This is a genomic window from Pseudoalteromonas sp. AWH4_217, from assembly GCF_056161105.1.
The window spans coordinates 1-115343 of the sequence record NZ_JBSWYM010000017.1; the positions used below are offsets into that span (position 1 = coordinate 1).

General features: G+C 48.4%; 108 protein-coding genes, 6 tRNA genes and 1 riboswitch (1 of these 115 running past the window's edge). Of the genes, 37 read left to right on the top strand and 77 right to left on the bottom strand.

Annotated features, from left to right (window positions below; all coding sequences use genetic code 11):
- The 15 genes from ACXAH1_RS18895 to deoC all read right to left on the bottom strand — a co-directional run.
- Positions 1–307 (bottom strand): GTP-binding protein (locus ACXAH1_RS18895; RefSeq protein ID WP_475198770.1); only part of this gene is annotated, 307 nt, incomplete at its 3' end.
- 57 nt (positions 308–364) lie between these two features.
- A complete protein-coding gene (fusA, locus tag ACXAH1_RS18900; protein WP_054016908.1) occupies positions 365–2479 on the bottom strand; it encodes an elongation factor G in 2115 nt (704 codons plus the stop codon).
- Between the two features lie 27 nt (positions 2480–2506).
- Complete coding sequence (gene rpsG, locus ACXAH1_RS18905) at positions 2507–2977, bottom strand: 30S ribosomal protein S7 (RefSeq protein ID WP_046003850.1); 471 nt, start codon at positions 2975–2977, stop codon at positions 2507–2509.
- 102 nt (positions 2978–3079) lie between these two features.
- Entirely contained in the window at positions 3080–3454 is a 375-nt protein-coding gene (gene rpsL / locus ACXAH1_RS18910; protein ID WP_010387308.1) for a 30S ribosomal protein S12, read from the bottom strand.
- A gap of 191 nt (positions 3455–3645) precedes the next feature.
- A complete protein-coding gene (gene rpoC, locus ACXAH1_RS18915) occupies positions 3646–7827 on the bottom strand; it encodes a DNA-directed RNA polymerase subunit beta' (RefSeq protein ID WP_138542970.1) in 4182 nt (1393 codons plus the stop codon).
- Positions 7828–7922: 95 nt separating this feature from the next.
- The gene (gene rpoB, locus ACXAH1_RS18920) at positions 7923–11948 is read right to left on the bottom strand and encodes a DNA-directed RNA polymerase subunit beta (protein WP_253048641.1); all 4026 of its coding nucleotides are present in this window, start codon (positions 11946–11948) and stop codon (positions 7923–7925) included.
- 265 nt (positions 11949–12213) lie between these two features.
- The gene (rplL, locus tag ACXAH1_RS18925) at positions 12214–12576 is read right to left on the bottom strand and encodes a 50S ribosomal protein L7/L12 (RefSeq protein WP_023400585.1); all 363 of its coding nucleotides are present in this window, start codon (positions 12574–12576) and stop codon (positions 12214–12216) included.
- A 71-nt stretch (positions 12577–12647) separates the two neighbouring features.
- Positions 12648–13142 (bottom strand): 50S ribosomal protein L10, encoded by a 495-nt coding sequence (gene rplJ / locus ACXAH1_RS18930; RefSeq protein ID WP_010387318.1) that lies wholly within the window; start codon positions 13140–13142, stop codon positions 12648–12650.
- Positions 13143–13474: 332 nt separating this feature from the next.
- Positions 13475–14179, bottom strand: a complete 705-nt coding sequence (rplA, locus tag ACXAH1_RS18935; RefSeq protein ID WP_010387319.1) for a 50S ribosomal protein L1 — start codon at positions 14177–14179, stop codon at positions 13475–13477.
- Between the two features lie 6 nt (positions 14180–14185).
- A complete protein-coding gene (gene rplK, locus ACXAH1_RS18940) occupies positions 14186–14614 on the bottom strand; it encodes a 50S ribosomal protein L11 (protein ID WP_010387320.1) in 429 nt (142 codons plus the stop codon).
- A gap of 177 nt (positions 14615–14791) precedes the next feature.
- Entirely contained in the window at positions 14792–15349 is a 558-nt protein-coding gene (gene nusG, locus ACXAH1_RS18945; RefSeq protein ID WP_010387321.1) for a transcription termination/antitermination protein NusG, read from the bottom strand.
- A gap of 37 nt (positions 15350–15386) precedes the next feature.
- Positions 15387–15764, bottom strand: coding sequence for a preprotein translocase subunit SecE (gene secE / locus ACXAH1_RS18950; protein ID WP_475198777.1), 378 nt, complete (start codon positions 15762–15764; stop codon positions 15387–15389).
- Between the two features lie 131 nt (positions 15765–15895).
- Positions 15896–15972, bottom strand: a tRNA-Trp gene (locus ACXAH1_RS18955).
- Positions 15973–16100: 128 nt separating this feature from the next.
- Positions 16101–16601, bottom strand: coding sequence for a hypothetical protein (locus tag ACXAH1_RS18960; RefSeq protein WP_475198887.1), 501 nt, complete (start codon positions 16599–16601; stop codon positions 16101–16103).
- A gap of 29 nt (positions 16602–16630) precedes the next feature.
- Positions 16631–17377, bottom strand: coding sequence for a deoxyribose-phosphate aldolase (deoC, locus tag ACXAH1_RS18965; RefSeq protein ID WP_475198779.1), 747 nt, complete (start codon positions 17375–17377; stop codon positions 16631–16633).
- Positions 17378–17823: 446 nt separating this feature from the next.
- Here deoC and cysG point away from each other — a divergent pair, with 446 nt between their 5' ends.
- The 13 genes from cysG to ACXAH1_RS19030 all read left to right on the top strand — a co-directional run bounded on the left by cysG (position 17824) and on the right by ACXAH1_RS19030 (position 32688).
- Positions 17824–19245, top strand: coding sequence for a siroheme synthase CysG (gene cysG / locus ACXAH1_RS18970; protein WP_475198781.1), 1422 nt, complete (start codon positions 17824–17826; stop codon positions 19243–19245).
- Positions 19246–19289: 44 nt separating this feature from the next.
- Complete coding sequence (cysD, locus tag ACXAH1_RS18975) at positions 19290–20189, top strand: sulfate adenylyltransferase subunit CysD (protein WP_046003841.1); 900 nt, start codon at positions 19290–19292, stop codon at positions 20187–20189.
- A complete protein-coding gene (gene cysN / locus ACXAH1_RS18980; RefSeq protein ID WP_046003840.1) occupies positions 20189–21604 on the top strand; it encodes a sulfate adenylyltransferase subunit CysN in 1416 nt (471 codons plus the stop codon). The genes cysD and cysN overlap by 1 nt, the downstream gene beginning before the upstream one ends.
- A 33-nt stretch (positions 21605–21637) precedes the next feature.
- Entirely contained in the window at positions 21638–23362 is a 1725-nt protein-coding gene (locus ACXAH1_RS18985) for an SLC13 family permease (RefSeq protein WP_475198888.1), read from the top strand.
- 12 nt (positions 23363–23374) lie between these two features.
- The gene (gene cysC / locus ACXAH1_RS18990) at positions 23375–23974 is read left to right on the top strand and encodes an adenylyl-sulfate kinase (RefSeq protein WP_475198784.1); all 600 of its coding nucleotides are present in this window, start codon (positions 23375–23377) and stop codon (positions 23972–23974) included.
- Between the two features lie 15 nt (positions 23975–23989).
- Entirely contained in the window at positions 23990–24757 is a 768-nt protein-coding gene (gene cysQ / locus ACXAH1_RS18995) for a 3'(2'),5'-bisphosphate nucleotidase CysQ (RefSeq protein ID WP_475198786.1), read from the top strand.
- Positions 24758–24820: 63 nt separating this feature from the next.
- A complete protein-coding gene (locus tag ACXAH1_RS19000; RefSeq protein WP_475198788.1) occupies positions 24821–25186 on the top strand; it encodes a cupin domain-containing protein in 366 nt (121 codons plus the stop codon).
- Between the two features lie 329 nt (positions 25187–25515).
- A tRNA-Ile gene (locus ACXAH1_RS19005) sits at positions 25516–25592 on the top strand.
- 110 nt (positions 25593–25702) lie between these two features.
- Complete coding sequence (gapS6a, locus tag ACXAH1_RS19010; RefSeq protein WP_475198790.1) at positions 25703–26050, top strand: GapS6a family protein; 348 nt, start codon at positions 25703–25705, stop codon at positions 26048–26050.
- Between the two features lie 12 nt (positions 26051–26062).
- The gene (locus ACXAH1_RS19015) at positions 26063–29380 is read left to right on the top strand and encodes a hypothetical protein (RefSeq protein WP_475198792.1); all 3318 of its coding nucleotides are present in this window, start codon (positions 26063–26065) and stop codon (positions 29378–29380) included.
- Positions 29381–29679: 299 nt separating this feature from the next.
- Positions 29680–29847, top strand: a complete 168-nt coding sequence (locus tag ACXAH1_RS19020; protein ID WP_475198793.1) for a hypothetical protein — start codon at positions 29680–29682, stop codon at positions 29845–29847.
- A 55-nt stretch (positions 29848–29902) separates the two neighbouring features.
- The gene (locus tag ACXAH1_RS19025) at positions 29903–31939 is read left to right on the top strand and encodes a hypothetical protein (protein WP_475198796.1); all 2037 of its coding nucleotides are present in this window, start codon (positions 29903–29905) and stop codon (positions 31937–31939) included.
- 173 nt (positions 31940–32112) lie between these two features.
- Positions 32113–32688, top strand: a complete 576-nt coding sequence (locus ACXAH1_RS19030; RefSeq protein WP_253048647.1) for a hypothetical protein — start codon at positions 32113–32115, stop codon at positions 32686–32688.
- 8 nt (positions 32689–32696) lie between these two features.
- On the opposite strand, the gene ACXAH1_RS19035 is transcribed toward ACXAH1_RS19030, so the two are convergent.
- The gene (locus tag ACXAH1_RS19035; RefSeq protein ID WP_475198798.1) at positions 32697–33191 is read right to left on the bottom strand and encodes a YbaK/EbsC family protein; all 495 of its coding nucleotides are present in this window, start codon (positions 33189–33191) and stop codon (positions 32697–32699) included.
- A 278-nt stretch (positions 33192–33469) separates the two neighbouring features.
- Between ACXAH1_RS19035 and ACXAH1_RS19040 the strand changes: the two genes are divergently transcribed.
- From ACXAH1_RS19040 to ACXAH1_RS19055, 4 genes are all read left to right on the top strand, one after another.
- Positions 33470–35968, top strand: coding sequence for an EAL domain-containing protein (locus ACXAH1_RS19040; RefSeq protein WP_475198801.1), 2499 nt, complete (start codon positions 33470–33472; stop codon positions 35966–35968).
- Between the two features lie 43 nt (positions 35969–36011).
- Positions 36012–36446 carry a transcriptional repressor gene (locus ACXAH1_RS19045; protein WP_058796952.1) on the top strand — a complete coding sequence of 145 codons (435 nt, stop codon included), beginning with the start codon at positions 36012–36014 and terminating at the stop codon, positions 36444–36446.
- A gap of 72 nt (positions 36447–36518) precedes the next feature.
- Positions 36519–36986, top strand: coding sequence for a chemotaxis protein CheX (locus ACXAH1_RS19050; protein ID WP_138553092.1), 468 nt, complete (start codon positions 36519–36521; stop codon positions 36984–36986).
- The gene (locus tag ACXAH1_RS19055) at positions 36983–37414 is read left to right on the top strand and encodes a secondary thiamine-phosphate synthase enzyme YjbQ (RefSeq protein WP_475198803.1); all 432 of its coding nucleotides are present in this window, start codon (positions 36983–36985) and stop codon (positions 37412–37414) included. The genes ACXAH1_RS19050 and ACXAH1_RS19055 overlap by 4 nt, the downstream gene beginning before the upstream one ends.
- On the opposite strand, the gene alr is transcribed toward ACXAH1_RS19055, so the two are convergent.
- The 19 genes from alr to orn form a co-directional block, all read right to left on the bottom strand.
- The gene (gene alr, locus ACXAH1_RS19060) at positions 37415–38512 is read right to left on the bottom strand and encodes an alanine racemase (RefSeq protein WP_475198805.1); all 1098 of its coding nucleotides are present in this window, start codon (positions 38510–38512) and stop codon (positions 37415–37417) included. It lies immediately after the preceding gene.
- Between the two features lie 49 nt (positions 38513–38561).
- Positions 38562–39941: a replicative DNA helicase gene (dnaB, locus tag ACXAH1_RS19065; RefSeq protein ID WP_138542983.1), complete on the bottom strand. Its 1380-nt coding sequence runs from the start codon at positions 39939–39941 to the stop codon at positions 38562–38564.
- Between the two features lie 120 nt (positions 39942–40061).
- Complete coding sequence (locus ACXAH1_RS19070) at positions 40062–41003, bottom strand: DUF4097 family beta strand repeat-containing protein (RefSeq protein WP_475198807.1); 942 nt, start codon at positions 41001–41003, stop codon at positions 40062–40064.
- Positions 41004–41012: 9 nt separating this feature from the next.
- The gene (locus ACXAH1_RS19075; protein WP_475198809.1) at positions 41013–41498 is read right to left on the bottom strand and encodes a hypothetical protein; all 486 of its coding nucleotides are present in this window, start codon (positions 41496–41498) and stop codon (positions 41013–41015) included.
- Complete coding sequence (locus tag ACXAH1_RS19080; RefSeq protein WP_475198811.1) at positions 41491–42042, bottom strand: RNA polymerase sigma factor; 552 nt, start codon at positions 42040–42042, stop codon at positions 41491–41493. Before ACXAH1_RS19080 ends, ACXAH1_RS19075 begins: the two co-directional genes overlap by 8 nt.
- A 164-nt stretch (positions 42043–42206) precedes the next feature.
- Positions 42207–43949 carry a DUF7305 domain-containing protein gene (locus ACXAH1_RS19085; protein WP_475198814.1) on the bottom strand — a complete coding sequence of 581 codons (1743 nt, stop codon included), beginning with the start codon at positions 43947–43949 and terminating at the stop codon, positions 42207–42209.
- Between the two features lie 5 nt (positions 43950–43954).
- Positions 43955–44479: a prepilin-type N-terminal cleavage/methylation domain-containing protein gene (locus ACXAH1_RS19090; protein WP_253048655.1), complete on the bottom strand. Its 525-nt coding sequence runs from the start codon at positions 44477–44479 to the stop codon at positions 43955–43957.
- A complete protein-coding gene (locus ACXAH1_RS19095) occupies positions 44476–44871 on the bottom strand; it encodes a type IV pilus modification PilV family protein (RefSeq protein WP_138553084.1) in 396 nt (131 codons plus the stop codon). Before ACXAH1_RS19095 ends, ACXAH1_RS19090 begins: the two co-directional genes overlap by 4 nt.
- A complete protein-coding gene (locus ACXAH1_RS19100; RefSeq protein ID WP_475198816.1) occupies positions 44862–45323 on the bottom strand; it encodes a pilus assembly FimT family protein in 462 nt (153 codons plus the stop codon). Before ACXAH1_RS19100 ends, ACXAH1_RS19095 begins: the two co-directional genes overlap by 10 nt.
- Positions 45310–45729, bottom strand: a complete 420-nt coding sequence (locus ACXAH1_RS19105) for a type IV pilin protein (RefSeq protein ID WP_054016931.1) — start codon at positions 45727–45729, stop codon at positions 45310–45312. Before ACXAH1_RS19105 ends, ACXAH1_RS19100 begins: the two co-directional genes overlap by 14 nt.
- A gap of 411 nt (positions 45730–46140) precedes the next feature.
- On the bottom strand, positions 46141–46593 hold the full coding sequence (rplI, locus tag ACXAH1_RS19110; RefSeq protein ID WP_054016932.1) for a 50S ribosomal protein L9: 453 nt from the start codon (positions 46591–46593) through the stop codon (positions 46141–46143).
- Between the two features lie 35 nt (positions 46594–46628).
- The gene (gene rpsR / locus ACXAH1_RS19115; RefSeq protein WP_010386263.1) at positions 46629–46856 is read right to left on the bottom strand and encodes a 30S ribosomal protein S18; all 228 of its coding nucleotides are present in this window, start codon (positions 46854–46856) and stop codon (positions 46629–46631) included.
- Positions 46857–46868: 12 nt separating this feature from the next.
- Positions 46869–47198, bottom strand: coding sequence for a primosomal replication protein N (priB, locus tag ACXAH1_RS19120; protein ID WP_125563136.1), 330 nt, complete (start codon positions 47196–47198; stop codon positions 46869–46871).
- Between the two features lie 30 nt (positions 47199–47228).
- On the bottom strand, positions 47229–47570 hold the full coding sequence (rpsF, locus tag ACXAH1_RS19125) for a 30S ribosomal protein S6 (RefSeq protein WP_010386261.1): 342 nt from the start codon (positions 47568–47570) through the stop codon (positions 47229–47231).
- 211 nt (positions 47571–47781) lie between these two features.
- Positions 47782–47857: transfer RNA gene (locus tag ACXAH1_RS19130), tRNA-Gly, on the bottom strand.
- Between the two features lie 149 nt (positions 47858–48006).
- Positions 48007–48082 (bottom strand) — tRNA-Gly (locus tag ACXAH1_RS19135).
- Between the two features lie 193 nt (positions 48083–48275).
- Positions 48276–48351: transfer RNA gene (locus tag ACXAH1_RS19140), tRNA-Gly, on the bottom strand.
- A gap of 70 nt (positions 48352–48421) precedes the next feature.
- Positions 48422–48497, bottom strand: a tRNA-Gly gene (locus tag ACXAH1_RS19145).
- Between the two features lie 177 nt (positions 48498–48674).
- The gene (gene orn / locus ACXAH1_RS19150; protein WP_046004965.1) at positions 48675–49220 is read right to left on the bottom strand and encodes an oligoribonuclease; all 546 of its coding nucleotides are present in this window, start codon (positions 49218–49220) and stop codon (positions 48675–48677) included.
- Between the two features lie 173 nt (positions 49221–49393).
- On the opposite strand from orn, the gene rsgA reads away from it, so the two are divergent.
- Entirely contained in the window at positions 49394–50446 is a 1053-nt protein-coding gene (gene rsgA, locus ACXAH1_RS19155) for a small ribosomal subunit biogenesis GTPase RsgA (RefSeq protein ID WP_475198819.1), read from the top strand.
- Between the two features lie 34 nt (positions 50447–50480).
- Positions 50481–51347 carry an archaetidylserine decarboxylase gene (asd, locus tag ACXAH1_RS19160; protein ID WP_125720180.1) on the top strand — a complete coding sequence of 289 codons (867 nt, stop codon included), beginning with the start codon at positions 50481–50483 and terminating at the stop codon, positions 51345–51347.
- A 58-nt stretch (positions 51348–51405) separates the two neighbouring features.
- Here asd and ACXAH1_RS19165 read toward each other — a convergent pair whose 3' ends face one another.
- The 8 genes from ACXAH1_RS19165 to ACXAH1_RS19200 all read right to left on the bottom strand — a co-directional run bounded on the left by ACXAH1_RS19165 (position 51406) and on the right by ACXAH1_RS19200 (position 58961).
- A complete protein-coding gene (locus ACXAH1_RS19165) occupies positions 51406–52158 on the bottom strand; it encodes a HesA/MoeB/ThiF family protein (RefSeq protein WP_475198821.1) in 753 nt (250 codons plus the stop codon).
- Entirely contained in the window at positions 52155–53675 is a 1521-nt protein-coding gene (gene thiE, locus ACXAH1_RS19170; protein WP_475198823.1) for a thiamine phosphate synthase, read from the bottom strand. Before thiE ends, ACXAH1_RS19165 begins: the two co-directional genes overlap by 4 nt.
- 84 nt (positions 53676–53759) lie before the next feature.
- Entirely contained in the window at positions 53760–54551 is a 792-nt protein-coding gene (locus ACXAH1_RS19175; RefSeq protein ID WP_475198890.1) for a thiazole synthase, read from the bottom strand.
- Between the two features lie 2 nt (positions 54552–54553).
- On the bottom strand, positions 54554–54751 hold the full coding sequence (gene thiS, locus ACXAH1_RS19180) for a sulfur carrier protein ThiS (RefSeq protein ID WP_475198825.1): 198 nt from the start codon (positions 54749–54751) through the stop codon (positions 54554–54556).
- Positions 54748–55767, bottom strand: coding sequence for an FAD-dependent oxidoreductase (locus tag ACXAH1_RS19185; RefSeq protein WP_475198827.1), 1020 nt, complete (start codon positions 55765–55767; stop codon positions 54748–54750). Before ACXAH1_RS19185 ends, thiS begins: the two co-directional genes overlap by 4 nt.
- A 39-nt stretch (positions 55768–55806) precedes the next feature.
- Entirely contained in the window at positions 55807–57759 is a 1953-nt protein-coding gene (gene thiC, locus ACXAH1_RS19190) for a phosphomethylpyrimidine synthase ThiC (protein ID WP_475198830.1), read from the bottom strand.
- Positions 57760–57923: 164 nt separating this feature from the next.
- A riboswitch (TPP riboswitch) is annotated at positions 57924–58025 on the bottom strand.
- A gap of 28 nt (positions 58026–58053) precedes the next feature.
- Positions 58054–58473: an META domain-containing protein gene (locus ACXAH1_RS19195; RefSeq protein WP_475198831.1), complete on the bottom strand. Its 420-nt coding sequence runs from the start codon at positions 58471–58473 to the stop codon at positions 58054–58056.
- A gap of 98 nt (positions 58474–58571) precedes the next feature.
- A complete protein-coding gene (locus ACXAH1_RS19200) occupies positions 58572–58961 on the bottom strand; it encodes an acyl-CoA thioesterase (protein WP_138551755.1) in 390 nt (129 codons plus the stop codon).
- A 105-nt stretch (positions 58962–59066) separates the two neighbouring features.
- On the opposite strand from ACXAH1_RS19200, the gene ACXAH1_RS19205 reads away from it, so the two are divergent.
- Positions 59067–61148, top strand: a complete 2082-nt coding sequence (locus ACXAH1_RS19205) for a TonB-dependent receptor (RefSeq protein WP_475198833.1) — start codon at positions 59067–59069, stop codon at positions 61146–61148.
- 76 nt (positions 61149–61224) lie between these two features.
- Here ACXAH1_RS19205 and speD read toward each other — a convergent pair whose 3' ends face one another.
- From speD to fabR, 9 genes are all read right to left on the bottom strand, one after another.
- Positions 61225–62028, bottom strand: coding sequence for an adenosylmethionine decarboxylase (gene speD / locus ACXAH1_RS19210; protein ID WP_054016943.1), 804 nt, complete (start codon positions 62026–62028; stop codon positions 61225–61227).
- An 86-nt stretch (positions 62029–62114) separates the two neighbouring features.
- A complete protein-coding gene (locus ACXAH1_RS19215; RefSeq protein WP_239399759.1) occupies positions 62115–62528 on the bottom strand; it encodes an OsmC family protein in 414 nt (137 codons plus the stop codon).
- An 82-nt stretch (positions 62529–62610) separates the two neighbouring features.
- A complete protein-coding gene (locus tag ACXAH1_RS19220; protein WP_046004953.1) occupies positions 62611–62949 on the bottom strand; it encodes a DUF3802 family protein in 339 nt (112 codons plus the stop codon).
- Positions 62950–63124: 175 nt separating this feature from the next.
- Positions 63125–64597 (bottom strand): succinylglutamate-semialdehyde dehydrogenase, encoded by a 1473-nt coding sequence (astD, locus tag ACXAH1_RS19225; RefSeq protein ID WP_475198834.1) that lies wholly within the window; start codon positions 64595–64597, stop codon positions 63125–63127.
- A 13-nt stretch (positions 64598–64610) separates the two neighbouring features.
- Entirely contained in the window at positions 64611–65639 is a 1029-nt protein-coding gene (astA, locus tag ACXAH1_RS19230) for an arginine N-succinyltransferase (RefSeq protein ID WP_475198836.1), read from the bottom strand.
- Positions 65640–65713: 74 nt separating this feature from the next.
- Positions 65714–66925: an aspartate aminotransferase family protein gene (locus ACXAH1_RS19235; protein WP_054016947.1), complete on the bottom strand. Its 1212-nt coding sequence runs from the start codon at positions 66923–66925 to the stop codon at positions 65714–65716.
- A 322-nt stretch (positions 66926–67247) separates the two neighbouring features.
- The gene (locus tag ACXAH1_RS19240) at positions 67248–68423 is read right to left on the bottom strand and encodes an HDOD domain-containing protein (RefSeq protein WP_475198837.1); all 1176 of its coding nucleotides are present in this window, start codon (positions 68421–68423) and stop codon (positions 67248–67250) included.
- A 44-nt stretch (positions 68424–68467) separates the two neighbouring features.
- The gene (locus tag ACXAH1_RS19245) at positions 68468–69049 is read right to left on the bottom strand and encodes an anthranilate synthase component II (RefSeq protein ID WP_475198839.1); all 582 of its coding nucleotides are present in this window, start codon (positions 69047–69049) and stop codon (positions 68468–68470) included.
- A 77-nt stretch (positions 69050–69126) separates the two neighbouring features.
- On the bottom strand, positions 69127–69768 hold the full coding sequence (gene fabR, locus ACXAH1_RS19250; protein ID WP_138551762.1) for an HTH-type transcriptional repressor FabR: 642 nt from the start codon (positions 69766–69768) through the stop codon (positions 69127–69129).
- 115 nt (positions 69769–69883) lie between these two features.
- On the opposite strand from fabR, the gene ACXAH1_RS19255 reads away from it, so the two are divergent.
- Together ACXAH1_RS19255 and sthA are read left to right on the top strand one after the other, a co-directional pair.
- Positions 69884–71017, top strand: a complete 1134-nt coding sequence (locus ACXAH1_RS19255; protein WP_475198840.1) for an acyl-CoA desaturase — start codon at positions 69884–69886, stop codon at positions 71015–71017.
- A 40-nt stretch (positions 71018–71057) separates the two neighbouring features.
- A complete protein-coding gene (sthA, locus tag ACXAH1_RS19260; RefSeq protein WP_349288014.1) occupies positions 71058–72494 on the top strand; it encodes a Si-specific NAD(P)(+) transhydrogenase in 1437 nt (478 codons plus the stop codon).
- Positions 72495–72520: 26 nt separating this feature from the next.
- On the opposite strand, the gene ACXAH1_RS19265 is transcribed toward sthA, so the two are convergent.
- Positions 72521–73771 carry a hypothetical protein gene (locus ACXAH1_RS19265; RefSeq protein ID WP_475198841.1) on the bottom strand — a complete coding sequence of 417 codons (1251 nt, stop codon included), beginning with the start codon at positions 73769–73771 and terminating at the stop codon, positions 72521–72523.
- Positions 73764–74432: a methylamine utilization protein gene (locus ACXAH1_RS19270; protein ID WP_475198842.1), complete on the bottom strand. Its 669-nt coding sequence runs from the start codon at positions 74430–74432 to the stop codon at positions 73764–73766. Before ACXAH1_RS19270 ends, ACXAH1_RS19265 begins: the two co-directional genes overlap by 8 nt.
- 172 nt (positions 74433–74604) lie before the next feature.
- Here ACXAH1_RS19270 and ACXAH1_RS19275 point away from each other — a divergent pair, with 172 nt between their 5' ends.
- A complete protein-coding gene (locus ACXAH1_RS19275; protein ID WP_475198843.1) occupies positions 74605–76662 on the top strand; it encodes a glycoside hydrolase family 97 protein in 2058 nt (685 codons plus the stop codon).
- Positions 76663–76708: 46 nt separating this feature from the next.
- On the opposite strand, the gene ACXAH1_RS19280 is transcribed toward ACXAH1_RS19275, so the two are convergent.
- Positions 76709–77872, bottom strand: coding sequence for an MFS transporter (locus ACXAH1_RS19280; RefSeq protein WP_475198844.1), 1164 nt, complete (start codon positions 77870–77872; stop codon positions 76709–76711).
- A gap of 80 nt (positions 77873–77952) precedes the next feature.
- On the opposite strand from ACXAH1_RS19280, the gene ACXAH1_RS19285 reads away from it, so the two are divergent.
- Positions 77953–78759, top strand: a complete 807-nt coding sequence (locus ACXAH1_RS19285; protein WP_475198846.1) for an AraC family transcriptional regulator — start codon at positions 77953–77955, stop codon at positions 78757–78759.
- Positions 78760–78902: 143 nt separating this feature from the next.
- Here ACXAH1_RS19285 and ACXAH1_RS19290 read toward each other — a convergent pair whose 3' ends face one another.
- A complete protein-coding gene (locus ACXAH1_RS19290) occupies positions 78903–79754 on the bottom strand; it encodes a hypothetical protein (RefSeq protein ID WP_475198847.1) in 852 nt (283 codons plus the stop codon).
- A gap of 220 nt (positions 79755–79974) precedes the next feature.
- On the opposite strand from ACXAH1_RS19290, the gene ACXAH1_RS19295 reads away from it, so the two are divergent.
- Entirely contained in the window at positions 79975–80628 is a 654-nt protein-coding gene (locus ACXAH1_RS19295; protein WP_475198849.1) for an XRE family transcriptional regulator, read from the top strand.
- Positions 80629–80684: 56 nt separating this feature from the next.
- Here ACXAH1_RS19295 and trpS read toward each other — a convergent pair whose 3' ends face one another.
- The 3 genes from trpS to rpe are packed head-to-tail and all read right to left on the bottom strand — an operon-like array spanning position 80685 to position 83069.
- The gene (gene trpS / locus ACXAH1_RS19300) at positions 80685–81689 is read right to left on the bottom strand and encodes a tryptophan--tRNA ligase (protein WP_475198850.1); all 1005 of its coding nucleotides are present in this window, start codon (positions 81687–81689) and stop codon (positions 80685–80687) included.
- Between the two features lie 25 nt (positions 81690–81714).
- Entirely contained in the window at positions 81715–82380 is a 666-nt protein-coding gene (locus ACXAH1_RS19305) for an HAD-IA family hydrolase (protein ID WP_475198852.1), read from the bottom strand.
- A complete protein-coding gene (gene rpe, locus ACXAH1_RS19310; protein WP_138551774.1) occupies positions 82380–83069 on the bottom strand; it encodes a ribulose-phosphate 3-epimerase in 690 nt (229 codons plus the stop codon). Before rpe ends, ACXAH1_RS19305 begins: the two co-directional genes overlap by 1 nt.
- Positions 83070–83253: 184 nt before the next feature.
- Between rpe and ACXAH1_RS19315 the strand changes: the two genes are divergently transcribed.
- Positions 83254–83553 (top strand): hypothetical protein, encoded by a 300-nt coding sequence (locus ACXAH1_RS19315; protein ID WP_475198854.1) that lies wholly within the window; start codon positions 83254–83256, stop codon positions 83551–83553.
- Positions 83554–83640: 87 nt separating this feature from the next.
- Positions 83641–83835 (top strand): DUF2970 domain-containing protein, encoded by a 195-nt coding sequence (locus tag ACXAH1_RS19320; protein ID WP_253048686.1) that lies wholly within the window; start codon positions 83641–83643, stop codon positions 83833–83835.
- Positions 83836–84065: 230 nt separating this feature from the next.
- On the opposite strand, the gene ACXAH1_RS19325 is transcribed toward ACXAH1_RS19320, so the two are convergent.
- The 9 genes from ACXAH1_RS19325 to ACXAH1_RS19365 all read right to left on the bottom strand — a co-directional run bounded on the left by ACXAH1_RS19325 (position 84066) and on the right by ACXAH1_RS19365 (position 93028).
- Positions 84066–84896 (bottom strand): Dam family site-specific DNA-(adenine-N6)-methyltransferase, encoded by an 831-nt coding sequence (locus ACXAH1_RS19325; protein ID WP_054016962.1) that lies wholly within the window; start codon positions 84894–84896, stop codon positions 84066–84068.
- Between the two features lie 37 nt (positions 84897–84933).
- On the bottom strand, positions 84934–86391 hold the full coding sequence (locus ACXAH1_RS19330) for an AAA family ATPase (RefSeq protein ID WP_475198856.1): 1458 nt from the start codon (positions 86389–86391) through the stop codon (positions 84934–84936).
- Positions 86391–87461: a 3-dehydroquinate synthase gene (aroB, locus tag ACXAH1_RS19335; protein ID WP_475198857.1), complete on the bottom strand. Its 1071-nt coding sequence runs from the start codon at positions 87459–87461 to the stop codon at positions 86391–86393. The genes ACXAH1_RS19330 and aroB overlap by 1 nt, the downstream gene beginning before the upstream one ends.
- Positions 87462–87491: 30 nt before the next feature.
- The gene (gene aroK, locus ACXAH1_RS19340; protein ID WP_046004932.1) at positions 87492–88010 is read right to left on the bottom strand and encodes a shikimate kinase AroK; all 519 of its coding nucleotides are present in this window, start codon (positions 88008–88010) and stop codon (positions 87492–87494) included.
- Positions 88011–88161: 151 nt separating this feature from the next.
- Positions 88162–90165, bottom strand: coding sequence for a type IV pilus secretin PilQ (locus ACXAH1_RS19345; protein ID WP_475198891.1), 2004 nt, complete (start codon positions 90163–90165; stop codon positions 88162–88164).
- A gap of 57 nt (positions 90166–90222) precedes the next feature.
- A complete protein-coding gene (locus tag ACXAH1_RS19350) occupies positions 90223–90759 on the bottom strand; it encodes a pilus assembly protein PilP (RefSeq protein ID WP_253048692.1) in 537 nt (178 codons plus the stop codon).
- Entirely contained in the window at positions 90759–91361 is a 603-nt protein-coding gene (locus ACXAH1_RS19355) for a type IV pilus inner membrane component PilO (protein WP_253048694.1), read from the bottom strand. Before ACXAH1_RS19355 ends, ACXAH1_RS19350 begins: the two co-directional genes overlap by 1 nt.
- Before the next feature lie 3 nt (positions 91362–91364).
- The gene (locus ACXAH1_RS19360; RefSeq protein ID WP_253048696.1) at positions 91365–91961 is read right to left on the bottom strand and encodes a PilN domain-containing protein; all 597 of its coding nucleotides are present in this window, start codon (positions 91959–91961) and stop codon (positions 91365–91367) included.
- A complete protein-coding gene (locus ACXAH1_RS19365) occupies positions 91949–93028 on the bottom strand; it encodes a pilus assembly protein PilM (protein WP_138545873.1) in 1080 nt (359 codons plus the stop codon). The genes ACXAH1_RS19360 and ACXAH1_RS19365 overlap by 13 nt, the downstream gene beginning before the upstream one ends.
- A 224-nt stretch (positions 93029–93252) precedes the next feature.
- On the opposite strand from ACXAH1_RS19365, the gene ACXAH1_RS19370 reads away from it, so the two are divergent.
- Entirely contained in the window at positions 93253–95700 is a 2448-nt protein-coding gene (locus ACXAH1_RS19370; protein ID WP_475198859.1) for a penicillin-binding protein 1A, read from the top strand.
- A gap of 61 nt (positions 95701–95761) precedes the next feature.
- On the opposite strand, the gene metL is transcribed toward ACXAH1_RS19370, so the two are convergent.
- Both metL and metB read right to left on the bottom strand, forming a co-directional pair.
- Complete coding sequence (gene metL / locus ACXAH1_RS19375; protein WP_475198860.1) at positions 95762–98110, bottom strand: bifunctional aspartate kinase/homoserine dehydrogenase II; 2349 nt, start codon at positions 98108–98110, stop codon at positions 95762–95764.
- Positions 98111–98115: 5 nt separating this feature from the next.
- Positions 98116–99339: a cystathionine gamma-synthase gene (metB, locus tag ACXAH1_RS19380; RefSeq protein ID WP_475198861.1), complete on the bottom strand. Its 1224-nt coding sequence runs from the start codon at positions 99337–99339 to the stop codon at positions 98116–98118.
- Between the two features lie 299 nt (positions 99340–99638).
- On the opposite strand from metB, the gene metJ reads away from it, so the two are divergent.
- Positions 99639–99959 carry a met regulon transcriptional regulator MetJ gene (gene metJ, locus ACXAH1_RS19385; RefSeq protein ID WP_010386199.1) on the top strand — a complete coding sequence of 107 codons (321 nt, stop codon included), beginning with the start codon at positions 99639–99641 and terminating at the stop codon, positions 99957–99959.
- A 70-nt stretch (positions 99960–100029) separates the two neighbouring features.
- Here metJ and ACXAH1_RS19390 read toward each other — a convergent pair whose 3' ends face one another.
- Complete coding sequence (locus ACXAH1_RS19390) at positions 100030–101271, bottom strand: malic enzyme-like NAD(P)-binding protein (RefSeq protein WP_010386198.1); 1242 nt, start codon at positions 101269–101271, stop codon at positions 100030–100032.
- 371 nt (positions 101272–101642) lie between these two features.
- On the opposite strand from ACXAH1_RS19390, the gene ACXAH1_RS19395 reads away from it, so the two are divergent.
- Complete coding sequence (locus tag ACXAH1_RS19395) at positions 101643–101795, top strand: hypothetical protein (RefSeq protein WP_475198863.1); 153 nt, start codon at positions 101643–101645, stop codon at positions 101793–101795.
- Between the two features lie 108 nt (positions 101796–101903).
- Here ACXAH1_RS19395 and rpmE read toward each other — a convergent pair whose 3' ends face one another.
- A complete protein-coding gene (gene rpmE / locus ACXAH1_RS19400) occupies positions 101904–102119 on the bottom strand; it encodes a 50S ribosomal protein L31 (RefSeq protein ID WP_082078901.1) in 216 nt (71 codons plus the stop codon).
- A 309-nt stretch (positions 102120–102428) separates the two neighbouring features.
- Here rpmE and priA point away from each other — a divergent pair, with 309 nt between their 5' ends.
- The 5 genes from priA (at position 102429) to ACXAH1_RS19425 (ending at position 107481) form a co-directional block, all read left to right on the top strand.
- Positions 102429–104600 carry a primosomal protein N' gene (priA, locus tag ACXAH1_RS19405; protein WP_475198864.1) on the top strand — a complete coding sequence of 724 codons (2172 nt, stop codon included), beginning with the start codon at positions 102429–102431 and terminating at the stop codon, positions 104598–104600.
- A 9-nt stretch (positions 104601–104609) separates the two neighbouring features.
- Entirely contained in the window at positions 104610–105143 is a 534-nt protein-coding gene (locus ACXAH1_RS19410; RefSeq protein WP_475198866.1) for an SPOR domain-containing protein, read from the top strand.
- Between the two features lie 76 nt (positions 105144–105219).
- A complete protein-coding gene (hslV, locus tag ACXAH1_RS19415; protein ID WP_010386191.1) occupies positions 105220–105738 on the top strand; it encodes an ATP-dependent protease subunit HslV in 519 nt (172 codons plus the stop codon).
- Positions 105739–105749: 11 nt separating this feature from the next.
- Entirely contained in the window at positions 105750–107078 is a 1329-nt protein-coding gene (hslU, locus tag ACXAH1_RS19420; protein ID WP_138545866.1) for an HslU--HslV peptidase ATPase subunit, read from the top strand.
- A gap of 40 nt (positions 107079–107118) precedes the next feature.
- Positions 107119–107481: a gamma-butyrobetaine hydroxylase family protein gene (locus ACXAH1_RS19425; RefSeq protein ID WP_475198892.1), complete on the top strand. Its 363-nt coding sequence runs from the start codon at positions 107119–107121 to the stop codon at positions 107479–107481.
- 61 nt (positions 107482–107542) lie between these two features.
- On the opposite strand, the gene ACXAH1_RS19430 is transcribed toward ACXAH1_RS19425, so the two are convergent.
- From ACXAH1_RS19430 to ACXAH1_RS19440, 3 genes are all read right to left on the bottom strand, one after another.
- On the bottom strand, positions 107543–109423 hold the full coding sequence (locus tag ACXAH1_RS19430) for a methyl-accepting chemotaxis protein (RefSeq protein WP_475198868.1): 1881 nt from the start codon (positions 109421–109423) through the stop codon (positions 107543–107545).
- Positions 109424–109531: 108 nt separating this feature from the next.
- Complete coding sequence (locus ACXAH1_RS19435) at positions 109532–110584, bottom strand: MJ1255/VC2487 family glycosyltransferase (protein ID WP_475198869.1); 1053 nt, start codon at positions 110582–110584, stop codon at positions 109532–109534.
- On the bottom strand, positions 110581–111102 hold the full coding sequence (locus ACXAH1_RS19440) for a phosphatase PAP2 family protein (protein ID WP_138545863.1): 522 nt from the start codon (positions 111100–111102) through the stop codon (positions 110581–110583). Before ACXAH1_RS19440 ends, ACXAH1_RS19435 begins: the two co-directional genes overlap by 4 nt.
- A gap of 161 nt (positions 111103–111263) precedes the next feature.
- Between ACXAH1_RS19440 and rraA the strand changes: the two genes are divergently transcribed.
- Together rraA and ACXAH1_RS19450 are read left to right on the top strand one after the other, a co-directional pair.
- Positions 111264–111770, top strand: coding sequence for a ribonuclease E activity regulator RraA (rraA, locus tag ACXAH1_RS19445; protein WP_253048714.1), 507 nt, complete (start codon positions 111264–111266; stop codon positions 111768–111770).
- A 72-nt stretch (positions 111771–111842) separates the two neighbouring features.
- Positions 111843–112901 carry a formimidoylglutamase gene (locus ACXAH1_RS19450; RefSeq protein WP_475198873.1) on the top strand — a complete coding sequence of 353 codons (1059 nt, stop codon included), beginning with the start codon at positions 111843–111845 and terminating at the stop codon, positions 112899–112901.
- On the opposite strand, the gene ACXAH1_RS19455 is transcribed toward ACXAH1_RS19450, so the two are convergent.
- Positions 112898–114742, bottom strand: coding sequence for an EAL domain-containing protein (locus tag ACXAH1_RS19455; protein WP_475198874.1), 1845 nt, complete (start codon positions 114740–114742; stop codon positions 112898–112900). The genes ACXAH1_RS19450 and ACXAH1_RS19455 overlap by 4 nt on opposite strands.
- Before the next feature lie 24 nt (positions 114743–114766).
- Positions 114767–115343, bottom strand: the 3' end of a protein-coding gene (gene hutI, locus ACXAH1_RS19460) for an imidazolonepropionase (RefSeq protein ID WP_475198875.1). Its footprint extends 644 nt past the window's final position; only the last 577 of its 1221 coding nucleotides appear in the window; the start codon falls outside the window, past its right edge; its stop codon occupies positions 114767–114769.

Sequence of the window (115343 nt, forward strand, 5' to 3'; positions counted from 1 at the left end):
TCGCGCCGTCCATCTGAGCAGCACCAGTGATCATGTTTTTAACGTAGTCAGCGTGTCCAGGACAGTCAACGTGCGCGTAGTGGCGAGTTGGAGTGTCATACTCAACGTGTGAAGTTGAGATTGTGATACCACGCTCACGCTCTTCTGGAGCGTTATCGATTGATGCGAAGTCTTTCGCTTCACCACCGTATACTTTTGCAAGTACGTTAGTGATTGCTGCAGTTAGGGTAGTTTTACCGTGGTCAACGTGGCCGATAGTACCAACGTTAACGTGCGGTTTCGAACGTTCAAACTTTTCTTTTGCCATTTTCAAAATTCCTATAAAGAAATTAAAGTCCAGCCCTAAGACCGGACCGAACTAAAATTACTTAACAGCGCGAGCTGCAATAATTGCGTCAGCAACGTTTTTCGCCGCTTCTGCGTACTTGGAAAATTCCATTGAGTACGAAGCTCGACCTTGTGTTGCAGAACGAAGATCGGTTGCATAACCAAACATTTCAGACAGCGGCACCTGAGCATTAACTTGCTTCAGACCACCAAATGAGTCTTCCATACCTTCGATTATGCCTCGACGACGGTTGAGGTCGCCAACGACATCACCCATGTTTGCTTCAGGGGTGGTGACTTCTACCTTCATAACAGGCTCAAGAATCACAGGCTGCGCATCAAGCGCGCCTTTCTTGAAGCCCATTGCGCCGGCAATCTTAAACGCCATCTCATTTGAGTCGACATCGTGGAACGAGCCGTCAAACAAGGTAGCTTTCACACCCAGCATAGGATAGCCCGCAAGAACACCTTGCTTCATCTGCTCCTGGATGCCTTTGTCAACCGCAGGAATGTATTCCTTAGGAACCGTACCACCTACGATTTCATTTACGAATTCGTAAATTGGCGCGTCTTCATCAGCAACATCCATAGGCTCGAGCTTCAACCAAACGTGACCATACTGGCCGCGTCCGCCTGACTGACGTACGAATTTACCTTCGGCTTCAACCGAACCGCGGATCGTTTCACGATAAGCAACTTGTGGCTTACCTACGTTACATTCAACACTGAATTCACGTTTCATACGATCTACGATGATATCCAGGTGGAGTTCACCCATACCTGAAATAATGGTTTGGCCTGATTCTTCGTCGGTTTCAACTCTGAAAGACGGGTCTTCCGCCGCCAGTTTACCCAGCGCGATACCCATTTTTTCTTGGTCAGCAACGGTCTTAGGCTCTACTGCCACTGAAATCACAGGCTCTGGGAATTCCATACGCTCTAACGTGATAACAGCATCATGGGCACAAAGCGTGTCACCTGTGGTAACGTCTTTGAGACCAATTGCAGCAGCAATGTCCCCGGCGCGAACTTCTTTGATCTCTTCACGCGAGTTAGAGTGCATCTGAACGATACGTCCAAAGCGCTCTTTTTTGCCTTTAACTGGGTTATAAACCGAGTCACCCTGACCTACTGTGCCGGAATAAACTCGGAAGAAGGTAAGCGTACCAACAAATGGGTCGGTGGCGATCTTAAACGCCAGAGCAGAAAACGGTGCGCTGTCGTCCGCAGGACGCGTTGCTTCGCTTTCATCTTCCAGGATACCCTGGATCTCTTTAACCTCAGTTGGAGATGGCATGTATTCAACAACGGCATCAAGCACTGCCTGAACACCTTTGTTTTTGAACGCACTACCACAGGTCATTGGTACAATTTCATTGTTCAATGTACGCTGACGGATCGCGGCCTTAATTTCGGCCTCGTTCAGTTCACCTTCTTCAAGATATTTGTCCATTAGTTCTTCAGAAGCTTCTGCGGCAGATTCGAGTAGCTCTGCGCGCCACTCCTCTGCCAGCTCCTGAAGTTCTGCCGGGATCTCTTCGTAGTTGAAAGTCATCCCCTGGTCTTCAGCATTCCAGTTGATGGCTTTCATCTTGATGAGATCAATAACACCTTTAAATTCATCTTCAGCACCAATTGGTAGCTGAATTGGCACAGGCGTAGCGCCAAGACGCTTTTTCACCTGATCCACAACGGCGAGGAAATCTGCGCCGGTACGGTCCATTTTATTGACGAAAATCATGCGAGGTACTTCGTACTTGTTCGCCTGACGCCAAACGGTTTCCGTTTGTGGTTGTACACCTGATGAAGCACATAATACGACTACAGCGCCATCTAGTACACGTAATGAACGTTCTACTTCGATGGTGAAGTCTACGTGTCCCGGAGTATCGATGATGTTTATACGATGCTCATCAAACTGAGCATCCATCCCTTTCCAGAAACACGTGGTCGCAGCAGAAGTAATGGTAATACCACGCTCCTGCTCCTGCTCCATCCAGTCCATAGTTGCGGCACCATCATGTACCTCACCAATTTTGTGAGACAGGCCCGTGTAATAAAGTACACGTTCCGTAGTGGTGGTTTTCCCCGCATCTACGTGAGCACAGATCCCGATATTACGGTAGCGCTCAATAGGAGTTGTACGTGCCATATTATCCTCTTAAAGGTCTCGGGCAGATTACCAACGGTAGTGAGCGAATGCTTTGTTCGCTTCAGCCATACGGTGAACGTCTTCACGTTTCTTAACCGCAGTGCCTTTGTTGTCAGCAGCGTCAAGCATCTCTTGAGCCAGACGAAGGCCCATTGATTTCTCGCCACGCTTACGTGCAGCTTCAACCAACCAACGCATACCTAGTGCGTTGCGACGAACTGGACGTACTTCAACTGGTACCTGGTACGTAGAACCACCAACACGGCGAGATTTAACCTCAACCTGTGGGCGTACGTTATCAAGTGCAGACTCGAAGATTTCTAGGTGCGACTTGCCTGATTTTTCAGCAGCCACGTCTAGCGCACCATATACGATTTTTTCAGCAGTAGACTTCTTGCCGTCTAGCATTACTACGTTTACGAATTTAGCAAGAAGCTCTGATCCGAACTTCGGATCTGGAAGAATTTTACGTTGACCTATTACGCGTCTTCTAGGCATTTTCTTTCTCCGGTATCTTCAGGTTCGTCTTACTACGACGAATTCCCAAAACAAAATATATAAATTAAAACTTAAGTGCTTGGCCTTACTAACGGAGAACCATTAGCCCTTAGGACGTTTTGCACCGTACTTAGAACGACCTTGTTTACGGTCATTTACGCCAGCACAGTCAAGCGCGCCACGTACTGTGTGGAAACGCACACCAGGTAAGTCTTTAACACGACCACCACGGATAAGGATAACACTGTGCTCTTGCAAGTTGTGGCCTTCACCACCAATGTAAGATGTTACTTCGAAGCCGTTCGTTAGACGAACACGCGCTACTTTACGTAGTGCAGAGTTTGGCTTCTTAGGTGTAGTTGTATATACACGAGTACATACACCACGCTTTTGAGGACAAGCTTTAAGAGCAGCTGAGTTGCTCTTAGTAACCTTGCTGCGACGTGGCTTACGTACTAGCTGGTTAATAGTTGCCATTAAATAGCTCCTGAATTAATAAAAATTACTACTGAAAAAATCAAATTTCGCCAATTTAAACGCTCTGTTATTCGAACGAATAAATGGGTGGCGGAATTTTAATGAGCAAAGTTTAACCTGTCAACCAAAACAACTAAAAAGGCAGCGTTAAAGCTGCCTTTTTATTGTAATTGACGTGTTTTTCGTCAATTTTAGTCTTGGCCGCCAAGCAAGTCTGCGTTTAGTGCGTCAGTCAGTGCCTGAGATGCTTCTTCAGCACTTACTGTTTGCTCTTCAACTGCAGCTTCATTTTGCTTACGACGGTTGATGCGATCTAAGTGGTAAGAGAAACCGGTACCCGCTGGGATCAGACGACCCACGATAACGTTTTCTTTCAGACCACGTAGCTCATCACTCTTACCATTTACTGCGGCTTCAGTCAGGACACGAGTTGTTTCCTGGAACGAGGCTGCAGAGATGAAAGATTCTGTTGCCAGTGAGGCTTTAGTAATACCCATCAGCTGAATTTCGAACTTAGCTGGGATCTTACCTTGTTTCTCTAGCTCGCGGTTTGCGATGTTAACGCGTGCCACTTCGGCTTGCTCGCCCGCCAGGAACTCACTGTCACCACCATCGATGATGATACATTTACGTAGCATCTGGCGAATGATGGTTTCGATGTGCTTATCGTTAATCTTTACACCCTGTAGACGATATACTTCTTGTACTTCGTTTACGATGTAGTTAGATACGTCAGTCACACCACGTAGACGTAAGATGTCGTGCGGAGACTCAGGACCATCGGCGATAACTTCACCTTTAGATACCTGCTCACCTTCGAACACGTTCAGCTGACGCCATTTCGGGATCATTTCTTCGTATGCATCACCCTCTGCCGGCGTGATCACCAGGCGCTTCTTACCTTTGGTTTCTTTACCAAAGCTAACGGTACCTGTGATTTCTGCCAGGATTGCTGGATCTTTCGGCTTACGTGCTTCGAATAGGTCAGCAACTCGAGGTAGACCACCCGTGATATCACGCGTCTTCGAACCTTCCTGAGGAATACGCGCTAGTACGTCACCCGGCTGAGCCGTAGCACCATCTGTGATTTCGATGGTAGTGAACGAAGGCAGACGAATTTCCTGCAGGCCACGCTCTTCATTTTCAATGATAAGCTTAGGCTCTTTCGCATTCACCTTAGCAAGGTCTTTAACTACCACACGCGTCAGACCAGTCAGTTCGTCTGTCTGTGCTTCTGTGTTAGAATCGTCGATGTCGCTGAACGATACTTTAGACTCATGCTCGATGATGATTGGGTGACTGTGCGGGTCCCAGGTCGCGACAATGTCGTTACCTTTCACTTCAGCACCGTCATTCACTGACAATACGGCACCGTAAGGCACTTTATAGCGCTCTTTCTCACGGCCCTGCTCGTCAATAACCGTAATTTCGGTTGAACGTGAGGTGATCACTATCTTACCGTCGGTATTGATTACGAACTTCGCATTGTGCAGCTTCATGCTACCGTTGTTCTTCACCTGAACGCTGTTCTCTGCAGACGCTCGAGATGCCGCACCACCGATGTGGAAGGTACGCATCGTCAGCTGGGTACCCGGCTCACCGATTGATTGTGCCGCGATAACACCCACAGACTCACCAGCATTGATGATATGGCCACGCGCAAGGTCACGACCGTAACACTTAGCACATACACCAAAGTCGTTTTCACAGGTGATAACCGAGCGTACTTTTACTTCGTCCACTGAGTGCTCTTCTAACAGGTCACACAGTTTTTCATCAAGCATTACGTTACGCTCAACCAGCACTTCTTCAGTGCCAGGGATAACCACGTCTTCTGCTACAACACGACCCAATACGCGCTCGCGTAGTGGCTCTACAACGTCACCACCTTCAATCAGCGGCTTCATCACAGTACCTTCAAGAGTACCACAATCAGTTTCGTTGATGACCAAGTCTTGTGCCACGTCTACCAGACGACGAGTCAGATAACCCGAGTTCGCTGTCTTAAGTGCCGTATCGGCTAGACCTTTACGCGCACCGTGCGTCGAGATGAAGTACTGTAGTACGTTCAGACCTTCACGGAAGTTCGCTGTGATAGGTGTCTCGATGATTGAACCATCCGGACGTGCCATCAAACCACGCATACCGGCTAGCTGACGGATCTGAGCGGCACTACCACGTGCGCCCGAGTCGGCCATCATGAATACTGAGTTGAAAGAGTCTTGCTCTTCTTCTTCACCTTTTGCATTCACAACCGTGTCTTTCGACAAGTTAGCCATCATCTCACGTGACAAGTTTTCATTAACACGTGACCAGATATCGATAACTTTGTTGTATTTCTCACCCGCAGTTACAAGACCAGACTGGAATTGCTGGTTGATTTCTGTAACTTCGGCTTCTGCCGCTTCGATGATACCAACTTTCGTAGGTGGGATTTCCATATCGTTGATACCGATAGAAACACCCGACTTCATCGCGTAGTGGAAACCGGTGTACATCACCTGGTCAGCAAAGATAACGGTATCTTTCAGACCCAGACGACGGTAACACTCGTTCAACAAACCAGAGATCTGCTTTTTACCCAGCGTGCGGTTGATCAACTCAAACGGCAGGCCAGTAGGCATGATCAAAGACAGGATGGCACGACCAACTGTGGTTTCAACCACTTCAGTTACGTCTTTACGCTCACCTGTTTCGCCATCAATGTGGACTTCTGCGATACGTACTTTCACGCGTGCATGTAGTTCAGCAGCGCCAGTACGGTAAGCTTTTTCAGCTTCTTTCGCATCTTTGAAAGCAATGCCTTCACCTTTTGCGTTGATGCGGTCGCGAGTCATATAGTACAGACCCAATACAACGTCCTGTGAAGGTACGATGATTGGCTCACCGTTCGCAGGAGACAGGATGTTGTTGGTCGACATCATCAGGGCACGTGCTTCAAGCTGTGCTTCCAGTGTCAACGGTACGTGTACCGCCATTTGGTCACCATCGAAGTCAGCGTTATACGCCGCACACACTAGCGGGTGCAGGTGGATTGCCTTACCTTCGATCAGAACCGGTTCAAACGCCTGGATGCCTAGTCTGTGAAGTGTCGGTGCACGGTTCAGCAGAACCGGGTGCTCACGGATAACTTCATCTAGTACGTCCCAAACCTCTGGTACTTCGCGCTCAACCATCTTCTTCGCAGCTTTGATGGTTGTCGCCATGCCGCGACGCTCTAGTTTGCCGTAGATAAATGGCTTGAATAGCTCAAGTGCCATCTTCTTAGGCAGACCACACTGGTGTAATTTCAGTGTTGGACCTACTGTGATTACAGAACGGCCTGAGTAGTCTACACGCTTACCTAGCAGGTTTTGACGGAAACGACCTTGCTTACCTTTGATCATGTCTGCAAGCGACTTCAGAGGACGCTTATTAGAACCTGTGATCGCACGGCCACGACGACCGTTATCGAGTAGTGCATCTACCGCTTCTTGCAACATACGCTTTTCGTTGCGTACGATGATGTCCGGTGCCGCCAGGTCAAGTAGACGCTTAAGACGGTTGTTACGGTTGATAACACGACGATATAAATCGTTCAGATCAGACGTCGCAAAACGACCACCATCCAGTGGTACAAGTGGACGTAGATCAGGTGGCAGTACAGGTAGTACGCTCATTACCATCCACTCAGGGTTGTTACCTGACTGGTGGAACGCTTCCATCAACTTAAGACGCTTAGTAATCTTCTTACGCTTGGTCTCAGAGTTGATAGTAGGCAGCTCTTCACGCATTTCAGCGATCAGCTGGCCCAGATCCAGGTCACGTAGCAGATCAAGTACCGCTTCGGCACCCATCTTAGCTTCGAACTCGTCACCGTGCTCTTCCAGAGCATCCAGGTACTCTTCTTCACCTAACAGCTGGCCACGCTCAAGCGTCGTCATGCCAGGTTCAGTTACAACGAATGACTCGAAGTAAAGTACACGCTCGATATCACGAAGCGTCATGTCCAGCATCAGGCCGATACGAGACGGCAATGATTTTAGGAACCAAATGTGTGCAACTGGGCTGGCCAGCTCAATGTGACCCATGCGGTCACGGCGTACTTTAGTCAGTGTAACTTCAACGCCACACTTTTCACAGATCACACCACGGTGCTTCAAGCGCTTGTACTTACCACACAAACACTCATAATCTTTTACTGGGCCGAAGATACGGGCACAGAATAAGCCGTCACGCTCAGGCTTGAAAGTACGGTAGTTAATTGTCTCAGGTTTCTTTACCTCACCGTAGGACCATGAACGCACCATGTCCGGCGAAGCAAGACCAATGCGAATTGCATCGAATTCTTCGGTCTTATTTTGTTGCTTCAGAAACTTAAGTAAGTCTTTCACCTTAGCTCTCCTGTCGGAGTTAATCTTGAGGGCAAGCCGGGCTTGCCCCTTCATTCTTTTCAGTCCGGTCTGGGCCGCTTAGGCGGCCCGGCGGATCAACTTTCTTCCAATTCGATGTTGATACCCAGCGAGCGGATCTCTTTCAACAATACGTTGAATGATTCCGGCATGCCCGGCTCCATCTTATGGTTGCCGTCTACGATGTTCTTATACATCTTAGTACGACCATTTACGTCATCCGACTTAACTGTCAGCATTTCCTGTAGCGTGTAGGCAGCACCGTATGCTTCGAGTGCCCAGACCTCCATCTCACCGAAACGCTGACCACCGAACTGTGCCTTACCACCCAGCGGCTGCTGAGTAACCAGGCTGTAAGAACCGGTAGAACGTGCGTGCATCTTGTCATCAACAAGGTGGTTCAGTTTCAGCATGTACATGTAGCCAACCGTTACCTGACGCTCAAATGCATCACCAGTACGACCATCATATAGCGTTACCTGACCACTTCGTGGGTAACCACCCAGCTCTAGCATGTCTTTGATTTCAGCTTCGCGTGCACCGTCAAACGCAGGTGTTGCGATTGGTAGACCACCTTTAAGGTTGTCTGCCAGACGGCGGATTTCATCATCAGAGAAGTTTTCAATATCGACTTTCTGACGGCAATCACCGATTTCGTAAGCTTTCTTGATGAAATCGCGCATTTCGTGTAGTTCACGTTGCTCTTTCATCATGTCTTCAATGCGCTCACCGATACCGCGTGCAGCAAGACCCATGTGAGTTTCCAGGATCTGACCGATGTTCATCCGCGATGGTACACCCAGCGGGTTCAGAACGATGTCTACCGTACGACCTCTTTCATCGTAAGGCATGTCTTCAACAGGCACGATAGTAGAGATAACACCCTTGTTACCGTGACGACCCGCCATCTTATCACCCGGTTGGATACGACGCTTAACAGCCAGGTAAACCTTAACGATCTTCAGTACGCCCGGCGCCAGATCATCACCTTGGGTGATCTTGCGACGTTTGTTCTCGAACTTCTTATCGTATTCAGCTTTCAGCTCGTCGTACTGCGCAGCCAGTTGCTCTAGTTCAGCTTGCTGCTCTTCGTCAGCCAGGCTTTGCGTCAGTAGCTTTTCAGCGTTCAGATCTGCGATCTTATCTTCGCTCAGACCAGCACGTACCAGCAGATCACGCGCACGAGTCAGAATACCACCTTCAAGGATACGGAATTCTTCGTTGAAGTCTTTCTTCGCTTCGCGAAGCTGCATGTCTTCAACTTCCAGCGCACGCTTGTCTTTTTCTACGCCATCACGGGTAAAGACCTGAACGTCGATAACCGTACCAGAAACAGAGTTAGGTACACGTAGTGAGCTGTCTTTAACGTCAGACGCTTTTTCACCGAAGATAGCACGCAGTAACTTCTCTTCAGGCGTTAACTGAGTTTCACCTTTAGGCGTTACTTTACCAACCAGGATATCGCCGCCTTTCACTTCAGCACCGATGTATACAACACCTGATTCGTCCAGCTTGCCTAGCGCAGACTCACCCACGTTCGGGATATCAGCGGTGATCTCTTCCGGACCAAGCTTAGTATCACGCGCAATACACTGTAGTTCCTGGATGTGGATCGTAGTTAGACGATCTTCCTGAACAACGCGCTCTGACAGTAGGATTGAATCCTCGAAGTTGTAACCATTCCACGGCATGAATGCCACGCGCAGGTTTTGACCAAGAGCCAGGTCGCCCAGGTCAGTCGAAGGACCATCCGCCAGAACGTCACCACGTACAACCGGCTCACCAACCATACAAGTTGGTTTTTGGTTGATACAGGTGTTCTGGTTAGAACGGGTGTATTTAGTCAGGTTATAGATGTCGATACCTGCTTCACCAGGTACGCGCTCTTCTTCGTTCACGTTAACAACGATACGGCTTGCATCAGCATACTTCACCACACCGCCACGCTTAGCAACAATGGTTACACCAGAGTCTTTTGCCAGCGTACGCTCGATACCTGTACCTACCAGCGGCTTGTCTGCGCGCAGTGTTGGTACAGCCTGACGTTGCATGTTCGATCCCATCAATGCACGGTTCGCATCATCGTGTTCAAGGAATGGGATAAGTGCCGCTGCCACAGAGATAACCTGCTGTGGAGATACATCCATATATTGGATGCTATCGCTTGGCATAAAGGTTGACTCACCTTTATAACGACATGGGATCAGCTCTTCTGCAAACTGGTTTTCTTCAGTCAGGTTAGTGTTCGCCTGTGCGATTACGAACTGACCTTCTTCAATTGCAGACAGGTAATCAACGTCATCCGTTACTACACCATCCACGACTTTACGATATGGTGTTTCAAGGAAACCATAATCGTTAGTACGTGCATAAGTAGATAATGAGTTGATCAGACCGATGTTTGGACCTTCAGGCGTTTCGATAGGACAAACACGACCGTAGTGAGTAACGTGTACGTCTCGAACCTCGAAGCCAGCACGTTCACGAGTCAGACCACCCGGACCAAGTGCAGAAATACGACGCTTGTGCGTTACTTCTGACAGCGGGTTGTTCTGGTCCATAAACTGAGAAAGCTGTGAAGAACCAAAGAATTCTTTAACGGCAGCCGAAATAGGCTTAGCGTTGATCAGATCCTGAGGCATCACGTTATCCAGATCACCTAAGCTCAGACGCTCACGTACAGCACGCTCAACACGTACCAGACCAACGCGGAACTGGTTTTCTGCCATTTCACCTACAGAACGGATACGACGGTTACCTAAGTGGTCGATATCGTCCACATCGCCTTTACCGTTACGGATGTCGATCAACACCTTCATCACGCTAACAATGTCTTCTTTGCTCAGCGTGCCAGGGCCTGTGTCAGTGTCATAACCAACACGGCTGTTGAACTTCATACGACCAACCGTTGACAAGTCATAACGCTCGTCAGAGAAGAACAGGTTGTCAAACAACGCTTCTGCTGCTTCTTTTGTTGGTGGCTCACCCGGGCGCATCATACGGTAGATTTCTACCAGCGCTTCAAGACGGTTTGATGTGCTGTCAATGCGCACAGTTTCCGACATGTAAGCACCGCTGTCTACATCGTTGATGTACAGGGTATCAATTTTAGTGTGACCCGCTTTCACAAGCTCGGCCATCAACTCCAGAGACAGCTCAGCATTTGCTTCTGCAATGATCTCACCCGTTGATTCATCGATGTAGTTTCTCGCAACCACACGACCAATGATGTACTCATGCGGTACTTCAAGCTGGTCAATGCCCTTTTTCTCGATTGTTTTTATATGACGGGCTGTGATACGACGACCCTGTTCAACCAGGACTTCACCGTCTGCATCTTTAATATCAAAAGCAGCGGTTTCACCACGTAGTCGAGATGGTACCAATTCCATCATCACTTTGCCGTTTGTCACTTCGAACGCAGTGGTTTCGAAGAACATGCCAAGAATTTCTTCAGTTGAGAACTCAAGAGCACGTAGAATGATTGACGCAGGCAGTTTACGACGACGGTCGATACGTACAAACAGGTTATCTTTTACATCGAATTCAAAGTCTAACCACGAACCACGGTAAGGGATCACGCGTGCGTTATATAGTACTTTACCCGACGAGTGTGATTTACCACGGTCGTTATCAAAGAATACACCAGGTGAACGGTGTAGCTGAGAAACGATAACACGTTCAGTACCATTGATAACAAAAGTACCTGTGTCAGTCATGAGCGGGATTTCGCCCATGTAAACTTCTTGCTCTTTAATGTCTTTGACTGTGCCTGGTGCATCTTTGTCCATTAGCACAAGACGAAGTTTTACGCGAAGTGGAGCAGAAAAAGTCACACCGCGAATTTGACATTCTTTTACATCGAATACTGGCTCTCCAATACGATAGCTAACGTATTGAAGCTCAGAATTGCCCGAGTAGCTTTTGATCGGGAACACAGAACGGAATGCCGCTTCCAGTCCGGTATCACCATCAGCGTCCGGTGTAATGAACTTTTTGAACGATTCCAACTGCGTTTGCAAAAGGAAAGGTATGTCCAAAACTTGTGGACGTTTACCAAAATCCTTACGGATACGTTTCTTTTCAGAATAAGAGTAAGCCATGGGGTTCCTCAGCTTGCTGATCTTTGACCCAACCTGTTCATGGAGAACAGACTTCATTGGCATCTAAGCCATGATAACAACATCTAATTGTCGTCCTATGAGTCACTCACTTTCAAAATACTACTAACAGATTGAAAAATAAGAAAAAACATAGGAATTTATTGCGCAACAGGAAAGCGTCGCTCTATAGCGCAAAAGGGCCGGTGATTAAATAATCACCAGCCCTTGCCTGATTGCTCAGGCAGCGAACCTAGCAAATGCCAGATTACTTGATCTCAACTTCAGCACCAGCTTCTTCAAGATCTTTCTTAAGTGCTTCAGCTTCTTCTTTAGAAACAGCTTCTTTGATTGGCGCAGGAGCAGACTCAACAAGAGCTTTTGCTTCTTTAAGGCCAAGACCAGTTGCACCACGTACAGCTTTGATAGCAGCAACTTTGTTACCGCCAGCGCCAGCTAGGATTACGTCGAACTCAGTCTTTTCTTCAGCAGCTTCAGCAGGACCAGCAGCAACAACAGCAGCAGCTGCAGTTACGCCGAATTTTTCTTCCATTGCTTCAACTAGTTCAACAACTTCCATTACTGACATTTCAGCAATCGCGTCAAGGATTTGGTCTTTAGTTACAGACATTTTAAGTTTCCTAATTAATCACGAACCATGGGGTTCTAAAAATTTATTTGTGAAAGTTAGAAGCGTGCTATTTAAGCAGCTGCTTCAGCTTTCTGAACACGTACAGCTTCAATTGTTTTACACAATTTACCAGCTGACGCTTCTTTCATAGCGCTCATTAGGCGTGCAACAGCTTCGTCGTAAGTAGGCAGCTTAGCTAGCATGTCTACGTCAACAACATTGCCTTCAAATGCAGCCGCTTTCAGTTCGAACAACTCGTTCTTCTTCGCGAAATCAGCGAAGATACGAGCTGCAGCACCTGGATGCTCTGAAGAGAAAGCGATTAGGCTTGGGCCCACTAGCGATTCGTTAAGGCACTCATAGTCAGTACCTTCGACAGCGCGCTTAGCTAGGGTGTTACGGACAACTTTCATCCATACGCCTGCTTCACGAGCTTCTTTACGAAGTGCAGTGATCGCATCTACTGTTACACCACGAGAATCTGCAACAACTGCAGACAGAGCACCTTTGGCAGCTTCGTTGACTTCAGCAACAATTGCTTTTTTGTCTTGAAGATTTAAAGCCATGGGTGTTACTCCTGGTTATGATGGGAACGTGTCCCAGTTCTACTTTACTCATCGTCTTGCGACTGTGAGCTGCTTTTTACGGCGAGAACCAGAAGATTAGGAAAATCTAGCTGGGATTCACACCGTCTACGTAGGGAATTAAGTAACTAAGTTACACCTACGGTCTTGGACGGAAACGCAATTTATCGGATCATTGTAGACTATAAAGTCTGCAAAGTGCCGAAATTATGCGCTTCAACCCGAATTCTTTGCTTCGTTTTGAGCTAAGCTCTCAACGAAATGGCGCAAAATTATAGTCTAATTTTTACGCCATGTAAACGCTTATCTCTAAATTAAGCCACTTGCGTGTTTAGAGTAGCTTGGTCTACAGCAACACCCGCGCCCATAGTCGTTGAGATGCTTACTTTCTTCACGTAAGTACCTTTAGCTTGTGAAGGCTTAGCCTTCTTAAGCGCAACGATAAGTGCTTCCAGGTTTTCCTGAAGCTGGTTAGCGTCGAAATCAACCTTACCGATAGTGGTGTGGATGATGCCGTTTTTGTCGTTACGGTAGCGAACCTGACCCGCTTTCGCGTTTTTAACTGCTTCTGCAACGTTAGGCGTTACAGTACCAGTCTTAGGGTTAGGCATAAGGCCACGTGGACCTAGGATTTGACCTAGTTGACCAACTACGCGCATTGCATCCGGAGAAGCAACAACTACGTCAAAGTTCATTTCGCCTTTCTTAACCTGTTCAGCAAGGTCTTCCATGCCTACCAGATCAGCACCAGCTTCTTTTGCTGCGTCAGCGTTTGCACCTTGAGTGAATACTGCTACGCGTACTTCACGACCAGTACCGTGAGGTAGTACAGTTGCACCACGTACGTTTTGGTCAGATTTACGAGCATCGATACCCAGGTTTACAGCAACGTCTACGCTTTCAACGAACTTAGCAGTAGCCAGTTCTTTAAGAAGAGCAACAGCTTCGTTGATTTCGTATTCTTTAGTAACATCCACTTTTTCGCGGATAGTACGCATACGCTTAGTTAATTTAGCCATTCTCAATTACCCCTCTACGTTCAAGCCCATTGCACGTGCAGAACCTGCGATCGTGCGTACAGCTGCGTCCATATCAGCAGCAGTAAGATCCGGACGTTTAGTCTCAACGATCTCTTCAAGCTGAGCGCGAGTAACAGTACCCACTTTCTCAGTGTTAGGACGGCCAGAACCAGACTTGATACCAGCTGCTTTCTTAAGAAGGTAAGAAGCAGGCGGAGTTTTCATGTCGAAAGTGAAAGAACGGTCGTTGTAAACAGAAATGATTACAGGAACCGGTGCACCTTTCTCGATAGACTCTGTACGTGCGTTGAACGCTTTACAGAATTCCATGATGTTTACACCGTGTTGACCTAGTGCAGGACCTACTGGAGGACTAGGGTTAGCCATACCAGCAGCAACTTGTAGCTTGATTAAAGCTTCAACTTTTTTAGCCATGATAATACCTCGTTATGTGGGTCTTAGCCTTGTGCGCGCGAGGACGCGTACTCAGACGGCTTCCCAATTAAAAAATCTGTCTTTTTGTGCGTCATCGTAATGACATACAAAAAGGCCGCTGATTATAGATTAACCAGCGGCCTTTGGCAATAACTTTTGCTGTATTATACAACAAAATTACTTATCTTGTTCAACCTGTCCAAATTCCAGGTCAACCGGCGTAGAACGACCGAAGATCAGTACCGATACTTTCAGACGACTCTTCTCGTAATCGACCTCTTCCACAACGCCATTAAAGTCAGCAAACGGACCATCGATAACGCGTACCACTTCACCTGGCTCAAATAACGTTGCCGGCTTAGGTGCTTCTGCATTTTCCTGCAGACGGTTAAGGATACGGTCAGCTTCTTTTTTGCTGATTGGTGCTGGGCGATCTGACGTGCCGCCCACAAAGCCCATCACGCGTGGTGTACTGTTAACCAGGTGCCAGGACGCATCATCCATTACCATCTCAACCAGTACATAGCCTGGGAAGAATTTACGTTCAGACTTACGCTTTTGTCCGGCACGCATTTCCACAACTTCTTCAGTTGGGACTAGTACTTCACCGAAGTAGTCTTCCAGACCTTCGATTTTAATGTGCTCAAGAATAGTTTGAGCGACGCGCTTTTCAAAACCTGAAAACGCCTGAATTACGTACCAACGTAATTTCTTTTCTTTGTTCTCATCCGACATGGGATCAGATCTCCAATCCAGTTAAAACGCTAACCTGTTACAAGGCCAAACCGGTTAAATAGCCAACTGCACGAAACAGAATGCCATCCAATCCCCACAGGATCAGTGCCATTACTACTGTTGCAGCCATTACGATAAAGGTCGTGTGTGTTGTTTCCTGACGCGTTGGCCAAACTACCTTGCGAACCTCAATTCTAGACTCTTTGGCGAAAGCGATAAAGGTGCGCCCTTTTTCTGTTGTCGCAGCAATACCCAATGCTGCACCAATCGCAACTACCACACCAATCGCGCGCGATAGCACTGAGATATCAGCGTACATGTAGTTACCAACAACTGCGCCAGCCAACAAAACGACTGCCAACAACCACTTTACCGTGTCCATCGAGCTAGACGGGTTTTCAACATTAGTGCTCATAATTTATTTTTACCTTAAATACAGACACAACAACCCTACATAGGAGCAGGGTTAATCCATTTCAATCCAAATTTACAAATAAGCGGTGATGGTAAAACCCATTATTTTAGATTTGGACTGATTATTAAGAGTGGCAGGGGCGGCAGGACTCGAACCCGCAACCATCGGTTTTGGAGACCGCTGTTCTACCAATTGGAACTACGCCCCTGCAAAGTGGATGCCCATTATACTGACGAACAAACTGAAAACAAGAGTAAAAGATGCGCAAAGCGGTATTTGTGCTAATTTCAGCCAGGTTCTGCTTCTACCCAGCGATACAAACCAGAAATTTCCGAACTAATATAAGCGCAGTGGATCACCATAGAAGAAATCACACAGCAGCCATATTTGTTCAAAAGGATGTGTTTGGGGCACAGATAAATGTGGTAACTCTTTTTCGAAGTCGGCCCGATGCCACATTGGGCTGGCATTTCGGATCAACAGCCAGACGCGCTGAGAATGGTAGTGTTTCCCCGCTTTTTGCTTGAGTAAGCGACCCAGGCCCGTGTTCAGCCGCTGTGTGCCCGGCGCCTGCGCCATCACAGCCAGTTCACGTTGCATGGTCAGTGACAGCGGGCGACCGAGTACAGCCATCGCTTCCGTTTCGCTGGCGTAAAGATGCGCCACTTCAATGTCGAGCTGTGACTCACCCAGATAACAGCTGACATCGGGTTTCGCTGGTTGATTATGCCAGATGTGACGCATTGGCATGTGAGTGAGACGCTCATAGCTGCGCATAAACAGCTTGGCTGCACCATGTTCCAGCTGTTGCTTTTCTCGCTCACTATCGCGTATCACTGCCTGGTCACGCTTCACCTTATTCTCCGTTAGTCTGAGTCGTCCAGCAGGCGGTGAACATCTTGTAGCAAACTCGATGCACCAAATCGGAAATGCTCTGCTCGCACCCAGTCATCACCCATGATTTGGCGAGCGACTTGTAAGTAATCACTTGCTTGCTCAACACTTTTAACACCGCCGGCGGCTTTGAAGCCAACAGCCTTGCCCGAAACACGGATGCGTTCAAGCATGATTTTTGTTGCTTCTAACGTCGCATTCACCGGCACTTTACCAGTACTGGTTTTAATAAAATCAGCCCCAGCCAGAATGGCAACATCACTGGCCTGGGCGATTTCCTGCGCATTTTCCAGCACCCCAGATTCAATGATCACTTTAAGTTTTGCCTGTGCGCCACAGAGTTGCTTGCTTGAGCGTACATACTGCCAGGGCGTATCCGGGTCGCCTGCCTGGAGCTGCTGATAAGGCATGACCAGATCAATTTCATCGGCCCCAGCCTGCAAAGCCTCTTTCGTTTGTGCCAGCACCTGTTGTAGCGACTGCTTACCGCCGGGAAAATTCGTGACAGTGGCTACCTTCACCTGTGACCAGCCTCGACGTGCCAGCTCACTTTTACATAACGCCACAAATTGCGGATACACGCACACAGCAGCGGGCAATCCTAATTCTGGTTTAATGCTGTCTAACAACGCAATGATACTGGCTTCGTTATCCTGTTCGTTTAACGACGTCAGATCCATTAATCCAAGCACCTCGCGTGCGACGGCTTGCATTTTCATATTCGTTTCCTTTTTACTGCCCCTGTCCCACGGACATGGCTGCATCATATGAGTCGGACCTCAACGTTAGCTGCTTGCCCCACTCGACCACAGGACATTTGTCCGCACCATTCTCGACCAAGTTCACTTGGCCACACCCGCTGCTTCAGTCAGCCGCCAGGGCGCTAAATTTACGTCATTGTTCAGTGCTAACAAGCACGCTTTGGGATAAATTGTCGGAATTATAACTCATAACCAATAGCTATAACTGTAATCAGACACATGTAACCACGCAAAACCCCTTGATATATATGAGGTAAGCCTGTTTCCAAGTCTTTATATAACTTTTAGTTATAAAAACTGGGTTTAAGTTATTTTTTCCCTGCCAGTACGCGGGATATTCTGCCACTCTAGAAAAAGCCAGAGTTGGCTTATATCAAGTTTTACGATGTTTAAGGGGCAACAGCGTGCAGTACTTACCTATCTTTACCAAGTTGGACAACAAACCCGTGCTGGTCGTCGGCGGCGGTGAAGTTGCATTGAGAAAGATCCGCGCGCTGCTCAAAGCCCGCGCAGATGTAACCGTCCTGGCCCCTGAATTCTGTGACGAGCTCAAACAGTTAGCCGAAGAAGGCGAACTGCATCTGAAGACAGCCTACTTTAGCGCCGACGCCGTTGACAGCATGGCGCTGGTTATTGCTGCCACCGACAACGATGACGTCAACGCGCAGGTACGCGATGCAGCGGATGCGCGCAATATTTTCGTCAATGTGGTTGATGACCAGCCAAAGTGTAGCTTTATTTTCCCGTCTATCGTTGACCGCAATCCCATTACCATTGCGATTTCCAGTGCCGGCACAGCGCCTGTATTGGCACGCCGCTTAAGAGAAAAGCTCGAAACCCTGATCCCACAACATATCGGCCCACTGGCTGAACTGGTTGGCGGATTCAGAGACAAGGTCAAAGGTCGTTTTAAGCATTTTGCGGATCGCCGTCAATTCTGGGAGCGAGTATTCGACTCACACGTGGTCAGCAAAGTACAAAGCGGAGACACACAAGGTGCGCAACAGCAGCTGCATGACATGCTGAACGACACCGCAGAACCACAAGGCGAAGTCTATGTCGTAGGCGCCGGACCGGGCGACCCGGAACTGCTAACTCTAAAAGCGCTGCAACTGATGCAGCAGGCCGATGTGGTGGTCTACGACTACCTGGTGTCGGATGAAATTATGGAACTGGTCAGACGCGATGCCGACCTTATCTGCGTCGGAAAACGCGCCGGACACCACAGTGTCAAACAAGAAGACACCAATCAGATGTTGGTTGAGCTGGCCCAGCAAGGTAAAAAGGTATGTCGTATTAAAGGCGGCGACCCCTTTATTTATGGCCGTGGTGGCGAAGAAGTGCAGGTCCTGGCTGCGGCCAACATCCGCTACCAGATAGTCCCTGGTATTACCGCCGCCGCGGGGTGCAGTGCCTATGCAGGTATACCACTCACGCACCGTGACCATGCGCAGGCTATTCAGTTTGTGACGGGGCACTGTAAAAAAGAAGGGCAGGAACTGGACTGGCAGTCGCTGGCCAAGCCCAACCAGACTTTGGCCATTTATATGGGGGTTATTAAATCTCCGCATATACAGGCCCAACTACTGGCCCATGGCCGCAGTGAACACACGCCAGTGGCCATCGTTGAAAATGGTACCCGCAAATCGCAGCGTGTTGTTACCACTGAACTTGGTCTGCTGGCAGCGCAAATCGAAGCCAACAATATCCAGTCCCCGGCGCTGCTGATCATTGGCGAAGTAGCCGCTTTGCATCAGGAGCTGGCCTGGTTTGGTAAAACAGAACAAATTGCAAGTTACGCTCAGCCGCTCGCTAAGATCGCCTGACACATGAACCACTTTATTTTTAGTATTTAAGTAGGACGACGACAATGGCTTTAACTCACCTTCAGCAACTTGAGGCTGAAAGTATAAAGATTATTCGCGAAGTCGCTGCTGAGTTTGAAAACCCAGTGATGCTTTACTCCATCGGTAAAGACTCATCGGTACTCCTTCACTTAGCACGTAAAGCGTTTTTTCCGGCAAAGATCCCTTTCCCTCTGCTGCATGTAGACACGGACTGGAAATTCCGCGAGATGATTGAGTTTCGTGATCGTCTGGCCAAAGAGTACAACTTTGACCTGATTGTGCATAAAAACCCGGAAGGACTGGCAATGGGCGTAGGTCCATTCACCCACGGCTCAGCCAAGCACACCGACATCATGAAGACCCAGGGCCTTAAGCAGGCATTAAACAAGTACGGCTTCGACGCCGCATTCGGTGGTGCCCGCCGTGATGAAGAGAAGTCTCGTGCCAAAGAGCGTGTGTATTCATTCCGTGATAAACACCACCGCTGGGATCCAAAAAACCAGCGTCCAGAGCTGTGGAATACCTACAATGGTCAGGTCAACCCGGGCGAAAGTATTCGTGTATTCCCGCTGTCGAACTGGACTGAGCTGGATATCTGGCAATACATCTATCAGGAAAACATTGAGATAGTACCGCTTTACCTGGCTGAAAAGCGCCCGGTCGTTGAGCGTGATGGTACGTTAATCATGGTTGACGACGAGCGTATGCCGCTGGCGGAAGGGGAAGTGCCTGAGATGAAGTCGGTACGTTTCCGCACGCTGGGCTGCTACCCGCTGACCGGTGCAGTTGAATCAGAAGCAAACACCCTGACCGGGATCATCGAAGAAATGTTGTTATCGACCTCTTCCGAGCGTGAAGGCCGGGTCATCGACCATGACTCATCCGGGTCTATGGAGAAGAAAAAACGTGAGGGGTATTTCTAATGTCTACCGCAAATGAAGTAAAAGAACTGGGGATTGAAACCTATTTATCACGCCAGCAGGATAAAAGCCTGTTACGCATGATGACCTGCGGCAGTGTAGACGATGGTAAATCCACCCTGATCGGCCGCTTGCTGCATGACAGCCACCAGATCTATGAAGATCAACTGGCAGCGTTGCATAAAGATAACGAAAAAGTCGGTAATGCCGGTGAAGAGCTGGATCTTGCCTTGCTGGTTGACGGTTTGCAGGCAGAGCGTGAACAAGGTATCACCATCGACGTCGCATACCGCTACTTCTCAACGGCCAAGCGTAAGTTCATAATCGCGGACACCCCAGGACACGAGCAGTATACTCGTAACATGGTTACCGGCGCTTCAACCAGCGATCTGGCGATTATTCTGGTAGATGCCCGCTATGGTGTGCAGATCCAGACCAAGCGCCACAGTTTTATCTGTGACTCGCTGGGTATCAAGCAATTTGTTGTGGCCATCAACAAAATGGACATCGTTGACTTTGATGAAGCCGTGTTCGAGAAAATCAAAGCCGATTATCTGAAGTTTGCTGAGCAACTGGACGTCAATGACATCAAGTTTGTGCCAATTTCAGCCCTGAAAGGTGACAATGTTGTGACTCGCTCTGAGCACACGCCTTACTACACAGATCAGCCACTGATGGCGCTGCTGGAAGACTCTCCGGCTGCTGAACCAAACAGTGCATTTGAAGCCCGCTTCCCGGTGCAGTATGTCGTACGTCCTAACCTGGATTTTCGTGGCTTCCAGGGCACGTTGACGTCAGGTGCACTGAGTGTGGGTCAGGCGGTGAAGATTTTACCTTCGGGTAAAACCAGTACCATCAAAGAACTGGTGACGTTCGACGGCAATCTGGAACAGGCTGAAACTGGTCAGGCGCTGACCATCACCTTGAATGACGAAGTGGATGTCAGCCGCGGTGATGTGATTGTCCCGGCAGACTCATCGACTAAGGCAACCAACCTGATCCAGGCCAAGCTGGTATGGATGCACGAAGCACCTCTGGTGCTGGGCAAAACGTACAACTTCAAGCTGGGCGCAAAGAGTACGGCTGCCATCGTGAAGCAGATTGACCACACCATTGACGTCAATACGCTGGAACATGGCGAAGCCGAAAGCCTGCAGCTGAACGAGATTGCCATTGTGACGCTGGAACTGACAGAAACCATTGCGGCCGACGTATATCGTGATAACCACGAAACCGGCGCCTTTATCCTGATTGACCGTCTGAGTAACCTGACCGTAGGTGCCGGTATGATTGATGCCATTTTGGATGAGCAAGTCAGTGAAAAGCAGCAGTTCAGCGAATTTGAGCTGGAGCTCAATGCCCTGGTTCGCAAGCACTTCCCACACTGGCAAGCGCTTGACTTGAGCAAGCTGAAGTAACGGCCTTATGCCTGTTAACGGGAGTTATCTATGCTGCTAGAGCAGATCATCTTAACAGGCATCATGCTCGTGCTGGTCGCGTGTCTTTTTGGCACGCGGCTTAATCCGGCCTGGTTATTTGTCGGCGCTATCAGCAGCGCCTATTTGGCCGGATTGATCGACCTTGAAACCATGCTGGTCAATTATGCAAACCCGTCGCTGATCACCCTGGTTTTACTGGTTCTGGTGTCTATCGCCATCGAAAAAACCACTCTGGTGCAATACCTTGCCCGCTCGCTGGCCAATGGTTCGCTGGCGCGCTCGGTTATGAAGCTGGGGTTATCCACGGCCTTTTTGTCGTCTTTTACCAACAATACCGCCGTGGTGGCGTCTTTGATCAGTACCATTAAAGAAAGCAAAACCCACTCGCCTTCTAAGTTATTACTGCCGCTGTCGTACACGGCGATTCTGGGCGGTACCCTGACCCTAATCGGCACCTCGACCAATTTAATCGTCAATGGCTTTGCGATTGAGGCTGGTATGGCACCGCTGGGCTTTTTTGATTTTACCCTGGTTGGTATTGGCGCACTGAGTGTGGGCCTGATCACCATTATCCTATTACTGAAGTTTTTGCCGGACCATGGCCGTAAAGAAGAAGAAGTTGTGCCTTTCTATCTGGAAGGGAAAGTCACAGCGGGCTCTAAACTGATTGGCCGTACGGTTGAAGAAAATGGCCTGCGCGATCTGCGTGATTTATTCCTGGCAGAAATCATTCGCGGCGAGCGCCGCATTTGCGCCGTGACCCCGCAACAGGAAATCCAGCAGGGTGATGTGCTGTTGTTTGTCGGCGATATCAAGTCTGTGCCCCTATTACGTCGTTTCGACGGATTACAGGTAGTGCATGATAAACACGAAAAAGACGCCGAGCATTTGGTCGAAGTCGTGATCAGTCAGTCATCCAAGTTTTTGGGCAAAACACTCAAAGAGATCCGCTTTCGCGAACAATTTCATGCCGCGGTGATTGCCATTCGCAGAGGTCACGACCGTCTGCCTGGCGGCCTGGGTCAGGTCAAGCTGCAGGCGGGAGATTCTTTGATCCTCGCCCCTGGCGGTGACTTTTACCAGCTACCCGATCTGAAACGCGAATTTGTTTATATCTCTGGCCTGGATCTGCAAACCCATTTAACGCAGCCACAGTCGAATAAGGTGATGGCCGCCTTTGTCGCCGTGCTCGGCCTGGGTATCTTCGATGTTGTGCCTTTAGTCAAAGGTCTGATGGTGTTATTGCTTGGACTAGTGCTATTTGGCTCCGTCAAAGTCAGTGAAATGAAGCGTCGTTTTCCCATAGAACTCCTCGCCATCGTGGGCAGTGCCATTGGCTTAGCTAAGCTGATGATAGACACAGGGTTAGCCGGGCAGATTTCCGATGCGCTGTTTTATGTATTGGGCGACTTTGGTCCGTACGGCGCCTTTATTGCTATCTTTGTAATGACGGTGGTGTTCACTGAATTGATCACCAATAATGCTGCTGCCGCATTGTCATTCCCCGTGGCCTACGCACTGGCGATTGGCTTTGGTGTCAGTCCGCTGCCATTCGTAATGGCGGTGGCCTTTGGTGCATCGGCCAGTTTTATTTCACCTTTTGGCTATCAGACTAACCTGATGGTGTACAGTGCAGGCAATTATCGGATCAAAGACTATGTGACCGTTGGCCTGCCGCTTTCAATTATTTACTCGATCACTGTGCTGACGCTGATCCCCTTGGTTTTCCCGTTTTAGTGGATAGGAATTATGGATACGAATATTGTCTGGCATAACTATGCCGTGAATAAAACACATCGCAGCGAACAAAAGGGCCATCGTCCGGTTATTCTTTGGTTTACTGGCTATTCTGGCTCGGGCAAAAGCACCGTGGCCAATGCATTGGAAAGTGCCCTGCAACAGCTCGGCGCGCATACATACCTGCTCGATGGCGACAACGTACGTCATGGGCTGTGTAAAGACCTCGGATTCAGCGACGCAGATCGGGTTGAGAACATTCGTCGCGTGGGTGAGCTGAGCAAACTCATGGTCGATGCCGGCCTTATTGTGCTCACCGCTTTTATCTCCCCATTCCAGGCTGAGCGCGATATGGTTCGCGGCCTGGTTGAAGATGCCGAGTTTATTGAAGTTTACCTGGATACACCGCTGGAAGTGTGCGAGCAGCGAGACCCGAAAGGCCTGTATAAAAAGGCCCGCGCCGGTGAGATCAAACACTTTACCGGCATAGACTCAGACTATGAACCACCTCAAAACCCGGAGATCCGTATTAATACCGGGGAAAATAGTCTGGACCAATCGGTGCAACAGCTGGTAGCGTATCTACAACAGCGCGAGATAATTCATCTGTAGTACCAAGGAAAAACCATGAACGACACCGACTTATTGGAGGAGATAGTCAATCTGGCCCGACGCGCCGGAGACAAGATCCTCACCATTTATGCCAAAGACTTTAACGTTGAATATAAAGACGATAAAAGCCCGGTCACCGACGCCGACTTAGCCGCCAATGAGGTGATCACGGCCGGTCTGAAAGTGCTTACTCCGGATTTACCTATCCTCAGTGAGGAAAGCGCCGAGATCAGCTGGCAGGAGCGCCAAACCTGGCAGCGCTACTGGCTGGTTGATCCCATCGACGGCACCAAAGAGTTTATTAAGAAAAACGGGGAGTTCACGGTCAACATTGCTCTGATTGAAAACGGTGAGCCAGTGATGGGCGTGGTCCATGCGCCCGCACTGAACGTCAGTTACTTCGCCGCCAACAGCATCGGCGCTTTCAAAGAATGTGGCGAGGCCCGTATTGAGCTGAAAGTCACTCGTAAAGACAATCAGGGCACCATTCAAGTGGTAGGCTCACGCTCACACCCTTCACCGGACTTGGCTGACTATCTCAAACAATTTGATGATGTGAATATGGTGCCAAAAGGCAGTTCACTGAAACTTTGTCTGGTAGCGGAAAGTGCTGCCGATGTGTATCCGCGCCTGGGCCCAACCAGCGAGTGGGACACCGGCGCCGGACATGCCGTGGCGAAAATCGCCGGTGCAACCGTCACTCAGCTGGACGGCAGCCCGCTGCTGTACAACCAAAAAGAGTCTTATCTGAACCCTTACTTTGTGGTTTCACGACTCAACTGATCCTTGAGCCTTATCCGGTCGGATAAGGCTTCTCTCTTATGTCCGTCACCATAAGGAAATGTTATGTCACACGCACCCATTAATTTTGCCGAAAAACTGGCCCTGTTTTCTGAACACTGGAGCCCAAAAGTCATTGCTGAAATGAACGACTATCAGTTCAAACTGGTAAAACTTCAGGGGGAATTTGTCTGGCACGATCACCCCGACACCGACGAAGTGTTTATCGTGCTTTCAGGAGAGATGTACATTGCCTTTCGAGACCGTACAGAATATCTGAAAGAGGGTGACATGCTGGTCGTTCCCAAAGGCGCAGAACACAAACCCTATGCAGAGCATGAGTGCCAGGTACTTATTATCGAACCCAAAGGGGTCGTCAATACCGGAGATGCCGACAGCTCCCTCACCGCACAAAACGATGTCTGGATCTAACGCACAGATGTAAGGCGAACGAACCTAATAAAGAAACAGGCTTAGCGCATTAGTTTGGCTTTTTATTAAGCAATTGAATCAGATATGTGCGACTTTTTCCTCTTTAGCTAGTGACAAGCCTGTTAAAAATTTTTATACTGCCAGCGCTTTTTAGGTCTGTGCTAAAAAGTACGCTCAATTTATCGAGCACTACAATTTGAAAATGGCCCTATAGCTCAGTTGGGCGAAACAAGACCGAAGCACCGCTTCGCAGCTTGTTGAGGTGGAGGCAGGACGCCGACAGGACCTCGCTTCATGGATGAATTTATTGAGCACTACAATTTGGAAATGGCCCTATAGCTCAGTTGGTTAGAGCACCCGACTCATAATCGGTAGGTCCCTGGTTCAAGTCCAGGTGGGGCCACCATTTTTATTTCTTTCCACATCATAAATTACTAACAAGATCCTTTTGGTGATACCTCTTGCTACTTCCAAAATAATGCAAAGCATGTAATATATTGAGCATACGCCAGAAAAATGAACAAATTGCCTTTTACAGGGGACTTGGAAATGGATGGGTTCACAACATCGTTACTTGCATCAGCAACATACAGCTTGATTTCCAAAGGTACAGAAATCACAGCTTCTACATTAAAGAAGATTCTTCAAAAGTGGTTACTTACAAACTCAGATTTAGAGAAAATAGTTAATTCAATCAACGAAGCAAAAATTGATGAAGATTGGTCAGAGAGGAAAATTGAAAAACATTTCAATGCCTTGCCTGAATTGCTAGAAATCGTTTCTAAAACCAAAGCCAATCAAAATGTAACTATAAATCAGACTCATTCCGGCACAGGAAACAACGAAGCACATATCAAATTCTAAGGTATATGCCAAATGCGAGATAGGAACCCCTATGCATCTCAAATACACACTGGAAAAGGCAACAATGAACTGACTTTCCAACACAGCGAAATTGCTAGATTTGAATTACAACAGGTAACTCAAAATGTAATTGAGCTTGCACCTGATAAGATTAGGAAGCCTCTGTCAACGGCTATTAGTTTGATAACTCAGGGTAAGCAGCAAGATGCAACTCTCATAATCTCTACTCTAGAATCGACAAATTCATTAAATCATGAAGCTAGCGTTGCATTGGTAGCCTTGAGGGTATTATCGATTAACACTCCTGACACTAAGGACATAGAAACCCTTCTTGAAAATAAAAAATCCTGTAACAATTCCTATGTGAAAGATCTCATTACCGCCTCTCTAATAAGAAACGACATAATTAATGAAGAATTTGACATTGCTCTAGAGCGATATAGAAGCATTACTTATCCAGGCACGCTATCAATTAATTTGTACCTTAAATGGTTGGCTGAATACGAAAACATTCAAAAATTCTACGAAAGTAATAAGCTAGACCTCACCACTGATACCTTAATTGCTATCGTTTATGGATATCTGAGAGTTGATGCCGTTCAAAGCGCCATTAGAATCGTACACAGCATTAACAAGAAGCAAGAGTTACCTCATGTAAGGAAGCTTGCCTATATCTGTAAAGCGGCACAGTTAAATAGTATTTTTGATAATGCTCATTACTGGACCATAAGCGTCAAGGAAAAGTCTATCGTTGATAGTGTTATTGAAGAATCAAAACATTACATTAGGAATCAAGATATTGATAGTAATGTTATAAATATAGTCAGTGCCTGCTTATACCATACTGATTGTAAAGACCAAGATTTAGTTGAACTATGTTCTACTAACGAAAATATTCTAAATCGGTTTCCTAAAGACATCTTTGAGCAACTTCAGTACATTAAATCTGGAAACCCTAATGTATTTAGCAATAATGAGTTAGTTGATATCCTAGAAGCTCGCTCTAACCCTGAATTGAAAGCCTCTATAACGCATAAAATTACGGAAGAATTAAAACTCAATAGCCTGCAATATCACTATATTCTTGACCTTTTTAGCAAAGAGCAGATTAGAAAACTATTAGACGCAGGAATCGAAGTAGACAGCGATGATGAGTTTACTAAATGCGTTTGCAATTTAAGGCTCACAGTAATCTCAATTGAGGAATCAACTGAGTCAGGTAGCATTATCACCTTAGCGAACTCTGTAATTCAAGATTTTGAAAAGTCAGGAAAAACGATTCAACCACCAGTTATATTAAGCATAGCAAAAAAGTTACATGAGCATAAAATTTTTGAACAAGCAATAAAGCTGATCGAACTTGGCTTGCCTAAAGAGGCATGGCTTTCTCCACTTTATGACTATTACTTAGAGCTACTTTTTCAGGCAAAACAGTACAATACGCTCTCTAAAGTACTTGGATTTATAACTGAAGCAGGTTGGAATTTTAACTGTTGGGCCCTTAAGGTTAAATTACATCAGATAAATGCAGACCTCGATGCAGAGATTAGCACGCTTGAGCATTTGGTCAAACGCTATGAAGACAATATTTCAGTCTGGCTTTCGTTGACATCCGCATATGAACGAGCTGATGCAAAAACAAAAATTATCGATTTATCTCGCCAAATTCCTACAACTCTTTTCGAACAACCAACTGACGCAGCTTGGAAAATTCTTTTCTCAATTATGAGACATGGACTGTTTAAGTTTATTGAGCCCATTGTATTAAAGTGGTTTGTAGATAACCCTGAAGCTATATCTAAACCGATTACTGATTTTGCTCTAAGTGGCTCAATCAATGATATTGAATATGACTTCTCGCCGAAAGTTTACAATTTCCACTCATGTTATGTTTTAAGAAGCTCGCAAGGTAAGGAACTAATTAAGCTCATTGTTGACGAATATGAAGGTAAACATAGTAACCTTTTAGATTCACAATCTCCTCGTGCCCAAATACTTATGCAAAGTGCGGAAGGAGATGCCATTCAATTTGGTGTTGAAGAGTTTATAATTCAAGAAATAGTTCCTCCCTTTTTAGGAGCTGCGTGGAGAATTGCACCGAAGATAAGATCGCTGCAAAATGATGGCTCTGATGTATTTCAATTACTGGAGCTACCAACAGGTAAGGGAGAAAATATCGCTGACTCTATGGCTAACCTCCTTACTAAAATAACACGAAAGGAAGAGCCGAATGAAATCCAAAGGCACTCCCAACTACCGATTCAAATAAAGGGAAATTGGTTATTCGATACGAATAACCTCGAACATGCCATACAAATAATACTGGATGAGGATTGTGTAAAAAATCAGATCCCAGAAACAACTTCTGACTCGGAAGACTTGGTACTAGACTTATACAGCGTTGCTTTCATTTCACTTTTAGGTCTCTATAAAGCTGGCTCCTTTGCAAGTAAAAACTATTTCATAACCTCAATAACTAAATCTTTGCTAGAATTTTGGTTAAAAAATTCAAAAAAAGAACACTTACGAGCAAGTGTGGGAGCTACTGGCAAACTTCTCGTGAGTAACGAAAAACATTTTTTAAATCAAACGCTAGTGAAAGGCGTCGAATTCATACTACTCAACGCCTCACTCATCCAAGTTCAACTAGAAGATATACCTATTGATCTAGTGAAATTCGAAGACTTCATGGACAGCTCGACGTTTTCCAGTTTATGTGCATGTTCTCTGTCTGGTTACGATTTCTTATCTTTTGACCACAGTTTTGTCATGCTGTTTAATGACAGCAATTTAGCTTTCGCGAACGCGCAAGAGCTTTACTTAACCTCGCTAGATCAGCTTACTCTTGAAGAGCAACAAGTAAACCTGTACTTGTTGTGTACTGCGAATGTTAGCGTTCCTGTAAGATATAAGACTCTGATAGACTTAGCTATCATAAATAGACCAAGTGCTTTATCATTAATAGCCCAAATAATAAAAGATTGGAAACCAAACTATAAAGATAACGAGAGTTTTCTGAACCTTTTAGCCTTCCTTGTCTTAGCCGGTATTCGCCAAAGGTATTTCTCTAATAATATTATTGATGATAGCATCGGTGCCAAACTGACTTTTACAGCATTGGGTTGTGCTCGCCAAGATAAGGTTGAACAGGGTTACATCGAAGATTTGGTCGTAACCTTATTTATCAAGGTACTAGAATTATCGCTATTAAATAAGAGATTTTTGCAGTTTGTTTATTCTCACCTAGAAACTTTTGCAACATGTAACTTTCTTGACCTTGACTATATAGAAAAAGAGATACAAAATCACTTTAGAAGGCTTGATAGTTAAGAGTCGTACCTATTTAAAGAGATAGAAACGACTCGCAGAGTCGCCCAGCTCGAAGCTACTGCTTATGATGCTTTGGACCCACTGCGGTGATCAATTTGACCATTAAAAAACCGCATAAAATGGCTTATAAATGAACCAGCTAGCTTGTATTGATAGCTTTCAACTACTATCTTTTGTCATAGGTGAAAGCTGAGCTTTCCACCTTGTGTCGATGCATAAAAAATCACGGCAGGTATTGAAGTAAATTCCTTTATCTGTATAATATTCGACCCGATTGAATCAGAGAATAGGTTCTTAACATGACTTTTGAAAATTTGGCAAAACTTGCAGGAAGCAAAGAGGCTGACAACAGAAGAGTGGCTCTAGGTTTCAAAAACCGTCAAAACGAACGCGAAAAAGTCTACTCAGAAAAAGCTCGCAACCTGACTCCTACCGACAAATTTTTTTCCCGTAGTTATAACCTTTAAACATCTCTGTGGATAAGAAGGCTGCTCTCAAGCAGCCTTCTCTGATGGAACAAAAATGCAGTCAGACTTCCTCCTTTGTGAATTTGCTAAAGAAACTTTGAGTAATTTGGTAAAAGAGCGTTTCGGTTCAGAATTTCCCGACATTAATTCAAAATACCAGATTAAATACCTCTATCGATATCTGTCAGACTTTGGTGCTAAAACGATATTGCTTGAACCTGACTATGTAGACCGAGACTTTTTAGAAGATTATTCAAGGTACTATGTAAAATGCTTTAATCAGTATGGTGACCGTTGCGCAAGGCTACACTTCTTTTCTAAAGATATAAATCACCCCGATTTTCAGTCTTATCTTAGTGAATATTCTGACGAAAAGCACCGTGAACTTCAGGAAGTATATATTGGCTTTATCGTCGTAAAACCATTACCAAAAACCTTTATCGGTAAATCCTGCTTGAGGCTTTATCCGAGTTTTAATGATAGCGACTATAAAAAAGCACTTAGCCACAGATACAAAGTCAATTTATTCGGCCTTAACTTGCATGTAGATACTGTAGCATTCCAGGAGCAAGACAAGGTTGTATCAGCATGCGCAACAACTTCGATTTGGACTGCACTTCAGGCACTAGATAAAAATGATTTACGAACCGTACCATCATCCAGCGAAATCACCCTGGCAGCGATAAATCATGTCGTAGATTCTCACAATAGCTTTCCCAATAAGGGGCTGACCAATAAGCAAATCCTTCGTTCTTTGGATATACAGAAGCTGAGAAACCACAAATTTAACATTGACACTAGTTGCGGTACTGAATCTGGTAATTTTTTCAATATTGTAAAAAGTTATTTAAATAGCGACCTCCCATTAATTCTTGGAGCTGATGTGTATTGGAAAGAAGAACACGCTCAGCTTATAAGTGAAGGACGAGGCCATGCTGTCACTATTCTTGGATATAAGGAAATTGAAAGTAATAATTACCTATATATTCATGATGATAGGATTGGTCCTTTTGCCAGAATGCGAATAGTAACTAACGATGAAGAAGTCACCTCACTCATTAAAGGAAAAGCCAAAGCTCCTATTGAATGGGGTCTCATGTTAGAGGAAAAAGATGAGCAAGGTAATTGGCGGGATGCCGAGCAGCTCCTTATCCCCGATAGCCTAATTATCCCGAATTATAGAAAGATAAGGATTCCTTCTGAGTATATTGCTAACACATGCAACTCTGTTATTCATGAGTACACCCATTACTACAAAGAGCTTGGTCAAGAATGTCCTACTGTGACATTCTGTATAAAGCTAATTAGCTCAGCCATTTACAAAAGCAATCTAATTAAAACTCCCAGCGTCGTTAATAAGGAAGCGATTTTATGCAAACCTTTGGCTAAATACATTTGGAGTGCAAAATTTCAAAGTGAAGGGCAACCTTTATTTGATATTTTATTCGATTCTACAGAGATTCCACAGGGCAATGCAATCGCTGGAATCCCAATTTACAATCAAGGTGGCTTTGATGCTATTACTCAACCTCTTAAAAATATTCTTGAGTATTCCCCCCTGCACGAAGATTATTCAGGTAAGGACTTTCTTGTACCCTTAATACGTTCATTTCAACCGGAAAAAGATAATTACTTTGCTTATCTGGATAAGCAATTCGGTAAGCCGAGGGCTCCAAAACGCATTAATAAACAAGAAATTTCAGGAGACCGACTGCATAAACAAGCTGGGATTAGTTATTATGGAAAACAAGAGAAGTGCCTGTCAGATGACTTTCCTGAATTACTTCAAGGCATTCAGGGTGAATTTAGGATTTGGGTAATATCTCTAGATGGAGCTCTATTGATTGGTAAGGAAGTTGACAGACGGGGACATCCAACCCTAACAGGATTTACGTCGGCTCGTATCGGTGGGGAGCTTCATTACAAAAATAAAAAATGGATTATTAACTCTAAATCAGGGCGCTATAGCGCGGACTACGAGAATGGAAATGAGCTATTGGCCAATGCCAAAAATAAGTTCCTAGAGATCTACTCTAAGCTTAGTCCTTCTGATATTGATATTGACGAGTACCATCCGGATCACATTCAGTAACAGTAAGGCGCTATATTATATAGTGCCTTTCAAATTTCGTCAGTTTGTTTTCATCGTGAAACTCTTACTTCCGCTAATAAAAATTCTACTCAAGAACTGTTGTAGTTTGTAGCGGGTTTACACTAACCCTGTTCAAAGTATCCTTAACCCTCGCATATCAAAGGATTTATATCATGCCTAATCAAATGTTTACCGATGTCGAGCTTCGCATTATGTCAATTCATGTTAAATCGCAGGGCTTCGTCGACAAGTTACTCAGCGAAAGTAAGTTTGAAATTAAGGTATTTAGTGCCGTAAGTGACGGGGTAGCAGACCATGCATTTAATATGGAGCTGAACGTGATGCCGGTCAGCGAAGGCGGTACCATTAGCTTTGGCCCTGCGGGTTACACGATTTATCGTAATCGTGCCGGACAGATCCCGCGTTTTCTTGATGCCCATATTGCCGTCTTAGAAGATGACAGTGATATTCGCAGCACGGCCAAGCTGATGGCCCAGGTCCGAAAAACCGCAGCATTTGGCGAGCTCACCCGCACCGTCGTGGCTGCGGCGGCAAATCCTTTGTTTGCAGTCGGTATGAATGTGGCTGAAAGCCTGATGGATATTTCCATCGATGTGCTAAAGGACAATAAAGACGACCTGTGGCTGCGCCGTTTCTTCAGCTTTAACTACAATATTGAAGGTTATGAGGGTGTTGCAGAGTTTGAGTCTGACGAAGTGAAAATAACGCTGCAACTCTTTACCGGATAGCGCCGCAATCAGCTTTTCACGGCTATCACGACTCCCTGAGTCAGTGACACCAGCTTGGCTGCTGGCAGCGAGAATACCGCATTGGGTGTACCTGCCGCAGCCCACAGCGTCTCATATTGCAGTAAATCCTCATCAATATAAGTGACAGGCTGGGTAAGGTGTCCGATAGGAGGTATGCCACCAATGGTAAATCCGGTGACCTCCCGGGTAAACTCAGCGTCGGCTTTTACCAGCTTCTCTCCCAGATGTTTGGCCACGACTTTTTCTTTTACTCGATTGCTGCCACTGACCAATAACAACACCGGCTTACCGCTTTCTTTGCCTTTAAATATCAGTGATTTTACAATTTGTCCGAGTTCACACCCTAAGGTGTGCGCAGAGTCTTCTGCCGTGCGGGTGCTGCCGGGTAACTCGACAACAGTAAACGCCCCACCTGCAGCCGTAATGGCATCCTGAACCCGTTGAGCACTTCTGCTTAGTTTATCCGCTTCATGTCTGCTCATAGCCGCTCCTTGTTTTGACTTTGTTAGCTTCTTACCAACCCTAGCCAAAAGTCGCAGCCAAGCCAAATACATTCCGTAATTAGTTATTGATTGTTTTTCACCTGACTGGTGTAACTTCTTTTTCCTATAGTCCAAGATCACAACGAGTAATCAGTACTTTTCAACTACACTTACCTGTAGAAAGCTTCTAAAACGGGGTCCGAGTCTTGACAAGGGACAGCCCAGAGTCGACTGCTCAGTCACAGGGGCAGGTGATAACACGAAAGAGAGATAGCCGAGTGACCAAACTGTACTCCATTGACCTCAAGCTATGGCTTACACTCAGTGCTTTTTTATTTGCCGCCCTGTTGGCGGTAGGCTTAGTGCAGGTCCATCATGATACCCAGCAAGAAAGTCTGCTGGCGATCACAGAGGCAAGGTTAAAACGCGATCTCTCCGCGCTAAACCTAACGATGCAACATCAACTCTCCGGGTACGATCAAAATGAAATACGTAACACCTTGGTTGCGTATCAGCAGGGCCAGCAATATGTCAACCTGGCATTGGTCGATGCAAAAGGCATGGTGCTATTTAGCAGTACAACCAGCCATGAAGGTCGGCACCATAACGATACCCCATTAGAACTTAAACCAGAGGCCATCAGTCAACGGCTCAGTCCGCCATACATTATGGTTGAATACATTAAACATAAGCACCTGTATCAGGCCTATAGTACGTATGAACAACAAGGCGCAGTGGCGGCTAATACCCCCCTTCCAGCACTCATTTATGCCGAATATTCCATTGCTGACCAGGCACAACAACTACTTGAATATACGCGAATGAAAACCCTGTCTATTCTGGCGATTGCGGCACTACTCACTGCTTTGGTGCTGTATTTCACTCGGCTCTTCATTCATCGCCCGGTATCACAGCTAGTTGCGCTCAGTGAGCGACTGAGTAGTTTTGACTTCAGCGACACACTCGAAACACATGGCGCTGGCGAGTTTAAACACCTGGCGGACAACCTCAACCACATGGCAAACAGTCTGCAAGTCGGCTGGCAGAAAACGCAACAAGCTGAGGCTGATGCCAGCCGCAAAACAGCGATCCTGGAGGGCATTTTCTCAGCCCTGCCTGACTTGTTTTTTATCATTGATAAACAGGGCACTATTTTAGAGTATCATAGCGGGCAGACAGACGACTTATACGTACCTGAAGCCCAATTTTTGGGACGTAAAATTGAGGAATTTCTACCTGCCCAAACCTCACGCCACTTTACTCGCGCAATTCAAAGTATTGAACAGCCTGGCCAGTTAACGCAACTTGAATATTCGCTGCCCTTTGAGGACGGTAACCGTCACTTTGAAGCTCGCCTCAGTGCACTACCAGGGACCGAGTCTTTGGTTATTGCTGTGCGCAACATCACAGACAAAAAACGCCAGGAAGAAATCATCCTGCACCACGCTTTTTACGATACCCTGACTGACTTGCCTAATCGCTTTTTGGTGCTTGATCGCCTGCAGCAACTTATCCATGACGCCAAACGAGACAAGTCACTGGTTGGTGTTGGTTTTATCGATCTGGATGACTTTAAAAAAGTGAATGACTCCATGGGACATGAAGTCGGTGACAAAGTCTTGATCCATTCGGCAAAGCGACTGCAGTCTGCTTTGCGAGAAAAAGACACCGTGGCGCGCCTCGGTGGCGATGAGTTCATCATCTTGCTGGGCGACTTGAAAAGCAACGCCGATATTCATCCCATCGCCAGTAAACTGGTTAAACTCTTTCACGCACCGTTTGATATCGACGGCCGTGCCTTCAATATTTCTCTGAGTCTGGGCATAGCCCTTTTTCCTCAGGATGCCGATACGCCCAACGACTTGCTGAGAAAGGCCGACTCCGCGATGTACAATGCTAAGCAACAGGGCCGCAATACCTATTGTTTATTCACTGAAAGCATGAGCAATACGCTGCAACGACGCCTTATGCTGGAAGAAAGCATGCAAGGTGCACTTGAGCGTGGAGAATTCGAGGTCTATTATCAGCCACAGCTGGATCTCCAGGCGCGCAAAGTCGTTGGGGCTGAAGCGCTGCTTCGCTGGCACAGTGATAAGCTCGGCCCAATCTCTCCGGCTGAATTTATCCCCCTGGCGGAACAAAATGGGTTTATTATCGACTTGGGTAAGTTTGTTCTTAATTCAGCAGCCAAAGCCTTACAGCGAATACATACGCAATTTAATGCGTCATTGCGACTCGCGGTTAATCTGTCACCCCGCCAGTTTAATGACCCTGAACTACTCAGCCATGTTGAGCATTTGATAGAACGTTGTGCTTTACAACCTGGTACGCTTGAATTGGAGATCACAGAAGGTCTGCTATTAAGCGGTGACAGCACGATCAGAGCCACACTAGATAAACTTCAGCAAATGGGGATTTTGATCTCAATGGATGACTTCGGCACAGGCTACTCATCGTTGAACTATTTGCGTCAGTATCCGTTTGATGTGTTAAAAATTGACCAAAGCTTCATTGCCGACATGCACACGGGGAATGAATCGGCCTATCTGGTAAAAAATATCATCACTATGGCACATGGCATGGGCCTTAAAGTCATTGCCGAAGGGATTGAAGACCATGAACAGCTCACACGACTGGTGGAGTTTAAGTGTAACATAGGTCAGGGCTACCTGATTGGACAGCCAATGCCTGAAGCCGCATTCCAGAACTGGCTTGAACACAACTTTACTCGACCGGAGAATATAATGAATAAATCCCTGTCGATACAAGACTATTAAAAAGAATATGTTAGTATTGCATGGCAGTGTAAGGATTTAGAACATGAATATAGAACAACTGGTAAGTAAAGCTAAGCAAGTTTGTGATAATCGAGGGGCTCGATTTACCCCTATCCGAGAAAAAGTTTTCCGCTTACTCGCTGCTAAACAAGGCGGTGTAGGCGCCTATGATCTGCTAGAAGAGCTCAAGCTCACCGAGTCTGGAGCAAAGCCGGCAACGGTATACCGTGCTTTGGATTTTCTGTCAGAATTAGGATTTATTCATAAGATTGAAAGCACGAATGCATTTATGCTGTGCCATCACTTTGACTGTATTCACCCAGTGCAGTTATTGATCTGTGACTCCTGTGGTCACGTACAAGAGCTGCATTCCAATGCCATTTCGCACGAGCTGAATAACCTGGCTGCAGAGCACGGCTTTCTTGTTAAAGCACAAACGATTGAAGCACACGGCCGTTGTGGAAAGTGTAATGAGTAGTGCAGCATAGTAAAAAGCCCACTACACTTAAACCAGCGTCCGTTACAACGTAGGAACCTAGGGAAGAAGCATATGAATGTAGAATTCATCAACCCTTTTTTATCGTCACTAATGAATGTACTGGCGACCATGGCACAAACAGAATTAACGCCAGGCAAACCAAAGATTAAAAAAGATGAGGTGGCACGCGGTGATGTGTCTGGGTTGATTGGCATGGTGGGCCCACAAACCAAAGGCTCCTTTTCTATCAGTTTTGATGAAGGCCTGGCACTGACTATCATGGAAAGAATGTTGGGTGAGCGCCCGGACAAAATCAATGAAGAAGTCACCGACATGGTCGGTGAAATCACCAACATGGTTACCGGTGGCGCAAAGAACCTGCTTGGCGAGAAGGGCTACGAGTTTGATATGGCCACGCCAATTGTGGTCTCCGGACCCGGACACACCATTACTCATAAATGCGAAGGCCCTAAAATCATTATGCCCTTCACCTCAGCTGACGGGAATGCCAACATAGAGGTGAGCTTCGATAAGCTATGAGCTGGCATCAAACACATATCACACTCAGGCCGCGTCAACGCGGCTTTCATTTAATTGATGATGAGGTACTTACACAGTTACCTCAGTTAAGCTATTACAAAGTGGGATTGCTGCATTTGTTTATTCAGCACACTTCAGCCAGTCTCACCATCAATGAAAATGCCGATCCTACCGTTCGTATGGATATGGAAAGTCACTTCAACCACTTTGTACCCGAGCGACAAAGTTACTATCGTCATGATTATGAAGGAGACGACGACATGCCAGCCCATATCAAATCCAGTACACTGGGCTGTGAAGTGACGATCCCGGTTAGTCATGGGCGCTTACAATTAGGTACCTGGCAGGGGATTTACCTGGGGGAACACCGAGACCATGCAAGTAGTCGCTCAATTGTCGCAACCTTACATGGCCAGCTTCTGGAATAACTAGCGTGATGAGTCTAACGGGGTGATGTAGTCGTAGCTCACCCTGGGTGTGACATTGCAGAGTAATTCATAGGGGATAGTACCCGCGCACGCCGCAACTTCTTCAACCGGTAAAGCAGGCCCCCACATTTCAACCTGATCACCGACTGTCACCCCCTCCGGGTTAGTGCCTATGTCCACAGTGATCATGTCCATAGATACCGCACCAACAATGCCATAACGTTTCTTCCTGATCACCACAGGGGTGCCATTGCGCGCATTACGTGGGTAACCATCACCGTACCCCATCGCCACAACGGCCAGCTGAGTTTGTTTATTACTCTGCCAGCGACCGCCATACCCCACTTTTTCGCCCTCAGCGATGGTCTTGATGGCGATCACCCGGGTCGTTAGCCGCATCACAGGCTTGAGGCCATGCTCAGTACCAACCTGATTAAGCATAGGCGAAACCCCATACATCATTAGACCGGGGCGGATCCAGTCACCATGTGACTGAGGCCAGCCGAGTACCCCGGCGGAGTTGGCCAGACACTTCGCTTCAGGTTTACCCTCTATCAGACGCTCGAATGCTTTAATCTGGCGTTGCGTTTGCGTGCTATTTACATCATCAGCGCAGGAAAAGTGCGTCATTAGTTTGATATTCGGGTCAACATTGTCACAGGCTTTTAGCCGCTGATAAAAGGTTTCGAACTGTTCAGGCTCGATGCCCAGTCGGTGCATGCCTGTATCGACTTTCAGCCACACGGACAGACGAGCACCCAACTGACTGGTTTCGATGGCCCTAAGCTGATTTTCATCATGAACAATAGTTTCAAAGTTATTGGCAATCAGAATAGGCAAATCAGCACAATGAAAAAAGCCTTCCAGTAAAACGATCGGCTTGGTTAAACCACCGGCGCGCAGCGCCAATGCTTCATCAATACGAGCCACTGCAAAGGCATCTGCGTCATTGAGCTGCTGGGCAATTTTGACCAGACCATGGCCATAGGCGTTGGCCTTGAGCACAGCCATCACGCGGGCACCAGGTGCAAGTGCCTTGATCCGTTTTAAATTATAACTTAATGCCGCGAGGTTAATTTCGGCGGTTGCCAGGCGCATACTTACTCCTAATTCAGGCTGCCGACTCAGTTAGAAAACAACAAATACTCTAATATTCGTCATCGACTGCAGGACCGGCATAATTGTCGAACCGAGAGAATTGCCCCTGGAAGGTTAACCTAACCTTACCAATCGGACCATTACGCTGTTTACCAATAATAATTTCCGCGACTCCCTTATCTGGACTGTCGTCGTTGTACACCTCATCACGGTAAATAAACATGATCAAGTCGGCATCCTGCTCGATAGACCCCGATTCACGTAAGTCTGAGTTAACCGGGCGTTTATCAGCCCGTTGTTCCAGTGTCCGGTTAAGCTGTGATAGGGCTATCACCGGGCACTGAAGCTCTTTTGCCAGTGCCTTAAGTGAACGAGATATCTCTGCGATTTCTAAGGTCCGGTTGTCCGATAAACTGGGCACTCGCATCAATTGCAAATAATCCACCATGATCATGCTAATACCACCATGATCCCGCGCGATGCGCCTTGCCCGTGAACGCACATCTGTCGGCGTCAGGCCTGAAGCATCATCAATGTACATCTGACCCTTTTCCATCAACAAACCCATGGTTGAGGATAACCGTGCCCAATCATCATCATCCAGCTGACCAGTCCGCACTTTGGTCTGGTTAATACGCCCCAGTGAAGCCAACATCCTCATCATGATCTGTTCTGAGGGCATCTCCAGTGAATAGATAAGCACAGGCTTATCCTGCGTCATCGCAGCATGCTCAGCCAGGTTCATTGCGAAAGTGGTTTTACCCATCGACGGACGTGCAGCGACTATGATCAGGTCTGAGGGTTGCAAGCCTGCGGTCATCTGGTCAAGATCAGAGTAACCCGTGCTCACCCCGGTTACACCATCTTGCGGCGACTGATAAAGCTCTTCAATTTTATCGACGGTTTTTTCGAGAATACTGTGAATGCTCTGTGGACCTTCGGTACTCTTGGTGCGCTGCTCGGCGATTTTGAATACTTTACTTTCTGCCAGGTCCAATAATTCGTGACTATCACGCCCTTCCGGATTAAAACCCGCTTCGGCAATTTCATTGGCGACCGAGATCATCTCACGGACCACAGCCCGTTCGCGTACGATACTGGCATAGGCATCTATGTTCGCCGCACTGGGTGTATTTTTGGCAATTTCAGCCAGATAAGCAAAACCACCGACCGTGTCCAGTTGGTTGTTCTTTTCGAGGTTTTCCGAGATGGTGATCAGGTCAATAGGCTGACTGGCCTCGACCAGCTTGCTCATTGCCTCGAATATCAGCTTGTGGGTGCGGGTGTAAAAGTCCTGCGCGACAACCAGTTCTGCAACCCTATCAAACGCCTGATTATCAAGCATGAGTCCACCTAACACAGACTGCTCTGCCTCGATAGAATGGGGGGGAACTTTCAGGGTATCGACTTGTTGATCAGGTTTCGCCATATCACTACAAACACTAAGGGACGGACCTGTTATTGTATACGCAATTGGGGTGGAAATGAATCTAGATTATCAGGCTAATATTGACTCAGGGACGCCCTCGCTGGGCGCCCCTCCTGAGTATTACAATTTCTTCAACGCAATACGTCCACTGACAGTATCAATTTCTACATCCACATCACCGTCGTTAATCACGAACTCCAGCTCACGCGATGGCCCATATTTCGCCTTTTTTTCTTTGTCTGCTGACAGTTCATTGATGATCCGTCCGCCGGCATGCGCATCAATATCAAAACGCGCCGACAGATTAGTCGGAAAATAAAAGTCGACATCACCACTGACTGATTCAAAGCGAATATTGGCTCGCTTTTCCAGTGCTCTTAATTTGACATTAATCTCGCCATTGACCGTGCTCATTCTCAAATCCTTCAGGCTGGCAATATCGAAATCAACTTCACCGTTGACGTTTTCAACCCGAATATCACTCGCCTGAGTCATACTCTCAATACCACCATTGACCGCATTAAACCTTAGCTTGCCGCTGGACGCCATGTCTTCAATATCGCCATTGACTGTTTCATAGCGGATGTTACCGGATAGCTCTTTCCCCTCGATGTCACCATTGACGGTTTCCAGTTCAATTTTCCCGCTTACCTGATTTACCTCAATATCGCCATTGACGGTGGTGACTGCTACGCCCGCACTGAAGTTGCTGACATCCACATCGACATTCACGCCTTCAAAGTCCAGTTCACTCTGTTTCGGCATATAAATGGTCAACCGAGAACCATCTCGCTTGTTATTCCACCCTTTATTGCGACGTGGCATTTTGACAATAAACTCTGTTACATTGCCCTGAGTTTCTAATGTATAGCCATCGGCCAGCTCATCTAGCTCGCCACTGACTTTAAAGCTTGGCTTGTCCCATGACTTGATAGTGACTTTACCACGCTGGTTTTCGATAACCACTTTGCCATCCAGCGGCACCTCAATCTGCTCGTCAATCTTGTCACCCGCCAGGGCAAACAGCGGCAGCGTGGCCAGTCCTAAAATGATTGCTTTCATGCTTCTCTCCTAAATCTGTTGCCACTGGGGCTGATGTACCTTAGTGATTAAATCCAATTGCTGCTGGTATACCTGAGCCAGCATTTTAAGCAGGGCTGCATTGTCGGGATCTTTTGTCAGAGCCAGTTTGATGGCCTGCTCTGCTTCTTCCAGTTCCTGTAATGGCTGCTGCCAATCCTGTGTGAGTGCGGGTTGTGCCTCATACTGAACCAATAGCGTTTGTTTTCTCTGCTCGAAGAAGGCACTCATATTCGCCATAGTATCTTGCTGAGGCTGCGTCATGATGACCTGCCAGCTCAGCAGGCCAGCTGATACACAGGCCGCAACACCAGCCAGCTTAACCCAGGGACTGGCAGAGCGATGCTCCACTGTGGGCAAATTGATTGCCTTTTCAATGCCCTGCCATAAGTCTTTTCGCGGTTCAGGTAGCTGATCCTGCTCTTGTTGTCGTGGCAGCTGTTGTTTCAGAAACTGCTCAAACGTTGGTTTACTCATTGTCATACCACTCCTGTAACAATTTCCTGGCTCGGTGAAACTGGGATTTACTTGAGCCCACCGCCATATTCAACATGCCCGCCACCTCTTCATGGCGGTACCCTTCTACCGCGTGTAAGACAAACACCAAACGGGCACGCTCAGGTAAACGCAGGACCAGCTTATCTAGCCCGTTGAGCGATTCACATTGCGCGATTTCAGTTTGTTCCATCCCACTGTCTTCCAGGCTGACGACTTTTTGCAGCCAGTTTTTTTGCTTACGCAAATAGCTAATTGCAACATTCGACGTGACGCTGTGAAGCCAGGTCGTGAATTTTGACTGCCCCTGAAACTGAGCGATTTTATGCCATAGCTGAACAAACACTTCCTGCGTCGCATCTTCCGCGTGTGCCTGATCGGCAAGCAAACGTAAACACAGTCCATACACCCTGCGATAACACTGCTGATAGAGCTGTTCAAATGCAGCCTGCTCGCCCTGCTGGGCACGCTGCACTAACGCCTCAATCGTATCTTGGTTAAATGCCTCTTTGGCATTGATTATCATAGAGTATTCCCTCGTTACCGAGCCACCATCGTGACACATCAGATGTAATAAAGAAAGTAACCCAATGGCGCGATGTTTGAAGAGTAAGACGCGGGGGGAAGAGCAAAAGGTTTAAACAAAGAGGAAAAATTTTTCTGTACAGTGGGAGCGACTAGTTCACCGTGTTATTCGTCTTCCTCCTCTGGAGTCTGATAGTCTTCGCCAGACTCAAAACGCCAGCCCATAAATTCCAGCTTAGCCGGCGTAACCACGCCGCCGTTGCCGAGGTTAAAGTTTTTCAGTGCTTCATCAAAATGCACACCACTGCCGCCGGTGGCATCTATGGTTGCGCCACGGATAGTGCCGTAAAACTGACCACTCCCTCGCATCGCGATGCTGGTAACGGGTGCATAAATTACTGCATACACGGAACTGGCACCTCTCAGAGTAATGCCATTTTGGCCAGAGTAAGAAGAGAAGATACTCAAACTTGGAAAGCCGCTATCAGTCATGCCTTCCCTTTCAGTGATCACGACACCACTGGCACCAAAATCAACTTTACCGGTAACAAAAATCGCCAGACTGCTACCTGCTTTGATAGTAATGCTGGTGTGACCCGTCATCTTGAAGTCACCATCGACCAGCCAGATCACATCTCCTCCCTCAATGGTAATGGTACCATCGCTGGTAAGCTTCATGTTTTTCATCCCAAACACATACTCATTGCCGCTATTACCCTGACCATGGTTTTGCGTAAGGTGCTGAAACAAATAGATGTCTGCGGGGCTCGATGACCAGGTGCCACTGCCTCCACGTATATAACGGCCTTCGCTCGGGGTAAACACATAGTCCGTCTGTGCACCGACAGTAAAATCAGCATAGTTGTTATTGCTGTCGATCACTGAGGGCATATTCAAAGGTAACGCCAGTGGATCACACTCTTTATCTGGGTCATTGGGATCATAATCCGGCGAGCTGGGATCGTATACCCGTACCGCTTCCACTTCTGGGTTAACATTGAAGCGATCAGCTGAATAATGCAACCCACCTTGCATATGGCTGCTCTGGAAGACACCCGTGCCACCATACATAATGTCTAACTCAGCCTGGTTTTGATTGAGGATTTCGGCGCCCCACTTCATCGTCACGTCACCATTCGCACGCAGTACGCCGGTGATCTGTCCGCCATTGTGCTTTACGAACCCCTGAGTGAGCACATCGCCATCAACCCGCACGCCACTGCCCGCGGAAATATCGATACCAGTATTAGACTGAACAGTACCGACAACAGGTGAAGACCCCTTTAGATACAGGATACCCGATGCTTTAACATCTCCCATGATAGGAGAGTGACCATTTAGCACCACATCGGCATCGCCAATCACAGTATTCACATCGCCATTGCTGGTTTTAGTGTCTTCATAGCTACCCTGAGTGGAATCATAACTGTCGACTAAACCACTGCCCGCAAGATTTACGCCTTTACACCCGGTAACGGCGTTTTGAAACACTGAGCTGCGTTCGGGAGGGGTGTACTTAAAGTAAGAGATCATACGCGCCTGGGCCTGCTCATCATAACGCTGCCCCAGGCTGGCAATCGCCACTTCATCACCGTTGACTGACAACTGGGCGTCAAAACTCGTGCCATCCAGTTCGCCGCTCCCCAGACCCGCCCCAATCTGCTGCACCACCTGCTCCAGTGTCAGATTTGGATTATTGATAAGTGCTGCTTTGAGTGCCTGCCCCCGCTCGATCACGCCCTTTTCAGCCAATAAACGAGCATTCAGGTCTTTTTGATAATTACCACTGAGACGCTCCTGCACCAGGGTATCTTTAAATGCAGCAAAGACCACCACACTGGCTACCGAGCTGAGTAGCATCACTTTTATCAGGGTAAACCCACGTTGTCGTAGTGTTTGTATTGCCATGATAGTCACCAGTTCGCCGTCGCCAGCACCTGCTGACTTGCTGCAATATCTATCTGGATCCCCGCGGCATACTGTGCGGGCACACCCACGGGTGTCACTGTAATGGACGTGATCAGGCCGTTGACCGAAAAGCTTAGTCCATTTACCCCTCTTAACAAGCGCTGGGCAGGTAAGTTATCTGAGCTGATATCGCATAATAAGTAGCCATCAAGTAACGAAAAGGTCTCGGTGTAATTCACCACAGGCACGCTGCCATCGCAGGCCGGCGTATTGGCAACCTGACTGACTTCTAATGCCTCACCGTTCAGCATGACCTGAGGTGTGGACGCTGTTTGCTTAATGCTACGCGTCATTAGCTGACTGGTATAGCGGATCACTTCCTGTGCCTGTGCCAGCTCCTGATTTACCGCAATAGTGCTGCGAATGGTCGAATAGGCCACGGCAATACCTCCGAGCATAAACAAGCCTATCGCCAGTGCGATCAGCAGCTCAAGTAAAGTAAATCCGCGACAATTCATCAATCGACTCACAAACATTCATTGACAAAACTGGCGTGCAATGAGATTTGGTCCACGCCTGTATTGGTCATACGTTCATCGTGCCAGCTAACCGTCAGGCTCATATCGAGACTAAAGGTATCAGGCAGCGTCAACGTAAAGCGAGGATCATTCGGATATAGCCGGGCAGCTGTCGGGTTGGCACCCGGGTTCAGGCTGGTATTGACACTCTGATAATGGCAAATGTCGGGCCAAATGCGCTCTATCGCATTCTGCCCGTGGATCAAAGCCAGAGTATAATTAAAACTGTTCTGTGCAAACTGCATGGCCTTGATCTGGGCAGCAGCAAGGCCGAGCAATGCAATGGCTGCAATTACCATAGACACCATAACTTCCAGCAATGAAAACCCCGAAACTACGCGCAATTGTCTGTCGCCTTACCCAACCAGCTTTGCCCACTGTGTAAGATGCATAAACGAACATCGTCCGTTGTTGCATCATTATCCGATATCAGTATGTTACTGAATGCACTGAGCTCACCGCTTGAGCGCAGTGTTCTGTCAACCAGGTTCACAGCTACTGCCGTGTGGTCAATCGTAAACCGTTTTAACGTGATTTCCTGGCCCTGCTCGACCACCTTCATCACCCAGTCATTGTTTTCAAGTTCCAGTTTTACCGGCACTTCGCGTTTTACCGCTTCACTGCGGGCAAAGCGATAAAAGCTGCTTAGCTGATTTGCAGTGGTATTAACCCTGTCCTGTTTAATCTGGCCAATTAAAGACGGCGCAGCCGTGACAGCCAGGATGGCAATGATGGCCAGGACCATCAACAGCTCAATCAGTGTTACACCGTGCTGGGCGTGCTTACCAACAGTCATTCAGGTTGCCTCCCTGATTGCCTAAATGGTCCAGCGTGAGCACTCCGCAAATGTCGCCATTCTGACCACCTGCAGCCAATGGTGTCGCCTTTAAAATATAGCCCATATTGCGAAAATCACCGTTGGCACCTTGTGGCTTATTACGCGCTTCGTAGCTGAACGTGTAGTGTTCAGCAGCTGGCAGACTTTGAAACGTTTGATCATTAGGGTAACCACCATTGCGGGAATAAATACGCTCCAACGTAGCACTGGTTTGCAACAGTAAGTGCTGTGCATCCAGTCGTCTGCTTTCACGTACATACTGACCATAGTTTGGCAATGCCACACTGGCCAGAATGGCGACGATCGCAATGGCGATCAACAGCTCAATTAAAGTAAATCCACGCATTCTGGAGGTTTTAAGCATATTGGGTTTCCCACCTAAATGATAACGCTGTCATTAGTGCCTGAATAAGACTGTATGACATTTAACCAATAAAAAAAAGTGCCTGTAATAAAAACAGTTAACTAAAATATCACAAAACAGAATTATCTAAAACAGGAACGCGCTTACACGAGATAACAGCCGACGATGTGCCTCAAGGCTACACGGTGGTCAGACCATTAAATACCAGCGTCATTTGTTCCCATAAAGACTATAAGCCGTTTACGAGCGCTGTTGTTTTGATTTGGATTAAATTTCCGACTTGTGTTGTAAACCTTCCATGATGATCCCGATAATCATCAGATCCACACACTGAAAATTGGAGTTGTTATTGTCTTTCAGAGATTGGGAATACAACCGCGTGCAGATACACGCGGTTGGTGCTTAATACTATTAAGCTTCAGCGATCACGATTACTTTGATAGCTGTTGTCACGTCAGTGTGAAGCTGGATTGATACGTCGAACTCACCTGTTTCGCGGATAGTACCGGTAGGCAGACGAACTTCTGACTTAGCAACTTCAAGGCCTACTGCTGTGATAGCGTCGGCAATATCGCGAGTACCGATAGAACCAAACAGCTTACCTTCGTCACCCGCTTTAGAAACCAGAGTCACTTCAGCAAGTGCTTCTAGTTTTTCAGCGCGCGCTTGTGCAGCAACTAGCTCTTCAGCGATTTTCGCTTCAAGCTCAGCACGACGTGCTTCGAAAGTTTCGATGTTAGCTTTAGTTGCAGGAACTGCCTTACCCTTAGGGAAAAGGAAGTTACGTGCGAAACCAGATTTAACAGAAACCTGGTCACCTAGGCCACCTAGGTTTGCGATCTTGTCTAGTAGAATAACTTGCATGTCTCTACACCTTTTAAAAACTGTTAATCAGCTGCTTACTTGTGTAAGTCAGTGTACGGAAGAAGGGCTAGGTAGCGAGCACGCTTGATAGCAGTTGCTAGCTGACGCTGGTATTTAGCGCTAGTACCTGTGATACGGCTAGGTACGATTTTGCCACTTTCAGTTACATAGTTTTTAAGAGTAGCCAGATCTTTGTAATCGATTTGTTGTACGCCTTCCGCTTTGAAACGGCAGAACTTACGACGTCTGAAATAACGTGCCATGAGTAAATTTCCTCAATTAATTCTTTCAATATGTTGTGCATGTAATACAAGTTGACTCAAGCCACTGCGACTCTCGTGTCGGTTTAAAAAACCGCGTACTTGTAAGGTTTGCCCAACGTATAAATGCTCTAGTTGAGTCCGGAACTGCTGTCCGCTGGCTACCACCTGAATTCGCACATAACTGTTACGATTTAGGTCGGCTTCTACTTGCATCGATTTATGTTCTAAAACAAAAATACAATGCGCGATACCCGCGGGGCTTTGACTGTACTTAGGTGGCTTACAGACCGTGCCGGATAATACCAGCTGGTTTGTATACAGTTCAGACTGAGTGCTCACCAAACTACCAAGTCAATTCCGAATCAATAACGATTAAGCAGTTGCTGCTTCTTTTTTCTCTTCTTTAGCAAGAGGAGACGCTTCAGTTACAGCGTTCTTAGTACGCATAACCAGGTTACGAAGCACTGCATCGTTGTAGCGGAAAGAAGTTTCAAGCTCGCTGATTACTTCAGTAGGTGCTTCAACGTTCAACAGAACATAGTGTGCTTTGTGAAGCTTTTCGATTGGGTAAGCCAGTTGACGACGACCCCAGTCTTCTAGACGGTGGATTTTACCGCCAGCTTCTGTGATGGCACCAGTATAACGCTCGATCATACCAGGTACTTGCTCACTTTGGTCTGGGTGAACCATGAATACGATTTCGTAATGACGCATGGATATTCCTTACGGTTAATATAGCCTTGTCCCGTTTCGGCCAGTCGGGGTAAGGCAAGGAACTAAAGTTAGTTAGGCCGAAAGAGCGCGTATTTTACGTGTCGAACTAAAAATAAGCAATCAGTTTATCGATGAAAATTGGTGGAATAAGATTTAAAGTTGAGCAAGTAAGTCAGAGTGAGAAAATATGGATATAAAGAGAGGGAGGAGTTGGAGCGGCACACGAGGTTCGAACTCGTGACCTCGACCTTGGCAAGGTCGCGCTCTACCAGCTGAGCTAGTGCCGCTTCATAATTTGCTCAATTGTTTTAAACGCTGGTTCGCGACGGGTCGCGTCTAACGTTTTAGCAGCTGAGCTAGTGCTGCATCACAGGGTATGGAAATATAATCCAATACAAACTCGTTATTTAGTCAGTCGAGTAAACTGATTGTATATTGGAGCGGCACACGAGGTTCGAACTCGTGACCTCGACCTTGGCAAGGTCGCGCTCTACCAGCTGAGCTAGTGCCGCTTCGTAAGTTACGGAATATTAAAACGCTGGTGCGCGACGGGTCGCGTCTAACGTTTTAGCAGCAGAGCCAGTGCCGCATTCCTGATTACTCATATTTTAAACGCTGGTGCGCGACGGGTCGCGTCTAACGTTTTAGCAGCTGAGCTAGTGCCGCTTTATAAAAGATATCTAGTTTATACACCTGAAGAAGTGTTGGAGCGGCACACGAGGTTCGAACTCGTGACCTCGACCTTGGCAAGGTCGCGCTCTACCAGCTGAGCTAGTGCCGCATCACAGGGTATGGAAATATAATCCAATACAAACTCGTTATTTAGTCAGTCGAGTAAACTGATTGTAGATTGGAGCGGCACACGAGGTTCGAACTCGTGACCTCGACCTTGGCAAGGTCGCGCTCTACCAGCTGAGCTAGTGCCGCATCACAATGTAGCTCTTAGTTTCCCGCTGTGCGCAACCTTGAGGTCGCGTCTAACGTTTCAGCAGCTGAGCTAGTGCCGCTTCATAAATACCCCAGAGACAAATAAGCTTTGCCGTCTTGAGCGGGGCAGGATTCTACAAGATAGAAAAAGCATTGCAAGTACTTTTTCTAAATTTTTTAAAGATTGAAGAATTTTTGCTGGTAAACCTTCAACTCCATAATGGAGTCTTTGATGTCGTCCAGAGCCAGGTGAGAGCTCTTTTTGTGGATCCCATTTAACAGCTCAGGCTTCCAACGACGTGCCAGCTCTTTAATCGTGCTGACGTCCAGGTTCCGGTAGTGGAAATATTCTTCCAGCTCAGGCATGTATTTATTGAGGAAGCGACGGTCCTGACCAATCGAGTTACCACACATAGGCGATTTGCCCGGCGGTACCCATTGTTTCAGGAAGTCTAATGTTTGTTTGATTGCATCAGATTCAGAGTGAGTGCTGGCCTTACAACGCGCAGTCAGACCGGAACGGCCATGCTGGTTTGTACACCACTCATCCATATTATCAAGTAAATCATCACTTTGATGGATAGCAATTACAGGTCCCTCGGCCAGTACATTCAGATCACAGTCGGTGATCACAGTGGCAATTTCGAGGATCCTATCTGTTTTAGGTTCCAGACCCGTCATTTCTAAGTCGAGCCAGATCAGGTTTGATTCATGAAAAGACATACACTACCTAACGGTACTTTCCTTTAGATCCAATGCAATTAGATATATCATATTAGCTTCATCACTCGACCAAAAGCTTTTTTTTACAAAGCGGGGCAATTTATTGAGTTATAGTCCATGATTGGCCTGTATACCACTCGATAGCAATAAATCGTGTCGCGAGTTTATAAGATATGGCAAAACGCAAAAAACTCAGTAAGGGCCAGTCCAGACGGATCAGTGCCAACCATCAAAAACGCTTGCATAAAGCGAAACAACAATCCGACACTCAGGTAACTTGGCAAACCGATAACCTGGGCCCCACAGAACCCGCAGTGGTGATCAGTCGCTTTGGCCAGCACGCCGATGTCGAGTGCGAAAATGGCGACGTCCTGCGCTGTAATATTCGCCGTACTGTCACCAGCATAGTATGTGGCGATGAAGTGATTTTTCGTCGCGCCAAAGTCAGCGAAGGCGATCTGGCAGGTGTAATAGAAGCTGTCGAGCCCCGCCGCTCTCAGCTCACCCGTCCGGATTTTTACGACGGCGTAAAAGTGGTGGCAGCCAATATTGACCAAATTTTAATGGTATCCGCTGTAGTGCCTGAATTCACCCCACAGATCATTGACCGCTATCTGGTCGCCTGTGAAGACATGGGCATTGAACCAATTCTGTTACTCAACAAGATCGATCTGTTAGATGAAGAAGGCCTCGACTATGTCGATGAAGTGCTGGATATCTATCGTGAGCTAGGTTACCGCGTCCTGCTGGTGAGTAACAAAACAGGCCAAGGGATCGATGAGCTCAAATCCCTGCTGACAGACAAGAACAATATCTTTGTTGGCCAATCCGGCGTGGGCAAATCCACCTTAGTGAATACCGTACTGCCCGATGCCGCTATCCTGACGCAGGAAGTCTCTGAGAACAGTGGCCTGGGTCAGCACACCACTACAGTTTCTAAACTGCATCACCTGCCCAGTGGCGGTAACCTGATAGACAGTCCGGGGATCCGTGAGTTCGGTCTGTGGCACCTCGAAGTAGAGCGGGTAACCTGGTGTTTTAAAGAGTTTCGTGAGTTTATCGGCGGCTGTCGTTTCCGCGATTGCAAACACCTCAACGATCCGGGTTGTCTGATCCTGGAAGCGGTTGATGAGGGCAAGATCAGCGAGCTGCGCTTTGACAGCTATCATCGTATTCTGGAGTCAATGGCGGATGGTCGCGCAGGTGCGCGCGCGCCAAGAGTTTGATACTATCTTCAAAATTTTTTCAGGAATAATAAAAGTGAACTTGGATAAACTAAAGATTGCCCTGCAATATGCTTTACCCAAACATGCCGTATCACGTTTGGTGGGAAAACTGGCCGCAGCCGAAGCGGGTGCACTGACAACCACCTTAATTAAATTGTTTATTAAACAGTACAAGATAGACATGAGTGAAGCCCTGCATGAAGATCCAGCTCACTATAAAACCTTTAATGAATTCTTTACCCGTCCGCTGAAGCCGGGGATCCGCCCACTTGCCGAAGAAGCCAGCATTGTGGCTCACCCGGTCGACGGTGCCATCAGCCAGTTAGGTGATGTAGTCGATGGTCAGATCATTCAGGCCAAAGGCCATGACTACAGCCTGCAAACCCTGCTGGGGGGCAAAGAGTCGGACGTTGCACCGTATCTTGGTGGTAAATTTGCCACCATTTATCTGGCGCCCAAAGACTATCACCGCATTCATATGCCCCTTGATGGTACACTGAAAAAGATGATCTACGTACCTGGCGATCTGTTCTCGGTAAACCCGCTGACTGCGCAAAACGTCCCTAATCTGTTTGCTCGTAACGAGCGCGTAGTCGCTATCTTTGACACTGAGATAGGTCCACTGGCTATGGTACTGGTGGGCGCCACCATAGTGGCCAGCATCGAAACTATCTGGGCGGGTACGGTCACGCCACCAGCCGGTAAAGACGTCTTTAGCTGGGATTATCCCGCAGAGGGCGACAACGCCGTTAAATTGAAAAAAGGCGACGAGATGGGCCGCTTTAAGCTGGGCTCGACGGTTATTTTGGCCTGGGGAGAAGACAAGGCCGACTTCCTGGCCAACCAATTGCCAGAAACCGTTACCCGTATGGGCACCCCATTTGCGACCATCCGCGATTAAGCCGGATAACTCGCTCAAAAAAGCCCGCAGAAGCGGGCTTTTTAAATCGTCTGTGGCATTAGCCACACACATCACATGCTGTATCTCTTTCCAGCGTAAATTGCCTTTGCTTAAGGCTTAGCGCATCAACCACTATCATTTCACTGTGTTTATCAGGTATATCAGAGATAATTAAACTGACTGCTTTCATCGCCTGCATAGAGCCGATTATGCCCAATAACGGACTCACCACACCTGCGTTCTGACAATTCAATACCGATTGCGCCGAAGACTGTGGAAAAATGCAGTGATAACAGGGGGAAGGTTTCCTGAAATCAAAGGTCATAAACTGGCCCTGAGTGCCCAGCGCGGCACCCGAGATCAGGACCTTACGGTGTAGTACGCAATACTGATTGAGCAAATAGCGCGTGGCGAAGTTGTCGCTGCAATCCAGGATCCAGTCACTGTCTTGCAATATGCTGTCTATATTGCTGCTATTAAGCTTCACAGGCTGAGGGATCAGTGAGATTTGGTTATTCAGGCTCGCTAAAACCTTACCCGCGGCTTTCGCTTTTGGCTGCCCGATATGGCTGACCTTATACAAAATTTGCCTTTGCAAATTAGACAGTTCAACCGCATCATCATCACAAAAAGTCAGCTGCCCAACTCCGCTTGCCGCCAGGTAAAACAGCGCTGGGCTACCCAGGCCACCACAACCCACCACGGCCACCCGCGCTTGTTTAAGACGGAGTTGACCGGCTTCCGACACTTCATTGAGCAGTAAATGGCGGCTGTACCTCAGCCGCTCTTTGTCACTGAGTTCTGTACTCATGACTCGCCAGTGGCCCGTTTCAGGTCAATAATGGCCTGTTTAGGGTCCGCCGCTTCGGTGATGGCACGCACCACTGCCACACTGCCAACTCCGGTGGCGGCAACCTGAGGAGCGCGTGTCAGGTCAATGCCCCCAATAGCCACTGTAGGATAGGTTTCACGCATCAGAGGCACAAAGTGCCTGAGCTTTTCGAGCCCCTGGATCTGTCCGGTCATGTCCTTGGTGGTGGTCGGGTAAATCGCCCCAAATGCCAGATAACTGGGCCGGTAGTTATGGGCTCGCAGCATTTCATAAAACCCATGTGTGGACACCCCCAGGCGCAACCCCGCCTGCTGAATGGCAACCAGATTCGCAGAATCCAGATCTTCCTGACCAAGATGCACCCCATAGGCGCCATGGCGAATGGCCAGCTCCCAGTGGTCGTTAATAAAGACCCGGCCCTGATACTTTTCCCCCAGGGTGATAGCACACTGTATGTCTTCTTCCAGGGTCGCATGATCAGCCTGTTTAATTCTGAGTTGCACTGTTTTTACGCCCTCAGCCAGACACTTTTCAACCCAGTCTACCGAGTCTACGACGGCATAAAGCCCCAGTTCTTCTCCGATGGGTGCAAACCCGGCGGCAAAGTTAAACTCTTCACTGACGGCAAATTCCAGTTCATCACCGAGCCAGCTTCCAGGCTCTATCACCTGAGGAAAGTCCGAGATATTCTCTGGGAACCCGGCATGTGCCAGTGGCCCTCGCCCCTCACCAAAGCGCTGCGCTAATTTCAGCCCCTGGTTGATATAAGCTTTGGCCAGAATGAAGGCATCTTTGATCGGGTAGCCTTTGGCCAGGCAAGCCGCAACAGAAGACGCAAAGCTACATCCGGTGCCGTGGCTGTGTGGGGTTTGTATCGCCTCGTTACCCAGCCAATACTCTTCACCCTCACTCCAGCAATAATCAATGCAATAACCACTGGGATAATCCCAGTGCCCGCCTTTAATGATCACCGATTTGACGCCAAATTCACGTAGTTTACGGGCGGCGTCTCTAACGGCATCCGGACCAATCAGATACACGCCAGTCAATACTTGCGTCTCCTGCGTATTGGGCGTGATCACATCGACCAGAGGTAAAAGGTACTTTTTCAGTGCATCCAGGGTATCTTCTTCGGTCAGCGCATCGCCACTGGATGCAATGGCAACCGGGTCGAACACAATCACAGGGGGATTGTCCCAGCGACTCTTGTACTGCGCCAGATGCTCTGCCACCAGCTGTATCTGTGTGCTATTGGCCAGCATGCCAATTTTAATCACGGTTGCTTTTAAATCGGCTTCGAGTGCCAGTAGCTGAGATTCCAGCACTTCACTCGAGACCGCATTGATCTCTTCAACCGCCAAACTATTTTGCGCCGTCAGCGCAGTTATGGCTGTGCAGGTTTGCACACCAAAACTGTGCATTGCTTTGACATCCGCCTGCACTCCGGCGCCGCCGCCCGAATCCGACCCGGCAATGGTCCATACCAGTTCAGCCACAATTACTCCTACTTACTCTGTTTAACGTGGGCGCATGAATAAGTGCTATGCGCCACAAAGGCTTAGCGTCACTATAGCGCGTGTTTAATTCTGATGCCAAAAGGGCATCCCCATCGTCGGGGTGGAAGGCGTTGCGACTTCTTTTTCCGGCATGGCCTGCGCTACATAGGCGGCACGCCCGGCAACCACCGCATGATTAAAAGCACTGGCCATGGTCACCGGACAACCAGCACCGGCAATGGCAGAGTTCAGCAACACGGCATCATACCCAAGCTCCAGGGCCTGTACGGCATGTGATGGTAAACCGAGCCCCGCGTCAACAATCAGGGTATGGTCAGGCAAACGCTCACGAATGGTTTTCAGGTTATAGGGGTTGAGTAGCCCTTTCCCGGTGCCAATGGGGGCGCCCCAGGGCATCAGTACTTCGCAGCCCAGATCCGCCAGGCGCTGACACACCACTAAATCATCGGTGCAATATGGCAGCACTTTAAAACCTTGTTTTATCAGGATTTCGGTGGCTTCCAGCAGGGCAATCGGATCGGGCTGTAAATTATATTCGTCGCCAATCAGTTCCAGCTTGATCCAGTCAGTTGCAAACACTTCCCGACACATTTGTGCCAGTGTCACCACTTCTTTGACACTGTGACACCCGGCGGTATTAGGCAGTACTCGCAATCCGGTGTCTTTGATCAATTGCCAGAAGTCGTCTCCGGCCGACACTGAGTTCTGTCGTCGCAGAGAGACGGTGACGATTTGCGCCTGCGAAGCCACCAGGCTTTGCTGCATAATTTCCGGCGAGGGATAAAGTGCTGAACCTATCAGCAAGCGACTGTCGAACTGCTCACCGTAAATGGTTAACGGTTTATCACTGTGCATCATTAGCCTCCCTGAATAGGCGATAGCAACTCGATGCTGTCACCCTCTTGCAGTAGATGCTCCGCCAATGTGCTGCGCGGCACAAATTGCCCGTTCAGCGCCACCGCAAAGGGTGCCTTTGCCCCTTGCGCTTCAATCACCTCCAGCAATGACTGTGGCTGTGACAGCCTGAGCGCCTGACCATTGTAACTAATATTCATAATACCCCTTGTTGTAACGCTTGCTGCACCACAGCGGGTGCCAGCAAAAACCCATGCCGATACAGACCGTTAATCCGAATCACATTGTCAGTCACCGTGATCTGCGGGCGATTGTCTTTATACGCCGGGCGCAAGCCTGCGCGTAGCGACATCACCCGCCCCTCAGCAAAGCCACTGTGTACCGTATATGCGGCAGAAAGCAACTCCAGTGTTGAGCGTACCGTGATATCACCCCGATCCTGAGATTCAATTTCGGTCGCACCGATGACAAACTCGTGATTTGGTTTTGGCGCGATATAGAGCGGATAACGCGGATGCATCAGACGCACCGGGCGCTGTAAACTCACCTCGGGCGCATAGATGCGGGCAACCTCTCCACGCACGCCACGCAGCCCCGGGCTGTCGTCTTTGGCATCCAGCCCGCGGCAGTCAATGATCCAGTCAAACGCCCCACCATTGACCCGCCCTTGTGCGATGTGTGCATTTGACCCTTCATGAAAGCGCACGCCCCTGTTTTTTAGGGTGCTAAGGCTGGCAGCATAGAATGCCAGATTATCGAGCTGACCCTCACAGGGTAAGTACAACCCCTGATGAAAACGGCCAGCCAGCTCAGGTTCCAGCGCACCAATGCCGTGACCATCCAGGTTTTGCACCTGATGGCCAGCCAGAGGCTTAAGACGACGTTGGAAACTCAGCAAATCGCCCCTGTCTTGCTGATGCGCGACGATCACTGTACCCTGCTGCTGAAAGAACACCGGCGCGTCGAGTTTGGCCAGCAGCTCGGGCCATAAGGTCATGGCATGTAAGCCCTGCTCGGCCAAGTCTTGTTCACAGATCACGGATTCGGCCATGGGGGCGAGCATCGCGGCGGCCAAAGTGCCGACACTGGCAGGCGCCGCGACCGGGTCGCGCTCAAATACGCTCAGCTGATACTGCTCTGCCAGCATCAGGGCTGCAACCCGCCCTGTCAGGCCAAAGCCGACAATAGCAACGCGTGGTTTGTTTGTCTGGGACATCTTGCCTCCATACGGGCCCGAAGGGCCCGCTTCTCTAAATCACAGCGCTTTGTGGTAAAGCTCCGACCCCGTCTCTTTGAACTCGCGTGATTTATTTTTCATTTCGGCTTCCACATCAATCATTTTGATGGCGATGGCTTCGCCGGCATTATTTGGATCTATGCCCTCGGCTTCGAGTTGTTTGGCATAGTCGCGCACATCCTGGGTGATCTTCATAGAGCAGAACTTAGGACCACACATAGAGCAGAAGTGCGCCACTTTACCCGACTCCTGAGGCAGTGTTTCGTCGTGGTAAGACAATGCCCGCTCCGGGTCCAGACTCAGGTTAAACTGATCGTGCCAGCGGAACTCAAAACGCGCTTTAGACAGGGCATTATCACGGATCTGCGCGCCCGGGTGACCTTTGGCCAGATCCGCCGCATGCGCCGCAATTTTGTAGGTGATCAAACCTTCTTTCACGTCTTCTTTATTTGGCAGACCCAGGTGCTCTTTTGGCGTCACGTAACACAACATTGCGGTACCGTACCAAGCTATCTGCGCCGCACCAATGCCGGACGTGAAGTGATCATAGCCAGGAGCAATATCTGTGGTCAGCGGACCAAGGGTATAGAAAGGCGCTTCATGACAATGCTTTAATTGCTCATCCATGTTTTCTTTGATCAAATGCATAGGCACATGACCCGGCCCTTCAATGAATACTTGTACGTCATGCTTCCAGGCAATCGTGGTCAGCTCACCTAAGGTGCGCAGCTCAGACAATTGCGCTTCGTCATTGGCATCGGCGATTGAACCCGGACGCAAGCCATCACCCAGAGAGAAACACACATCGTACTGCTTCATGATCTCGCAGATGTCTTCGAAGTGGGTGTACAGGAAGTTTTCTTTATGATGCGCCAGACACCATTTGGCCATAATCGAGCCACCGCGCGAAACAATCCCCGTTACCCGCTTCGCCGTCATAGGCACATAGCGTAACAGTACACCCGCGTGAATGGTGAAGTAGTCAACGCCTTGCTCGGCCTGCTCAATCAGCGTATCGCGGAAAATTTCCCAGGTCAGATCTTCCGCCACGCCGTTCACTTTTTCCAGCGCCTGATAAATCGGCACCGTACCGATGGGTACCGGTGAGTTACGTACTACCCACTCACGGGTCTCGTGGATATAGCGGCCTGTCGACAAGTCCATCACCGTATCCGCACCCCAGCGTGTTGACCACACCAGCTTTTCCACTTCTTCTTCAATCGAGGAAGTCACCGAGGAATTACCTATGTTGGCATTCACCTTCACCAGGAAGTTGCGGCCGACAATCATAGGTTCGGTTTCCGGGTGGTTAATGTTGTTTGGCAAGATAGCGCGGCCTCGTGCAATTTCAGAACGCACAAACTCAGGGGTAATAAAGTCCGGGATCTCAGCACCAAACGACTGGCCCTTGTGCTGCTGCGCCAGTAACTCTTCACGAATTTTCGCGCGGCCCATGTTTTCACGAATGGCGACGTATTCCATTTCCGGCGTCACAATACCACGGCGCGCATAGTGCATTTGTGTCACATTCTGTCCGGGCTTAGCGCGACGGATCTTAGGCAGGTTTTCAAAACGAATATGGTCCAGACCTTCGTCCGCCATGCGCTGCTGAGAAAACTGCGAAGTGACCGACTCCAGCACTTCAGTATCGTCGCGGTCCAGGATCCACTGCTCACGGAATTTAGGTAAACCTTTACGCACATCCAGCTTAAAATCCGGATCGGTATAAGGGCCCGACGTATCATAAACACGAACCGGCTCATTCTTTTCGAAGATCGGATCTTCTTCCGTACCACCGATAAAAGAGTCGCTCAGAGTGATTTCGCGCATACCAACACGCACACCTGTCTGCTCCCCATCGACATACACTTTCTCGGAATTAGGGAAAGGTTGCCCGGTAAGGTTATAGATAAAATCCGACGCGGCCTCGCGCGACTCACGACGTGATAACTTGCTACTGTTGTTTGACATGACATGCCTCATTGTTAAGTTAAGGTGTCTTGTCAGAACTCCGCTAAGGGAGCGAGAAGGGTCCAAACCAGGCTCACAGCAAAATTCTGTGTGCTGGTTTCATTCAGTGGATCATGCTGGCACAGGCACAACATGGCTGGCAACCTAGATATCTTGCGATATACCAACTTAGGTAGCTTGTTCCCTACGCAGGCATTAACCTGATCAGGTCCACGGATCCCGCAATACTGCGATCTCAGCCCAGATGGGCACTCCGACAAGTAACGAACTGTGAAAAAGTTTACTGAATCGCGCCTAGTTAGTCAAAGACTCTGCGTCCAGCGCTTTAAACCGCCAGGTTTGCTGGCCTTTCAGCTGTAGCTTGCTATTCACAAAGGTAACACTGGCGCCTTGTTGCAGCATCTCTAGAAACTGTACTTCCTGATTGTCTAAGGTACTGCCGCAAGACTTGCGAGTCATCCCCAACTTACTCAGTGTGAGCACCTCTGAATCCATGTTGCCCTCGGCAAAAAACCGATTACAACCTGCGAAGCCAACCACCTGTAGAGCGTCCAGAAATTCAATTTCTATCGGTGAGGTATCTTTGACAAGACGACCATCAACCTGAATTAGCTGCCAGTGAGAGTGCTTAAGCTGTTCCCTGGTTACCTTCCCTGTACTGGAACATGCCATTAATAATACGCACATCAGGCATAAAAGAATGGAAATTTTCATGGTAAACCAACCGCTTAAAATATGATTAATATTATAACGTCAGGCGGCATGGAAAAGGCAGTAAAAATCTGTAATTTTCTGCCTTTTTAGTCAAAAAATCAGCCAAAAAGCTGATCAATCTCCTCTGGAAGGAACGGACGTCCTCGTTCATTCACGGAAGTGCCTGTCACAACGGCATCCAGCATCAATTTATTATCCTCTGCACGGATAATACGCTGGATAAACGCAAACTTCAGTTTGCTGACCCGCAATGTGTCAACCTCAACATAAAAAGCGTCGCCTGGTTTAAGTGAATCCTTGTAATTCATTTCTGAGCGGATCACTACCAGGTTGATTTTTTGTTCCGCAAGTGCAGCAAAATCGACGCCATTGGCAATCAAAAATTCATGCCTCGCATGTTCCAGATAATTAAAATAGACACTGTTATTCACTATGCCCTGTAGATCACATTCGTAATCCCTGACTTTGAAATCAAGCTTAAATGTCATGGCCTTTCCTCTTGACTAAGTTGCCGAATTTATAACACATATTAACTGTTAACTGGTCGGGCTTTTGCTACACTGTGCGCAATCAAAAATGGAACAAGACAAGACATGAAGCTTAAACTTTCTTCGCTTAGCATCAGCCTGTTGGCTGCCCTGTCATACCAAGCCGCAGCTGATGAATCACGCACCGCAGTGCCCCTTGAAACCATTGAGGTCACCGGTGACTTTCAAAGAGAATCTCTGCAAACACTGAGCGCCAGTGCCAGTGTCATGGATGAAGTTGAAATGACCCATCGCGGCGCCAGTTACCTGGACGAATTACTGAACAGCACCGCCAATGTGAACTTTACCGCAGGTGCCTCGCGAGGCCGCTTCGTGCAGATCCGTGGTGTGGGCCTGCGCTCTCAGTTTGTAGATCCTATCACCCCGAGTGTAGGCATGTTAGTCGATGGCATTAACTACTCAGGCCTGGGTGGCAGTGCATTGCTGTTCGATATTGATCAGGTCACCCTGTATCGCGGTCCTCAGGGAACACGTTTTGGTGCCGATGCAATGGGCGGAATAGTCGAGCTGCAGTCTCATGCTCCAACTCAGGACACGGACCTGAAACTCCGCATAGGCGCCGGCAACTACAACAGCTATGAAGCGGGTCTGGCCGCAGGTACGGGATTGACCGATAACACCGCTGCCCGGATCAGTATATATCAACGCGGCTCGGATGGTTACGTTGATAACCTTTACCTGAATAAACCCACTCAGGACCAGGAAGAGAGTCTGGCCCGTTTTAAACTGAGCAGCCAGCTGACAGACGCATTGACTGTCAATCTGGCTGTGCACCATATCAATATTGATAATGGCTATGATGGCTTTACACTGGATAATACACGTAACAGTGTGGCCAATCAGCCAGGTAAAGACACACAAAAAAGCGACGCCTTTGCACTCAGTGCGTTGTATACCGGCCTGAGCGCCTTTGATGTCGAGCTTCAGGGCACAGGGTTGCAGGCTGATACTGAGTATAGCTTCGACGAAGACTGGACCTGTCATGATGCGACTCAGGCACAGCTTTGCGCCGCCGGGTTACACCCGGATCACTATGTTGGCTTTGATAACTATCTGCGTGATCACGAACGTGGCAGCCTCGAGATAAAACTCAAAGACAAGCAAGGCGACTGGGTCATCGGTGCCTATGCACAGCGTCGTGATGTCGCACTCAGCCGCAGAAACGCAACTTTTAAGTCTCACTATGATGTCTCCAACCAGGCAGTATTTGGGCAGAAAGTCACGCACCTGAATGATCAAACCCGCTTGATCACAGGATTGCGTGTGGAGCGCTATGACAGTGAATACACAGACTCCAATGGCTTCACCATAGATCAGGATGACACTATGGTCGGTGGTAAGCTGGCGCTGGAATATCAGGTGGTGCCACGTACCATGATCTATACCAGTCTTAGCCGGGGCTATAAAGTCGGCGGCGCCAATGGGGAAGCGCTGGCAAAATTCAAAGACAAAGGCTTCAGCATTCCTGCCTCAGCATTTTCGTTTGAACCAGAATATCTGTGGAATGCGGAATTTGGCGTGAAAGGCCAGTCTGAAGATAAAAAACACACACTTGCGGTCACAGCTTTCTATATGGAGCGCGAGGACATGCAGCTTAAACAGTGGAAAGTGAGCGGCGTGCAGTTTGCAGGCTTCATCAGTAACGCAGGTAAAGGCGAAAACTATGGTCTGGAAGTTGAAGGTCAACGTCTGATCACCGATCAGCTGACGCTGAACTATAGCCTGGGTTATCTCGACACTAAAATTGAAGACTTTGTGACGACTTCGGGTGAAAACTTCGATGGTCGCGAGCAGGCACAGTCACCTAAGTATCAATATGCGTTTTCAGCAGACTACAGCGTACTGGAAAATCTGGTGGTCACTCTGGGTCTCGAAGGTAAAGACGATTACTTCTTCTCTGACAGTCACAATGAACAAGCACCGAGTCAAAACCTGATCAATGCCAGCGTAAGTTATTATGGTGAACAATGGTCACTCACCGCCTGGGGTCGTAACCTGGCCGATCGTGATGTACCGGTTCGGGGCTTCTACATTATGAATGACCCACGCATTGGCTATGAAACCAGTCGCTACGTGCAATATGGTGAGCCGCGGGTCTTTGGCCTGACCTTCACGTACGATTTGTAATACCAATCCATATCGATATAAAAAAGGCGCTCAGTGAGCGCCTTTTTTTACATTCCCAGCGGATAGTACCAGCTGGTTATTCCGGCAGGTTGCGACCGTAGAACACTTCCTGGATCTCGCGATTCAGACGCTCGCGGATCTGCTCTTCTTCATCTGCATCCAGATCATCTGTTGTGATACCGAACAAATAGGTGTTCAGATCGGTTTCTTTAAGCATCATCTTAGTGTGAAACAGATTTTCCTGATACACATTCACATCCACCATGTGATACGCCTCTTTGGTATCTTCGGTCATGTAATTCTGGATAGAGTGGATAGCATGATCGATGTAATGCTTTACGCCATTCACATCGCGAGTGAAACCACGTACACGATAGTCAATAGTAACCACGTCTGACTCTAACTTATGGATCAGGAAATTCAGCGCCTTCAGTGGTGAAATAATGCCACAGGTCGAGACTTCAATATCAGCACGGAATGTACAAATACCATCATGCGGATGCGCTTCAGGATAGGTGTGCACACAAATATGGCTTTTATCCAGGTGCGCAACCACAGAATCCGGTAACGGTCCTGGTGTTTCGTTGCTGTCGAACGTTTGCTGCTCTACCGGCTCTTCCGAGACCAAAATAGTGACACTGGCGCCCTGCGGGTCGTAATCCTGGCGGGCAATATTCAGTACATTGGCACCAATGATATCGACAACATCGCGCAGAATGTCGGTCAGGCGATCGGCACTATACTGCTCATCGATGTATTCCAGATATTCTTTACGCTGCTGCTCGGTCTTGGCATAGCAAATATCATAGATACTAAAGCTTAAACTCTTAGTTAAGTTGTTAAAGCCGTGGAGTTTAATTTTATCAAAGGGCTTGTTCACGATAGACCCACCTTAAAACGTGAAAATCTGCGCTGCAGAAATAAAAGTTCGCGGATTTTATACGAAAATAGCGTCGCAAAAAAGACCTATTTCGCGCTGTTTTCAACCACTTCGTGGCTGTGAGTAATTTCTACCGCTTTTTCAAGCATTAAGGCTACCGAACAGTATTTTTCAGCAGACAATTGCACTGCGCGCGCCAGGTGCTTTTCTGACACATTATTGCCAGTCACCACAAAGTGTAGATTGATTTTGGTGAATACTCTAGGCGCACTCTCAGCGCGCTCTGCAGTCAGCTCCACAGTGACATCACTGACGTCCTGCTTTGCTTTTTTTAGAATACTGACAACATCCACAGATGAACAGCAGCCTGCCGACATCAACACCATTTCCATCGGACTAGGCGCCGCACTGTCAGCGCCTGCGTCGAATACCACGTTATGACCAGAATGAGAGCGACCAATAAAGGTGTCTCCGTCAACCCACTTCACACTTGCTTGCATGTTTATTGTTCCTCGAGTTCCTAAAACTAATAACACCGCCAATAGGCGGTGTTATATTTGATACATAGCAGCCACGACTGCATTAGTTTATTGCATTGTCGAACAGGTTTTTAACCAGCCCGGCGAATTCCTCAATAAACTCTCTTTGTTCTTCAGTGACGCGCTGCTCTGTTACGCTGGAGAGTACTTCCTGCAAATCATACACAATGCCGTCAACTTCTCTGACTATCAGGCTACGTTGTTCGGTCGTCAATCCGGTATGTTGCTCACAGAGGCGGATCACATGCTCAGCAATCACATCTTCTATTAACTCCAACACCTTAGGTGCATTGGCTTTCACCACACCCGGCTTCTCAAACAAGGCTAAGTGTTGCGTTAGGTACATGACTAACTCATCGTATCCTTGTTTATCTAAAACCATATATTGCCCACCTGAATGTATCAATGACATCTCCTATTGATTTAAGCAGAAACTAGTTTTGATTGCTACTTTTGATATTTGCAGACCAACAAAAAAGCAGCCGAGTTGAAACTTGGCTGCTTTTTTCAATACTAAAGGGTGAGAAAATAAGGGTTTATTCTCACTGAGTATGATTTTACTCGATAGTCAGGCCCGGACTCAAGGTGCCTGGCAAAGTCACTTTGTCCAGCTCAACCGAAGCCACCGGGTATGCACAGTAGTCTGCTGCATAGTAAGCACTTGCTCTGTGGTTACCAGAAGCACCAATACCACCAAATGGTGCGGCACTGGATGCGCCTGTGATTGGGCGGTTCCAGTTCACGATACCCGCACGGCTGCGACGCAGGAAGTGCTCATAATCGGCCTGGTTATCACCCAGTAAACCGGCAGACAAACCAAAGCTAGTGTCGTTGGCTTTTTCAATCGCGGCATCGAAATCGCTGTAACGGAACACTTTCAGTAACGGACCGAAGTGCTCATCATCAGGGAAGTCAGTGACCTTAGTACACTCAATGATGCCTGGCGTTACAAAACCCGTGCCTTCAGTGTGTGTCAGCTCAAGCAAAATCTCACCACCGAGTTCAACCAGCTGTTGCTGTGCAGCAACCATACCAGCAGCAGCGTTGTTAGAGATCATTGAGCCCATAAACGGCTGATCTTCAGCATCATAATTACCGATCTTAATCGCTTTAGTGGCTTTAAGCAGTTGCGCCAGGATCACATCGCCCTGTTCACCTTCTGGCAGGAACAGTTTACGCGCACAGGTACAACGCTGACCGCTGGAGATAAACGCTGACTGGATGATGTCGTGAACTGCCGCTTTGGTATCAGCAACGTCTTTAACGATCAATGGGTTGTTACCCCCCATTTCCAATGCCAGGATTTTGCCTGGCTGACCCGCATACTGCTCATGTAACAGATGACCGGTACGAGAAGAGCCAGTGAAGAACAAGCCGTCGATGCCTTTGTGTGACGCCAGGGCTTTACCAGTTTCAACTTCACCCTGTACCAGGTTGATCACGCCTTTTGGCAGACCAGCCTGTTCCCATAGCTTCAGCGTTAGCTCAGCGACGTATGGCGTCAACTCAGACGGCTTAAAGATCACGGTATTGCCCGCAAGCAGCGCTGGCACAATGTGACCATTTGGCAGGTGACCCGGGAAGTTATAAGGACCAAATACGGCCACTACGCCATGGGCTTTGTGACGAATGACAGCGCGGCCTACTGGCATTGGATTTTCAACCACACCAGTACGCTCGTGATAGGCTTTCTCAGAAATCGCGATTTTACCGACCATAGCGCCTGCTTCAGTACGCGTTTCCCACAGTGGCTTACCCGTTTCCTGAGCGATGGCCACAGCCAGGGCTTCACTGTTCTCTTTTAGCAGCTCAGCAAAACGCTTAACCACAGCCAAACGTTCTTCAAATGCCAAGTCACTCCAGCTATAAAAGGCTTCGCGTGCCGCTTTAACTGCACCGTCAACTTGCTCAGCTGTTGCCGCATTGGCACGCCAGATCTCTTCGTTATTGGCCGGGTTTACCGACGCAAATGCTGCGCCTTCACCCAAGCGCCACTCACCATTGATAAATTGTGCTGCGTGTGTTGTCATAATTCTTTCCCAATTAAAGAGTTGCAATACTAACGGTATCACCGTTAGCGATCTGCAGGGCCTTCGCCACCGCACCAGGGATGGCAACTTCAGTTGCTTTTTCTGGCAGCGTTAACGTCAGTGCCGTCGCACGATATCCCGCTAGTTTATCATTAGCTATCATCACGGGGGAACCTTCTGCGTCGATCTGTATCGCATCGTCAATGCGCACTGTGTACTTACGGACTTCGCGCACAGTACGAATGTTGTCAACTTTGGCTTCTACCGTCGGGCCGGCATCGAAAATATCGACATAACCATTAAACGTAAAACCTTCGCTCTTGAGCAGTTCAATTGCTGGGCGCGTGTTGTCATGCACTTCACCTACCACTGATTGTGCTTCTTTGCTCAGCAAATTCACGTAGATAGGGTATTTAGGCATCAGCTCGGCAATAAACACCTTTTGGCCAATGCCTGTCAGGTAGTCCGCCGTTGGAAAGTCCATCGAGAAGAAGTGCTCTTCCAGCCACTGCCAGAATGGACTGTCGCCATTCTCATCTGATACACCGCGCATCTCGGCAATGACGGTATCCGCAAAACGGTCACGGTGCTGGTTGATAAACATAAAGCGTGACTTAGACAATAATTTGCCATTCAGTCCACGACGGTACTTATCACGCAGGAACAATGTGCACAACTCAGTGGCACCGGTGTAGTCATTACACAGGGTAAGAATATCCACTGCTTTGTAAACATTCAAAGTCCGCGATGAGTGGATCACCTTACTTAGATGGTAGTGATAAAAGGCATCATCAAGACCCACGGCGGCTTCGATAGCACTGGTGCCAACGACTTCACCCGTTTCACTGTCTTCGAGCACAAACAAATAGCCCTCATCAAAAGGAACATCTGTTTCTTTGCCAAATGAAGCAACGGAACGTTCGATCTTGTTTTGCAGCAATTCTTCATTGACTGGCAACGAAGTAAAGCCATGCCCCGACTCCTGGGCAATGTTTAAAAGCGCTGAATAATCGCTTTTCTGGATTGGGCGAAGGATCATCATGAGCCCGCTTACTCCTCAAAAAATGTAGATAGATGAGTCGCACACAGGTGCGACTCACATGTCACCAACTGGTATTAGGCGTTGTTCGCAACCACTTTGGCTACAGCCGCTTCGAAGCGTGCCATCCCTTCACGGATATCCGCATCAGGGATCACCAAAGAAGGCGTAAAGCGCACAACGTTGGCACCTGCAACCAAAGACATCACGCCCTGGTTAATGCCCTCTACCAGGAACTCTTTTGCTTTGCCCTGATACTTGTCGTTCAGTACACCACCAAGCAGTAAGCCTTTACCACGGATCTCACTGAATACCTGATGTTTCTCGTTGATCTCATTCAACAATTCACGGAACAGGGCTTCTTTGGCTTTAACACCATTTAATACTTCAGGGGTATTCACTGTGTCCAGCGCCGCTTCTGCAACCGCACACGCCAGTGGGTTACCGCCATAGGTTGAACCATGAGTACCAATTTTCAGGTGCTGAGCAATTTCAGTTGTAGTGATCATCGCACCAATCGGGAAACCCCCACCCAGCGCTTTAGCTGTAGTCAGGATGTCAGGCGTAACACCCAGTCCCTGATAAGCATATAGGTCACCAGTACGGCCAACACCTGTTTGCACTTCATCAAAGATCAGCAGTGCATTGTGTTTGTCACATAGTGCACGTACACCCTTCACAAAGTCCGCTTCTGGAGAAATGATCCCGCCTTCACCTTGTAGTGGCTCCATCATAACTGCACAAGTGTTGTCTGAAATCAGAGCCTCTAATGCTGCCAGATCATTGTAGTCGCTGTGTACAACATCGCCCGGCTTAGGACCGAAGCCATCTGAATACGCAGCCTGACCACCTACCGTCACAGTGAAGAAAGTGCGACCATGGAAGCCTTTATTAAACGCGATAATTTGTGATTTTTGCTCACCGAATTTGTCTAGTGCCCAACGACGAGCCAGCTTTAGCGCGGCTTCGTTTGCTTCTGCACCTGAGTTAGCAAAATAGACTTTGTCTGCGAAGGTCGCATCAGTCAGCTTTTTCGCAAGACGCAGTGCCGGCTCATTGGTCATTACATTCGACAAGTGCCAGATTTTCTCACCTTGTTCTTTCAGCGCTGCAACCAACGCAGGGTGGCAGTGACCCAGACAATTTACTGCGATACCGCCCGCGAAATCGATGTATTCTTTGTCATTTTGGTCCCATACGCGCGCACCTTCCCCCTTGACCGGGATTACTGCAGAAGGTGAATAGTTAGGCACCATTACCTGATCGAAAAGTTCACGATTGATAGTCATTTTGTTTCCTCATTTTGGCGAGTACAGCACTCAACCGGGGCAGGCAGTGATACATGAAATCTCAACGACAGCGATGTAAAAGACCTGAATTTTTCCCAATTGGTGCAAAATTCATACGCTCATTATTTCAAAAAAAAGCGCATTTGTCTCATATTAAACACCGCTCTAGCCCTTGATATTCAAGGGATTAGTATATAATTGCAGTCTCAGTGAATAACTATTAAGGCGCCCATAATTAACGCCCCTATAACTTCAAGGTGTTTACTGAGATCCCTCGCTTGCCCGGAATGAATGAATAAGCGGGAAAAAAGTGTGGTTTTTTTTAAAGAATTGTCAATTGCAGGCTTTGTAGTGCAGTTTTTGACAGCAGTTCCTGCTCTTCAGTGTTGAGCTGATTAAAAGCGAGCCAGTCTTTTGCTTCATCAGGCTCGAGTAAATGAGTATCCTTCAGTACCTGATATTGGGCATAGCTATAGGCCTTGCGCACCACTTGGGTCAGTGGTAATTGCTCAGCAGCATGATTATGCGACTTTGGCAGATAGCTTTGCGCAAACTCCTCCACCGCCGCATTAAACGGCAAGTAACGAAACTCCATGCGCTCAATCAAATACTGTGACACCGTTGCAGAGTGTTCCAGTAACAAATTACGCAAAAACAAAGGGTCGGGTTCCAGACCAACTAAGGCAGTGTGCAGATCTTTTTGCTTTTTATCCCGCGCAATTTTAACTTTACCCTGCCAGACCCGTTCAAAGGTGCGCAAATACAGGCGTGTCAGGGCAATTTTCCCGACATCCAGTAGCATCCCTAACGTAAAAGCATGCTGCTCTTTCACACCATACAAAGGCGCCAATGTCTTAGCTGCAATAGCTGTGGCCATACTCATATCGCGTAATTTGCGTTTTAACAGCGGAAATGGCTCTGTGGAATGGGGCATCCAGTGACGCACGGCAAAAGTCGGGATCACCATCTGCAAATTTTCCAGGCCCAGATAACGTAATGCCAGCGCCGGAGTGTCTACTTTGACCGCCGTCCCTTTGGCATTGACTTTGCGGTATTGGGGCAAATTCACCAAAGAGACCAAATCTCGCCCCATCCATGACAAGTCGTTGACTAGTGGCTCCAATCGACCTACTGACGCCGATTTCACAGCCAGAATGTCCAACACTGTTGGCACGGCTTCCTGGATCCCCACTACTTCGTGGTAAATCGTGTCTAAATCTTCCAGCTGGGTGTTGATAGCCGACTCGATAACCTGGTGCAAGTGTGTGCTGGCCTTAGCAATATACTTGTGATGACTGGTGCTACGCTCCTGACGCTTTGTGGCTGCAGCAAGTTCTACCTCCAGCATAGTGCGTTGAGGTATACGCTCACCGAAATTCATATCAAAAGTATGAATGTAGCCTATCTGCTGCTGCGCAAAGTTATGGCTAATTAGTACATCATGGGCACGCTCTGCCAGAGCTTGCGCGATCCGAGATTGCCTAATGTCTTCAGTCATCAATTATGTTCTTTTTTGGTATTGTCTGGATTACTTTTTTAAGGTTAGAAGCGACTTATAAAGTTATCAAGTAGCTGCAGACCATGCTCGGTAAGAATGGCTTCCGGGTGAAACTGAACACCTTCCAACGCTCGCTCAGTATGGCATAAGCCCATGATTTCATCTAGTTCACCCGCGGTATTTTGCGTCCAGGCAGTCACTTCGAGCGAGTCAGGCAAACCACTTTGCTGCACCACCAGTGAATGATATCGGCATACCTCAAATCGCTCAGGTAATCCGTTAAAGGACCCCCCGTCGTTATGCACCAGAGTTGAGGTTTTGCCATGCATCACTTGCTTTGCCCGAACGACTTTCGCGCCCAATGCCTGCGCAATGGTTTGATGGCCCAGACAAATTCCCAGGATAGGAATTTGACCCTGAAACGCGTCAACCACGGAGAGGGAAATACCCGCTTCATTCGGTGAGCAGGGGCCTGGTGAAATCACAATGTGATCCGGATTAAGTGCGCGAATCTCTGCCACCGACAGAGCATCGTTACGATGCACGACAACTTCCTGGTCAAGGCGTTGAAAATATTGCACTAAATTGAACGTAAATGAATCATAATTGTCTATCATAAGTAGCATACTGCGCTATCCTTGTGATTTCATAGTCAAACTTGGTTGGCTGCCTTTTATCATGTCAAAAAGCAGGGTTGCAGCTACTAACCAGCCACCTTTGGCGCAGTCTGAGACTGACTCTCTTTTTGATAACCCGACGCCCCTTTAACGATATATCTGAGCTGCCAGATTAATCGCTCAGTCAATTCTGCGCGCTGCTGAGCATCCTGATCCAAAGCTTCTGCCCCAGAACTGAATACCAATGTCACCATGGCTTCTGCCTGCATATAAGCATGATTGGCATCACAGGGGGTTTCGGTTTCCAAATAATGAGACAACTCCATAATAAAATGTTTGATCTCTCTTGCGACAGCAGCGCGAAATGCGGGCGAGGTGCCAGAACGTTCGCGCAACAGCAAGCGAAACTGGTTACTGGATGTCTCGATGAACTCCATAAAGGTCAGGACAGACGTGTGGATCACGCTTCCCCCTCCTTTGGCAATTCTGCGCCGCGCCTGGCGCATTAGCTGACGCAAAGTCAGGCCAGCCTCATCGACCATGGTCAATCCCAACTCATTCATATCTTTGAAGTGACGATAGAAGGAGGTAGGTGCAATACCGGCTTCCCGGGCGACTTCCCGCAAACTGAGGTTGGTAAAGCTGTGCTCTGCACTGAGCTGATTAAACGCCGCCTCAATCAGCGCCTGGCGCGTTTTTTGTTTTTGCTGGGCACGAACACCTGACATGGTCGCAGTTCCTATAATTTATTAGCTCAGATCAACAATAGGGGCAGTCTAATACTTGACGGCGCAACTTTGAAATACTATTTTAGCGTACAAGTGTACGCTGAGATTCTTAAAAATGAAAAAACCCCCTTTATTGTGGACTAATGTCTTATTTTTTAGTCTGTCCTTTCTTGCTGCGATTACTTTAGTGCCTTGGTATGGCTTTGAGTATGGTTATACCACAACCCAGTGGATTGCGTTTGTGGGCTGTATGTTTTACGCGGGGATGTCTATTACCGCCGGCTACCACCGTCTTTGGGCACACAAAGCCTACGATGCGCACCCTGCTATCCAGGTCTTCTTTGCACTTGGCGGAGCCTTTGCATTGCAAAACAGTGCGCTACACTGGAGCAGTGATCACAGGGTTCACCATGGCCAGGTAGATGACCCGGTGAAAGACCCCTATGCCGCGACACGTGGATTCTGGTATAGCCATATTGGCTGGATGCTCAGAGATTATCAGGGCGATAGCTACGGCGATTACAGTAACGCCCGTGACTTACAACGCAATAAAATTGTGATGTGGCAACACAAGCACTACCTGAAACTGGTCCTGTTAACGAATATTGGTATCCCTTTGATGCTGGGCCTGGCATTGGGAGACGTATTTGGCATGCTGCTGTTGGCCGGCGTATTACGTCTGGTACTTAGCCAGCACTTTACTTTTTTCATCAACTCACTGGCCCACATCTGGGGCAAGCGCCCTTATACTGAGAAAAACACAGCCCGGGACAACGGCTTTCTGGCGCTGCTTACTTATGGTGAGGGTTACCATAACTTCCACCATATCTTTGCCAGCGACTATCGCAATGGTATTCGCTGGTATCACTATGATCCAACGAAGTGGATGATCCGTGCTCTGTCTTATCTGGGTCTTGCCAGTAAGCTCAAGCGCACACCGATTGAGCGGATCGAAAAAGCCAAGGCAGAAACCTTGCTGATTAAGACTAAAGTTACCCTGGCGAAATTGCCTTTGGCGCAGGATAAGCTTACATTGTTACAACAAGAGTATGATTTACTGCTGAAAAAGCTTCAGCACTTCTGTGCCGTACAAAAACAGGTACTGGAAACGAAAAAGCATGCCATGCGTGAACAATGTGAGCAATCAGCCCTGTTAAAACAGTATCAGGAACTGGAACAGGCCTGGCAGACACAAAAGCAAGCATGGCTGGCATTAAACTCGAGGTTGTTAAAGGGCGCCACCAGCTAACCCCGAAGCGGCCTCCCAAGTCATTATTTAAGGTGAGGCCGTGACTAAGAAAACCTCCACAAAAGCACCCCGTCAGGACGTATCCTATCAGTATGATGCTATCATCATTGGTACGGGTCCCGGCGGTGAAGGTGCAGCCATGAACCTGTCAAAAAGCAACCGCAAAGTGGCTGTGATAGAGCGACAAAAAGACGTCGGGGGTGGCTGTGTACACTGGGGCACAATCCCATCCAAAGCGCTGCGCCACTCCGTCAGCCGGTTGATAGAATACAAAGCCAACCCTCTGTTTCGCTTTAGCGAACGTCCGCAAAGGCTGACTTTCCAGGATATTTTGCATCACGCCAGTGATGTGATCAGTAAACAATCCAGCCTGCGTTCCAGCTTTTACGACCGTAACCGGATCCACCTCTATCAGGGGGATGCCACCTTTGTTGACGCACATACGATCCAGGTGCAGCACCTGGATGGCTCCAAGGAGTTACTGACTGCGCAAACCATCGTCATTGCCACGGGCTCCAGGCCTTACCGTCCACCCGGTGTCGACTTCGACCACCCGCGTGTCTATGACAGTGATACCATTTTGGACTTAACCCACAACCCGCAGCGCGTGCTGGTTTACGGTGCCGGCGTGATTGGCTGTGAGTATGCGTCGATTTTTAAGGGCTTAGGAGCCAAAGTGGATCTCATCAATACCCGCGACCGGTTGCTGTCATTTATGGATGATGAAATATCCGATGCACTGAGCTATCACTTTTGGAACAGTGGTATCGTGATCCGTCATAATGAAGAGTTTGCCAAGGTTGAGACTCAGGACAAAGGCGTAATACTGCACCTTCAATCCGGTAAAAAGGTTAAGGCAGATTGTATTTTGTGGGCCAATGGTCGAACAGGTAATACCGACTCTCTGAACCTGGATGCTATTGGTCTCAAAGCGGACGGTCGTGGCCAGCTCAAAGTCAATGAGCATTACCAGACTGAAATAGACAATGTCTACGCCGTGGGGGATGTGATTGGCTACCCAAGCCTTGCCAGTGCCGCTTTTGATCAGGGCAGAATTGCTGCTCATGCCATAGTGCATGGCAAGTGCGATGACCGCCTGATCACTGATATTCCAACCGGCATTTACACTATTCCGGAAATGAGTTCAGTGGGCAAAACCGAGCAACAACTCACTGCCGCCAAGATCCCTTATGAAGTCGGCCGTGCCCAGTTCAAACATCTGGCACGTTCACAGATCACCGGCACCGAAGTCGGCTCTCTGAAGTTGCTGTTTCATGCTGAAAGCAAAGAAATACTCGGGATCCACTGTTTTGGCGAACGTGCCTCAGAGATTGTCCACATTGGTCAGGCCATTATGGAGCAAAAAGGCAAAGGCAATAACGTCGAGTACTTCGTCAATACCACCTTTAACTATCCAACCATGGCCGAAGCCTACCGAGTCGCTGCTCTCAATGGCTTAAACCGCCTGTGTGACTGACGCGAGTATAATTTCTGGCTGCGCTGTTAAAAGCGCAGCTCACCACTGACGCGCCACAATTGTTCAATTTGTCGCGTCGGCAAATTAAAGTCAGCGCGATTTGCCACTTTAGACTCCAGATACTGAAATTCCATTCCGACATGCCAGTGCTCACTGAGCTGCCAGCGACCAGTCAGCGTCACCGCACCTCCCTCGCTGGTATTCGGATCAAACGCCCAGAAATCTCTGTCTCTGACATCGAACTGCTCTACCCGCCCACTGACACGGTAACCCTGCCATTTATGGGTCAGCAAAATGAACTGACTACTGAAGTCATTATCCACCCCACGCCGCTTGCCCATTGCTGTATTACCGGCCATAGCCTGCATAACAAGATGCGTAGCCCGGGTGATCTTAAAGCGGTAAGCCGCACTGTAAAACTTAGTATCCCAGGCATATTGTCCGGTGTGATAGTTCAATACACTCGGGTCGCCGTTATTGTCGTACCAGTACAGCCGCACCGTATGGCGTTTCTGATAATCCCAGTGTGCCCCAAAGTAATAGCCAAATCGACCATCCACTTCAGTAAATGGTTCTGTCCGCCAGGCCTGCTTAGCCAGCGGAGGCGCTTTTAATGCGTATATCGGTGCAAAGGGAATGGCTTCATTGAACACACTTTGCCTGTCGTGCACGGCCCAGCCGCGCCATGCCAGTAAAGTGCCCGCAGGGTCGTTACCTTTATACAAGGCACCGACTAACTCCCAGTTATGACCGCTACGCTGTCGTCGCGGTAATCGGCTGTCACTGTGTTTAAAGCTCACTTCTGTGCCAAAGGTCCGGATCTCCTCACCCAGCCAGGCATTAATCGCACTGTAGCTGTAGTTATAGGGAGATGACCAGCCTATATCCGGGTTTTCCAGTGACATTCTGGGGTAAAACCCGCCTACCCGGCCTTGCCACTGCCAGGGCCCTTTATTCAGGGTGTGGTATTGGGCAAATAACTCAGTAAACCCGACTTTGTTATCAGGGTCGGGGACATATTGTGCACTGGCTAACAGTGACCATTTGCTCCCTAATTCTGTACGCAGGTCGAGTACCCCACGGCTCAGATTTAATCGCTCTGATTCAGTGCCAAAACGATTAACTGCCACGCCTCGGTTATACCAGGATGCATACTCACTGCTACTTTGCCAGCTTGCCTGAATCGCCGCTTTGTATTGAAAGCCTTGCGCCTGTGCAGCATTGATGGCCACCGCATTGAGCCCGGCCAGTAACAGCCATTGAAGTGATTTATTCATAATCATCAAACTCATCACTGAAATCGTCCTGGAACATACCAAGTGCCTGATTCAATTGAATGTTAAGCTTATCACCGGATTTTACTCTTGATAACGAGCTGCTTTCCGGGCTATCCAGGTCCATAAACCCCTCATGCCAGACTTTCAAAACCACGTCAGTAAGTTGCGTTTTGGGAAGCGAGATACGCGCAATCCCCTGTTCGTCAGTCACAGCAAAGTGTGTAGAGTCAACCACCAGGATATAACCCAGCATCCAGTCGTGAATATTGCAGCCCAGTTCCACGGCACCGGTCGCTGAAAATGTCAGGGCCTGTGGCTGGTCACGATACAGTTTGAATTCAAAGGATTTAGCGGGAGAAAATGAGTAAACATGATGCAATATAGAGTCATAATTAGGGAAAGACACTTCGGCTTGCCGAGGCACAATCAGCAGGTGCGGTGTAAACGCGCGATCTTTCTGACCCATTTTATAACTTTGCTTTAAGACCACCTGATCAGCAGTCAGCCCCTGGCCTGTTAACCACACAGCCGCACCGGGCAGTGTCTTTCCCTGCTTATCGACCAAGTGCACTGAGACTTGCCCACCTGCAGCAAACACACTGGTTGAGGCCAGAGCTAGGGCAGCCAAAGCAGTACTAAGAATATGTTTTAATTGAATCATTGCCTGAAAGTTCCTTGCAGCATGAATTTAGTATAGGCCACAGATGTAGACCGGACGACCGTTAGTTTCCATTCATCGCATTTTCAAACTGAATACGTATGCAGAATGTTCATCGCTCATGGAAGATAACAGTATGCTAAACGCTCACTCACATTTGCAACCGAGATAGTTTATGCGATTAGTCTTCTCAGCAACAGGCATTGCCGCTACGTTGGTCGCCGGTTTATTTACCGGCGCTACTGAGGCTGCAACACACAAAGTCAGCTCGCCCAACGGTAAGCTGACATTTCAGGTCAGCGATGATAACACCCAGCCCAGCTACCAAATCACGTTCAACAACAAGGCGGTGATCGCCCCTTCAAAGCTGGGGTTTGATTTTGCCCGGGCGCCATCACTGCGAGATGGCCTGATCATCAGCAAGACTCTGCGTAACAGTGCAGATGAGCGCTGGCAACAACCCTGGGGCGAGGCTCGAGAGGTCCGTGACCATCACAACGAACTGGTTGTGACTTTGGCAGACGAGCAGTCAAAGCAAGCACAATACCAGCTCAGAGTACGAGTATTTGATGACGGTGTGGGCTTTCGATATGAAGTCGCAGCGGATTCTGCCCGCTATATAACCCGCGAACTGACTGAGTTTGCTGTTGCAGACAGTGATCAGGCCAATGCCTGGTGGATCCCGGCACGCGGCTGGAATCGCTATGAGTATACTTACAAAACCACAGCGCTACACGATGCGGCTCATGTTCACACCCCTTTCACCTTAAAGAACAAAAACGGCGTTCACGTGAGCATTCATGAAGCCGCCTTGGTTGATTATGCCGCTATGACGCTGAATCAGCGTCGTCCTGGTACCTTTATCAGCGATCTGACGCCTTGGTCTGATGGTATCGCGGTAAAAACCAATGGCCACTTCACAACCCCCTGGCGCACCATTCAGGTCGGTGCGCAAGCCACCGACTTACTCAACTCCCGCCTGATCCTGAACCTGAATGAGCCTAATAAGTTAGGCGATGTATCCTGGGTGGAACCGGGTAAATATCTCGGCATTTGGTGGGGCATGCACATCGGTAAAAACACCTGGGGCAGTGGTGAGAAGCATGGCGCGACCACAGAACGTACCAAAGAGTATCTGAGCTTTGCTGCCGAGCATGGCTTTGATGGCGTACTGGTAGAAGGCTGGAATACCGGCTGGGACGGCGATTGGTTTTTCAATGGTGATGTCTTCAGCTTTACCGAGGCTTACCCCGATTTCGACCTGGATGCCATTGCCACCCATGGTAAACAGGTGGGTGCCCGACTGATCGGCCACCATGAAACGTCAGGTAACGTCAGTAACTATCGTGACCAAATGGCAGATGCTTTTGCGCTGTACGAAAAAGCGGGTGTCCGCCAGGTAAAAACCGGCTACGTGGCTGATGGTGGCAACATCAAACGTATTGATGAACGTGGCCATGCCCGTTTTGAATGGCATGACGGTCAGTTTATGGTTAATGAGTATCTGGACAATGTGAAACTGGCAGCCAAACATAAGATCAGCATCAATACCCATGAGCCAATTAAGGACACCGGGTTGCGTCGCACCTATCCAAACTGGCTGACCCGTGAGGGTGCACGTGGCCAGGAGTTTAACGCCTGGGGTACCCCGCCTAACCCGCCGGAGCATACCACTATGCTGGCCTATACGCGCATGTTGTCTGGTCCGATGGACTTTACACCCGGCATTTTTGATATGAGCTTTAACGGCCTGGGTGACAAAACCAACCGGCCACAAACCACCCTGGCGAAGCAACTGGCACTGTATGTAGTGCTGTACAGTCCGGTACAGATGGCCGCCGATCTGCCAGAAAACTATCTGGCCAGACCGGATGCCTTCCAGTTCATCAAGGACGTGCCAGCAGATTGGGAGCAGAGTGTTGCGCTGGCAGGTGAGGTTGGTGACTATGTGGTGTTTGCCCGTAAAGCGCGCAAACGCGGCAAGTACTCGGGTAAAGATTGGTATTTAGGGGCCATCACCGACGAGCACGCCAGAAGCATTGACGTCAAGCTCGACTTCCTTGAGCCGGGCCAGCGCTTCGAAGCCCAGATCTATCAGGATGGCCCTGAGGCTGAGTGGAAACACAACCCCTATGATTTGAGCGTTCAAAAACAGATTGTCACAGCACAGGATACTTTAACGCTGAAGCTCGCCACCAGTGGCGGTACCGCGATCCGCTTTAAAGCCCTTTAACACAAGATTCTTATCCATACAGCCGCCCGCAATGGGCGGCTTTTTATCAGGCAGCCACACGCTTCAAGTGCGGTGTAATAAACTGGCTGAGTATCAAAGAGCACCCCGCCAATGCCGCGCCAAAGTAAAACACCAGGGACTGATCATACAACCACACCACACCAAAACTGGCCGGGATCACCACAGCGGCAATATGGTTGATGGTAAAACTGACACCCGCAGTGGCCGCAATGTCCTCCGGCTGGGCTATTTTCTGGAAGTAGGTTTTCAGTGCAATGGCCATGGCAAAGAAGATGTGATCTACCACATACAGCACTGCCGCCAGCTGGGCCGACTCCACCAGCGCATACCCCACAAACACCAGTACTAACCCGGAATATTCCATTGTCAGCGCCTTTTGCTCACCAATACGATTAATCATCTGGCCTATTTTCGGGGCAACAAAAATATTCACAACATGGTTGAGCATGTACAACGCAGTGATCTCGGCCACATCAAAGCCAAACTTTTCAACCATTAAAAAGCCGGCAAACACCATAAAAATTTGACGACGAGCACCGGAGAAAAAAGTCAGAATGTAATACAGGGAATATTGCTTACGCAGAATTAATTTCTTGTGCTGCGTTGCTTGCTGAACAAACTGCGGGTGCGTTACCGCCATAAATAATGTCAATGCCAGTCCAGCCCCGCCAAATAGTAAGTACACCCAGACATAATCTGTGGCAAGCCAGGTAAACGCCACCCAGATTAAGCCAAAAGTCACCAGCGAAGCCATCGATTTAATAGAGAGTAAACGCCCTAATTGCTCTGGCGCCTCTTCTTTGCTAAACCATTGTAAACTCAGCGACTGATTAAGCGTTTCAAAATAGTGAAAGCCAATAGACATCAGCACTGTTGTGGCATACAGGCCATACACGCTGGGGAAAAAGCCCGTCAGTGCGACCCCGATTGATAATAAACATAAACTTACCAGCGCAAAAGTTTGCTCCTTCAGCACCAGCAACACAAAAACTGCCGTAAAAGCCAAAAAGCCAGGCACCTCGCGCAATGACTGCAACATGCCAATATGCGCGCCAGTAAACGCAGCCTGTTCAATGGCAAAGTTATTAAGTAAGGCATTCCAGGCAGAAAAAGTCATTGCCATCACAATGGTCGCCAGCACCATAAAGCTCATTGGGGACGGCACAAAGAGTCGGGTTGGGTTTTTCATTCACAGTCCTTAAGCACATTGATTGCCGTTAGTGGCCCGGTTAGTATAGGAGCTAAGCCCGCTGGCTAATATGGAAAATCATGACACAAAGTTTATCAAATCGGACAGATGCTTCCTGGCGCAGTGTGTCCAGCCGCTTTAAACGAAAGACACTGGGCAGGCCGATCTTCCCACGCCCTACCACTATGCCCGCCAATGAGCATGTGCGCTCACACAGCCATCACTGGGGGCAGATCACTTATATTAGTGATTCGGTCATGACCATTTTTACGCCGCAGGGCACTTTCGTCATTCCACCGCAACAGGCATTGTGGATCCCACCCAATGTGGAGCATGAAACCTTCTGCCGCTATGGCGGGCATTTTCGCAGCGTTTATATTGATGAAAAGTATGCCGCGATATTAGGCGACCAGGCAAAAACTCTGGTAGTTGATGCGCTGCTAAAAGAGATGATCCTGACCATCTGCACCTGGCCCGAAGACTATCTGCTCGATGATAAAACCGAGCGCTTTATCCAGGTGTTTATCGATCGACTGGAGCTGGCGCCCACCAGCGCGTTTTTTATTCCCAAGGCAGATGACCAGCGACTGCTGCCGATTGTCAGTGAACTGTATTCTAACCCGGGCTGTACACGGACTTTAGAGCAGTGGGGTGAACAGGTCGGCGCGTCGGCCAGAACACTGAACCGGCTGTTTCATAAAAGCTTTGCCATGAGCTTTAGTCAGTGGAAGCAAAAACTCAGAGCGCTGCGTGCGGTAGAAATGCTCACCGCCGGAGAAACCCAACAGGCCATTGCCCAGCAGCTGGGTTTCGAATCCAGCTCGGCGTTTAATAGCGCGTTTAAGAAGTACTTTGGTACAACCCCCCGGCAATATGTGAAACGCTAATATCCCCCTGCAAAGAGAAGATAGTCAGCTCATCATAGGCTGATGATCAGACGTTACCTGAACTGAAGCAAATAACTCAAGGCAGTTTAAAAGAAAAAGGGGCCACAAGCCCCTAAGATTCTAAATTTGCGTGGCAAAGTCCATCACGGCTTGTAGTAACAAATGGCTTGGCGGCTCAGCTCACCCGGCACGCCAGTAAAGCCAAATTTACACTCATATTCCGCACCTTGAAACCAGTTTCTTAAAGCAAATTCAATGTCAGTATAACGCTTAAAAGATTGAGACGTACTTCCGGGAGCCGGATAAGTTGCAGTTGTCTTATTATTATCCTGTTTAAACTTAACTTCATCAGTGCCCTGGCATCCATCTTTCGTCATGATACAAATGTTAGTAGGCACTTTCTTGCCGTCTTTGCGTACACTGAAGTGCATGGTAATACCAGTTTTATTCAATTGACCACTTTCGCCAGACACTAAGTTTGCAATCTGTTTGATCGACTCATCTACCGCCTGGACACCAGCTCGGACCGCAGCACTATTCAGGAAGGCCTGAACCAGCCCCTGTTCCTGTGCCGGTGGCGCAGAAGGAACCGGACGTCGGCTTGTTCGTTGCACATGCTGGAACTGCTGCATTTCAAACCCGTACATTTCATAGCTTTGCTGCTCTTCTGGCACATTACCATGTGGCGTACAGTTATTCCTCGGATCCATGCAGGGGTCATATGGTACATAGCGGTAAGAATAGAGACCACGATTTATCCCTGCACGGATAAAGTCCTCAAGTATGGTTCGGGTATGCGCCTGCGTCATACAGTAGCCGTTGTTGATCGTGCACAATGAAGAAAAAGTAATATTCTGCATCTTGCCGTTGGCCACGGTCAGAAATACCTGGATCTCTTCCCCTTCCCGGGTTTTGAAGTATATTTCTTTATGAGGGGTAGCAAATGTATTCATGCTGATAAACAGACCCAGCAAGGCAAAAATCATTTTTTGCATTTTTTAATCCTTAAATATTAGACTCAACTTTTCATCTATGTTTCCATAAATGGAAACAAAAATTAACAAAAAAAACACCAAAAATCAACGCGCATTGCAAATTCAAGCTTAGAGATATAATTTGGATGTTTTTCAGCCAATTAACATCGTAATACTGTACAGTAACTCAAGAGACAAGTACTCTGAGCGCCTTTCTTTGTTGTAACCTGCATGGGGTGTCATGAGCACAGCATTTTCGCGTCGATTTGTTACCTTAATCGACCAGTTTAGTGCCGGAAATAAGCGTCAGTTTGCGCTACTTACCGGCAAATCACCGTCGCATATTTATCGTATTTGTCGTGGTCTGAGCCGACCATCCGTTGCTTATCTGGAGCATTTGTACAGTCTATTTGGCCTGGATCTGAACTGGTTGCTTACAGGTGAACAACCCGTTGAACATACCACGCGTTCTGGTGGCAAGGACATGCTGATGGTACCTAAGCTGGATGTGGAAGCCAGTGCCGGTTTTGGTAGCATCAATGGCAGTGAAGATATCACCGAACAGTTCGCCCTGAATAAACGCTGGCTGAGCACTCAGCTGGGCGTGCACAGTGAACAGCTTGCGTTTGTGACTATTCGTGGTGACAGTATGCTACCGACGCTGCAACACGGCGACATGGTACTGGTTGATTTAAGCCAGCGTGACGCGAACAAACGTGGTGTATTTGTGCTGCAAACCGAAGATGGTCTGATGGCCAAACGCTTACAACAGCACCGGGATCATATTAGCGTTGTGAGTGATAACCCTGAGTACCCGGCCTGGCAGATCCAGGCCGACAATGCTCAGCAACATGGTATCGCAGGCAGAATCGTCTGGTGTGGTCGCAGTATGTAACCCTAAGACAGCAAAAAGCCAGCATAAGCTGGCTTTTTGTTTTTATAGCCTGACGGCTACGGGCGCGGAATAAATCCAACGGCGTCGTATGCCGCTTTCAACGTTTTCTCAGCACGGGCTCCGGCCTTTTCTGCACCGTTGCGCATGATCTGATCTAGCAGCGCCTGATCTTCACGGATCTCTCTGAAGCGTGCCTGCATCGGCTCCAGCATGGCCACAACCGCATCAGCGGTGTCTTTTTTCAGATGACCATACATTTTGTCTTCGTACTCAGGCACCAGATCAGCCACATCGCGTTTGGTTGCCACTGACAACAGAGTCAGCAGGTTAGAAACACCGGGCTTTTCTTCACGGTCAAAGTAAATGCGCGCCTGCTCATCTGAATCCGTTACTGCCTTTTTAAGCTTTTTCTCAATCTTTTTCGGTTCATCCAGAAGCATAATGTATGCATTGGGGTTGTCGTCCGATTTAGACATTTTCTTTAACGGATCCTGTAAGCTCATTACCCGTGCGCCCAGCTCAGGAATGTACGGTTCCGGGACTTTAAATACATCACCATATAAGTTGTTAAAGCGCGTTGCGATATCACGGGTGAGTTCAAGGTGCTGTTTCTGGTCTTCTCCCACAGGGACCTGATCGGCCTGATAAAGCAGAATGTCTGCAGCCTGAAGTACCGGATAAGAAAACAAGCCAACGTTGACATTGTTGGTGTTCTTGGCTGACTTGTCCTTGAACTGAGTCATACGATTCAGTTCACCCATTTGCGCATAACAGTTCAGCACCCAGCTTAACTGGGCATGCTCTGGCACCTGCGACTGGACAAACAGCGCCGACTTTTCAGGGTCGATACCGCAGGCCGCATACAGCGCAATACCATCTAAAACTCGCTCACGCAGGGCAGTTGGCTCCTGACGCACAGTGATGGCATGCAAATCAACCAGCATAAAGAAACAATCATGATCTTCCTGTAGCTTAAGCCACTGGTTAATGGCACCCACATAATTGCCTATTGTCATACCACCGGTTGGCTGAATGCCACTTAATACTACTGGTTTAGTCATTGTGTTCTTTTAGTCCTATCTTAGTTTAAGGTTGATTTAAAATGGGGATTATATCCAAGAAGCCCTCACAGAGGTACTGTGGATTAAATGTCGCCAGATCCAGTCCTTGATTGTACCCATTTTTGAGTGCAATCACAGGCATTTCAGCGGCCTGGGCTGCCAAAATATCACTTTTCGAATCACCCACCATAATGGCATCTTGTGGCTCGATGTTCAGCTGCTGACAGGCCGACAAGAGCGGTTCTGCCGCAGGCTTTTTCTGACCGTCATCACCACACACAACCACCTCAAAATGTTGGCTCAGGTTGAGGCTATCGAGTAGCTGTAGTGTAAATTCCCGGCTTTTATTGGTTACGACCGCTTTGGGGACATGATTGAATGCTGCCAATACCGTTTCGACATTGGCATAAAGCAGTGAATATTGCCCAACAAGCGCCCGATAATGACCAGCAAATCGTTCCTGTGCTTCTGTCACCAAACGCGGGGGCAATTCTGCGTTGATCTCATTGCTACCACTGAGACCACGCTGTACCAGCACGTCAATCCCATTGCCGACCCACTCGAGCACCTGAGTGCGACTGACCACAGGAAATGCCACTTCTGTTAAAGTCAGATTCAGTGCCATATACAAATCGTGCGCACTGTCGACCAGCGTCCCGTCAAGATCAAATAAAATACCCTGATACCGCATTAGCCCACCTTAGCGAGCTCTGTACGCATCGCATCAATGACCGTCCGATAGTCTGGTTGATTAAAAATAGCCGATCCAGCGACAAACATATCCGCGCCTGCCGCAGCAACCTCAGCGATGTTATCGACTTTAATGCCGCCGTCGACTTCAAGACGAATTTTTCGACCACTGGCATCAATACGCTCACGGACCTGACGCAGTTTATCGAGTGTCTGAGGGATAAAACTCTGGCCACCAAAACCCGGGTTCACAGACATCAGTAGGATCTGATCCACTTTATCCATGACATAATCCAGATAATGCAATGGTGTTGCAGGGTTAAGCACCAAACCCGCTTCACAGCCCTGCTCCTTGATCAAACCCAGACTGCGATCAATGTGCTCACTGGCTTCCGGGTGAAAAGTGATAATGTCAGCCCCCGCTTTCGCGAATTCGGGGATGAGGCTATCTACGGGTTTAATCATAAGGTGTACATCGATTGGGGCGGTGATACCGTAGTTACGCAAGGCTTCACAGATCATTGGGCCAAAAGTCAGATTGGGGACATAATGGTTATCCATGACGTCGAAATGCACAACATCTGCACCGGCAGCCAATACCTTGGCGACGTCTTCACCCAACTTTGCAAAATCGGCAGACAAAATGGACGGTGCAATTAAGAACTCGGATTTATTATTGTTCTGCGACATACTACCCCCTGAAACAAAATGTCAGCGGCTACTGTAACCTATCTTAGCGTTAAAAACACCTGATTGTTGGGCGCTCTCAGTAATCTCATTTGCGAGCAATTGCAACTTTTGCAAGACAAAGAGATTGTTTAATAATCACTCATAGTGTACTATTTAAAGATAACTATTCACTGGGGATATGGTTATGTTAGGTCAGCTAAAAACACGGACGCTTTTGCTTACGGCTGCTGTAGTCTTGTCTGCTGGCGTGTTTTCGTTCAGCGGCGATGATGCCTTAATCGCAAAACACCACACGTGTCAATGTTCTACAACTCAAGTGAGTCAGCATGCGCAAGCCAATGCATGCAAGCTGGAATCACACACCAGCTGGTACGCCTGGCTTACTGGCGGCAGTAGTAACGGGCAATTCCATTACCTGGATCTGCTTGAACTGTTACTTGGTTCAGATGACGAGCAGACTTCAAGTCAGTTTTCACAATTTTAATTGAGTACAAGTACACTTAGCTAAGGCGAGTTTGTATTTGTACACTATACTGATCGGTATCTTAGTTCAGACAGGAGCCAGGACGCCGTGACAGAACGATTCTTTATACTCATTCAGAGTGTACTTGCTGCGATGTTTGGTGTGCAGAGTCAGGCCAAATATCGCATCGACTTCAACCAGAAACACTTTTGGCCCTTTGCCTTTCTCGCCGTGTGCTTTGTTATTTTACTGGTGCTGGTGTTGGCTTGGTTTGTCAATTCAGTGGTGCTGTCGCAGCCATAAACCTGTAAATGCTGAAGGGTTATAGCAATTTGCTTAATTAAGTGTTCTATTTTGAGGCAAGAAAATAGGGTCGATAACACCGCTCTCGTGTCCTGCTATCGCTGAGGCACCTACGTCCATATAGGCGAGGCAAAAATTTTGCTATTTAGTTGTTCTAAATGAGAAATTTTTAACGCCGTTAGCGTCATATTTGCTCCTTAAAATAGAACAGGTATTAAGTGAAATTGGTATTAGTCGTGATACAAAGCCATTAGCTCATCAACCCGGTTCCGGCCTGTGCCCTTCGGGCTAATGGTCCGCTTTACCTGGATCACATCCAGTTTGGCTTGGCTATATATTTTGCGTGTCAGCACAGTGTCGTGGTTGGAAATAAGCACAGGAGTATGCTGCTCGAATGCGGCAGTCTCCGCCAGGTTTGCAAGTTGCGCCTGATCATCCAGATTAAACCCGCCTTTAGCATAAGCAGTAAATGAAGCGGTTTTGCTTAATGGCACATAAGGTGGATCACAGTACACCACAGCTTTGTCTGGGATACGTTTAAAAACCTGCTCATAGCTCAGGCAGGTAAATGTGGCCTGCTGTGCTTTTTCTGAAAAAAAGTACAGTTCGTTTTCCGGAAAATAGGGACGTTTGTATTTACCGAACGGCACATTGAAAATGCCCTTCAGATTATAGCGGCATAAACCATTGTATCCATGGCGATTCATATATAAAAACAGAATAGCTCGTTCATATACGTCGACACTTTCATTAAATTGCTGACGATACGCATAATACGCATCGGAATGGTTATTCAGATCCACAAACAGCTTTTTGGCATCACTGATGAACTCATCCGGTGTGCGTTGCAGCTCTTTGTACAGGTTAATCAGATCCGCATTGATGTCATTGAGTATATAGTGCTTAAAGTGGCTGTTTAGAAAGACAGAACCGGCCCCAACAAAGGGCTCCACCAGAGTTTCGGCCTCTTCATTTGCGGCTTGCAAGCGCTTGGTAATATCTTCCACCAAGGCGTATTTTCCACCTGCCCATTTTAGAAAAGCTCTGGTCTTTTTTTGCATGATCTGACTAGTTACCCCAAAGTAGCGCGATTCTACACTATTTTTGTGTTTGTGACTGTTGGATTTGTTGCTTAATTTGCACGATACGTTTAAAAAACGGCTGCCCTGCTAATACCGCTTCCGGTAAATTAGCCCGTGCCTGTTTCGCCTCATCTAAGGTCGCAAAGGGTGCTACCGTCACGAACCACCAGTCTTTCCCGGCACGCACCACCTGTGCAGTTCGGATCTGTGACAAATTATGCTGTTCGATATACCGGCGTGCTACAGTATAATCTGTGACAGCAAGTAACTGAATTGTCCATGCGTTGCTGTCCTGAGTCATAAACCAGTCATTGTCAGATTTAGTCTGTGGCTGCGCCTCATTTGCAACCTGTACTGGTTTAACTGTGGGGTCTGGCTTCTGTGTTTGGTTTTCTATAACTGACTGTGCGGTGTCATTGAGAGATCCCTGCTCTGAAAGCACCTGCGCAACAGCTGGCACATCAGCGGCACTTTGCAAGTCTGGTACGGGTGTTATACCACCTTCCTTTTGTTGTGCAGGGACCACACTCTGACCTGTATCCTGATCCGTATCACTCAGAGTTAAAGCATCCAGTATGGACTTCACATCATGCTGGCTCATGCTCTGAGTATGCTCTCTTTCTTCGGCTGGTGTTTGAGGTTCAGGCTGCTCAGCCTCGGACAACACCTCTTGAGTTGTCAGCACCGTCGGCTGCGGTAGTTCGGTAACAGCTGCTTTTTCAACATCCTGTTGCATGCGCAATAGGTCCGCCCAGTCTTTTTGATACACCACCGCTACCAGCGATAATACACCAATCGCAATAAATGCCCCCAAAAATCCACGCAGTTGTCGACGGCTTATTGTTCGCTCAGACTTGAGCGTCAGTTGATGCTGATTTTGCTGCCATTCCAGCAAAATACTGGGGTTGCCACCTGACTCATTTAAAAAAGTGGAGAAAATTGGATCTTCTTGCGGCGGAAGCTCTTGAAAGAACATTGCCATCAGACGACGACTTTCCGTCAATGATAAGGGTTCCAGGTGAATATCCAGCGCCTCGGGTAATATCTTTGGCGCTTGTCCTGTAGTCAAAATATATAAGGTATCAGGTGCTTTTTTCGCCAGCAACTGAAGTTCCTGGATAAGTTCATCACTGAGGTGACGTGCACCATCAATCACCCACAGACACGGGCCACAGGGTTGTTCATTGTACAGAACAAAAAAATTCTCACTCAATGACAACTTATGATCAACCAGGGGAGCGCGAAAACTGTTCTCTAGTAATTGCTGAACCAGTTCGGTGTCTTTGGTATGCGCGCTGAGCTTTACAAAGGCTTTATTAAATTCAGGGTATTTATCTGTGATAAAAGACTCAGCCAGATAGCTTTTACCTAATCCGGAATTACCAACCAGGCATATAAGATTCTGCCCATACTCAAACTGCATTGCAATCCGGTCGACCAGGGCAGCCCGACTCGGTAAAATTTGCGACTGCATCAGTGCCCTATTAGCTGGCCCAAGGTGTCATCAGATACGTCGTCCACCAACTGACATTCGCCAAGCGCAGTTGGTATGATAAAGCGGATCTTACCTTGCTTGTTTTTCTTATCTTTACGCATGTGGGAAATAAACTGTGCCGTTGTCATAGACTCTGGCGCTGCAATCGGCAGTTGATACATTTCCAGCAACGCAGCAATTCGCGCCACTTCATCGTCTGTCAACGCACCTCTTAACTGCGCCAATCGGGCAGCAAGCATCATGCCCGCAGCGACAGCCTCACCATGTAACCAAACGCCATAGCCCATCTGCGCCTCAATGGCATGACCAAACGTATGGCCCAAGTTCAGCAGCGCACGTAGCCCAGCTTCTTTTTCGTCTTGCGCCACAATCTCAGCCTTAATGGCACAACAGCGATGGATCACTTGCATCAGCAGCTCGGTATTCAGGCCCTGCAACGCCCTGCCATTGTCTTCAAGTAGAGTCAGGAAGTCTTTGTCGTAGATCAGACCATACTTGATCACTTCGGCCATACCAGCGGCAAACTCTCTAGGTGGCAGGCTTTGTAGCGTGTTGGTATCAATAAACACCGCTTTAGGCTGATAGAAAGCGCCTATCATGTTTTTGCCTAGCGGGTGATTGACAGCCGTTTTGCCACCAACTGATGAATCGACCTGAGACAGCAAGGTTGTGGGGAGCTGAATAAATGGCACACCGCGTTGATAACATGCCGCAACAAATCCGGTCAAATCACCCACGACACCACCACCTAAGGCGATCAGGCAAGTATCCCGGCCACAATTATGCTCAAGTAAGAATGCATTAACGCGCTCAAACCACTCAAGTGTTTTGTATTGCTCACCATCAGGAATACAGAAATGAAGTGGGTTTGTGCCATCCAACTGCATTAGTAAACTGTCGAGATACAGAGGTGCAACCGTCTCGTTGCTAATGATGACGGGGCGCGCATTGCCAATATGCTGCAATAACCGCCCCTTATCGGAGAGAAGATCTTGGCCAATATAGATAGGATAGCTACGCTCGTTTAAATCGACTTTTAATTCAAGCATGTGCTGTCACCTCCTATCTAGCCTACATGTTTAGAAATCTAACTTCTCAATAATTTGATTCGCCACCACTTTGGCGCTTTGCTCATCTGTGCGTACAACGTGATCCGCTACTTCTTTATAAAGCGGTTCACGTTCGTTTGCCAGACGTACTAATACGTCGCGTGAATCTTCTTCTGTTTGTAGCAAAGGACGACGCTTATCGCGCTGTGTACGTGCTACTTGCTTTTCAATTGGAGTCTCAAGATAGACCACAATACCACGCGCAGATAGCTTGTTACGTACCTCTTTACTGATGACTGAGCCGCCGCCAGTAGCCAATACGATGCCTTGCTTTTCGGTAAGATCAGAAATCACGGTCTCTTCGCGACGACGAAACCCTTCTTCCCCTTCAATATCGAACACCCAGGAGATATCGGCCCCTGTACGGCGCTCGATTTCTTGATCTGAATCGAAGAACTCCAGATGTAATTGGTCCGCAATGTGACGACCAATCGTGCTCTTACCAGCCCCCATTGGGCCTACCAGAAATATATTACGTTTCTCAGCCATATCTTTTTAGTACAAACGAACTCTAAAATTTGAAATAAAACCCCGCCTAACGACCTGGCCCCAAAATTAAGGAGGGGATTATCTCAGCATTCAATGCGTGATTTCAAGTCAAAAGGCAACTTTCACGCCCATTATTATTATTTTAGTCAGACTAGAGCGAGTCATGCATGATCTTAGGCGTCACAAAAATCAGTAACTCTCTCTTTTCGTTGATTTCTCGAGTGTTCCTAAATAAGACACCTAAATAAGGCACATCACCCAGTACAGGCACCTTGCTCACCGCATTGGTCATTTCCTGCTGGTAAATACCACCCAACACGACTGTCTGACCGTTTTCTACCAATACCTGTGTTTGGATCCGTTGCGTGTTGATTGCTACCGCCGGGCCATTGGCTGTTTGCACTGTATCACCTCGCGTATCCTGCGTTATGACAAGATCCAAAATAATTTTATTATCTGGTGTAATTTGTGGTGTCACCTCTAAGCTCAACACCGCTTTTTTAAACTGCACAGTTGACGCACCACTTGAGGCTGATTCCACATACGGGATTTCGGTACCTTGCTCAATGCGTGCCGTTTTCTGGTTTGCAGTCGTGATACTCGGTGTTGCGATGATTTCACCCTTGTTTTCCTGCTCCAGCGCTGACAGTTCCAAGTCTATTAAAGTCCCATCTGACAATTTGGCAATGTGCATGCCTAAGCTGCCTGCAGGGTTTTGCACCGGCAGATTCACGTTCAAACGCTCGGTCAAGTCGGGGATAGTGCCACCGGAGAGCTTATTGGTGGCTTCCAGAGTGCCCGAAATCGCATCGGTGCCTTGTTGGTCACTAAAGCCCCAGCGGATCCCTAAATCTTCCTGAACATTATCAGATACCGTCACCATACGAGACTCGATACGTACCTGCTTAACTGGCACATCCAGCGTCTCAACCATGCGTCTGACATTCTCAATGCTGCGTGATGTATCCTTGATCAATAAGGTATTGGTCCGCTTATCGACCGATACACTGCCGCGCAAGCTGATGATCGAGTTTTCATCTGTTTTTAGCAGATCAGCAAACTCCTCAGCTTTGGCATAATTGAGTTGAATATACTCGCTATATAAAGGTTCAAGTTCCTCAACCTGCCGTTTCGCCTGCAATTCTTTCGCTTCTCTGGCTGCCAACTCCTCAGACGGTGCCACCATTAAGATGGCGCCTTCCATCCGCTTGTCCAGCCCTTTAACCCGTAACACCACATCTAAAGCCTGATCCCAGGGAACGCCGTCCAGACGCAGCGTAATGTTCCCGGTTACTGAGTCACTCGTGACCAGGTTAAAGTTATTGGTATCGGCAATGATCTGTAGCACTGAGCGAATAGGAATGTCCTGAAAGTTCAGCGTGATCGGCTGGCCCTGATAGTTTTTCTTGTCTGTGTAAGAGAATTCCTGGTCGTCTTTTTCGACTGTCAGCGTAAAAATGTTATCCAGTTGCTGATAATTGAATTTAAATGCCCCATTGGGCTTTATCACCAGCCGACTCTTGCCTTCTTCCCGGAACGTTTCTACCGTGCTTACAACAGTGCCAAAATCCACCACGTCAAGTTCATACAGTAACTCATCAGGGATATCGATGTGATGAAAGTCAGCAAAGATCTGCCCGCCCCGTTCCTGTACATCTATTGCTGCCTGGCTGGAGTCCAGAAATGCCAGGATCTGCGCCGCGCCTTTTTCTGTGCGCCTGAAGTCAATATTCTGGATCCGATTCATCGCACTGTGCAGTGTATCTGCCTGTGCATCATCGCTGGCAACCGGAATAGGCTGATCAGAAACCTTAACGTAAACCAGGTTGTTCTTTACCTCGGTACGATACAGTTTGAGGGTTTTCATTTGCACACTGAGCACAAAGCCGCCATTTTCCATTCTGCTCTGGATCTGTTCTATGCCAGCCTTGTTTACTTTGAGTAACTCCAGGCTTTCCTCGAACTCAGCATCAGGAAAAAACAGCTCAATACGTGCGGGCTCGTTCATTACCTGCACTTTTGGTTCAATGGTCAGTTTTTCATCAAAAACAAGCTGCAACTCTGTTTCGCCGGTTGGCACCGGGTTGTAACGAACATCGTACAGCATTGGCATCGCATGAGAGAACAGCGCAGTACCCATTAAAATGCCGCCCATCAGCGTTTTCACAACGTATTTGATCCCGTCGCGCGCAATCATATTTTCACCTTTTTATTATTCACCGGCACCGACGTCCTCGGCTTCCACCATTTCGACTTTGCTCAAGCGCTCTTTCCAACACCCTGTCCCATCCGGGATCAGCTCCATCAGTTCGAGATGGTCGGCCTGTACACTGACAACTTTACCGTGGTACAAGCCCATATATTCGTTTTTCTTTATTCTGAACAAGCCCTGCTCGCCAGCACGGATCAACGCCCAAATTGTCTCTCCCCGAGTAATGGTTCCTTTCATAATCAGGTTATCTAACGCGTATTTTTCTAAGGGATCTCGTGGTCGATTCGGGTCTGGATGCAGACAGTTTTTTACTTGTACCAGTCGACTTTCAATGACTTCCGGTTGCGGTGCCACAAAAGGACTGCGTAATTTACCCGCACTGTAGGGAAAGTGCTCAAACTGTGCCATTTCGGGCATAGGATCTATGCTCGGTGTTGCGTTGGCCTGCACCCGATCGATAAATTCTTTTTGTTCTGCGGTATTATCATTACACGCTGCGAGCAATGCCAGCGGCAGCACGATGAACAGATGCCTCATTAATCAGCCTCCTGCTCATAGCGATAGGTTTTTGCCACCACACTGAATACCAGCTGATTATTACCAGCCCCTTCAATTCGAAAATCGTGCAAACTCACGATCCTTGGCAGTTGCGCCACTTTGCTGACAAACTCGCCAAACTCATGGTATGTCCCGACCACCTCAAGATTAATAGGTAGTTCAGTGTAAAACTCTTTTTTCACTTCGGGCAGCCAGCCAATTTTTAAAAAGGTCAGCCCGCTCGATGTCCCCACATAGGTCAAATCGTCAAGCAGTCCCGGCGTTTCGTTTGAAGTCGGCAACTTTCTTAACAGCTGAGAAAACTGCGCTTCCATATCCTTCATTTGCTGACGATACAGCTCCAGGTTATTCGCGCGACCATATTTGATCCGATAACTGGTGCGCAAGTCTTCTTCTTCTTTCACTGCGTGCTCAAAATTTGCCACGGACGCAGACACTAACATGCTGTAGCCGATCACCAGCATCACAACCACAACCAGTACACAACAAATGGCTTTGACTGGCATAGGCCATTCGCCAATATTGTCCAGTTCAATCTCGTTCCAGTCGATCTCCTGCAGCGACTTCAGGTCAAATTTCATGGCCTAGTTCCCCGCCTGCTTGGTCTGCGCTAATTCTGCGCGCTCTTTTTCCATTTGTGCGAACGTTTTAACGTAAAAGTTCATCGTAAAGTTACTCAGCAAACGCTCTTCACGCTCCCCGGCTACAATGCCCTGTAACACCGGGTCTCGTAGCAAATAGGATGACTCAACCGCCCGCAGCATTTGCGATAAACGGTTATTCGATTCGCTGCGTCCAATCACTTTTATCATGTTTTGCTGACGCTCCAGGCTGGTCAGATAAACACCCGCAGGGACCACGCGCGCGACTTCGTCAATCAGCTGAGTGCCCAAGTTACGATTACTTTGCAGCTCTTCAATCAAGCGGATACGACGTTGCAGGTTTTCTTTTTGCTGATTGAGTCCCTGTATCTCGCCAATCCGCTTATCCAATTTTCTTATTTCACTTGAGAGGTAGCGATTCTTTATTTCCTGCCCTTCTCTAAGCGTATCGTAAAACGCCCCGATCCCGTACATCAGCGCCAGGCTGGCGGCAACAATCACTCCCAGAATGGTCAGGAATTTTTGTTGAGAAGCTTGCCGCTGTTGTTCCCGCCAGGGCAGTAAATTTATATGTGGCATGATGAAAAGCTCCTCAATGCCAGACCGGTAGCAATGGCAAACTGTGCTCTGTGGTTGCTCAGTACACCTCTGTCTACTTTCGGTGCAATTTCCATATTTGCAAACGGATCCGCCACAATCGCATGAACACCAAGCTCATCCACCAGCAGACGATCAAGCCCTTCAACCTGAGCAGTGCCGCCTGTCAGAACAATATAGTCGACCTGCTCCTGACCGCTGGTCGTCATAAACATTTGCAATGCACGACGCACTTGCTGAAGCAACGAAGTTTGAAACGGTGCCAATACCTCAAAGGTGTAATTTGGCGGCAGATCTCCGGTGGTTTTTGCCAGCTCAGCCTGATCAAAACTCTTGTTATAATAGGCTACAATGCTATTCGTATACTGCTCGCCCCCAAATACCTGATCTCGGGTGTACAAAGTTTTGCCTGACTGCACAACGCTGACCAAAGTCACCACTGCCCCTATATCTATGATACCCACGACTTTATCATAGGCATCCGAAGGTAACTGGCCATATAAAACGTCCACAGAACGCGCCAGTGCATAGCTTTCAACATCCACCACTTTGGCTTTTAAACCCGCTTCTTCTAACGCGCTGACCCGCGCCTGAACACTTTCAGTTCTTGCCGCAGACAGCAGCACATTGACTTTAGACGGATCCGCTTCATTCACCGTTAACTTTTCAAAGTCCAGACTCACTTCATCAAGTGGATAGGGGATCAGACTGTCGGCCTCAATGGCAATTTGCGATTCTAGTTCAGCATCGCTTAAGGATACATCCATGAAGATCATTTTGGTGATGACCGTTTGTCCTGATACGGCAACGGCAGCGAAATGCGTGGTTTTAGGCAGACGCTTGCGAATTTTACTGATGACTTTACCGACCGCTTCAATGTCCTGAATCGCTCGCTCTTTCATCGCGCCTTTAGGTAAAGGTTCAATGGCCACAGCTTCTACCCGATATCCGGCACTCGATTCAGCCAGCAAAACGGCTTTTACACAGTGTGACCCTATGTCTACCCCGACCATCATGGGTGCTTGTTTTTTTAAGAATTGACGCAGCATGCGATTAGCCCAAGTATCCAGAATACAGTACTGTCTTAATTAAGAGTTTAGTCATTTAGGTACGGTTTGGCGAAAAGCGTTATACTACCTGCCAACTTTCGGCCACACTCCCATGCGCCTTAATCAGGCACAAAGTAATTTACGCAAAAATTATTAATCGTTTTTTAATCAGGATATACTAACAGCGTCCGATTGTAATTGGGAGTCTCGCTAGGGATAAATTCGTGAATTTATTAAAAAGATTACTACAACTTATACTGCTTTGCACGACACTGGGCCTGCTTACCCTGTTCGGCCTTTATTACTATGTTAAATCCGACATTCCCAGTGTTAAGGTTTTAAAAGATGTACAGCTGCAAACCCCAATGCAGGTCTTTACCCGCGACGGCAAGCTGATCAACCAGTTTGGCGAGAAGCGCCGTATTCCGGTTAAAATCGACGATATTCCCGAACCTTTGCTCAAAGCCTTTTTGGCAACAGAAGATAACCGCTTTTATGATCATTTCGGCATCGACCCAATAGGCATAGTCCGTTCCTTTATCGTACTGGTCAGCACAGGTGAGAAAAAACAAGGTGCCAGTACCATCACCATGCAGTTGGCACGAAATTTCTTCCTGACCCGGGAAAAAGCCTATATCCGCAAAGTGAAAGAAATCTTCATCGCCCTGCATATCGAGCGGCTACTGAATAAAGATGAAATTCTGGAGCTTTACCTGAATAAAATAGAACTCGGCCACCGTGCTTTTGGCATTGGCGCCGCGGCGCAGGTTTACTATGGTAAAGAACTTCATGAACTCACATTGCCACAAATGGCGATGCTGGCTGGTTTACCCAAAGCCCCTTCAGCACTTAACCCTATCCGTAATCCGCAACGGGCAAAATTACGCCGTAATGTGGTACTGGGCAGAATGCTTACCGAGGGTTATATCTCTCAGGTTCAATACAACGAAGCCACTCAGGCGCCCATCACCGCCAAACGCCATGGTGCAGAAATAGAGCTCTATGCGCCTTACATATCAGAAATGGTGCGCGCGTACATGGTGAAGACCTATGGTGAAGATCAGGCCTATAACTCAGGCTTTAAGGTCTACACCACGGTCGAATCAGATATTCAGGCAGCGGCACAACAAGCACTAATCGACAACCTGCACGCCTATGATATGCGACACGGCTTCCGCGGACCTGAGGCACAATACTGGCAGGCAGAAGAATTACCCTGGTCACCCCCTCAGATCCTGGAAAAGCTCCAGACGGTCAAAGAAATAGACCCTTTGCGTGCCGGAGTTGTAACCGCAGTTGACGAGCAAAGCGCAACCGTCATGTTAAAGAATGGCGCTGAGATCACTGTGCCCTGGTCTGGATTAAAATGGGCACGCGCGTATATCACAGAACGCCGTCAGGGATTGCCACCCAAACTCGCAAGCGACATTCTGGCGCCTGGCATGCAAATCTGGGTACGTGAAACAGCTCAGGACTGGCTGCTAAGCCAGCTGCCACAACCGGCTAGTGCACTGGTTTCTCTCGACCCACAAAGTGGTCGTATCAAAGCCTTAGTGGGTGGCTACAGCTTCCAGCAAAGTCAATATAACCGTGCCGTTCAGGCCAAGCGCCAGGTTGGCTCTAACATCAAGCCTTTCATTTATTCAGGCGCACTGGAAGCCGGTTATACCCTATCGACCATCATAAATGATGCTCCCATTAATCATTGGGATAAAAGTATGGGCGTGGCCTGGCGTCCCAAGAACAGTCCCGACGTTTACAGCGGCCCAATCCGTATCCGTCGCGCACTCGCTCAGTCAAAAAACGTGGTGTCGGTGCGGCTGTTGAGAGGCATGGGGCTCAACGAAGCGGCCGACCATATTCTTAAGTTTGGCTTTGATAATGAAGACATCGTACGCAGTGAGTCATTAGCTCTGGGGAGTGCTTCACTGACGCCGCTTGAAATGGCACGAGGTATGAGTGCCTTTGCCAATGGGGGCCACCTGGTCGAAACCTACTTTATCGAAAAGCTCACCGACAGTTACGGCAATGTGTTGGGCGCGGCACAGCCACTGAAAGTGTGTACTGAGGATGAGTGGGAAGTGGATCAATACACTTGTGCACCGCGGATCATCTCGGAGCAAAATGCCTTTTTAATCGCAGATGCAATGAAAAGCGTCGTCTGGGGAGGCGGCAGCTGGAAACACAAAACCGGCTGGAGTGGCACCGGCTGGCGTGCCCAGGCACTTAAACGTAAGGATCTGGCAGGGAAAACAGGAACCACGAACAATTCAGTCGATACCTGGTTTACGGGCTTTAACCGCAACGTATTGACCACCGTATGGGTTGGATTCGATGACCCGGGTAAATCACTAGGCCGTGCTGCGTACAATGCCAACCTGGGTAAGCAACAAGTGGTTGGTGCCGAAGCTGGGGCTACCTCTGCGCTACCAGGCTGGGTGCAGTTTATGCGCGCAGCGTTAGAAAACGAACCCCTGGCGCCAATCGACCCACCTCCGGGCCTGGTGTCTGTGCGTATCGATCTGAAAACCGGATTACTGAGTGAGCGTAACGATCACACCAGCCGCTTTGAATATTTTGAACGGGGCACAGCGCCGAGTAAATACGTGCTGGATACCGGGTCAAGTACACCATTTGAAGAGCAACTCCCGGATACCGAAGAGTTGTTCTGATAGCCATGACTAAAAAGGCCGGTCACTGACCGGCCTTTTGCTATGTCATGAACGGTACTGATTACCTCAGCTGCTGCGTTAACCAGTACAAGTCTGAGTGGATCCCCGCCGCGGTGACTTCTTTACCTGCACCAGGACCTTGGATCACCAACGGGTTTTGTTCGTACCACTGAGTCGTGATAACGAAAATATTATCTCCCGGAGTCAGGTTCGCAATCGCGCTGCCCTGAGCAACCTCAGCAATGCCCACTTTAGCGTGAACTGCCCCCGATGCATCGATTTCTAACGCTCCCGTATAGCGCAGCACCTTATCACAGGCCTGTGCCGCATCATTGCGCTGCTGATAGAAAGCATCTAACTCCGCTTTGCGTGCCAAAAAAGCTTCCCAGCTGCCATGTGCCAACGCATCAGGCATCAGGGCCTCTAATTCAATATCATCCAGCTCCAGTTGCAGACCCAGTTCACGCGCCAGGATCAACAGTTTGCGCTGCATATCCCGACCAGATAAGTCTTCTCTGGGATCGGGTTCGGTGTAACCCATTTCTTGTGCGGCCAGTACCAACTCAGAGAAAGGGCGCGAACCGTCGAAGCTGCTGCACAGCCAGGATAAGGTACCCGAAAACACCCCTTCGATTCGGACCACTTTGTCGCCGCTATTCTGCAAATCGGCCAGTGCAAAATTCACCGGCAATCCGGCTCCGACACTGGTGTTATAACGCCACAGTAAATTGCGCTCCTGGAGTTGAGTGCGTAATGCCTGATACCAGTCATGCGAGGCTGTACCGGCATATTTGTTAGCGCTGATCAAATGACAGTCGTGTGCCGCAAAATCGGGATAAAGCTGACTAAATGCCTCGCTGGCAGTGATATCAATCACCACTTTGTGCTCATAATCAAGCTCACTGATACGATCCAGCAACTCTTCATGCGAGTAATCCTGCGCTTCACTTTGCCACTGCTGTTGCCATTGAGACAAAGTCAAACCGCTGGGGCAGAACACCATTTTTTGTGAACGCAGTAGTGCGACCACTTTGAGATCAAACTGGCTCTGCAAACGTGCAATTTGCTGCTGACACTGATTGAGGAATACTTCACCCACATTACCCAACCCGGCGATGATCACCGCCAGTTCACGGCCTTTGTTTACCAGTTTATCGTGCAAGATAGCTAAAACATCGCTGTCAATGGCCTGATCCGTAAGGAACAAAGCATAGTCTGTGGCACTATGAGTAAAGCGCACTACGACGGCCTGCTCATCCAGCACAGCCTGTGCCTGACGCACTAATGGCGCAATATCAGGACACGGCGCTACAATGGCAAATCCGCGTAAGTGAGACTCAACGATGGTGACCCGACCGCTCAGACGCAATACCACCTGATGCGTAAACTCGCTGGGCACCAGCAGGTAATCTTCTCCATTTTGATTGAAGTGATGAATGCCATGCTGAATAAGTTGGCTAAGCGCCCCGACTTCACCTGAAACAAGCGTATCTACGCGTAATAAATCCAGATCGCCAAAGGTGGTCACAAAGCGCTTTTCTTTACTATACCCTTGCTTGACCACCTCGGTACCTTGCACATCAGGGTCAAAGCTGCTGCGTACCTGCAGCTTAATCGCGGTCTCTTTCAGTGGTGACAGGGTTTTTGCATGCAAAACCGGGTTGCCCAGACGTGCCAGCAAATTCGCCTGTGCACGACATACCTTGCTGTATTTTATGGCATTACCCACTTTCCGTGGATCGGTACTGAACACACCAGGAGTGTCTGTCCAGATAGACACAGACGCCGCATCTAGATAGCTGGCTAACAGTGTCGCACTGTAATCGCTGCCATTGCGCCCTAGCGTGATCGTATTGCCCGCACTGTCGGCAGCAATAAATCCGGTGACAATATAAATTTTGTCCTGGTTGAGTGCCTGATGGCAGGCCAGGCGATTCTGGCCATGCATCAGCTGCCCCTGGTGCTGAGTAAACAGCGAGCGCGCATCTACATCTTGTGCAGCAATATTCAGCGAGTTCAACAGGGCTGCGAGTAAACGTGCCGACCAAACCTCGCCGAATGCCAGTAGTGGCGCCTCCTGCAACTGGCGGGACTGTGCTTGGCGGCCAATGCTGCTTAGCTCATCTCGTAACTCAGATGCCAGCTGGTCCTGCTGGACAGCAGAAAACAACTCACTGATCAGCTGCACCTGATGATTTTCAACCTGCAGCAATATATCGCTGAAAGCACGCTCATCCTGCTGCTGATAGCTTTGCCACAAGGCAACCAGAGTATTAGTCGTTTTGCCAGCCGCCGATACCACGATACAGTCGCCAGTTTGGCAGTGGCCAATGATGATATTGGCAACTGCCTGATAGCGTGCCGCTGAGCTCAGACTTGAACCACCGAATTTATGTACTGCTTTTGTCATTTCTTCTACCACAATGCCGTATGTGCTGGCGAGAGCTTGAATGCTTTCGCATTATCACTGGAACCGCCTTGCGTGGTTTTCACCGCTGCAAAAGCCTGTTCTAGGTCTGCTAATAAATCGTCGATTTCCTCAATGCCCACCGAAATACGGATCAGTGTATCCCCGACACCCGCTTCAAGGCGTGCCTCCGGGTCCATGCCCGCATGCGTCATAGTCGCGGGGTGACAGATCAGGCTCTCGACTCCACCCAGAGACTCAGCCAGCGAGAATTGCTTCACACTCGTCAGAAACTTAGCGGCATCCGCCAACTCCCCTTTAATGTCAAAGCTCACCATACCACCGAAGCCTTGTTGCTGTTGCTTAGCCAGCGCATGCTGCGGGTGGCTTTCCAGCCCTGGGTAATATACCTGGCTGACAAATTCAGATTGCTCAAGATAACGTGCAATCGCCAGGGCGTTTTCCTGATGCTGTTTCAGGCGAACATTAAGCGTACGCAAACCACGCAAAGTCAGGTAGCTGTCGAACGGTGCGCCTGTGATACCGATATTGTTCGCCCACCAGGCAAGTTCTTCACCAAGTTCCTCGGTTTTGGCAATCACTGCACCACCGACGACATCAGAATGACCATTGATATATTTGGTCGTGGAGTGCACCACAATATCCACACCAAATGCGATGGGGTTTTGCAGCGCCGGCGAAAGAAAGGTGTTGTCGGCCGCCACCAGTGCACCGCACTGTGCAGCAACGTCGGTGACCGCTTTGATATCGGTTAATCGCAAAATCGGGTTACTCGGCGTTTCTATCCAGACCAGCTTAGGTTTAATGGCCAGGATCTCCTGCAAGCTCTCGCTGCGTGTCAGATCCAGGACTTTCACCTTCAGTAATCCACGCTTTTCCAATGAGGTAAACAACCGATAGCTACCACCATAGCAGTCGTGTGGGATCACTAAGGTGTCGTCAGCATTGAGCAGCTGAGTCACCAGATGTACCGCAGCCATGCCGGTAGCCGTAATGATGCCCTTTGCGCCACCTTCAAGCTCCGCCAGCGTTTGCGCGAGAATGTCACGATTCGGGTTGCCGCTGCGGCCATAATCATAGTCACGCTTCTTATCGAAGTCCGCAAATGAATAGGTGGTCGACAAATAAAGCGGGGGCACCACCGCACCATGATGCTTGTCAGCATCAATGCCTGTACGTACCGCTATGGTTGACTTGTTGCTTTGGCTCATAGGTCACCTGGCTAAGTTGGATGTTTAGACGTCTAAAAGGTTAGATGAACAAAAGTTAGAAGTCAAAACATTTATACTGCTAAATGGCTAAATAACTAGTATTTGACTATCTTTTTTAAACCGATAAAATTTCGCCACTCAACGCGAACTCTATGCTAATAAGACTGAGTATTTGAGCTTAAATATGGCAAATGACGTGCAACATTGCCAACAGAGAGCCTACGTGTCACGGTTGGATCCATACACAGTACGCAGTCTTATTCGCATTGCATCTACAACACTGAGGCAAGTACACCACTATGGCTAAATGGAACGGTGAATATATTCACCCTTATGCAGAACACGGTAAGAAATCAGAACAGGTAAAAAAGATTACCGTTTCTATCCCGCTCAACGTGCTTAAAGTGCTGACCGATGAGCGCACCCGTCGCCAGGTTAACAACCTGCGCCACGCAACTAACAGTGAGTTACTGTGTGAGGCATTTCTGCATGCCTTTACCGGCCAGCCGCTACCTGGTGATGAGGACCTGCGCAAAGATAACCCGGAGAAGATCCCGGCAGAAGTGCGTCAGATCATGACAGAAATGGGGCTGGAGATCCCAGAGATTAACGAAGAATAATCTCGTCGGCACCAGTGAACAACAACAAAAAAAGCCTCACAATGTGAGGCTTTTTTTTGCTCAGACCGGCTTATGCCATATAATTTTCTGGCATCTCTATTTGCGCCACACCGGACTCAACCGCCGCCTCAGCCACCGCTCGGGCTATGCGTGGCAACAAACGCGGGTCCATCGGCTTAGGAATGATGTAATGTTCACCGAACTCCAGACTGTCGACATCCGCCGCTTTGAGCACTTCAGCAGGGACCGGCTCTTTGGCAATGCTGCGGATCGCTTCAACCGCCGCAATCTTCATTTCATCGTTAATGGCCGTTGCACGCACATCCAGTGCACCACGGAAGATAAACGGGAAGCACAGTACATTATTAACCTGATTTGGATAGTCTGAACGACCTGTTGCCATGATCAGATCGTCGCGAGCGCCATGCGCCACTTCCGGGCTGATCTCAGGATCCGGGTTAGAGCATGCAAAAACCACAGGCTTGTCAGCCATCAGTTTCAGGTCTTCCGGAGACAACAGGTCCGGACCAGACACGCCCACAAACACGTCCGCATCTTCAATCACATCCTGTAAGGTGCGCTTGTCGGTGTTATTGGCAAACAGCTTTTTGTACTCATTCAGATCATCGCGACGCGTATGGATGACGCCTTTACGGTCAAGCATATAAATGTGTTCACGCTGCGCGCCGCACTTGATTAACAGCTCCATACAGGCGATGGCAGCAGCACCTGCACCCAGGCAAACGATAATAGCGTCATGAATGTTCTTGCCCTGGATCTCCAGTGCGTTCAACATACCCGCAGCAGTAACAATTGCAGTGCCATGCTGGTCATCATGGAATACCGGTACATCACAACGCTCAATCAGCGCACGCTCAATCTCAAAACACTCAGGTGCTTTAATATCTTCCAGATTGATGCCACCGAAGGTATCGGCAATATTGGCAACCGTGTTGATAAAGTCTTCTGTGGTACGATGCTTAACTTCGATGTCTATCGAATCCAGGCCTGCAAAGCGTTTAAACAGTAACGCTTTACCTTCCATCACAGGCTTAGATGCCAGAGGGCCAAGATTACCCAAACCCAGAATCGCAGTACCATTACTGATAACGGCAACCATGTTACCTTTACCTGTGTAACGATAAGCATTGCTCGGATCGGCAGCAATTTCACGGACTGGTTCAGCAACACCTGGACTGTATGCCAGGGCCAGATCCTTGACGGTTTCCGCAGGCTTGGTCAACTCAACGCTGATTTTTCCTGGAACGGGGTGGGCATGATAATGTAACGCTTGTTCACGAAAGTCTGACATGACGCGATTTTTTCCTAACGAAGAAGTTGAAAGTGAGAGTGAGATAAAAAATTCGCTAACTGCTTTAAACCATACCTTTTTTAAAAATTAATTCAAGCGATATCAGGTCTATCCTGTTAAAGCAAAAATAGTTGGCAGTTAGCAATATTTAGCGACTTTTTTGCTACTTTTCGGCAAAGTTAACTCACAATAAATGATCTGATAAGTGTCATTTTCAGTTCAAAATAGCGTCATTTTTATGCAGAATATAAACGAAATAAATAAAGCAAACTAAAAAAACAAGTTCGCAACATTTAATGCTTTTTAGCTTAAATTTACGCACAAATCGAAGATTTTATCGAATTATAAACCTGAATTTATAACGGATAGCTATGCATATTAATCAGCTGAATATGGTCATTCACGCTGAAACAGGTCATGACAGGATTGTCATAAAGCCAGCCTTTGAAGGTATTAGCGAGTACACCCGCTTTCTGACAATAGGCACCTTTTTACTGGAAACTTTACTAACCAAACCGAACTGATCCGTCCACTTGGCTCTGAAGGGGAAAGGCAAATGCCAGATTGAAAAACCGGGAGTGCAGAAACGAAAAAAGCACCCGAAGGTGCTTTTTCTACAGCAAAAGTAGTGCTTACTTCTTGCTGCTAAGCGCACCGAAGCGCTTGTTGAAGCGATCAACACGACCACCTGTGTCTAAGATCTTCTGCTTACCAGTATAGAACGGGTGACAAGCAGAACATACGTCCAGGTGAATGTCTTTACACAGTGTTGAACGAGTCTCGAATTTGTTACCGCACGAACAAGTTGCTGAGATTGTTTCGTACTTAGGATGAATACCTTCTTTCATAGGGCACCTCTAGTTAAGGCCGTATCGCTCTCCAAACCCGAAGTCTGGCACCATACGTAGTTATACAAAAATTGTGGACGCGTATTTTAGGGTCAATTAGGATGATCCACAAGCAATAAATGCAAATTAGCAGTTATTTTTTGTGCAATCTCACCATGAGGCCGTGAATCACCAAGCGAAAAGCACGCTGTGTCAGCATACACATGCAATTTTACGCTGTTACGGTATACTGACCGCCGGTTCTGATTGCATGTTTAACCACAATCAGACAGCTATCCTTAACTTTGATACTCAGATGCCGGAGTCTCCATGCGCTTCGCCGAAGTCGCTTTAAAAGTGCCTTTACATAGAACCTTTGATTACCGCCTTGATCCGCAACAGCAGCCTTGCGTCGGAGGCCGGGTGCGGATCAAATTCGCCAACAGAGCCTGCATTGCCGTCGTTGTCGCACTGAAAAATCACAGTGATGTACCACAAGACAAAATAAAAGCCATTGAGTCGGTAATCGATACCACGCCTATCTTGTCGCCCGAGCACCTTGGTTTTTTGCGCTTCAGTGCACAATATTACTGCCACCCGTTAGGCGAAACCCTGTTCACCGCCCTGCCTGGTGCATTGCGCGAGGGAGAGCAGGTTGATAAAACGCAAGTCCCTGTAGTGACCCTCACTGAGACAGGACGTGAAACCACACAACTCAGGGCCAAAAAGCAACTTGCCTTGCTTGAGCAACTGCGCAGCGCCGGTGATGCGACCGCCAGTGAACTGAAAACACTCGGCTTCTCGCAGGCACAGATCAAAGCACTGCTCGAAAAAAATCTGATCCGGGAAGAACTGCGCACCGACACCGACTGGCAATCGACCCCATTGCAACTGGGCACTAAACCCAGGCTAAACCCTGAACAGGCCACGGCTTGCAGTGCCATCAACAGTCAAACCGGATTTCGTACATTTTTACTTGAAGGTGTCACGGGCAGTGGTAAAACAGAAGTGTATTTACAAAGTCTGGAGGCCATTTTAGCCAGCGGCAAACAAGCATTGGTGCTGGTACCAGAAATAGGCCTGACACCACAAACCGTGAATCGCTTTAAGCGCCGCTTTGAGGGGCTGCCCATTGATCTGTGGCACTCCAATCTGACAGACAATGAGCGCTTGCATACCTGGCGTCGCGCTGAACAGGGTGAATCGGCACTGGTGATAGGCACCCGCTCAGCCATCTTTCTGCCTTTTCAGGCTCTGGGTATGATAGTGGTTGATGAAGAACATGATGGCTCCTTCAAGCAGCAGGATGGACTACGTTACCATGCGCGCGATCTGGCCGCTTACCGCGCCGCTCAGGGTCAGTTTTCTTTGGTTTTAGGCACCGCAACACCAGCGCTGGAGACCTTACACAAAGCCTTGCAGAACCGTTATCAATTGCTGCCACTGACTAAGCGGGCACAAACCCAACAAGATAACCGGTTTGTGCTGGTCGATATGAAAGGACAAGCTGACCAGGCCGGATTTGCCAAAGCCAGTCTGGATGCCATTTCCGCCACCCTGGCTCGAGGGCAGCAGGTCATGGTGTTTCTCAACAGGCGAGGCTTTGCCCCCACCCTGATCTGCCATGAATGTGGCTGGCTCAGCAACTGCGATCGCTGCAGCACCAGCGCCACTTATCACAAATCGTTGCGCAGGCTCATTTGTCACCACTGCTCCGAGCAAGCTTTTGTGCCCGTGCAATGTCCCGACTGCGGCAGCACCCAGATCATGCCAACAGGGTATGGCACAGAGCAGCTGGAAGAGTTCTTATCCGAGCAGTTTGCCGACTTTCCTGTGCACCGCATTGACCGCGATTCTACCCGTCGCAAGGGCAGTCTCGAAAGTGCACTGGATGAAATTAACCAGGGAGGAGCACGACTGCTGATCGGCACTCAAATGCTCGCCAAAGGTCATCACTTCGCCGACGTCAATCTGGTAGTGATCCTCGACGTAGACAGCGGGCTGTATTCTTGCGACTTCCGTGCCACGGAACACATGGCTCAGCTGATAACACAAGTGGCTGGGCGGGCCGGACGTAGCGGCGAAGCAGGCACTGTGCTGCTGCAAACTCACTTCCCGGAACACCCTTTATTACAAGATTTGGTCAACAACGGGTATCAGGACTTTGCCCGCTATGCTTTACGTGAACGCGAAGAAACCCACATGCCACCTTACAGTCACATGGCTCTGATCCGTGCAGAAGCCACCAACGCACAACTGGTCATGGCGTTTTTATCGGATCTGGTTCCAGCCACCCCCTACCCTGGTATACAATTACTCGGACCGATCCCCGCGCCGATGGAACGCCTGGCCGGAAAATACCGATATCAATTGCATATTCAGGCAGCGCAGCGCAAAGTACTGCATCAATACCTGGCGCAACTGGCTGATTATATTGGTCAGCATAAGCTTGCCAACCGGGTGCGCTGGAGTATTGACGTTGACCCTATGGATACCTATTAAAAAAACGTTATGGCACAACACGACTATATAAATAAGAAGCCTGGCGGTAAAAAAGCCGCCAAAGGAAAGGCCAGCAAACCCTTTCCAAAGGTTTTTGCGGCCCTGACACTGTTGCTGGTCGGTGCCTTTGGTTATGGCCTGTGGTACATCAAGCACCACGGCGAGCCTCAGGTACAGCCAAGCAGCCCTAAGCCTGCAAAACAAGCTGAGCAACCCAAAGTAGAAAAAGATCTCCCTCGCCCACCTGACTTTATAAAGGATATCAAAGATCATGAAGTGATCGTCGAGGTGAAAAAGCTGGAGAGCAAAGGCCCATACCAGATGCAATGCGGCTCTTTCAGAACCTATAAACAGGCTGAACAAATGAAGGCCAAAATGGCGTTTGCTGGCCTGATAGCCGAGATCCGCCGCACCGAAGGATCAAATGGGGTCTGGTATCGGGTGCGTCTGGGTCCCTATGAAACCAAACGAGGCGCTGAGAGCGACAAAAATAAGCTGGAACGGATTAACATCGTCAGCTGTGGGATTTGGAAGTGGACTTGATCTTCGCAAAATCGTCCCTATCTCTACCCTAATTGAATTTACAGGTGAGGCTTAAGCCTCCTGATTAAGGAATACTATGACAACTATCGTGAGTGTTCGCCGAGGCGACAAAGTCGTAATTGGCGGAGATGGCCAGGTCTCTCTTGGCAATACGGTAATGAAAGGCAACGCTAAAAAAGTGCGTCGCCTGTACAACGGTAAAGTACTAGCAGGCTTTGCCGGTGGCACTGCCGACGCGTTCACCCTGTTTGAACGCTTTGAAACCAAACTGGAAATGCACCAGGGTCACCTGACCCGCGCGGCCGTTGAAATGGCAAAAGACTGGCGTACCGACAGAGCGCTACGCAAATTAGAGGCACTGCTGGCTGTTGCCGATGAAACTGCGTCATTGATCATCACAGGCAATGGCGACGTAGTACAACCTGAGCACGACCTGATAGCCATAGGCAGTGGCGGTAACTTTGCCCAGGCCGCAGCCACTGCGCTGATTGAAAACACCGACCTGAGTGCCCGTGAAATTGTGGAAAAGAGCCTTAAAATCGCAGGCGACATCTGCGTCTTTACCAACAATTTCCAAACCATCGAAGAATTGTAATAGGAATTGCCATGACAGCAATGACCCCCAGAGAAATCGTCCATGAGCTTGACCAACATATTATAGGTCAGGACAAAGCTAAAAAAGCCGTCGCCATCGCACTGAGAAACCGCTGGCGTCGTATGCAGCTCCCTGAAGAGTTGCGCAGCGAAGTTACACCAAAAAACATCCTGATGATTGGTCCAACTGGCGTAGGTAAAACCGAGATCGCCCGTCGTCTGGCTAAACTGGCGAACGCGCCATTTATCAAAGTTGAAGCCACCAAGTTCACCGAGGTAGGCTATGTCGGTAAAGAGGTCGAAACCATTATCCGTGATTTGGTGGAAGTCTCTTTCAAAATGACGCGCGAGCAGCAAACCAAAAAGCACAAACACCGCGCTGAAGAAGCTGCGGAAGAGCGCATTTTGGATGCTCTGCTACCACCAGCGAAAGACGCCTGGGGGGAAACTCAGCAAAGCGATAACAGCTCTACGCGTCAGGTGTTCCGTAAAAAGCTACGTGAAGGCCAATTGGATGACAAAGAGATCGACATCGACATCGCTGAAACAGCGCCTCAGGTCGAGATCATGGCGCCGCCGGGCATGGAAGAGATGACCAATCAGTTACAAGGCATGTTCCAGAATCTATCGGGCGACAAAAAGAAAAGCCGTAAACTGAAGATCAAAGAAGCCTTCAAGCTGTTGATTGAAGAAGAAGCCGCCAAGCTGGTCAATCCGGAGGAGCTCAAAGAGCAGGCGATTTTTGCCGTTGAGCAAAATGGTATCGTGTTCATCGATGAGATTGATAAGATCTGTAAGCGTGGCGAAGCCTCTGGCCCGGATGTCAGCCGCGAAGGCGTGCAGCGCGACCTGCTTCCGCTTATCGAAGGCTCAACAGTCAGCACGAAACATGGCATGGTTAAAACGGACCATATTTTATTTATTGCCTCAGGTGCATTCCAGATGGCCAAGCCTTCTGATCTCATTCCTGAGCTGCAAGGTCGTTTGCCGATCCGTGTTGAATTGGAAGCCCTCACTGCAAAAGACTTTAAACGTATTCTGACAGAGCCACATGCATCGCTCACAGAGCAGCAACAGGCCCTGATGAACACAGAAAGTGTCAGTATCGAATTCAATGATGATGCGATTGAACGCATTGCTCAGGCTGCCTGGCAAGTTAATGAAAAGACAGAAAACATTGGTGCGCGTCGTCTGCATACTGTAATGGAAAAGCTGATGGAAGAAATTTCATTCGACGCTTCCGACAAAGCTGGCGAGTCACTGACGATAGATGCCGCGTATGTCGACAAACATTTAGATATGCTGGTCCAGGACGAAGACCTGAGCCGCTTTATTCTTTAACGGATACCTGCCCGATCAATGATCGGGCTTTTTTATGCCTATGTATCAAGTGACCAAACTACATTACCACACCCAGCAAAACCTGCTCGATGTGTACTTTGATGATGGCCTGACTCACTCGCTCAGCGCTGAGTTTTTACGTGTCCATTCGCCTTCAGCCGAGGTGCAGGGGCATGGCCCCGGTCAGCAACAACTGGTACTCAATAAGCAGGATGTGGCCATTGGTCAAATCGAGCCTGTTGGCCATTACGCAGTCAGACTGGTATTTGATGACGGCCACAACTCCGGGTTGTTCAGCTGGCAATATCTGAGAAAGCTGTGCGAACAACACGAGACACTGTGGCAAGACTATCAGCAGCGAGTGTCGGCACGGCACGATGTGCCGATCAAGTTTATGCCATGAGGGCATTCCAGACACAAAAAAGGCGACCGAGGTCGCCTTTTCTTTTTCAAACCCTGGCGGGTTATACCTGATATTTTTCTACCGATTCATACAAGTTACGGGCTTGCTCTGAGAGTTCTTCACTGCTCTGTGCATTACTGCAGGCATGCTCAGAGGCCACCTGCGCAATGTCGCGGATCTTAACCACGTTTTTGTTCACTTCAGATGCCACCTGTTTTTGCTCATCAATAGCAGTAGCAATATGAGTGCTCATTTCCATAATGGTTTGTACATCTTCGGTGATCATACCCAGTAAATCACCTGCGCGCTCCGCCTGAGCCACACTTTCATTCCCCTGCTCACGGCACTGCTCCATAATATTGACCACTTCGCGGGTACGCTGTTGTAAAGTAGAAATAATACTTTCGATTTCCTGAGTCGAATCCTGAGTACGCTGAGCCAGCGAGCGGACTTCGTCTGCCACCACCGCAAAGCCCCGACCTTGCTCACCGGCACGGGCGGCTTCAATGGCCGCATTCAGCGCCAGCAGGTTGGTTTGCTCGGCAATACCCCGGATCACATCAAGGACAGAGCCAATGGTTTCACCATCTCGCTCTAACTGACCCACAACATCCGATGCCCCACCCAAAGACTCAGACAACTGCATGATGTGCTCTATGGTTGAGGTCACCTCAGTGCGACCCAGCTGGGCATTCTTATTAGTAGACTCGGCTTTTTCCGCAGCCGCTTCGGTATTGTGTGAGATATCCTGGATAGTCGCCTGCATTTCGGTTGCTGCCGTTGCGACCATATCGGCTTCATGAAGCTGCTCAGTCATGCCGGCACTGGTCTGTGCCGTGGTATCCGACAAATGATGGGTTGCATCATTAATGATCGCCAGCGCACTGTTCACATCACCAATCAGCTCTTTAAAGTCGCCAATCAGACTATTGAAGTCTTTGGTCATCAAGGTAATTTCGTCATTACCCGTCTGTTCAATTGGAATACGCAAATTGTTTTCGCGGCGGATCCGCTCTATGGTCTGATAAACCCGTTCAACCGGACCAATAATCGACCGACTAGTCGATAAAACCAAAATCATCACCAACACGGATGCCACCACAAAAATGACCAATGCGGCCATTTGCGCTGTTCGGGCATTGTCGGCAACCTCTTGTTTGGCCTGATTGACAATCTGGCTCACCACCGCATCACTTTGCTCCACGCTTTGCTTCATGCTGCCGAGAGCGCCACTGTTAAGGTCCAGACCCAACTTGGTCTGTGCATCCACTAGATTTCTAAAGCGAGTCTGATATTGCTTGATCAGGGTCTGGATCTGACGCTCATATTGGGCGTCAAAACCCGCCGACTTAACCTGCCCCTCAAATTTGCTGATTTGATCGTCAAACTTCTTGAGGTATTTTAAATCCAGTCGCAGCATAAAGTCTTTTTCAGCCCGGCGGAGCATCAACATGCTTACCAACAGATCGTCGCGTGCTTGCTGCTTTAGCATAGTTTCGACTTCATGTACGGCACTACGCAGCGCGCCATACAGCCCATCTTTAGGATGCAGGCCGATGGTTTTTTGCAAGTCAACGACGTTGTTAAAGTCGTCCACATAAGTTTGTGCCAGACGCTCGAACTCACGTAAATTGCTATCGTCTATACCGAAATCAGCAAAAATCTCGTCCAGTAGAGCAGCTTTACGCTGCAGCTCGCTGTAATCCTTGGCATATAAATCCAGTGCCTCAGTATCTTTATAGAACAAAAAGTTCTTCTCGTGTTTGCGCATAGAGAGCTCGTGAATATCCAGCTCCTCCGCGTACTGAATGGTTTCATTCAGCTTGCGCATGGTACTGGCTTCGATCATGATCACTGCCAGCATAACGACTAAAGCCACACCCACAACCAGCGCATTCAACTGCAAGCGCCGCTTAATGGTCAGATTTTCCAGAAATGCCATACGGTTACCCAATTATTACAAGACCTGCAATAAGTATAGATTATTCCGTCAGCATCGCCGCGCACTATTTATCATTTTTGCACGACTTTATTACTATTTGCACATTAATTAAGCAGCCCTTGGTGCTTTATTGAGCACTGCTTGCCAGAGCGTGTCATGTAGCTCACTGACATTGCCCCATTGTCCCTTGGTTAGCCACAGCGCCAACGGTGTTGCATCACTTGGGAAATTGATCTGCTGCCCTGCGGGAGATTCGAGCCACTCATCAAGGGCTTCGGAATTAAGATAATTCATTACCTGGGCCAGCCCCAGTGATTGTAATGTCATCGCATTGCTTTGCTGCTCAAATTGTCCCTGTAGAGGCTTCAACAGCAATTTTTTACCAAACTTCAGTGCTTCACTGGACAGCTCAAACCCGGCATTTGCCACAACGCCGGACGCATTGGCCAGATCACGGATAAAGCCGTCGCGCGAGGGCGAGCGCAGATGGATATGGTTAATAGAGGTGTTGTGTGCATCCGGGTGGTAGCAATAAAATTCCTTATCAGGAAAATCTTTTAGCAGCTCAACAATGTGAGACAAGTCTTCAAATGGCAGATAGACCAGCACTTTATTGGCAACCGACTGATTACCAAAGTCACCAGGCTGATACGGAATAAAAGGGGGTACTATATTTTCTGCAAAGGGTTGCCAGTGCACGCCTAGATGAATATCAGCCGGCGCAAACCAGCGAATGAGTGAGCGCAGTAAAAAATTACCACCGAATAAAGGCACATTGGGTGATAAAAAGGCACTTTGATGACTCATTGCAACCACAGGGACTTTTGCCCGTCGTGCCGCCCAGGCGGTCACCGGCTCAAAGTCGTTAAAGACCATATCGTAGCCGCGCATATCAAATGCCCGAACATCTTTGACGAAGCGACCGAGTCGCAACTGCTGGAGCGTGCCCTGATAATTTAATCGACCATGCTTTGTCGCAAAGCTGATCCCGCGCCGGGTTTGATATTCACCGAACACCGACATATCAAAATAGCGCTCATCTGGTCGACCAGAGAATACATAGTCAACGTCGATCCCCAATCGGGTAAAACACTCTGCCATCACCCGTGCACGAGTGATATGGCCGTTGCCAGTCCCTTGTACGCCATATAAAATCTTCATAATTCCCCTACAACTCCTATTGCCAGCAAAGCACAACCGCTACCTATTATCGCGCCCAGAATGACATCAATTGGATAGTGCACACCAACCACAATTCTCGACAAAGACACTCCGGACGCCCAAATCATCAATGGCAAAGCCAGTGCAGGAAAAGGCTCCATCAGACACGTGGCGTATAACCAGGCACCGGCGCTATGTCCGGAGGGCATGCTAAATTTATCACTTGGTGTAAGCATGGCCTTAACAGCAAGGCAATCACAGGGCCGGATCCGTGCGATACGGTTTTTCAGGTAAAGGTAAAGTGGCCGTTCAATGGCAAATGCGACCACCGCACAGAGCGCAAACTGCTGGCCCACCTCCCCCATAAACAATGCACTCAGGATGCCAAGGATCACATATAGTCCACCGTTTCCGCTTTTTGACAGTGCCAACATCACCATTTTGAACCAGGGCTTACACTCGGGTTTATAAAGGGCGAAATACAGCGCCGTATCGAGTTTAATGATCTGTGTTTTCATAGTTCATGCTTACATTTGTTCACAATTTCAGCATAGAAGAGCTAAATAACACTGCCACGACATTTTTGTGACACAATTATGTATGTTGATTCAAAGCATTGCGCACCTACGTAATGGGAGTATACTGGGCTCTGAATTCAGTTATTTTCGAGGACGCCCGTATGGATTACAGCACTTCCGACTTATGTGACCATTTTGCCGATGCCGTTGATGTATTGGAGCCAATGTTTATCAATTTTGGGGGTCAAAGCGCCTTTAGTGGCCGTATTAAAACGCTTAAGTGCTTTGAGAATAATGAGCTGATTAACCAGACACTACAGCAAGATGGCACTGGCCAGATACTTTTAATTGATGGCGGGGGCTCCACACGTCGCGCACTCATTGATATCGAGCTTGCTGAACTGGCAATCGAGAATAACTGGCAGGGTATTATCGTCTATGGCGCAGTTCGGCACGTTGAAGAACTGGAAGAGTGCGACATCGGAATTCAGGCCATTGCATCCATCCCTGTCGCAGCCGACAGCCATGGCAGTGGTGAACAAGGCATCCCCGTGAACTTCGCTGGCGTATCTTTTTACGACGATGATTTCCTGTATGCCGATGCAACGGGCATTATTATTTCTGCGGAAGAGCTACTGCTGGAAGTCGACGACGAGCAGAGCGAATAGCATAGCCTTTTATTAATTCATTCGGGCAAAGCCTGCCTTTGCCCTGTTTAACCCCATTGATCGACCAATATTATGAGTAACCACTGGCTTCATATCTACAGCGAAGCGGACATCACCGCGTTTAGTCACACCCGAGAAAATGAGCAACGCTTTTGGCAAACCCTGTCATTCCTGCAACCCAAAGAGGACTTAACTCAGGCTCTGCGCGATGCGGCGCAATTTGGCATTAAGTATGTGCTGGTTGCCATCAACGAAGATTTAGGTCCCCGGGCAAACTGTGGCCGGGGTGGCGCACACCTGGGATGGCAGGCATTTTTGCAACGATTCCTGAACTTACCCAGCAATCGTTTTCTGACTCCGGATGATGTCTTACTGCTAGGGGAAGTCAGATGTGACGACTTGCAGCAGCAAGGGGCCGATCTGGACAACCGAGATGCGCAGCAGCTCGCGCAATTACGTACCTTAAATGCTCAACTAGATGAGCGTGTCAGCATTGTGATGAAAGCCATCTTTGATGCCGGACTCACGCCCATAGTGATTGGTGGTGGCCACAACAACTGTTTTGGCCTGTTGCAGGCACTGGCGCAAAGTACACAGCAAGCGTGTCACGCTATTAACTTCGACCCGCATGCTGATTTTCGTGCGCTTGAGGGACGTCACTCTGGTAATGGCTTTAGCTATGCGTATGAGCAGGGTTATCTGGCGGACTATCATGTCGTCGGTATGCATGAACAGAAGAACAACCATACCATTATCAGTGCATTAGATCAGGCTGGATTCAGTTACAGCAGTTATCAGGATATCCTGGTGCGCCGCAAGCTAACCCTGACTGAAGCCTGTAATACCGGATTGCGTCGCTTTGCCGAACGTGCACCACTGGGCGTCGAGGTCGATGTCGATGCCATTTCTGGCATGCCAGTTAGCGCCTACACAAACTGTGGATTTACAGCTAATGACGCCGAGCACTTTGTTCACCTGGCCGCCAGTCAGGACAACGCCCGTTATCTGCATTTATGCGAAGCTGCACCTGAACATCATCCTCAAGGGCTGCAACAAGGGATCAGTGATGCCGGCCAGGTATTGGCCTCTTTGGTATGTAGCTACTTACAGGCGCGCAAGGCAGGCGTTTAATGTGAGTCTGGCTGAGGCGAAACAGAGGCATCTTCCGGATGCTCCCAACGCCACTGCTTCAGCCAGCTGATCATGCCAACACTACTCAAAGGTCTGGCAAAATAGTAGCCCTGCGCTGCAAAGGTATTCAGGCTTTTCACAAACTGGAGTTGCTCTGGTGACTCAACGCCTTCACAGATCACTTTACATGCCTGGATCTGCTGCATTTCAACTATGCCACGCACCACACTTTTGAACGATCCCTGATTACCATGGTCCAGAGTGAGTGAACGGCCCAGCTTAACGTAGTCAACGGTCAGCTGAGGTAGCTTCGACAAAGTAACCGGCGTTTCCCCGAAACTATCGATACACAGACGTATTCCTATTGAACGTAACCGCGACACCATCGCGATCCCCTGGGGGTCAAGGCTGGTAAATAAACTGGACGGACATTCAATGATGAGATCCCCTGGCTTTAACTGATGCTCGAGCAGAACGTGATCAATAAACTCTATGAATTCTTCATGCAGCATTTCCGGACCAAACAGGTTCAGACTCAGAGGCATTGAAATTCCTTCAACACGCAGCGCTAACGCAATCTCAGCTGCACGCTCAATCACATACTGCGCAACGGGTAATGCCAGACCCGCTATACGGATGTCCTCGATGAACTTGCCCGCTGCCAGAATTCCCTGTTTGGGATGTTGCCAACGCAACAGCAACTCAAGAAATTCAATATCACCGTCTTCATTGCGCACAACAGGTTGAAAATACAGTTCCAGTTCTTTTCTGAAGTCAATATGTGCCAGTTCGGCCAGGCGAGCCTGCTGCTCCAGTCGATTAATTTGCATTTGTTGCTGGTAAGGTGCAATGGGGCTGTCTGGCTGACTATCCAGTGCCAAAAATGCGCAGGTTAACAGGTTTTCGAATTGTCCTTGTTCTTCGTCACAATTCACATAGCTGGCACGTGCCTTCACCTCTATCGTGCAATTACCTACATTGAAGGGTTTCAACGTACTTTCAATAATTTCGTTGATCATCTGCTCATGCAGGTGGTGCTGATTAACCAGACTACAGACAAATACAAAGTGCAACCCGCCCAAATGCGCCAGCCGGGATACATCATTCCCCAGGGGGACGGGCATCACGTCCGGATGCTGTAAATGTTGTTTTATGCGGTTGGCCGACTGAGCCAGTAACAGATCGCCAAACTCCCGGCCAAGGTGAAAATTCACCTGCTGAAATCCTTCAAGGCGGATCATGACTAACATAGCTGCACTGGGGTCTCGCTGCCGGAAGTCATAAAATGCACTGCGAAAGCCAGCCCTGTCGGGCAGCTCCAGAATGTCAGCCGTTTTACTTTCCTCGTTACCTGCCTGTTGCACCTGCACCTGAGGCATTCTTGCTAACATCAGTTCGGCCAGAAACATCGGTAATAAAGCGGCGACCAGTAAACCCGGTGTTAGCTGCCAATAAAGTACGCCAGCCAATGCCAATGCGGCGCCACAGGCACTGAGACAGGTGACCACCTGAAATCTCAGCTGTTCTGATCGCAGCGCCAGCCAGACATGTAACACCAGCAGCGGTGCCAGCAGGTAAGAAAAATAGTGTGTCGTATTGGCGAGGTATGCCAACACCACTGCGGTTGTGGTGGCATACAATAACCGGTGCAATGGCTGCTGACTGACGATAATGGCTGCAACACTGGCACTGAGTAAGGTCCCGGCTACAAACGCCACCAGCAAAGGTGACTGTGGGCCTGAGACTTGCCAGAAGGTAGCTGCCGACACCACCGGAGCGAACAGGACCAGAAGCAAGGTCATACTTATATTACCATGTTTTAGCAGCGCACTTTTTGTCATCGACAGACCATTGCGAAATTCATACTATTGCACAAGTTTACCCGAAATCCAGGTATTTAACAGATCATTTACGCCAAACTGATAGCTCAGTTCAGCCGGGTGGCCGACCTGCCACAGCACCATATCAGCGCGCATACCCACTTTCAGACTCCCACGATCTGACAGCCCCAACGCCTTCGCTCCATGGCGAGTGACACCGAGCAGAGCTTCTTCAGGCGTCATACGGAACAAGGTACATGCCATGTTCAACATAAGACGCAAAGAACATAATGGCGCGGTGCCCGGGTTAAAATCACTGGCAAGCGCAATCGGGACATTATGCTGACGCATCAGCTCAATCGGTGGTAACTGTGTTTCACGCAGGAAATAAAAAGCCCCCGGCAATACCACACCCACAGTCCCCGCTTTGGCCATCGCCTTAACGCCCGCTTCATCAAGGTACTCAATATGATCCGCAGACAGGCCGTTAAATTCCGCTACCAGCTCAGTGCCATGCTGATTGGACAGCTGCTCGGCATGACATTTCACTTTGATGCCCAGCTCAGTGGCTTTGGCAAACACGCGACGTGTTTGTTCATTACTGAAACCGACATTTTCACAA

Bases quoted from the DNA above. Each gene is read 5' to 3' on its own strand.
- fusA (WP_054016908.1), bottom strand. From the start codon at position 2,479: ATGGCACGTACAACTCCTATTGAGCGCTACCGTAATATCGGGATCTGT.
- rpsG (WP_046003850.1), bottom strand. From the start codon at position 2,977: ATGCCTAGAAGACGCGTAATAGGTCAACGTAAAATTCTTCCAGATCCG.
- rpsL (WP_010387308.1), bottom strand. From the start codon at position 3,454: ATGGCAACTATTAACCAGCTAGTACGTAAGCCACGTCGCAGCAAGGTT.
- rpoB (WP_253048641.1), bottom strand. From the start codon at position 11,948: ATGGCTTACTCTTATTCTGAAAAGAAACGTATCCGTAAGGATTTTGGT.
- rplL (WP_023400585.1), bottom strand. From the start codon at position 12,576: ATGTCTGTAACTAAAGACCAAATCCTTGACGCGATTGCTGAAATGTCA.
- rplJ (WP_010387318.1), bottom strand. From the start codon at position 13,142: ATGGCTTTAAATCTTCAAGACAAAAAAGCAATTGTTGCTGAAGTCAAC.
- rplA (WP_010387319.1), bottom strand. From the start codon at position 14,179: ATGGCTAAATTAACTAAGCGTATGCGTACTATCCGCGAAAAAGTGGAT.
- rplK (WP_010387320.1), bottom strand. From the start codon at position 14,614: ATGGCTAAAAAAGTTGAAGCTTTAATCAAGCTACAAGTTGCTGCTGGT.
- nusG (WP_010387321.1), bottom strand. From the start codon at position 15,349: ATGTCGGATGAGAACAAAGAAAAGAAATTACGTTGGTACGTAATTCAG.
- secE (WP_475198777.1), bottom strand. From the start codon at position 15,764: ATGAGCACTAATGTTGAAAACCCGTCTAGCTCGATGGACACGGTAAAG.
- deoC (WP_475198779.1), bottom strand. From the start codon at position 17,377: ATGAAAATGCAAGCCGTCGCACGCGAGGTGCTTGGATTAATGGATCTG.
- cysD (WP_046003841.1), top strand. From the start codon at position 19,290: ATGGCTTTAACTCACCTTCAGCAACTTGAGGCTGAAAGTATAAAGATT.
- cysN (WP_046003840.1), top strand. From the start codon at position 20,189: ATGTCTACCGCAAATGAAGTAAAAGAACTGGGGATTGAAACCTATTTA.
- cysC (WP_475198784.1), top strand. From the start codon at position 23,375: ATGGATACGAATATTGTCTGGCATAACTATGCCGTGAATAAAACACAT.
- cysQ (WP_475198786.1), top strand. From the start codon at position 23,990: ATGAACGACACCGACTTATTGGAGGAGATAGTCAATCTGGCCCGACGC.
- ACXAH1_RS19000 (WP_475198788.1), top strand. From the start codon at position 24,821: ATGTCACACGCACCCATTAATTTTGCCGAAAAACTGGCCCTGTTTTCT.
- gapS6a (WP_475198790.1), top strand. From the start codon at position 25,703: ATGAACAAATTGCCTTTTACAGGGGACTTGGAAATGGATGGGTTCACA.
- ACXAH1_RS19015 (WP_475198792.1), top strand. From the start codon at position 26,063: ATGCGAGATAGGAACCCCTATGCATCTCAAATACACACTGGAAAAGGC.
- ACXAH1_RS19020 (WP_475198793.1), top strand. From the start codon at position 29,680: ATGACTTTTGAAAATTTGGCAAAACTTGCAGGAAGCAAAGAGGCTGAC.
- ACXAH1_RS19025 (WP_475198796.1), top strand. From the start codon at position 29,903: ATGCAGTCAGACTTCCTCCTTTGTGAATTTGCTAAAGAAACTTTGAGT.
- ACXAH1_RS19030 (WP_253048647.1), top strand. From the start codon at position 32,113: ATGCCTAATCAAATGTTTACCGATGTCGAGCTTCGCATTATGTCAATT.
- ACXAH1_RS19035 (WP_475198798.1), bottom strand. From the start codon at position 33,191: ATGAGCAGACATGAAGCGGATAAACTAAGCAGAAGTGCTCAACGGGTT.
- ACXAH1_RS19045 (WP_058796952.1), top strand. From the start codon at position 36,012: ATGAATATAGAACAACTGGTAAGTAAAGCTAAGCAAGTTTGTGATAAT.
- ACXAH1_RS19050 (WP_138553092.1), top strand. From the start codon at position 36,519: ATGAATGTAGAATTCATCAACCCTTTTTTATCGTCACTAATGAATGTA.
- ACXAH1_RS19055 (WP_475198803.1), top strand. From the start codon at position 36,983: ATGAGCTGGCATCAAACACATATCACACTCAGGCCGCGTCAACGCGGC.
- alr (WP_475198805.1), bottom strand. From the start codon at position 38,512: ATGCGCCTGGCAACCGCCGAAATTAACCTCGCGGCATTAAGTTATAAT.
- dnaB (WP_138542983.1), bottom strand. From the start codon at position 39,941: ATGGCGAAACCTGATCAACAAGTCGATACCCTGAAAGTTCCCCCCCAT.
- ACXAH1_RS19070 (WP_475198807.1), bottom strand. From the start codon at position 41,003: ATGAAAGCAATCATTTTAGGACTGGCCACGCTGCCGCTGTTTGCCCTG.
- ACXAH1_RS19075 (WP_475198809.1), bottom strand. From the start codon at position 41,498: ATGAGTAAACCAACGTTTGAGCAGTTTCTGAAACAACAGCTGCCACGA.
- ACXAH1_RS19080 (WP_475198811.1), bottom strand. From the start codon at position 42,042: ATGATAATCAATGCCAAAGAGGCATTTAACCAAGATACGATTGAGGCG.
- ACXAH1_RS19085 (WP_475198814.1), bottom strand. From the start codon at position 43,949: ATGGCAATACAAACACTACGACAACGTGGGTTTACCCTGATAAAAGTG.
- ACXAH1_RS19100 (WP_475198816.1), bottom strand. From the start codon at position 45,323: ATGACTGTTGGTAAGCACGCCCAGCACGGTGTAACACTGATTGAGCTG.
- ACXAH1_RS19105 (WP_054016931.1), bottom strand. From the start codon at position 45,729: ATGCTTAAAACCTCCAGAATGCGTGGATTTACTTTAATTGAGCTGTTG.
- rplI (WP_054016932.1), bottom strand. From the start codon at position 46,593: ATGCAAGTTATTCTACTAGACAAGATCGCAAACCTAGGTGGCCTAGGT.
- rpsR (WP_010386263.1), bottom strand. From the start codon at position 46,856: ATGGCACGTTATTTCAGACGTCGTAAGTTCTGCCGTTTCAAAGCGGAA.
- rpsF (WP_010386261.1), bottom strand. From the start codon at position 47,570: ATGCGTCATTACGAAATCGTATTCATGGTTCACCCAGACCAAAGTGAG.
- orn (WP_046004965.1), bottom strand. From the start codon at position 49,220: ATGTCTTTTCATGAATCAAACCTGATCTGGCTCGACTTAGAAATGACG.
- rsgA (WP_475198819.1), top strand. From the start codon at position 49,394: ATGGCAAAACGCAAAAAACTCAGTAAGGGCCAGTCCAGACGGATCAGT.
- ACXAH1_RS19165 (WP_475198821.1), bottom strand. From the start codon at position 52,158: ATGAGTACAGAACTCAGTGACAAAGAGCGGCTGAGGTACAGCCGCCAT.
- ACXAH1_RS19175 (WP_475198890.1), bottom strand. From the start codon at position 54,551: ATGCACAGTGATAAACCGTTAACCATTTACGGTGAGCAGTTCGACAGT.
- thiS (WP_475198825.1), bottom strand. From the start codon at position 54,751: ATGAATATTAGTTACAATGGTCAGGCGCTCAGGCTGTCACAGCCACAG.
- ACXAH1_RS19185 (WP_475198827.1), bottom strand. From the start codon at position 55,767: ATGTCCCAGACAAACAAACCACGCGTTGCTATTGTCGGCTTTGGCCTG.
- thiC (WP_475198830.1), bottom strand. From the start codon at position 57,759: ATGTCAAACAACAGTAGCAAGTTATCACGTCGTGAGTCGCGCGAGGCC.
- ACXAH1_RS19195 (WP_475198831.1), bottom strand. From the start codon at position 58,473: ATGAAAATTTCCATTCTTTTATGCCTGATGTGCGTATTATTAATGGCA.
- ACXAH1_RS19200 (WP_138551755.1), bottom strand. From the start codon at position 58,961: ATGACATTTAAGCTTGATTTCAAAGTCAGGGATTACGAATGTGATCTA.
- ACXAH1_RS19205 (WP_475198833.1), top strand. From the start codon at position 59,067: ATGAAGCTTAAACTTTCTTCGCTTAGCATCAGCCTGTTGGCTGCCCTG.
- ACXAH1_RS19215 (WP_239399759.1), bottom strand. From the start codon at position 62,528: ATGCAAGCAAGTGTGAAGTGGGTTGACGGAGACACCTTTATTGGTCGC.
- ACXAH1_RS19220 (WP_046004953.1), bottom strand. From the start codon at position 62,949: ATGGTTTTAGATAAACAAGGATACGATGAGTTAGTCATGTACCTAACG.
- astD (WP_475198834.1), bottom strand. From the start codon at position 64,597: ATGACAACACACGCAGCACAATTTATCAATGGTGAGTGGCGCTTGGGT.
- astA (WP_475198836.1), bottom strand. From the start codon at position 65,639: ATGATGATCCTTCGCCCAATCCAGAAAAGCGATTATTCAGCGCTTTTA.
- ACXAH1_RS19235 (WP_054016947.1), bottom strand. From the start codon at position 66,925: ATGACTATCAATCGTGAACTTTTCGATCAGGTAATGGTGCCTAACTAT.
- ACXAH1_RS19240 (WP_475198837.1), bottom strand. From the start codon at position 68,423: ATGACTGAAGACATTAGGCAATCTCGGATCGCGCAAGCTCTGGCAGAG.
- ACXAH1_RS19245 (WP_475198839.1), bottom strand. From the start codon at position 69,049: ATGCTACTTATGATAGACAATTATGATTCATTTACGTTCAATTTAGTG.
- fabR (WP_138551762.1), bottom strand. From the start codon at position 69,768: ATGTCAGGTGTTCGTGCCCAGCAAAAACAAAAAACGCGCCAGGCGCTG.
- ACXAH1_RS19255 (WP_475198840.1), top strand. From the start codon at position 69,884: ATGAAAAAACCCCCTTTATTGTGGACTAATGTCTTATTTTTTAGTCTG.
- ACXAH1_RS19265 (WP_475198841.1), bottom strand. From the start codon at position 73,771: ATGAATAAATCACTTCAATGGCTGTTACTGGCCGGGCTCAATGCGGTG.
- ACXAH1_RS19270 (WP_475198842.1), bottom strand. From the start codon at position 74,432: ATGATTCAATTAAAACATATTCTTAGTACTGCTTTGGCTGCCCTAGCT.
- ACXAH1_RS19275 (WP_475198843.1), top strand. From the start codon at position 74,605: ATGCGATTAGTCTTCTCAGCAACAGGCATTGCCGCTACGTTGGTCGCC.
- ACXAH1_RS19280 (WP_475198844.1), bottom strand. From the start codon at position 77,872: ATGAAAAACCCAACCCGACTCTTTGTGCCGTCCCCAATGAGCTTTATG.
- ACXAH1_RS19285 (WP_475198846.1), top strand. From the start codon at position 77,953: ATGACACAAAGTTTATCAAATCGGACAGATGCTTCCTGGCGCAGTGTG.
- ACXAH1_RS19290 (WP_475198847.1), bottom strand. From the start codon at position 79,754: ATGCAAAAAATGATTTTTGCCTTGCTGGGTCTGTTTATCAGCATGAAT.
- ACXAH1_RS19295 (WP_475198849.1), top strand. From the start codon at position 79,975: ATGAGCACAGCATTTTCGCGTCGATTTGTTACCTTAATCGACCAGTTT.
- trpS (WP_475198850.1), bottom strand. From the start codon at position 81,689: ATGACTAAACCAGTAGTATTAAGTGGCATTCAGCCAACCGGTGGTATG.
- ACXAH1_RS19305 (WP_475198852.1), bottom strand. From the start codon at position 82,380: ATGCGGTATCAGGGTATTTTATTTGATCTTGACGGGACGCTGGTCGAC.
- rpe (WP_138551774.1), bottom strand. From the start codon at position 83,069: ATGTCGCAGAACAATAATAAATCCGAGTTCTTAATTGCACCGTCCATT.
- ACXAH1_RS19315 (WP_475198854.1), top strand. From the start codon at position 83,254: ATGTTAGGTCAGCTAAAAACACGGACGCTTTTGCTTACGGCTGCTGTA.
- ACXAH1_RS19325 (WP_054016962.1), bottom strand. From the start codon at position 84,896: ATGCAAAAAAAGACCAGAGCTTTTCTAAAATGGGCAGGTGGAAAATAC.
- ACXAH1_RS19330 (WP_475198856.1), bottom strand. From the start codon at position 86,391: ATGCAGTCGCAAATTTTACCGAGTCGGGCTGCCCTGGTCGACCGGATT.
- aroB (WP_475198857.1), bottom strand. From the start codon at position 87,461: ATGCTTGAATTAAAAGTCGATTTAAACGAGCGTAGCTATCCTATCTAT.
- aroK (WP_046004932.1), bottom strand. From the start codon at position 88,010: ATGGCTGAGAAACGTAATATATTTCTGGTAGGCCCAATGGGGGCTGGT.
- ACXAH1_RS19345 (WP_475198891.1), bottom strand. From the start codon at position 90,165: ATGGGCGGCATTTTAATGGGTACTGCGCTGTTCTCTCATGCGATGCCA.
- ACXAH1_RS19350 (WP_253048692.1), bottom strand. From the start codon at position 90,759: ATGAGGCATCTGTTCATCGTGCTGCCGCTGGCATTGCTCGCAGCGTGT.
- ACXAH1_RS19355 (WP_253048694.1), bottom strand. From the start codon at position 91,361: ATGAAATTTGACCTGAAGTCGCTGCAGGAGATCGACTGGAACGAGATT.
- ACXAH1_RS19360 (WP_253048696.1), bottom strand. From the start codon at position 91,961: ATGCCACATATAAATTTACTGCCCTGGCGGGAACAACAGCGGCAAGCT.
- ACXAH1_RS19365 (WP_138545873.1), bottom strand. From the start codon at position 93,028: ATGCTGCGTCAATTCTTAAAAAAACAAGCACCCATGATGGTCGGGGTA.
- metL (WP_475198860.1), bottom strand. From the start codon at position 98,110: ATGACAAAAGCAGTACATAAATTCGGTGGTTCAAGTCTGAGCTCAGCG.
- metB (WP_475198861.1), bottom strand. From the start codon at position 99,339: ATGAGCCAAAGCAACAAGTCAACCATAGCGGTACGTACAGGCATTGAT.
- metJ (WP_010386199.1), top strand. From the start codon at position 99,639: ATGGCTAAATGGAACGGTGAATATATTCACCCTTATGCAGAACACGGT.
- ACXAH1_RS19390 (WP_010386198.1), bottom strand. From the start codon at position 101,271: ATGTCAGACTTTCGTGAACAAGCGTTACATTATCATGCCCACCCCGTT.
- ACXAH1_RS19395 (WP_475198863.1), top strand. From the start codon at position 101,643: ATGCATATTAATCAGCTGAATATGGTCATTCACGCTGAAACAGGTCAT.
- rpmE (WP_082078901.1), bottom strand. From the start codon at position 102,119: ATGAAAGAAGGTATTCATCCTAAGTACGAAACAATCTCAGCAACTTGT.
- priA (WP_475198864.1), top strand. From the start codon at position 102,429: ATGCGCTTCGCCGAAGTCGCTTTAAAAGTGCCTTTACATAGAACCTTT.
- ACXAH1_RS19410 (WP_475198866.1), top strand. From the start codon at position 104,610: ATGGCACAACACGACTATATAAATAAGAAGCCTGGCGGTAAAAAAGCC.
- hslV (WP_010386191.1), top strand. From the start codon at position 105,220: ATGACAACTATCGTGAGTGTTCGCCGAGGCGACAAAGTCGTAATTGGC.
- hslU (WP_138545866.1), top strand. From the start codon at position 105,750: ATGACAGCAATGACCCCCAGAGAAATCGTCCATGAGCTTGACCAACAT.
- ACXAH1_RS19425 (WP_475198892.1), top strand. From the start codon at position 107,119: ATGTATCAAGTGACCAAACTACATTACCACACCCAGCAAAACCTGCTC.
- ACXAH1_RS19430 (WP_475198868.1), bottom strand. From the start codon at position 109,423: ATGGCATTTCTGGAAAATCTGACCATTAAGCGGCGCTTGCAGTTGAAT.
- ACXAH1_RS19435 (WP_475198869.1), bottom strand. From the start codon at position 110,584: ATGAAGATTTTATATGGCGTACAAGGGACTGGCAACGGCCATATCACT.
- ACXAH1_RS19440 (WP_138545863.1), bottom strand. From the start codon at position 111,102: ATGAAAACACAGATCATTAAACTCGATACGGCGCTGTATTTCGCCCTT.
- rraA (WP_253048714.1), top strand. From the start codon at position 111,264: ATGGATTACAGCACTTCCGACTTATGTGACCATTTTGCCGATGCCGTT.
- ACXAH1_RS19450 (WP_475198873.1), top strand. From the start codon at position 111,843: ATGAGTAACCACTGGCTTCATATCTACAGCGAAGCGGACATCACCGCG.
- ACXAH1_RS19455 (WP_475198874.1), bottom strand. From the start codon at position 114,742: ATGACAAAAAGTGCGCTGCTAAAACATGGTAATATAAGTATGACCTTG.